Origin of the sequence: Clostridium fermenticellae, from assembly GCF_003600355.1 — a bacterium.
Taxonomy (GTDB): domain Bacteria; phylum Bacillota; class Clostridia; order Clostridiales; family Clostridiaceae; genus Clostridium_AV; species Clostridium_AV fermenticellae.
On the sequence record NZ_CP032416.1, the window covers coordinates 576,716 to 691,261 of the forward strand.

Here is a 114,546-nt window from a genome sequence, read left to right on the forward strand (position 1 = left end):
TCAGGTAAATTTGAAAAAACGGGATTAGGTTCTAATAGAGAAGCAAAGGAAAGCATTGAAACTGCATTTAGATACTTTAAAGCAAATAGTAGAAGTATTAGTGCATCTATATCAACTACTCAAAAGGACTATTTAATGCATGTACAGGATATAAATGGAGTTGGACTTACTTCTTACCTTTCATTAGCTGCATTAATTGCAATGTGTTCCGGAGCTCTTATAAAATCAGTACAAAGTCAGTTGGCTGTATTAGGTTCTATGAGCATAGGAGGAACAATAAATAAAGTGGAGGATTTGGCCAATACGCTGCAAGTATGTTTTGATTCAGGAGCAAAGAAAATTTTACTTCCAATGGCTAATGCCGGAGATTTGCCTACAGTACCTCCAGAATTATTTGCTAAGTTTCAAATAATGTTTTATAGTGGTGTCGAAGATGCTGTATTTAAAGCTCTAGGAGTTCAATAAAAAATAAATAAGTGTAGTTTATTTGATTAAATATTCCGTACTTAAATTGAAATAGGATAGGATGTTATAAAACGATGAATAAAACGATTGGAATGTTTGCACATGTAGATGCTGGGAAGACAACATTTGCTGAACAAATATTATATCATACAAAGAGTATTAGAAATCTTGGAAGAGTTGATCATAAAGATTCATTTCTAGATAACCATAGTGTAGAAAGAGAAAGAGGGATTACTGTATTCTCAGAGCAGGGGATTTTCGGCTATAATTCCTCTACATATTATCTAGTTGATACTCCAGGTCATATGGATTTTTCGTCTGAAATGGAAAGGGCAATAGGGGTTATGGACTATGCCATTCTTATAATAAGCGGAACTCAGGGAGTTCAAAGTCAAACTGAAGTTATATGGGAATTGCTTAGAAAAAATAAAATTCCAACTTTTTTATTTATAAATAAAATTGATATAGAAACTTCTGATTTGAAGGCTGTATTAAATGAAATAAAATTGAACTTAACACAAGATGCATATTTAATGGATGATTCATTTAAAAATGGAAATATGGAATCTGAGCTTGTAGAATTTATAGCTGAGAAAGATGATGAACTTCTAGAAAAATATTTAGAAAGTGGATATCAGAAGGATTTATGGTTGGATTCTACAATAAAGTTAATTAAACAAAATAAGTTTTTTCCGTGTTTTAGTGGTTCTGCACTCAAGGATATTGGTATAGATAGCTTTATTGAAAAACTTGATATGTTAACTTTTACTGAGTATAAAAGTAATCTTGAGTTCAGCGGTATAGTATATAAAGTACGACATGATGAAGGGCTGAATAAACTTACCTATATAAAGTCATTAAGTGGTATATTAAATGTGAAAGAAAAAATCCGCATTGGTGAAACTTACGAAAAAATAAATGAAATAAGGATTTATAATGGCAGTAAATTTAAAACAGTAGATAGTGTATCGTCAGGTCAGCTTTTTGCAGTTTGTGGGCTTACAAGTGCAAAAATAGGAAATGGAGTAGGCAACCTAGAAAAAAAGACAGACTATAGTGTAGTACCAACTTTAAAATCAAAGGTTATATTTGATGATAAATTAAATCCTAAAGAAGTTTTAAACTATTTTAAAATTTTAGAAGATGAAGATCCTGCTTTAAGTATAACTTGGAATGAAAAAACAAAAGAAATACAAGTTCACATCATGGGTATAGTTCAACTTGAAATTTTAAAACAGGTTATAGAGGAAAGATTTAATTTATCAGTTGATTTTGGCCCATGCAAAATCTTATATAAAGAAACTATATTGGAAGAAAGTATAGGATACGGGCACTTTGAACCTTTAAGGCATTATGCAGAGGTACATCTTAAATTAGAGCCTGGCGAAAGAAATAGTGGAATTGCATTTGAAAATGAATGTAGTACAGATGACCTGACAGTTGGAAATCAAAATTTGATACGTACTCATATATATGAGAGGGAACATCATGGTATCTTAACCGGTTCTCCTATAACTGATTTAAAAATTACTTTAATTACAGGAAGAGCACATAATAAACACACAAATGGTGGAGATTTTAGAGAAGCAACTTTAAGGGCATTAAGACAGGGGCTTGAATCCACACAAAATGTAGTCTTGGAGCCGTATTATCGTTTTAAAATATCAGCAGATGTAGAATATATGGGAAAGATATTGTCAGATATACAAAGATTGAATGGAGTTTTTCAAAGCCCTAACATACAAAATGACAAAGTTTTTATAAATGGCAGAGGTCCTGTATCTGAATTTATGAATTACAATTTAGAATTTATATCATTGACAAATGGCAGAGGAAAAATCAATTTTGTGTTTGATGGGTATGATATTTGTCACAACGAGGAACAAGTTATAAAAGATATAGGATATGATAAAAATGCAGATATTGATTATACATCGACTTCAATATCTTGCTCAAAAGGACAGGCATTCTTAGTAAGTTGGGATAAAGTAAAAGAATATATGCATTGTTTGAAATAAAAAGTAAGCAAACTGTAAAAAACAATTTGCAGCTTGCTTTAAATTAATTTGAATACTTAAAAATTCTATTGCAAATTAGTCTTTTTAATATTTGAGAAAAGTTTTTTTAAGCCAAAATACATTATCAAAAGCCCAGTGATAGTTAATAGAGATATAATAAGAATATTTGAGCTGATTAGTAGTAAAAACTGTGGATAGTATTGAATTAAAATGAATGTAACTATACTATAAAGTATATCACCAATTATACATAAACATAATGAATGGGTTTTTATATAGAGGTAACCTAATAAGATTCCAAGTATAAAAGTACACATAAATCCTGCAGGGTTAAAGGCAGATATTCCAGAGATTAGTGAGCATATCATTAGTGCTTTTAGATCTGAATATTTCTTTGAAAGTCCTTCTAAAATAATACCTCTAAATACAAACTCTGTTAGTAAAGGAACGATACTTAAATATCCAATGAGAATTAAGGGACTTTTATAAATAAGTGGTATACCTTTTGTAACTAAGTTAAATCCGGGAAGAATCCTATCTATTGGCATCAAAAGTGCATCAAAGAATAGTAGATAACCTAAGACAATCAGTATTAAAAGTAATATATTAGGTAAAGTTAATTTTTTTACTGGTCTCGATTCAATTTTATCTTTACCGGGATTAGTAATGTAATACCAATAGAATACCGAAGTAACTATAAAGAAGATAACTGCTAATGCAAAAATAGAAAGAAACGATTGTAATATAATATTATTGAATGAATCGATTATACTGAAACCAATTCCTAAAAGAAAAGATAATATCAATATATAACAAATCGCGGCAATTACTGCATCTGTAACACTTAAGATTTTAACTTTTGATTTTCTGTTTTCGAGATTTGATAAGATTTTGAAAGGATTTAAATTAGACATAATAAAACCTCCCTATAAAAATTAATTTTCTATTATTTGAAGTTATTTTTAATCTTGATTTTGAAGTTTATTTTTAATGAAATATATTTTCATGATTAAAACTGTAATTAATACAATACCAAATATGATTATAAAGTTGTCTTTTATACTATTTGGAAACAGAATACAGGTAATAAAAAATGTACTAAAAATGATATCACATAGGAATATTATAAATAGAGATATACTTTTGTTTTCAATATTAATGTATTGGTAAAAAGCAATGCACCCAACAATCCAGGAAATGTTAAAAAGCAAAGAGGCAAAATTCTGAAAAATGAGACTGCTACCGTTGAATAAAAGACGAACAATGACAAAAATACAGCCAATTATAAAAATGGCAATTGCCGCTTTTATAATTTTTAAGGTAAATTCACTTTTTCTTGTCCATATGCTGTTCATCTCTGAAATGAACTTTTTTTCTTCACCAAAATTACTCAAAGTAATTTTTAGACTTTCTTGTTCGCTGAAGCCTTGATTTTGAAGCTCGGATATCTCATCCTTAAGATTTGATTTCAGTTCTTCTTTAAGTATTTGGATATCCTTGTCAGATTGGTTGAAGTTGCTGCAAATGTGATCTACATACATATCAATTTTACTCATCAGTGTTCACCTCCAGAAAATAATCTAATAAATCTTTAAGAGCAAGCCACTCTTTAACTTTTTCCTTGAAAAAGTCAAGACCTTTTTGAGTAATTTTATAATAACGTCTTCTTCCGCCGCCAGTATTTTCATCATCATTCCAGTATCCTTCTAGATAATTCCTCTTTTCCAATCTCTTTAAAGATACATATAAAGTTGCTTCCTTCATCTCAAAATTTTTACTTGACTGTTTTATTTCTTTTCCAATTTCATAACCATACATATCTTTATGCTTTAAGACTGATAAAACTATTATATCGATATAGCCTTTTAAGAGTTCTTTTTCAAATTCCATTACAGCAGCGCTCCTAACTAAATTATTTCATCCTATAAAGTATATTATATTATCAAGTAGTACTTTACTATAGTATAAGATCGAGTACTTAATATTGTCAAGTAGTTTTACAAAATAATTGGAAAAAAATGCACCCCAGGGGTGCTAATTATTAAATTTAGGAACTCCAAGTATTATTGCAAATACAGATGAAATCCCCAAAAGATATGGATAACAAAGATATTTCATTATCAAAAATGGTGAAATTGCGGCAAGACTAGAAGCAACTAAAAGCTGAGCTCCATAAGGTATACATCCTTGTATAAAGCAAGCAAAAGTATCTAAAAGACTGGCCGTTTTTCTTCTATCCACACCATAGTTTTCTGATAAATTTTTAGCTAGAGAACCAACTATAATTATAGAAACAGTATTATTAGCAGTACATAAATCTACTAAGCTGACTAATATTCCTATACCAAATTCAGCGCCTTTTCTGGAATGAATTCTTTTACGTATTGTATTTAATATAAAATCTATACCACCATTGAATTTTATTAATTCACCTATACCACCAATTAATATGGATATCATAGATATATCCTCCATGCCGGCAATACCCTTTGCACAAAGTTGAAATACCATAAATATGTTGAAGGAACCATAAATAAGACCTATTATAGATGCTAATACTATGCCGCCAACCAGTACTAATATTACGTTAAAGCCTGTTAAAGCTACTATAAGTACAGCTATATAAGGCAATATTTTTACAAATTGATAGTTATAAGTTCCTGATTGATTGATTTGCATGCCAAAAGTTAAAAATGCATATATGATTAATGTTAAAATAGCCGCAGGAAGTACTATCTTAAAATTGGCTTTGAATTTATCTACCATTTCACAATCTTGAGTTTTAGTAGCAGCTACAGTGGAATTCGATATCATAGATAATCCATCACCAAACATAGCACCACTAACTACAGCAGCAATTAAAAACTCCATAGGTAAACCTGTCTTTTGCGAAATTCCAACTGCAATAGGTGCTAAAGTTACTATTGTTCCAACAGAAGTTCCAAGTGACATGGATAAAAAAGAACCAATTATAAATATACCAGCTACCATAAAGCTGTGTGGGAAAATAGCTAGTCCTAAATTTACTGTAGAATCTACAGCTCCCATAGCTTTGCTGACTTCGGCAAAAGCACCTGCTAAAATAAAAATTAAACACATAAGTATGATGCTGGAGTCTCCAGCACCCCTGCAAAATCTTTCGACTTTTAATTCTATAGGTACTTTTTTATTTTGAAGTATGGCTATGGTGGATGCGATTATTAAGGCTACAACTACAGGCATTTTATAAAAGTCTTTCATTATGATTGAAACACCAAGAAATAGTGCCATAAATATACCTAATGGTAACAATGCAATAGCACTGCCCTTCTTTTCATTCATTATTTTGAATACCTCCTTTTTATTTTAAAATTTTATCTGCATGTTTTGCGTCATATGTTATCAATTAATGAATATATTATAACATTTTTACGGTTAACTTTATGCTAAGATACAATAATCATATATAAAATATGCAATAATATTGTAATGCACAACAATGAAATAAGAAAAAATACATGATATACTGAAATCGCAATTTAATTTATAAGGTAGTAGGAGGATTTTAGTATGGTAAAAATTACTACATTAATGGACAATGTTGGTTCAGAACATTTGTGCTTATGTAACAAACATGGACTTTCTTTTTTTATTGAAACTCCAAATATTAGAATTTTATTTGATTGTGGATCTGACGGGACAGCTATAAGTAATGCCAAAAGAATGAATGTACCAATTAGAACTGCTGATTGTGTTATCTGCAGTCACTCACATTATGATCATAGTGGTGGATTTCGTGATTTTGTTGAATATGGTATAAAATCAACGCTTTATACTGGAAAAGAATTTTTTGAGCCTAAATATGCTTTTGATGGTGTTAAATATACTTATTTAGGGGCAGGCTTTGACGAGGAGTTTTTAGCAAAACATCAAATTTGTCATAAAGAGTGTAGAGATTTTTTAGAGTTATCTGATGGATGCTATCTATTTGGTGAATTTATGAGAACTCATTCTTTTGAAACAATTCCAAAACGTTTTGTTAAAGGAATATTGCCAACATGTCATATGGATGATTTTAGTGATGAAATTTGCTTAGCACTTTCGACTTCAAAAGGCTTGGTTGTTATTGTTGGATGTTCTCACCCAGGAATATTGAATATGCTTGAAACAATTTCTAAACGTTTAAAGAAACCTATTTATGCTGTATTAGGTGGAACACACCTTGTAGAAGCTGATGAGAAAAGGGTTACATTTACAATTTCAGAAATGAAAAAAATAGGTCTGAAATTGTTAGGATTATCACATTGCTCAGGTGAACTTGCCCAGCATGAAGCTATGGAAGATAATGAAGTTCAAAGCTGTCATTTAGCAGTTGGAGATTGCTTTATAGTTGAATAAAGGATATTGGTGAATATTATGAAAATTGATGAAATTGCCCAAGATCTAGTTAATGCAACATCACCTCTTGTTGGTGGACGTACCATTAATATCATGGATAAGAAAGGGATTATTATTGCTTCTTCAGAAAAGAATCGTATTGGAAGCTTTCACCAGGGTGCAGCCGAAGTAATTACAAGAGGAGAAACAGTATGCATTTATAAAAATAATTTAGATAGATATAAGGGAGCTAAAGAAGGCATTAATATGCCTATTATAAATAATAATAAAATTAGAGGCGTAGTAGGAATTTATGGCAATCCAGATGAAGTTATAGATGCGGCAAAGTTGTTGCGTGCTTATGTTGAACTTTATTTTAAGCAGATTGCAATTGTAAAGAAGCAAGAAGTTGAAGAAAAAGTTCGTACTGAACTCTTGAAAATACTGATTTATGGTAAAAATTTATCAGAAAAAAGTATCTCACAATTAAGTAGTGTTATTTTTTTGCATATTAAAATGCCTATGCTCACGATCGTAATCAATTTTCAAGGTAATAAAAATGATAAAGTTAAGAGTATAATGAAACTCAAGAAAATTCAAAGCTTTTTACTGGAACAACAATTTATCAAGTCTGAACAAGATATTTATAGTATTGTTGATGAACAACTTGTAATTTTAAAAACTTTTTGTGGCTTAGAAAAAACTGTTCAAAAATATTTAAAAAATATTTTCTTCCGTATTAAATTTAATTTAAAGATAGTTCCAACTATTGCTTGTGGCAACTTGTGTAATTGTTTTCAAGAAATTTCTGAAGCTTATCATTCGGCTTCTATTGTTGCTAACATAGGTAAGGGTGGAATTTATAATCTTGAAGAACATAGAAATATGTTAATATATTTTATGCAAAAATTAGAGATGGATAGTATAGGAGAAAAATTTATTGCTCGAATGTATAGCTGCTTATTTAGTTACTTTGGTGAAAAAGACATTAAAAATGTAATGTTGACTATTGAAAAATATTTAGAAGCATCTGGAAGTATAAATATAGCATCTCAAAATTTATATATTCATAAAAATACTTTAATTTATAGGATGAATAAAATTTATAGTTTATTAGGTATAAAAGAAGAAGAACTTTTCATGAAAGAGTTTTTGCTGAGATTGATATTACTATATTATAATAATTTGTCTTGAGTATAGGATTAAATACTAATCTTTGAAATGGTTTTTCTAAATTAAAAAATAATATATTTGATAATTTTGAAAGGAATGTTTAATATGTCAAGTGCTTATTTATTTGCAGTAATTATAATTGCAGTTATTGTTATGATAGTGGCTATAACTAAGTTTAAGGTACATCCATTTATTGTTTTAGTTTTAGTTGCTGTTGGTGTTGGTATTGCTATGGGAATGCCAGTTGCAACTATAATGAATAAAGTTGAATCGGGGTTTGGGAATATACTTGGAAGTATTGGTATAATCGTTCTGGCAGGTGCAATTATTGGTGTTATTCTTGAAAAAACAGGAGCAGCATTGGTAATGGCAAATGCAATTTTAAAATTGGTAGGTAAGAAGCATTCGGTTCTTGCGATAGCTTTAGCTGGCTATGTAACAGATGTACCTCTATTTTGCAATTCTGGTTATGTAGTACTTGCTCCAATTGCTAGAGCTATGGCAGAGCAGTCTGGTATATCTTTAGCTGTTATGGCTACAGCATTAAGTGCTGGATTATTTACAACACATTGTTTTATTCCGCTCCATCCTGGTACTATTGCTATGGCAAATACTATAGGTTCAAATATAGGAATCTTATTAGGCTTAGGTTTAATTGTAGCTATTCCAGGAACGTTAATGGGTGTACTTTATGCAAAAAAAGTTTCGTGTAATGTGGATATACCTGCTAATCCAGAATATACTGAAGAACAGTTAATTGAAAAATACGGAAAACTTCCTGGAGTATTCCATTCATTTTCATCAATTGTACTAATTGTTGTATTAATTGTTCTTAAATCAATTGCAGATATAGCTGCTGCACCTTTTGGAAGGGGAGCTATTAAATATTTATTTGATTTTGTAGGACATCCAGATATTGCTTTGATTTTGGGAATGTTTTTATCGATGACTTTAATTGCCCCTAGTGAAAGAAAAAATCTTCAGCAATTTATTAATAAAGGAATTACTAATTCAGCAGGTGTTATTGCAATTGTTGGTGGTGGAGGTGCCTTCGGTGCAATTCTACAATCACTGCCAATTGCTAAGAATATAAATGGATCTTTTATAAATGTAAGTTTAGGTGTATTTCTTCCATTTATTATTGCAGCTTTATTAAAAACGGCGATGGGAGCAACTACAGTTGTACAAATACTTACAGCTACTATGGTTCTTCCAATGTTACCTTCATTAGGTATGACATCTGATATTAGTAAAACATTAGTTGTTTTGGCTATTGCAGCAGGTTCTATGACTGTTTCACATGCAAATGATGCTTATTTTTGGATTGTTTCAGAGTTTTCGGATATGGATACGAGACAAGCTTATAAGTGTCAGACTGGTATGACTCTTGCAGTAGGAATTGTATCTATTATATTTATTTACATTCTATCCTTATTCCTTCACTAGGCTTTTTAGTATATACTATTGATAAAAGATGGACAAGAAAATTAGTAAAATACAAAAGTGGGAGAATGACTTATGAAAAATAAATTTACAATTTTACTAGCACCAGATTCATTTAAAGAAAGTATGACTGCAAAAGAAGTTTGTATTGCAATGGAAAAAGGAATAAAAAAGGTTGACAGTGAAATCAACTGTATACAGGTACCTATGGCCGATGGTGGAGAAGGTACAATGCAGTCTCTTATTGACGCTACGAATGGAAAAATATATTCAATAAAAGTAGTTGGGCCTATTTCAAATGAGGTTGAGGCACAATACGGTATTTTGGGAAATGGACAAGTTGGAGTAATTGAAATGGCAAGTGCTAGTGGAATTCACTTGGTTTCAAAAGAAAAAAGAAATCCGTTAATAACTACTACTTATGGTACCGGACAGCTTATTAAAGCATGCCTTGATAAAGGTGTAAAGAAAATACTTATAGGTATAGGTGGAAGTGCAACCAATGACGGTGGAGTAGGAGCTATTCAAGCCCTTGGGGCAAAGTTCCTAGATGAACAAGGAAAGGAAATAGGATTTGGTGGATGTGAGCTTGGAAAACTTAAAAGAATAGATTTATCAAATCTTGATGAGAGGCTAAGCAAAGTAGAAATTGAAGTTGCCTGTGATGTAAACAATCCGCTTTGCGGCAAAAATGGAGCTTCAAATATATTTGGACCACAAAAAGGTGCTTTAAAAGAGATGATTATTTTGCTAGATAAAAATCTGAAGCATTATGCAGATATAATAAAAGAACAATATGGAAAAGATATTGTGAACATTCCAGGAGCAGGAGCAGCAGGTGGATTAGGTGCAGGTCTTGTAGCTTTTCTAGATGGAAAACTTGAAAAAGGTATTGATTTAGTTATTAAATATTCAAGATTAGAGGAAAAGATAAAATTTTGTGATACTGTATTTACAGGAGAAGGAAGTATAGATTACCAAACTAAATTTGGAAAAACTCCAATTGGTGTAGCCAGGCTTGCTAAAAAATATAACAAACCAGTAATTGCTCTAGCTGGAAATGTTGGAAATAATATAGGTGACTTATATGAAAATGCTATTGATTCTATATTTGGGATAATGGGAGGAGTTAATTCGCTTGAAGAAGCACTTAGAAATGGAAAAGAAAATATTGAAAGAACTTCTGAAAATATAATGAGATTAATAAGATGCAGCAGTAAATATAGTTAACAATTGACATTTATAAGTATAGGGTTTCTAGTTCCAAACTCAGTTTACACTCCGGGATATGCTGCCAAACTTCAGCACGATAAATCCTTTTAATCATTCTAAAGCTCAGCATTTTGAAAAGCTAATAAATATTGATAAACTCGTACCTCAGACAATATCAATGTTTATAGATTTTCTAAAATACTTCGCTAATAATGATAAAAAAGTATTTATATGTGCTTTCATTTTGGCAGCATACCCCTGCGTGCAAACTAAGTTTTAAGCTAAAAACTATATATAGTATAGGTATTTTAATTTGTGAATTAACTTACATGCAGGGAAATATATACAGCCTGAAGGCACATTAAAAACTTTTATTACAAGTTTTAGCGAAGTATTTTAGAAAATTCTAGAGACTCAAATACTGTCTGAGCTTGCGAGTTTATTTGAGCCTCTTGAATTTTCAAAATAAGAGCTTTAAACTTGTTAAAAGTTTTTACGTGTCAAAGGCTGTATATATTTCCCGGAGTGTAAGTTAAGTTACAATTTAGAAACCCTATATCTCGTGTGAGATTTAGTTCTTTTTGAATTGTTCTTTTATAGAATTTAATGCAGTTTTTACAGCAGCAGTATTCCCAAAAATCCCTATACAAACAATATGTTGAGGACACACCCCTGAAATTTCACTTACAATCACGTTAGATGATTTTTCTGCAATATCACTTGCAACTAACACATCAGCAATGTTTCCATCACAGATGCCAACAGTTGTAACTTTGTCTTGTGCTATAATTTCTTTGACTTTGTTATCCGTAACTCTTCTATAAAGTATTCTGAGTGTTCCATTAGAAATTTTGTCTATAAATTGTATATTCATTTTATAATCCCCCAATATCATACTATAATATATAATTAACTATAATATAACTCAATATACCTTTTCTGTAAATTCTTTAATTCTTATGAATTTCTCTATTTATATAAAATAAAAATTGATATATAATCGGCATATGCTATAATTAAAATGTTTTAATGGATGAGAAATATTTCAAGGAGATGGTAAAAAGAATGGATATAAAGTATTTTCTTGATTTGTGGAACAGCTCAAAAAAATCATATGATATAGAAGAAAAATTTTGGGATAAAAGAGTTGAGGAGTTTAACAACAAAGAACTAGAGGAAGAAGAAAGTAAAAAAATTTCTTGTATACTAGAGTTTCTCGAAATTGGGAAAAATAGAAGATTTGAAAATGTATTGGATATAGGATGTGGTACAGGATTTTATTCTAAAAAGTTTTCTGAGATATCTAAATGTGTTACTGCTACAGATATTTCTGAAAATATGCTGGAATGTGCTAAAAGAAATTTAGAATCAGAGTGTAGAAATAATGTGAAGTTTGTAAAAAGTATATGGTCAGAATTGAAGATGGAAGATTTTGAATGGAAAGGAAAATTTGATCTAGTTTTTGCATCTATGACACCAGCTATAGATAGTTATGAAGATCTTATAAAAATGATTGATTGTGGTAAAAACTTATATTTTTTAAGTGGATTTGTAGAGAAAAAAGATAGTTTAAAAAATGAACTTTCGGAAGTGATTTTAGGATATCATAATGATAACCCCCATGGAAATAAAATATACAGTGCCTTCAATATATTATGGAATATGGGTTACTATCCTAAGATAAGTTATGTAGATTCAAATCGGAGTAAGTTACGATCAGTAGATGAATTGTATAAAAAATATTTGTCCTATTTTGAAAGAAAAAAACCTTTAGCAGAAGAAGATAAGGTTTCCATTAGAAAGTATATAGAAAGCAAGGCGATAAGTGGAATAGTGGAGGATAAGGTAACTTCAAAAACAGCATGGCTTTGTTGGAGGAAATAGCAGTATATAAAAAGTATAAATTTGAATACTGTGCAAAACATAATTTAAATATGGATTGGAGGTACAAAATTTAATGGATAAAAATGAATTTTATACTGATTTATTTCATAAATTTAGAAAGCTTGTAGAAGATAACGGTTTGTTAAATGAGGAGGTAAAAATAACAGGAAGAACTTTAACTGCAGAAGAAGCCATAGGAAACACTGAAAGAAAAGATTTTCCTATTATAAAAGGAAAAGAAAAATTACTAGAAGCAGATTTTAGAGATACTAAAGGTCAAGCTTTTACAGATATGCCAAATAATTTCACAGGAAATCTAAAACAAATAATTGAAATGCCGCTTAACACAAACTTTGATACAGCTGTATATATTGCCACTTTAAATGCTGTATGTAGGTATTTACAAATAACAAGTAATACAATACATTGTAAAGATGGCGAACCAGAAAACTGTGCATTAGAGTTAGTAGAATATATAAAAAATAAATATGGTAATCCTAAAATTGCATTAATAGGATTCCAACCAGCGATGTTAGAAAATTTAGCGAAAAACTATGATGTTAGAATTGTTGATTTGGATGATAATAATATAGGAAAAGTTAAATATGGTGTTTTGGTTGAAAATGGAAATAATACAATTGATGATTTATTGAATTGGTGTGATATTGTAGTTGCTACAGGTAGTACAATAGCAAATAAAACAATAACTAATGTTTTATTTGATAAACCAACTATATTTTTTGGAACTACTCTTGCAGGTGCAGCAGCCTTGATGAGACTTGAAAGATTTTGTCCTTGCTCAAAGTAATGATTTTGAACAAAACAATTTATGATTGTTTAATTACAGAGTGCCTTTAGAAAATTTATATGATATGTGAATTTTCTAAGGTGCTTTATTTTTTTATTGGCATTTGACAATAATGAAAAAATAATATAATATATTATTAGCAAATGCCAATAATAAATGAGGAGTGAAAACTATGTCAAATTGTAATTCATGTCCATCAAGTGGTTCATGCAGTAAAGATAAAGAAAAATGCATGGTAGAAAATAATCCAATGAATAATGTTAAAAATGTTATAGGCATTATGAGTGGTAAAGGTGGAGTTGGGAAATCAACTATATCAGCGATGATTGCCAAACAATTAAAAAAATCAGGATACAAAGTAGGAATTTTGGATGCCGATATAACAGGACCAAGTATACCAAGATTACTTGGGTTAAATGATAAAAATGTAGAAGTTAAAGATAAACTTATAATTCCAGCGGAAACAGAAGATAAAATAAAAGTTATGTCATTAAATTTATTAATTGAAGATGAAAATCAGCCAGTAATATGGAGAGGTCCAATAATATCAGGAGCAGTCAAGCAATTTTGGACTGATGTGATTTGGGGAGAACTAGATTATTTAATAATTGATATGCCTCCGGGAACAGCAGATGTTGCATTAACTGTTATGCAATCTATCCCTATTAATGGTGTTGTAATGGTATCCGTACCACAGGATTTAGTTTCAATGATTGTTTCTAAAGCTGTTAATATGGCAAAAAAAATGAACATCAATGTCTTAGGTGTTGTAGAAAATATGAGTTATATAGTTTGTCCAAATTGTAACGAAAAGATAAGGCTGTTTAATGGAGAAAATGTAGATGAATTTTTAGAAAAAACTGATTTGCAACTTCTTGGTCAATTACCAATGGTTAGTGAAATCTGTAACTTATCAAGTTGTGGATGTGAAAATTCAAGTAGAAGCTTAGATGAGTTATTTGATCCAATAGTAACAAATATTTTAAAAAAACTACAGGAGGGAAAATAAATGAAAATTGCAATTTCTGCAACAGGAAAAGATATTGAAAATGTACTTGATATGAGGTTTGGAAGATGTGAATTTTTTCAAATTCATGATACTGAAAGTGGAGAAATTAAAATTATTGAAAATAGTGGAAAGTCTTCAAGTGGAGCAGCAGGGATAGCAGCATCACAGCAGCTAATTGATGAAAATGTTAGTGTAATAATTACAGGAAATCTTGGACCTAATGCCTTTAAAATTATTGAAAAATCAGGAATCAAGGCGTATAAGTGTGGAAATATTCCTATAAAATCTGTTCTAATAAAATTTAACAATGGTGAATTAAAAGAAATAAAATTTGCAGGTTCATCACATAATATGATGGGTTAATAATCCATCCGTAAGGAGGAGTAAAATTGAATATTGCAGTATTGAGTGGAAAAGGAGGAACAGGGAAAACTACAATTTCAACTAATCTTGCATTGATCCTAAAAGCAAATTATATTGATTGTGATGTAGAAGAGCCAAATGGATTTATATTTCTAAAACCTTCAGATATCACTAGCAAAGATGTACAAATAGATTATCCTTTTATAGATTATGCTAAGTGTACACATTGTGGAGAGTGCTCTAACGCTTGCCAATTTAATGCTTTGGCTAGAGTTAAAGAATGCGTTATACTTTTTGAAAAGCTGTGCCACAGCTGTGGAGTTTGTGAGATGGTATGTAAAAAAGGAGCAATAGAGTATAAGAAGAGAACTATTGGAGTAATTGAAGAAGGAAATTCAAATGGTATTGAGTGTAAAAGAGGATTATTAAATGTAGGTGAGCCTATGGCAGTACCAGTTATTAAAGAACTTTTAAAGGATTTAAAGAAAGATATTAACATATTTGATTGTTCACCTGGAACTTCTTGTAATGTAGTTAGCATACTTCAAAATGTAAATTTAGCTATACTCGTAACTGAACCTTCAGAATTTGGACTACATGATTTAAAAATGGCAGTAGAACTTGTCCGAAAATTTAATATACCTATGGGTATAGTTATTAATAAAAGTTCAAGTAGTAAAAATATAATAACTGAGTATTGTGAAAGGGAAAGTATTCCTATATTAGGATATTTACCTTATGAAAGAGATATTGCACAGCATTATTCAACAGGTAAGATGCTCATAGAAAATGAAGAATATAGAAATTTTTTTGAGAATATTGCTAAAAGTGTAAAGGAGGCATCAATGTGGAGTTAGTAGTATTGAGTGGAAAAGGCGGAACAGGGAAAACTACAGTTGCTGTTGCCTTATCAGAACTTGCTAATAAAGATGTTATAAGAATAGATTGTGATGTAGATGCTCCAAACTTTTATTTATTCTATCCAGGAAAAGATTTGTACAAAGAAAATTTCTATGGGTCTAAAAAAGCTGTGATGGATAAAACTCTTTGTACTCAGTGTGGAGTATGTGAAAACTATTGCAAATTTGATGCTATAAAGGATAATAAAATAAATATTTATAAATGCGAAGGTTGTGGAGCTTGTACTATTGTTTGTCCAGAAAAGGCTGTCAAATTAGAAGATGAAAAGAGCGCAGACGTATTTATAACAAAGACGTCAAAAGGAATATTATCTAGAGCAAAAATGGAAATAGGAAGTGAAGGTTCAGGCCAACTTATTAGTATATTAAGAAGAAATGCCAGGAAGTTTGACGAAAAACATACGGAGACTAAGAATTCATTAGTAAATAAATTTAAAACTATATTAAAAAAGGATACAAAGTTAATTATAACTGATGGTTCTCCAGGCATAGGTTGTCCAGTAATTTCATCAGTGACAGATAGTGATTTTGCTCTAATAGTTACAGAACCTACAAAATCAGGCATGGAAGATTTTATAAGGGTAATGTCTCTTTGTCAGCATTTTGAAATTTCAACATTAGTATGCATTAATAAATATGATATTAATGTCGAAATAGCAAAGGAAATTGAAAGCTTTTGCGCCGAAAAAGGTTTTAAGGTAGTAGGAAAAATACCTTATGATGATACAGTTATGCAGTCAATTAATGAATTGAAACCTATAACTTGTTATGAAAATAGTGAGGCAAAAAAAGCTATAGAGCGTATGTGGAATAAAATAAAAAGTATTATTTATTAAAAATAAATATTAATTATAGGAGGAATATAAAATGAAAATAGCAATTGCAAGTGAAGGAAAATTAGTGAGTGGACATTTTGGACATTGTGAAGGTTTTACTACTTATGAAGTTAATGAAGGAAAGGCTTTAGACAAGAAATTTGTTCAAAATCCAGGACATAAACCAGGATTTTTACCAGTATTTTTAAAGGATTTAGGAGCAAATGTTATAATTGCAGGTGGTATGGGAGAAACAGCACAGAAGTTATTTAATCAAAATGGAATAGAAGTAGTTGTTGGAGCAAGTGGTAATTGTGATGATGTAGTGCAGAAATATATAAAAGGTGAGTTAAAATCAACAGGAAGTATTTGCAAAGAGCATGAATATGAAGGACATTGTAATGACTAATCACAAGTAAACTTATAAATAGATTATTATGAAAAGGGGAATGGTTATGCAAAAAATTCAAGGCAGTATGAAATCATGTCTTCAACCAATGCCAAAAATATTAGTTTCTTGTAGGGATAATAATGGTAAAAATAATGCATTAGCAGTAGCATATTGTTGTAATTGTAGTTATGATCCACCAATGATTATGGTTGGAATTGTTCCTTCAAGATATTCTTATAAAATAATTAAGGAAACAGGTATTTTTGTTGTAAATCTTGTTGGAAATGAACAAAAAGAAATGTTTGATTACTTAGGCAGTCATAGTGGAAGAGATGAAGATAAATTTTCTAAATTTAATATAAAAGTTGAAGAAGGGTTAAAGGTTAATGCCCCACTACTTGCAGATTGCCCTGTAAATATAGAGTGCAAGGTAGTAAATTCTATAGTTACAGGTTCGCATGAAATGTTTGTGGGTAAAATTGAGTATGTACATTCTGATAAAACAATAGTTGACAATCAAGGGAATATTGATTTTTCTAAAATAAAGTTTCTTTAATGTTAACATAAATAGTTATATGCATATACTTAAAATGAAGTATAATAAGTGTAAAGATTAAATTCAAAGATTATTGTTGAAAACAGACTTAGGTTAATCAATAATTAATTAAATGTTTTACAGGATGATAAATAAGAGGTGGGTAAACACCTCTTATTTACTATATAAAAAAGTATATAATAAATTTGGACTTATAGATATAAACATGGAAAGAATGGGAATGAGAGGAGATAAACATGAACATAAATTTAGAATGCATATATTGCAATATAAAGAAAGCAGATTCTCTATTTAGTAAATATGAAATGGATAAAAAAAGAAAGTTAGAATTTATGAAAAGGGTATTTAAAACTATTTCAATGACTGAGAAAAGTGATACTTCCCCATATATCAATGCAAAAATATTAAGAATTTTAAACGAAGAATTTAAATTAGATGATATTTATTATGAAGTAAAAAAAGAATATAACAATCTTTTAATTTCTATAGAGGATGAGATATTAAAAAATATTTATAGTTCAGAGGATAGACTTCTTATGGCTTTAAAGTATGCAATGGTTGGTAATTTTATTGATTTTGGAGCTATGAATAAGGTTGATAAGAACAAACTAAAACAAATAATTAAAACTGCTTCAGAGCAAGCAGTTGATATTAATGAATATAATAATTTTAGAAAGGAATTAAATAGGACAAGAAAAATAGCATATATTGTTGATAATGCAGGAGAAATAGTTTTTGATAAGTTATTTATTAAAGTGATAAATCAAATGTATCCTAATATAATTTTAGATGTAATTGTAAGAGGTAAACCAGTGTATAACGATGCAACTGTTATAGATGCAGAAGAAATAGGACTTTGTAATATGGTGAAGGTTGTAGGAAATGGTACAGATATACCTGGTACACAGTTAAATAAAATAAATCAAGAGTCAAAAGAAATAATTGATGATGCAGATATAATAATTTCAAAAGGACAAGGAAATTTCGAGACTCTCTCTGGATGTGGTAAAAATATTTATTATATATTTTTGTGTAAATGTGATATGTTTACGAAAAGATTTAATATGGAAAAGTTTAAGGGCATTTTTGTTAATGAAAAGAATGTTAAACACATTATTAATGAAATTTAGTGAAGGAGACTTAAATAATAGTATAATAGATATATATGTAATGTAATAAATGTAGGGAGGATAAAGATGCCAAGACCAACCAAATTTAGAAGAGTTGAGTTCTTTCCAAATGACAATTATTTTGTGCCATGGGGAAAACCCAAATGTGAAATTGAGGAAATAGTTTTAAAAGTGGAAGAACTTGAGGCAATTCGGCTTAAGGATATAAAGGAATTAAATCAAGAAGAGTGTGCTGAGAAAATGAAAGTATCTCGTCCAACATTTCAAAACATAATAGATAGTGCTAGAAAAAAAGTCGCAATGGCGCTAACAGAAGGAAAAGCTATAAGAATCAGCGGAGGATATTATACTACAAATCACTGTAAGTTTAAGTGTATGGATTGTGGAGAAGTTTATGAAATAAATTATGAGCATGATAAATTAGCATGTCCTAGTTGTGGATCTAAAAAAGTAATGTGCAGTAAAAAGACTGGATTTTGTAGACGATGGTGTAATAGAGAAAACTTAACGTAAAATAATGAAATATTTTATAATATATTAAAAACTGGGAGGCTTATAGGATACTCTCAGTTTTTATTTGAAATTTAATATTTTTTCATTATTAAAGATTCAAGAAACTACTTTAATTTTGAATGAAATGCTATACTTATAGAATGATAAAAAATCTACATAATGCTGATTTTAAATTAGTTACTTAAAGCTATTCTGGATATATATATTGATTTTGTGGCTGTTGAGCCGGTTCTGCATTTTTAACTCTTATAACGGGATTAGTAGATTTCTTGCCGTTAATATTTTTAGTTTCTACATCAATTGTTCCTGTAATTTTAAACCATTTGCTATTTTTCAATGTAGAAGCTTGAGTCCAATCACATAATAATCCTGTAACCTCTGTATCGGCAGCACAGCAGACCATCATTAATCTTGCAATTAAAAATTCATTTTTAGAAGTTGTGTCATCTCTGAATACAAAGCCTGTTATAATTACGTTTTTACCTTTATATTTATTTGGGTTATTATAACAAATATCATCTGTTATATGAGTGAAATTTTTTCCATCAATAGTCATAACATTATCTCTTGGGGTATCTTTATGAGTATTTTTGGGTTGGGGATTAAAAGCTTGACCATTTTTACTTATATTATTTTGCATTACTATTGTACCCTTTTTTGAGGTGACTTCATCATTTAGCCCTTGAGGATTTATATAAATTCCTAAAAACAAAGGAATTAAAAATACAAGAAAACAAATTTTTCTATTGCTATCTTGTTCAGATATAAAAAGTCTTTTTATTTGAAAAATAGTGAGTATCAGAAATACAATGAAAGAAAAACGAACATATTTTATCATTTTAGGATTAAGAAAAAGATAAATTTTTCCAGATGAAAGTAGGCTATAAACATAATAAGTAAAACCGATAAGTATTATAAACCATTTTAATTCACTTTTATTCAATTTCATAATATCAATCCCCCATTAAAACCTAGGTAATTTACTAATACCCCTATAGTAAAGCAAACTGTAAAAATTGCAAAAATAAGTTTTATTATAAATGTAGTTTTGAATGTTGTACTTAGCATAAGTGTGTTTTTTATATCAATCATTGGACCAAATATAAGAAAAGCTATTATAGATCCTGTTGTAAATTGTCCAACAAATGTTCTGGCAATAAATGCATCAGTTTCAGAACATACTGCTAACAAAAATGCCAAACCTATCATAACAAGTATAGAGTATATTTTATCATGTCCAACTAGTAAGATATATTTTCTTGGTATAACTGTTTGCATTAGTGCAGATAGAAATGAACCAATAATTATAAACTTTCCAACATCATGTAATTCTATAGTTGTATGATCTATTATTTCTACAATTATTGATCTAAGATTATGTTTTTTCCCTAAATTATGATGAGAGTGGCCGCATCCACATTGGCATTCACCCATATGCTTATGATGATGTTGAAGATTCATATCTATTTTATTTTTAAATATGGTATCTTTATTATATATGCTGCCAATTATATTACCAATAATCATTGCTCCAATAATACCTAATAAGCCTCTTATAATAACTATGTAAATATTATTAGAAAATGCATAGTAGGTTGAAGCAAGTACTACTGGATTTAATATAGGTACAGAAAGCATAAAAGTGATTCCTATATGTAATGGCAAACCTTTCTTTATTAACCTTCTTGCAACAGGCACAATTGCACAATCGCATATAGGAAATATTAGACCTGTTAAAGCAGCACCTAATGATCCTAAAAACTTATTTTGTGGTATTATCTTAGTTAAAGTTTCTTCACTAACAAATATTTGAATCATAGAGGATAATATTGTTCCAACCATTATAAAAGGAAATGCTTCTAAGATTATACTCAAAAAAATTGTTGAAAAGCCTTGTATCATTTTATTTTGCCTTAAAAATGTATATTGAATATTAGGCAATGAAAAATGTAATGGTGGTAATAGCAAGGAAATACTTAAACATAAAACAGTGAGAATAGGTATACAAATACTTATCATGATAAAGTTTTTTGCCAGCTTATTCTTTTGAACTATCAATTGTTTTTCACCTCTTATCAGTATGTTTATTTAATATAAATATTAATATTTATATTAATATTTATATTAAATGCAAAATAGAACAACTAAAAAAGTACTTTAGCATATTTTTTATGTGCTAAAGTACTTTTTAAAGATAAATATTTGAGTTTGATTTTAGAATTTATCAGTAAAAATATGAAATTACTTAAATATTAACAAGTAGCTCCACCAGTTAAATGAAGTTTTGCTTTTAATATTTCTTCTTTTCTCTGTAATATATCATCTGATAATAATTCGGCTTCTACATTTTCAAATCCAAGCCTTTCAATTGTCTTAGCAAAACGTTCTCCAGTTTTTCCTTTTTCTCTAAATAAGAGAAGAGCTTTTTCAATAATGCTTAATGCTTCTTCTTTATCTGTGAAAACTTTATTTAGGGCCTTACCTTTTACTGTGAATTTACCCCAACGGCCTCCTATATAGATTTTATAACCTGTAGTACCATCTTCAATTGAATCAAAATGGCACTTTCCAATACAGCGGCCGCAATTATTGCATATATTAGTATCTATGTTCAATATGCCATCCACCACTTTGGCAGCTTTCATAGGACAAGTTTCTTCTATAGAACATTTTTTACATCCATTGCAACTGTCTTCATCAAAATTTGGTATTCTCTGTCCTATAATTCCTAAATCATTTAAATCAGGTTTTACACAGTTATTTGGACATCCACCTACTGCAATTTTAAATTTATGAGGCAATTTTACAACTGCATATCCTTCGTAAAATCTTTTATGAATTTCTTCTGATAAAGCATAAGTATCAATGAGACCATATTGGCAGGTTGTTCCTTTGCAGCTTACCACAGGACGTACTTTAGAGCCTGTACCACCAGTAACTAGCCCTTCTTTTGCAATATAATTTCTAAAATCATCAATTTTATCATATGGAATACCTTGGCATTCAATTGTAAGACGGGTAGTCATAACAACAGTACCGTTACCATATAATTTAGCTGCATCTGCAATACATTTCATTTTATCAGCGGTAATTTTACCATTTACAGTAATTACCCTTGCTGAGAAATTATCTGTACCCTTATTACTTAAAAAGCCAAGGCCTTTTACTCTTCTTTCATTTTCTGCACTAACTGTTAATGTAGCCATAAATTTAATTCCTCCTTAAATAGCATTCATTTGTCAGGTATAAACTTTTTATATTTTACAATTAAATATTACATATTTCAATTTATTTATTCAATATGGTTAAATGTCAATCCACCTTCAAGGACTAATGTATTTTTATATCCATAAAATTTTAGTCGGTTTTGTAACATGTAAGCACGTTTACCTTTTGCGCATACAAGCAGTAGTTTATCATCTTTATTAAGACCGTCAACTTCTCCATTTACTTTTGTCAGATCAAGATATTCTGCTGACTGTATTGTAGGACTAAGAGATGCATCTATGATCTTATAATCAGAACATTCTCCTTTTTGATAAGCAGCAGGTGTAACTGTTGAAAAATCACCATTTATCTTATTTAATAAAATATTCACGGCAGTTGTAAAAGGATGAATTGCTGTTGAAAAAGGTGGTGCATAAGCTAAATCCATGTTTTCCAAATCTTTCAAGGTAGCATTTAAAGTAAGTGCTGTCACTGCAATATCAACTATTTTATCAACCGCACCTTTTCCAAGTACCTGGATACCTAGAAGTTTTTGTGTAGTTCTGTCTGCGACCATCTTTATAATAAAGAAAGAGGAATCAGGATAGTAATTAGCCTTGTCATCTACAACACTTATAACACTGATTGGATTATATCCTTGATTTGCTGCAGCTTCTTCTGACAATCCTGTTTTTCCAACATTAAGTTCTGGCAATTTTGTTATTCCTGTACCAAGAACACCTGGATAAGCTATTTTCTTATTGTTTATGTATTGGGCCAGTGTACGACCTTCCATATTTGCGGAAGAACCCATTGGTGACCATGCTGGTGATTTTGTTATTCTATTTGTTACACAAGCACAATCTCCAATGGCAAATACATCTTTTATGTTTGTTTGAAGATATTCATCCACTTGAATTGTCTTGTTTGGCATCAGTTTAATACCAGAATCTTTTAGAAAATCAGTATTTGGTTTGATACCGATAGAGAGAATAACTATATCTGTCTTCATTTTCCTTTTGTCTGTTTGGATTTTTTCAACTTTTGTATCTCCAATAATAGCTTCTAACTTTGTACCAGGAAAAGCCATAATGCCCCTGTCTGCTAGATGATTTTCCACATAATCTGCAATTTCAGGATCAAAACCTGGTAAAATGTGATCTGCCATATCTATAACTGATACTTTTATATTTTGTTTAGCAAGGTTTTCAGCAGTTTCTAAACCAATAAATCCACCGCCAACTATAACTGCACGTTTTATATTACCGGCTTTAAGCAAATTTTTTATAGCGACAGCATCATCTGGTGTACGTAATGTAAATATGCCATCTAAATTTATTCCTTCAAAAGGAGGTTTTATAGGTTTTGCACCAGTAGATATTATAAGCTTATCATATGAATAAGTAGAAATCTCATTTGTATTTAAATTTACAGCTTCAACTGTTTTTTTGTCACTGTTAACTTCAGTTACTTCTGTTTCTGTTAAAACATTAACTCCAGTAAGCATAGAAAAACTTTCAGGAGTATTTACTATTAATTGGTCTTGTTCTTTAATAACATCTCCAATATAGTAAGGAAGTCCGCAACCTGCATAAGAAATATCTTTACTCATTGTTAAAATTGTAACTTCATCTTTTCTATTTTCACGCTTTAACTTTGCAGCTACTTTTGTGCCAGCAGCTACTCCGCCAATTATTAAGATCTTCATAATGTAACATCCTCTTTCATTAATATTTATATGGTTAGCAATACTACTTATTTCCATAATATCACTTGTGATTAAATAAGGAAAATGATATTATTTTATAATAATGATAGGTAAAACCTATTAAAGATTAAAAACTCAACTTTTGTATATGAAAAAAATTGACTCAGTATAAAAAAATGTGAAGCATTTTTAGAGGACAATTGACAGAGGACAGGGGACAGTGAAGGTAAGTTTTCCTCCTTACGTCAGAAAACTAATTTATTTTTAAGCTTATTTTGCTAATGCAAAATAAGCTTCGAATCTATATAAATCAGCAATGTTTCACTTTAGTGAAACGAGCTCTTAAAAATTTAATTAAAGATTTTTCGTAGCAAAGCGGAGGAAAATTATCCTTCACTGTCCTCTGTCAATTGTCCTCTGTCCTCTGAAAAATTTGTGTCGCATTGTGTTTATTGCGAAAATTGAGTGAAAAAATATAAACATAATTGTAAAAGGAAGGGTTATAATCAATATGACAATTAGACATTTAAAAATATTTATTGCTGTAGTGGAAACAGGTAAAATGAGTACTGCTGCAAATCGATATTATATTTCACAACCAACTGTTAGCCAAGCCATTAAAGAATTAGAAGATCATTATGGTGTGTTATTGTTTGAACGAATTTCTAAAAAGCTATATATCACAGAAGCAGGAAAAAACTTATTTGCCTATGCCAGGATGGTAGTAGATCAGTTTGATGAACTGGAAGATAATATGTTAAAAGGATTTTCTGAAAAACTTAGGATTGGTGGTACTATAACTGTTGGTTCTTGTATTATGCCGCAGCTTATAAATAAGTATAAGGAAATAAAACCTGATGTGAAAACTTTTGTTTATATTAACAATACCAAATCAATAGAAGAAAAATTGCTCAAATCAGAACTGGATATTGGTATTGTGGAAGGCAATATTAAAAATCATGATTTAGTAGTTATTCCAGTAATAAATGATTATCTTGTAATTGTATGCAGTAAAAATCATAGACTTTTAGGATGCAGTAATATTTCTGTTAAGGATTTGGAGAAAGAGCCCTTTGTAATGCGTGAAGAAGGAAGTGGTACCAGAGAGCTTTTTGAAAATTATATTTCTAAATGTGGAGCAAATATAAATATTAAGTGGGAAGTAACTTGTCCAGATATGATGAAGAAAGTAGTAATTATGAATAATTGTCTTGCAGCTATATCTGCAAGATTAGTTGAAGAAGAAGCAAAAAAAGGTTTGTTGTATGTGATAAAAAGTAATGAACAAGTTTTAGACAGATCTTTTAGTTTGGTATATTACAAAAATAAATTTGTTAACGATAACATGAAGAGCCTGATGCATATATTAGAACAATATAAAGAAAATGATATATTAAGTGGGATCCCTACTGGAACTCTAGTGGACATTTAATGATTTCGATATTTATACACAAAAGCTTAATAAGTATATAAATATGCTAATATGGGGATGTGGTATATTGATGGATGATATGGATTTATTAATACAAAAAAGGCAGACGAAAGGAAAACAAAGACAGAAAAATCAAATTTTTTATGCAGTTTGTGTTTTTATAGCTGCATTAATCATTTGTATTTTGCTTTGGAAATATAATCATAAATATGTTTCTTATTGGGTTATGGGGATTGGGTTTGGTATAACACTAAGGTATTCTAGATTCTGTTTTTCAAGTGTATTCAGAGATTTTATATTTTTAGGAAATACTAAACTTTTAAAAGCCTTACTATTAGCTTTGATGATAAGCACTATAGGATTTGGTGTAATTCAATATATATATCTTAGAGATAATCCTATAAATTACATACATATTCCAGGAGTTATAGTTTCAGTGGGACCACATATTGCAATAGGTGCATTTATGTTCGGAATTGGGATGACTATTGCTGGAGGATGTGCGTCAGGGGTTCTTATGAGAATTGGAGAAGGACATGTTCTCCCGTGGGTGATTTTATTAGGATTTATAGTTGGAAATACTTTAGGAGCTAAGAATTATCCTCTTTGGTATGATAAAATTATAAGCAGTTCAAGAGTAATTTATTTTCCAGAATATTTGGATTTAAAAATTGTAGTTACACTTCAACTAATTATTTTAATAATTTTATATAGGATAGCAAGCTGGCATGAAAATAGAAAAATAAAAAAAAGATGAGGGAGGCGTGTATATGGCAGTACGAGAACTTGATTGTCTATATGAACCGTGTCCAATTCCGTTAATTAAGGCAGTTAAAGAATTGAAAACAATGAAGTGTGGAGATATTTTAATTCTACATTCAGACCAAAGTTGTATTGGAGTTATTGCCGAAGAATGGGGAGAACAGAATAATTATTTGGTGAGGACAGTTGACTTAGAAAATGGAGAATGGGAAGTTTATATTCAAAAACCATGATAGTATAGGAGATGATTAAAGCTATGATTGAATGGTTAAAAAAGCCTTGGCCTTATTGGCTTGGAGGAATATTATTAGGTACTTTTAATGTGATTTTATTAGCAACAAGTGGAATGGCATGGCATGTAACCTCTGGTTTTCTGACATGGGGTGTTGGAATCTTAGATATTATTGGTGTTAAAGCGTATAAATGGGAATTTTTCAAACTTTTTAATTATACATATGGCGATATAATTTTAAATCATGATTTATTTATTAATAAGTATACTATTTTAAATATTGGAGTAATTATAGGATCTTTAATTGCAACATTGCTATCATCTCAATTTAAGTTAAAAAGATTAAAAGGTAAAAAACAAATTATTATGGCTTTTTCAGGTGGAATTATTATGGGGTATGGAGCAAGGCTTACTTCTGGATGCAATATTGGAAGCTTTTTTAGTGGAATTCCATCATTTTCTTTGCATGCATGGGTTTATTGGATTTTTGTTGTTTTAGGAGCTGTAGCAGGAACTAAAATTTTATCTAAATATTTAATCTAGGAGGAAAGTATATCCTCCTATTTTAACAGAATGCTTTTTTGCTAGAAGTGATAAAATCTACAAACATCTGTTCATATTTGTTAAATATATAATTTTGTCTATGGATAAGATAATAATTGAATTCTATTTTAATTTCATCAATTGTAATATGTTTGAGAAGGCCTTTTTTTAATTCATTTTTAACTATTATTTTGGGTAAAAAAGATACTCCTTTTCCAGATAATATGGAAGATTTAATAGCTTCTGGAGAATTTAAAGAATAAATTACATTTAAATCTTCTAATAAAATACCTTTTTCTTGAAAAGCATTTTTGACTAAGTATCTTGCATTGGAGTTTTCTTCCCTCAATATAAGAGGTAAATTTTTCAGCTCTTCTATGGTAATATATTCTGTAGTATTATTACTATTCCCAACTAAAATCAATTCATCTGAAGCTAGGTACTTTGTATCTATGCCATTTTTTTTTGGATTATCTTGAATAATTCCTATATTGATTGAATGATCACATAATTTTTTTATGACTTCAGGTGAATTTGCAACTTCCATACTTATATCCAACTCTTTATGAAGTTTTTTAAAGATAAATAGGGCACAAGGGAGAGCATATTCTCCTATGCTTTTACACGAACCTATAAGTAATTTTGGCCTGTTTTGTTGTAAACTTTTAAGGTCTCTTTCCACATTGTTTTTCATAGATAAGATTGTATCAGCATAGTTAAATACTACCTTTCCCTCTTCTGTTAGTTCTACACCTTTGTTACTTCTTATTAAAAGGCTTGTGTCAAATTCTTTTTCCAAATTTTTAAGTTGTATGCTGAGTCCTGGTTGAGTAAGGTGAAGCTTGGAAGCAGCTTTTGATATACTATTGCACTTTACAGTTATGTAAAATGATTGAAGATATTCGAGATTCACATTATCACATCCTTAAATTTGAAATAACCGATATGCTTTATAAATTTACATTTTATCATAAGCTATAGCCGTTTTGATTTTAAATTTATCACATAAGTATTTGTTATACAGCATAACAAATATTTATTATAAAAAAGTATATTGCTATATTATAATTAACATGATGAAGATTGCCACAAAATTAACAATATTATATTTGCCATTGTAAAGAATTTAACTAAGCATATGTATATTATATCAAAACTTAAGAAAAAAGGGGTAGTGATAGTGAAGAAAAAGACAACAGGTGAAAGGTTATTAACTTTAGGAACAATGATTATTATTTTTATAATATGGTTTATGATAACAAAATTAGGATTAGCCGATCAAAAACTAGTACCATCTCCAAAATCAGTATGGGCTGCATTTGTTGATATTATGCAAAATGGATATAAAAACTATACATTGCTTGAACATCTAGGATCAAGTATGAATAGACTTATTAGTGCATTTTTTTCTGCTATTATAATTGCTATTCCATTAGGACTTGCAAGTGGCTATAGTTCAAAACTTAGAGCACTTCTTGAACCTATTATAGAATTTTATAGACCACTTCCACCATTGGCGTATTACACACTTTTAGTTTTATGGCTGGGAATTGAGAACAAGTCTAAAATTGCACTTTTGTTTTTAGCATGTTTTGCACCAATTTATATTTCTTGTGTATCAGCAGTTATAAAGGTAAAAGAGGATTATGTAAATAGTGCTTATACAGTGGGCGCAAATAAAGTACAAATATTTATTTATGTGATATTTCCAGCATGCTTGCCTGATATTTTTATAGGATTAAGGACAGCTTTAGGTGTTGCCTATACTACTTTGGTATCTGCTGAAATGGTCGCAGCAAACTCAGGTATAGGTTGGATGGTATTGGATGCAAGCCGTTACTTAAGAAGCGATATTATATTTGTTGGAATTATTATAATGGGGATTACAGGAATTTTATTAGATAAAAGTATACAGTTTATTGAAAATAAAGTTGTTCCATGGAAAGGGAGAGAATAAAAATATAATTCAGGAGTGATAAAAATGAATTTTAAAAAAATCTTAGCTAATGTTGTAATAGTAACTGTAACAGCAGCGCTATTTTCAGGATGTACTGCATCAAAAAAGTCTACAGCTAGTGAACAAAGTAATGGAACTTCATCAAATTTGCCTAAAGTAGTAAATATAGGGACTCAACAAATGCCTAATGATGAAAAAATTGCAATAACAAAAGATTACTTTGAAAAAGAACTTGGAGTTAAAGTTAAGATAACTGAATTTCAGGCAGGGGATATAAGAAATGCTCTTGTTTCAAAGGATATTGATTTTGCTTTGCTTGGTTCAGCATCTGCAACACAAGGTATTGCAAGTGGTATTGACATAGAAACAATTTGGATACATGAAGTCCTTGGAGATGCAGAACAATTGGTTGTCAAAAAGAATTCAAATATTAATTCTATACAGGATCTTAAAGGAAAAAAAGTCGCTACACCATTTACCACGACAACACATTACAGTTTGTTGAAGGCATTAGCGATAAATGGTATGTCTGAAAAAGATGTAAAACTGCTTGACATGCAGATGCCTGACATATATGCAGCATGGCAAAGAGGTGACATTGATGCAGCTTATGCATGGGAACCGACACTTTCTAATCTTTTAGAAGATGGTAGAAGTATAATTTCAAGTAAAGACATGGCATCAAAAGGCTTTGCTACATATAATGTGGAAGTTGTTAGGAGAGAGTTTGCTGATAAATATCCAGATCTTGTAACAAAATATGTAAAGGCTGTAAATAAGGCTGTAAATTTATATGATGAAAATCAAGCAGATGCAATTAAGATGCTTTCAGTATCTCTAAAAATTACACCACAGGAGGCACTAAAGGAAACAAAAGGCTCTATGTGGCTTAGTGCAAAACAGCAATTAGATCCTGCCTATTTTGGAACAAGTGATAAGAAAGGTAATTTGGTAAAGTCACTAAAGGATACAGCAGATTTCTTATATAAACAAAAGAAGATTAAAACAGAACCTAGTTTAACTACTTTTGAGAAAGCGGTAAATCCATCATTTATAGAAAAAGCTGTAAAATAATTTTATAGATGAGTTTGGGAAGGCTTGGAGCAGTATAAAAGAAATGGAGAGTTTTGTATGAGTGAAATAGTAAAAGATAAAGAAGACTATGTAGTAACATTAACAGATATAAGCTTGAAATATAGTGGTCAAAAAAATGAAATTGCTGCCATTCAAGATATAAATTTAGATATTAAAGAAGGGGAATTTATATGTGTACTTGGTCCATCTGGTTGTGGTAAAAGTACTTTATTAAAGATTATTGCAGGTTTTCTTAGACCATCTTGTGGAGAGGCTAAAATGGACAACAGTATTATTTCTGGACCTGATTGGCATAGAGGAGTTGTTTTTCAAAGTCCTACCTTATATCCATGGTTAAATATTTATGATAATATTGCTTTTGGGTTAAAGATGAGAAAATTTTCAAAATCTGAAATTAAAGAATTGACTAATAAATATATAGAACTTGTTGGATTAAAGGGATTTGAAAAACATAAATCTTATGAACTTTCCGGAGGTATGAAACAAAGAGCTTCCCTTGCAAGAGTTTTAGTAAATAACCCTAGGATGATCCTAATGGATGAACCTTTTGGGGCATTAGATGCGCTAACAAGACAAAATATGCAGACTTTAATAAGAGCTATTTGGACTAAAACTCAAAATACAGTTTTTCTCATTACTCATGATGTTGATGAAGCTTTATCACTTGCAACAAGAGTTATTGTAATGTCGAGCAGACCAGGTAGAATAATTGAGGAATTTAATACCGATTTTACACATAATATTTCAGGTGCAAATCATGGAGAGATAAGATACACGCATGAATATATGAATATTAGAGAACAAATATTAAAGATTATAAGTGGCCAAAGTGAAGAAATAAGGTTCTCATAAAAGCATACAAAGTATTTATAAAGTAATATATAAGACTAATTATAGTTTTATGTGTTACTTTATTTTTTTAGGCTTGTTTTGGTGATTGATTTAATAAAGCAGTACTAAAAAATGAACATATAAACATCTCTTATATTGTATAACATTTGTTTATTATGAAAAGGTATAAGTTTGTATTATAATTAACATAGAAATTGAGATAAATTTAACAATTTGTGCAAAGAAAAAATTTAAAATGGAGGTATACATATGGGTAAAAAATATTTAATAGTAGGTGGAGTTGCAGGTGGAGCATCTACAGCAGCAAGATTAAGAAGATTAGGAGAGGAAGATCAAATAATAATATTTGAAAGGGATCCACACGTATCATTTTCAAATTGTTGTCTACCATATCATTTAAGTGGAACGGTAGAAAAGGCAGAAAGCCTGATACTTATGAACCCAGAAAAGTTTTTATCACAATATAACATAGAAGCAAGGGTTAATAATGAAGTTATAGATATAGATAGGAATAAAAAAGAAGTAAAAGTTAAAAACACATTAACTGGAGAAGAATATACTGAAAATTATGATAAATTAATATTATCTCCTGGTGCAAAAGCTATAGTTCCTCCAATCAAAGGAATTGAAGATGTAAAAGTATTTACAGTGAGAAACGTTGTAGATATAGAGAAACTGAATAAATCCATAAAGGCTATGGGAATAAATAATATTTCAGTAATTGGTGGAGGTTTTATAGGAGTTGAAGTTGCTGAAAACTTGAAAGAGGCTGGATATAGTATAACTTTAATTGAAGCTCTTCCTCACATAATGAAGCCTTTTGATTATGATATGGCTCAAATCCTTCACAAGGAAATGTATGATAAAGGTGTAAATTTAATTGTTAACGACAAAGTAAGTTCTTTTGAAAAGGATACTGTTGTTTTAGGATCTGGTAAAAAGATAGAAGCAGAAGCAGTAATTATGGCAATTGGTGTAGCTCCAGAAACTTCTCTAGCAGTTAAAGCTGGTCTTGAAATTGGAGAAACTAGGGCTATAAAGGTAGATCAAAACTACAGAACTAATGACAAGGATATATATGCAGTTGGAGATGCAATTGAAGTATATCATGCTTTATCTAGAAAGATGACTAGATTGGCATTAGCTGGTCCTGCTCAGAAAGAAGCTAGACAAGCTGCTGATCATATTCACGGAAGAATTGTAAGAAATACAGGATTTATTGGAGCATCAGTAGTTAAATGTTTTGATTATAATGCAGCTTCAGTAGGTTTAAATGAAGAAATGATAGAAGCACTTAAGTTAGATATCAAGTATGAAGTAGCTAAAGTAATACCAGGAGATAAGGTTGGTTTGATGCCAGGATGCGAACCACTTCACTTTAAATTGATTTTTGAAGTCCCAACAGGAAAAGTGTTAGGTGCTCAGGCAATTGGTAGAGGAAATGTAGATAAGAGAATAGATGTAGTTGCTACAGCTATTAAATTTGGAGCAACAGTAGATGATTTGAGAGATTTGGAATTATGTTATGCTCCACCATTTGGAACTGCCAAAGATGTAGTCAATTTTGCAGGATATGTTGCTACTAATTTGCTGCATGGTGAATTTAAACAGGTAAGAGAAAAGGATGTAAGAGGCTTAGTTGAAAGTGGAGCTTTCATAATAGATGTAAGAGAGAAAAATGAGTATGAATTAAGTCATATAATTGGAGCTAAGAACATACCACTTAGTGAAATAAGACAAAGAATAAATGAAATACCTAAAGATGAACCTGTATACTTGCACTGCAGAAGTGCTCAAAGAAGCTATAATGCATTAATGGCACTTAAGCATTTAGGATACGAAAATATTTATAATATCTCAGGTGGATTTATGGAAATTTGTTTTTACGAATATTTCAATGATAAGACAACAGGAAGAAAACAAATAGTTACAGATTATAATTTTCTATAATAAATTAAATGCAAGTTTAATTGCAGCTTGATTAGTACAATTAGACTTGCAGGAAATCAGTATAAAAAAGTAAACATAATGAAAGGAAAAAGAAATATGGATAATGCAAGAGAAATAAAAAGCAAGTTAGGTTCAAATAAGAAAACGTTTATACAAATTAATATTAATAAGACACAAATATTTGTAGGGGTGGCAATTCTAATAGCTATGGCTATTTTGGCTGCATCACAGTCTACAAAAAATCCTAAATTGGGATTGTTTTTAATTACTGGACTAGCAATAGGATATTTAATGCAAAGATCAAGATTTGGATTTGCAGGAGGTATTAAAAAAATATATTTAACTGGAGAGGCAAGCTTAACAAAAGCTTTGATGTTTTTGTTTGCTATATCGCTGGTAGTAGCAGCAGCAGTACATTATGGTGCATTTTTGAATGGTGGACAGGTAGCTTATAGAGCAGCAGCAGGAGCCAAGATAATACCTGGAACTCAAAATGTTGATCCAGTTTGTATTTTGGCTGTAATAGGTGGATTCCTATTTGGTATTGGCATGATGCTAGGAGGAGGTTGTGCTTCTGGAACACTTACAGATGCAGGTGAAGGTGAAGGAAGAGCATTAATAGTTTTATTCTTCTTTGTAACAGGTTCTCTATGGGGAGGACATGACATGACTTTGTGGCAAAAAACTCCGCTTTATACATGGAATAAAAGAATTTATTTGCCAGACGTATTTGGATACATGGGAGCTATAATAATTTCGTTATTAGGATTTTTAGCAATTTATGTTTTTGCAAAATGGTATGAAAATAAGAGAAAAAGAGAAAATACTTTTATTCCACTAGAATATGAAGAATGGGAAAAGGAAGTACCAGAATCTGAAGAATATAAATTCTTTAGTAAAGAAACTTATCACAAATTTTTTGTAAAAAGATGGTCTTTTTATACTGGGGCAGTACTATTAGCAGCTATGTTTGAGGTTATATTAATTTCAACAGGTAAAAGCTGGGGAGTAACTACTACTTTTATGGACTGGGGAGCATGGTTGTATCAAGCATTTGGCTTAGTCGATGTTTCAAAGTGGCCTTATTTTGCCAAAGAGATGAAGACTATACATGGAGGCTTTATGAATGATCCAGCTTCAATGAGAAATTTGGGAATAATAATAGGTGCTTTAATAGCTCCACTATTAGCAGGGCATTTTTCTTTTAAGACAAACTTCAAATTTAAAGATATTATCTTTTATGCAATAGGTGGAATACTTATGGGATATGGTGCAAGACTTGCTACAGGATGTAATATAGGAGCATTATATTCAGGAATATGTAATTTCTCCTTATCAGGATGGACATTTATGATAGCTTTGGTTATTGGAGGAATAATGGGAGTTAAACTAGTTAAGAAATTTAACATAGCAACTTGATATGGGAAAAATTGCACCCTTGGGGTGCAATTTTTTTCTTTTTTTTAAAAAATTCCCATTATAAAATGTTGAACACCAAGTGAAGTAAATGCTAAAACTACCCAACAGGTAAAACCTAATAGAATTGGTCTTACACCATTTTTTATAAGTTCTATAATATTAGTATTTAGTCCTACAGATGCCATTGCCATTACAATTACAAACTTTCCAGCCTGCGATAAAAATTTAGTAAGTGCATATGGCAGCGGAATAAAGGTATTAATCACTGATGCAGCTATGAAGCCAAGTACGAACCAAGGAAATATTTTATTTATGTTATATGATCCTTTGTTACTTTTACTTTCCTTTTTAGAAGTGTATATAGCTAATGCCAATGTAATTGGAACAATTGCCAAGGTTCTTGTGAGCTTTACTATAACTGCAAGGTTACCAGCAGCATTGCTGTAAGAATAACCAGCAGCTACTACAGATGAAGTATCATTAACAGCTGTTCCAGCCCAAAGACCAAAGCATTGATTGCTCATAGCAAACAAGTGTCCAAGAAACGGAAATAAGAAAGCAGCAATAGCATTAAAAAGAAATATAGTTGATATAGAATGAGCAACTTCCTGATCATTTGCATTAATAACTGGAGCTGTTGCCGCAATAGCTGAACCACCACATATAGAAGAACCGATACCAATTAAGGTTGCTGTTTTCCCATTTATTTTTAATAATTTTCCTATAATATAAGCAGTAATAAATGCTGCTGACAGTGTAAAAATCATTAAAACAATTGTCTGTTTTCCTACTTTAAAAACATTGAAAAGATTCATGTCAAATCCAATAAGTATAATTGAATATTGAAGCAGTTTTTTTGATGTATAAGTTATGCCTTCATTAAGATAGCTTGGCCTTTTCCAAAATGCTAAAATCATACCAAATAAAATTCCAAGTACGGGGCTGCCTATTATTGGGAAAGTATTTCCAATTAGCCATGCTGGTACTGCTATAATTAGTGCGAGTATAATTCCTGGTAATTTGTTAATTATTTTTTCCATAATATCTTCCTCCTGTCTGTTTTTTATAATACACCTTGATATTATGTAAGTAAAATATTATTATATTATTATTATAATAAGTATATACTAATACATAAGGAGGACACTATGACTTTAAGACATTTTAATATATTTGTTGCTGTATGTAATAAGATGAATATGACTAAGGCTGCAGAATCACTTTTCATATCTCAGTCAGCAGTTAGTCAGGCAATTTCTGAACTTGAAAATCACTATGGTGTACGGATTTTTGAACGTTTGTCAAGAAAACTCTATTTGACTCAGGCAGGAGAAAAACTACTTAGTTATGCCAGATATATTATTAAACTAAATACAGAATTAGAAAATGACATGAAAACTTTGTATCAAAAAGGATCTATTCGCATTGGTGCAAGTGTTACTGTTGGTGCTTATGTGCTACCTAAACTTGTTTCAAATTTTCAAAAATCAAATCCTGAAACTGATATAAAAGTATATGAAGAAAATACTGAAAAGATTGAAAAAATGCTTCTTCATGATGAAATCGATATAGCACTTGTAGAAGGAGAGACGACAAATCCAGATATTTTAAACAAGCCATTTATGGATGATGAATTGGTACTTATCTGTGGGGCTAATCATAGATTTGCAAAGCTGCCTTATGTTGAATCTCATGAACTTGAAAAAGAAAAGTTTATCATTCGTGAAAAAGGAAGTGGAACCCGTAAGACCTTTGAGGATAAGATGATAGAAAATCAATTAAGATGGCAAGTTACTTGGGTATGCAATAATACTGATACTATTAAAATTGCAGTCGCAGAAGGGCTAGGAGTTTCAGTTATTTCTAGAAATTCAGTAATTAATGAATTGGCTTCCGGGATTATTTGTGAAATACCTGTTAAAGGCATTAAGTTTAAAAGACAATTTAAAATCATATATCATAAAAATAAGTATTTAACAGAAACAATGAAACGTTTTATAGCTTTATGTACAATAAGTTACTAAATATGTAATCTTAGGCGAATTTTAAATATATGAGTTAAAAATTATTGACATGCTCTATAAATAGAGTACAATTAAATTAAAATGACATATGTCAATAATTAAAATAAAATGTTGACTTTGCTGTAAATGAGGTGAATAATTTATGCCTAGACCAAAAAAGTGCAGAAAAGTGTGCTGTTTACCAAAGAGGGATACATATGGACCGCTTAATGTTCCAATTAATGATGATTGTATCATAACTATGACTGTTGATGAATATGAGACAATACGGCTAATTGATTTGGAAGGATTTACACAGGAAGAGTGTGCAAATCAAATGGATATTGCACGTACGACAGTTCAAGGTATATATAATTATGCAAGGAGAAAACTTGCCGAGTCATTAGTCAATGGAAAAGTGTTAAGAATTGAGGGTGGAGATTATAAGATCTGTAATGACTTTGGAAAATCATGCAGTTGTGGTAAGTGCTGCAGAGATCAAAATGAAAAATAAGTAATTATTGTAAAATATATAAGCATTGTAATATTAAAAAAGCCATTTGGAATAATTAGAAAACTTATTCTAAATGGCTTTTTAATAAGGATATATTAAATAAAGTTAATTTTGGCACCCATGTTCATGTTCGTGGCAACAATCACCAGAATCTACAAGAGAACCTTCAAGCCAACTATTAGCTATATCTTTTACATCTCCTGAACATCCACGTAACACATCAATACCAGAGTTATTTAGTACTCTTACTGCACCTTCGCCCATATTACCTGCAAGCATAAGTTTAACGCCCATTTCTGCAAGAACTTGTGCTATGTTTGATTTGCAGCCACAGCCTGCTGGTGATGGAACAACCTCAGAACTAATTATTTTTTTAGCATCTGTATCAACTGTAAAAACAGTAAAATATTCGCAGTGACCAAAATGATCGTCAATTTGGTTTCCACAAGATGGTAATGCAATTTTCATATAGAAATACCTTCCTTCTAAGTTATTAATATATTATAAGTTATTGACATATGTCCTTTATATATTATAATAAACTTATAAATGACATATGTCAATAAATATTGTATAGAAATTATTCAATGCATTTGTATCAATTTTAAAAGTATATATAGTTCTCACTATATTGATTGAAAATAGCAAAAATACACATATTACCATAAGTAAAATTATTCGTTTATCAGATGTAGGGATAACTTTGTTTCTCATCATACTAGAAAAATTCCTTTCAAAACGTTATTGCAGACTTCTATAAATTACATCTAAATTGTATTTCATACTTTGGATGTAGTCTTTATTGTCTTCTTTGCTTTCAATTGTATATATTTTTTCAGCTTTTGCACCAACTTCTTTGGCAAGTGTAGTAGATACTTTAGGACTTACCATATCTTCAACAAATATAGTTTTGATCTTATTTGTTTTACAATAATCTACTAATTGTTTTAACTTTTTAGTAGATGGCTCTCCATCTGCAAAAACATCTTCCACGCTATTTTGTTTTAAACCAAAATCTCTGCACAAATATCCAAATGCAGCATGTCCAGTTACAAAACTCTTGTTTTTAGATCCTTGAAACTTTGGATTGTATTCATTAAACAAATCATCAAGTTGTTTAGAAAAATCTTTATAATTTTTTTTATAGAAATTTTTATTAGATGGATCAGCTTTAATTAAAGCATTTTTTATGTTCAATGATTCACTTTTGGCACCTTTTAGGCTAATCCATATATGAGGATCATATTGACCATCTTCTTTTATAGTGTCACTATCAGTATTTTTTATTGGTGTTAATCCTTTTGAAGCATCTACTACAATCAAGTTTTTATTACTTGCAGAGCTTACAGCTTTGCTTTCCCAAGATTCCATTCCAAATCCATTGTATATAAATACTTTGGCATCACTTAAGTTTTTAAGGTCTTTTGCAGTTGGATCAAAATCATGTGGTTCATTACCATCAGGAATTATTGTCGATATATCAACTTTATCTTTTCCAATGGCCGAAGCAAATTCTTTCATTGCATTAAAAGATACTACTACTTTTAACTTTGCTTGAGATTTTTGAGTACTAGTTTGAGTTGATGTACTATTACAACCTGAAAAAGTAGCAATAATACAAACAGCTAGAAGAGTTGAAGTTAACACTTTAAATATTTTACTTTTTTTTTGCATAATTATTCCCTCCAAGAAACACGTTGCTGCAAATCATTTGCATTTACATAAGAATAATAGCAAATAAAAAAAATATTGTCAACAAATTTTAAATGAATAATGTTGGATAATAATTAAAGGAGTAAAGCAGATTATTTCTACCTTACTCCTGTTGGAAAATAGTTATGTATAATTATTAATATTATTTAACGTTATACATTCCCTTGCTTTCCATGTAATTGAATATGGCTTCTCCATGTTTTTGCTCTTCTTTTTGTATATGATTTAATACATCACGAGCTTTAGGATCTTTAAATTCAAAAATTGCAGTATCGTAAGCTCCTGAAACATATTTTTCTGTCATTAATAAATCTGTGCACATATCAGCATCGGATTTATTAACTCCACCTGGTTGAGTATTATTCATAGTACTGTTTGAACTCTGATTTCCCATGGTTTGACCTGAAGTTTGATTTTGCTGTTGGTTCATTTGAGGAATATTGCCAGTTAATAATTGATTAATACTATTAAGATGAGTTTTTTCAACTTGCCCATTTGCATTTAATATTTGTTTTAATTGATTATCATTTGTCTGATTTGCATAATTTGTATACTTTTCTATGCAAATTTGTTCATGCTTTTTTTGATCTTCTAGCAGCATCCTTTCTTTTTGTGATAAAGTTATTCCCATAATACTACACCTCCAAATATATTTTGTGTAAATCTTATTATTTTATGCTGTGATTATTATATATAATAGTTGTAAGTAGCAACAGTTTTACGTTACAATTAATCAAGGTGATTAAATGGAAAACCAAGGAAGCAATTACTTATGTGAATTAATAAGAATATTAGTAAGAAATTTAGGAATATTGGAAAAGTCAGATACAAGTTGCTGTGGTGTAACAATTTCACAATGAAAAAAGAAGATTGGGAAAGAGTATCAAAAATATATTTGGAAGGTATTAATACCCACAAGGCTACATTCCAAACAGAAGTACCTACATGGCAGGATTGGAATAATAATCATATTAATTCATGTAGATTAGTAGCTCGATCAGGAAATAAAGTATTAGGTTGGGTGGCATTAAGTCCAACTTCAAGTAGATGTGTTTATGCAGGTGTTGCAGAAGTTAGCATATACATAGGAGAAGAATATAGAAGAAAAAGTGTAGGAAAAGCTTTATTGACAAGTTTAATTAACTTATCAGAAAAAAGTGGGTTTTGGACTTTGCAATCAGGTATTATAAAACAGAATTCAGCAAGTATAGAGTTACACAAAAGTTGTGGATTTAGAGAAATAGGTATAAGAGAAAGATTAGGAAAAATGAGCAATGGGCAGTGGTATGATGTAGTTTTAATGGAACGCAGAAGTAATACTGTAGGAATAGACTAATTATTTTATAATAATAAATTAATAAGGAGGAATTATTATGGGCAAATCAGAATATGCTATAGATAGCTTTAATAGAGGATTAAACTGTTGTCAGAGTGTTCTATCGGTATTTAGCGAGAATTTAGGATTAGACAAGCAAACAGCGTTAAAGATTGCGTCTGGTTTCGGTGGTGGAATGTGCCAGGGAAATGTTTGTGGTGCTGTAACAGGTGCCATAATGGTGCTAAATCTTAAATATGGTAATAGTAAACCAGAAGATGGTGAAGCAAAAGAAAAAACATATCATGTTATAAGAGAATTTAGCAAAAAATTTGAAGATATGAATGGTTCAATTATGTGTAATGATTTACTTGGAATTGATTTAAAACATGAAGAAAATAGAACTATAGCTAGACAAAAAGGATTATTTAAAGAAAAATGTCCTAAATGTGTTGAAGATGCAATTAATATATTGGAAACTATTTTATAGAGTTAAGCATATTAAGCTTATATATATATATTTAAATATAAAATTATGAAAACTCCCAAATTATTGGGAGTTTTGTGTTAAATAGTATTGTTATTTAGTTTGCAAATTTAATTCTCTAGCTATTATCTTTGCTGATTCTTCTGCTACCTCTCCTGTCAAATAAATACATTGTTTCATGTGTTCTTCGGAACCAAGAGTCATATCTTTTGTTAAAACTCTACAACATAAACATTTATGCTTATCTTTAAAAATATCATGTAGTTCTTTAGATAAAGTCATAGTTTTATTAACTTTCTCGTCCTTAGGTTCACATCTGCCAAAAAATAAACCTATTGCCATAACACCACCGACTACTGCACCGCAAGTACAACCAGATCCACCTATACCTATTGGAAAACCTGAAGCCATTTTTATAATATCATCCGATATTGGCAGGTTAAATTCATCTTTAATTGTCTTTACGATTGATTCAGAACAATAAAAATCTCCATTACGATAATAACTTTCTGCTGTAGTTTTTATTTTATATAAGTCAATAACCCTATTCAATGTAATCCCTCTCCTTATACACAGTATTAAGGTATTCTTTATTATTAAACTTAATCTATCGTTAGTATACTATTGTGTCACATTAAATTCAATAATTTCGTCTTTCAAGGACTATTATTTATATTAATAAAGGAGTACTTTAGTATAAATAAATATTATGAGTATGATTCTTATATATTATTTAGCTTTTTATAGTAATTTAACAGTACTATAAAAATACGTGGAATTTGGTACTAAATTAAGTAAGCTATGTAGTTTTTATAATTAATAGTAACATTTTTCACTCAAATACATGAAATGCCTAATATAGATAATTATATATGTAATTATTAATTTTAATTAATAAACGTATATATTGACTAGATTAATATTATAGATTATACTTATATATAGAGAATTATCTATATATAAGGAAGTAAAGGACCATAAAATACTAAATGTAGTTAACTAGGCCATAAATTTACTACAAATATTTAAAACAAAAAATAATAAATTTAAAAATATCTCAATATAACTTTAGATTTAAAGAGATTTGAAAAGTATATTTTATAAGTTAATTTAAAATATTTAAAAATTATTAGGAGGTTTTAGTATGGGTAGTAAATCATCAAGGTTATCATGGCTTGATCGATATTTAACATTATGGATTTTTGTAGCAATGGCATTAGGAATATTTTTAGGATGGGCTTTACCTGGATTGTCTAATACATTGTCAAGTTTATCAATTGGAACAACATCTATCCCAATAGCCATAGGACTCATAGTTATGATGTATCCACCACTTGCTAAAGTTAACTACAAAGAGCTTGGAAAGGTTTTTCGTAATCCAAAGGTATTAACTCTTTCATTAGTACAAAATTGGATTATAGGCCCATTATTAATGTTTACCTTAGCAGTTATATTTCTTAGAAATTATCCACATTTTATGGTAGGATTAATTCTCATAGGACTTGCAAGATGTATTGCTATGGTTATTGTATGGAATAGTCTTGCAGATGGCGATAGTGAATATGCAGCTGCATTAGTTGCATTTAACTCTATATTTCAAGTAGTATTCTATTCGATATTTGCTTATATATTTATTACTATATTACCAAATGCTATAGGATTGCACGGTATGCAGGTCCATGTTTCTATGGGGGAAGTAGCTTCTTCCGTAGCAATTTATTTAGGAATCCCGTTCATTGGGGGCATGCTTACAAGATTATTATTAGAACCTAAAAAAGGAACAGAATGGTACACAAAAACTTTTGTACCTAAGATAAGTCCTTTAGCTCTGATAGCACTATTATTTACTATAGTTATAATGTTTATGTTTAAAGGAAAATATATTATTGAGTTGCCTATGGATGTAGTAAGAATTGCGATTCCTTTGATTATATATTTCATAATTATGTTCTCGGTATCTTTCTTTATAAGTTATAAATCAAAAATAGATTATCATAAAACAGTTAGTTTATCATTTACAGCTGCAAGTAATAATTTTGAACTAGCAATTGCAGTAGCAGTAGCAGTCTTTGGTATTCAATCCCAAGAAGCTTTTACAGCTGTCATAGGACCATTAATTGAAGTACCTGTTATGATTGCACTTGTCAATGTAGCCTTATTATGGGGAAAGAAATACTTTAAATTGAATACAAAATAATGTTTAATAAAAAAGTTCAATTTGTTTTTTAATGGTTTTTGTCGATTTTACTAATATCCATTTATAAAGGAGTGAGTTAATATTATGGTATGGAAATATAAGATGTTTACTTTAGATCATTTCTTAAATTCAGATGAAAATTTAACGATGGAAGAGAAGTTAAATAAGTATGGAGAAGATGGATGGGAGCTTGTAGGAGTACTAGAAAGGCCATTTACTGGATTAGGTAATCCACCTAAATGTTTAGATATGAATTCAATAGTATTTAAAAAAGCTGTTGAAGCATAAATTAAAAATTAACTATCAAGTAAGTTAGTAATGATTGATTAAAGTATTATAAGTATAAAATAGAAAAATCGATAAAAACCATATCAATCGAAGTATTGATATGGTTTTATGTGATTTAGCAGTTGGATTAAAGGGAGAACTATTAATTAATAAGGGAACCTTACAAAGTGGTAAAGTTATGGATGCAGATTTTGTGATAATGTCTATTGAAGTAAAAATTGCTGAGAAAGTTGGAATAGAATCTGGAGCTAAAGTTGAAGATTTATTGTATTTAGATTTGGTCTATGCTCTGCTAGTTTTAACAACCAAGTACCATGTATAATGTATATAGGCAAAGTGATTTAATATAGATGATTGTGAAAATTGTGTAGAGGCTGTTATGCTAAGTGATTAGTGTAATAGCTTTTGTTTTTATAACTGTTAATATTTATTATAAAGTTTTTAGTAATATGATTTCAATATATAATTAGTAACAATAAAATGAAAATATGAATATTATAATAAACATAGAAAACAATAAATATTATATTAACAGTACTGGCTTATATTGACAACTAATAGATAATATACTATACTTTATATAGACATATATCTATATAAAGCACAGAGGTGATCAAATGAATTATGAAGAAAACTCTAAAATTATTAAGGCATTAGCTGATCCTAATAGATTACAAATAATTGATTTATTGTCATGTGGAGAAAAATGTGCCTGTAACATATTAGAACATTTCGATTTTACTCAACCTACACTTTCACATCATATGAAGATACTCACGGAATGTGGAATTGTTAATTGCAGGAAGGATGGATTATGGAGTTATTATTCATTAAATATTGATAAATGTAATAAATTAATTTTGTTTCTTATGAATCTTATAACAGATACAGATGACTGTATTTGTAAAGGAAAAAATGAATCTAATTGTAATGAAAAATAATAAAATATTGATTTGATTAAAGGAGAGATAAATTATGAAAAAGATGATTATTTTTGATCCGGCTATGTGCTGCTCAACAGGAGTATGTGGGCCATCTGTTAATCCAGAATTGCTTAGGGTTTCAACTGTAATAAATAGCCTCCAGAATAAAGGAATACCTATAGAAAGGTATAATCTTAGTGGTAACCCACAAATATTTGTTGACAACAAAACTATAAATGAAATGCTAAATAAAGATGGAGTAGATATACTACCGGTTACTATGGTTGATGGTGTAGTAGTGAAAACTAAAGCTTATCCAACCAATAAAGAATTTTGTAAATTACTAGAGATACCAGAAGACTATTTAAAAATTAAATTAAAAGTTAGAAAGCCGTCAAGTGGATGCGGCTGTAATGGTGGATGTTGCTAAAATAGAAAAGAGGGATATGATGTTTAAAAGCTTTAATATACATGATATTAATTTGACAAAGTATTTGTTTTTTACTGGTAAGGGTGGGGTTGGAAAAACTTCAACAGCTTGTGCAACTGCAGTAGCTTTGGCTGATGAAGGTAAAAAAATTATGCTCATAAGTACAGATCCAGCATCAAATTTGCAGGACGTATTTAATACACAGCTTGATAATAAAGGTGCTCATATTAAAGAAGTTCCTAACTTAATAGTTGCTAATCTTAATCCAGAGGAAGCTGCTGCTGAGTATAGGGAAAGTGTAATAAGTCCTTATCGAGGTAAATTGCCGGAAGTAGCCTTGAAAAATATGGAGGAACAACTTTCTGGATCATGTACTGTTGAAATTGCTTCATTTAATGAATTTTCGAATTTTATAACTGATGAAAAAAAAGCAACAGAGTATGATCACATTATATTTGATACAGCACCAACAGGGCATACATTGAGAATGCTTCAACTTCCTTCAGCATGGAGTAACTTTATAAGCGAAAACACACACGGTGCATCATGTTTAGGTCAGCTTTCTGGTCTTGAAAGCAGAAAAGAAGTATATAAAAAAGCAGTTAAAACTTTATCAGATGGAAAATTAACTACACTTATTCTTGTTTCTAGGCCAGAAAAAGCTCCACTTAAAGAAGCAGATAGAGCATCAAGGGAGCTTTCTGATATTGGTGTAAACAATCAAGTGATGGTGATTAACGGTGTGTTAACCTCATATGATGATGCTATATCCGAAGGCTTATACAAAAAGCAGCAGGCTGCACTTGATGAAATGCCACAAAATTTACAAAAAATCACCACATATATGGTACCTCTAAGAGCATATAATATAACGGGAATAGACAATATACGTTCATTACTTACTAAAGATAATTATATTGTTAGCCATGAGAAAATAAAAGCTCATACAATTCAGAAACTTAAAGATATAATTGATGACTTATATAATAGCAATAAGAAGGTAATCTTTACTATGGGTAAAGGTGGTGTAGGAAAAACAACTATTGCTGCTGCTATAGCATTAGGATTATCGAAAAAAGGCAAGAAAGTACATCTTACAACAACTGACCCTGCTGCACACTTAAAATTTGTTATTGATGAAAGCAGTGGTATCACTATGAGTCACATAGATGAGAAAGCCGAATTAAAAAAGTATCAAAATGAAGTACTTTCTAAAGCAAGAGAAACTATGTCTGAAGAAGATATTGCTTATGTAGAAGAAGATTTGCGTTCTCCATGTACACAGGAAATTGCAGTTTTTCGTGCTTTTGCAGAGGTAGTCCAAAAGTCAGAAAATGAAATTGTGGTCATAGATACAGCACCTACTGGTCATACAATTTTATTACTCGATTCTACACAAAGTTATAACCAGGAAATAAAACGATCACAAGGTGATATTCCAGAGTCTGCAAAAAAGCTGCTGCCTAGACTTAGAAATTCTGATGAAACAGAAGTTATTATTGTTACACTTGCTGAAGCTACGCCTGTATATGAGGCAATGCGTCTTGAAGAAGACTTAAAACGTGCTAAAATTGCTGCAAAATGGTGGGTTATTAATTCGTCACTATATCATACAGGAACCACAAATAAAATGTTGTCTGCAAAGGCAAGCAATGAAATCGAGTGGATAAACAAGGTTGATGAGCATACTAACGGTAAATTTGCTGTCATTGCATGGAGTCCTGATGAAATTAAAGGCGATAAGCTAAATAAATTATTATAAATTTAATAAATATCAAACCAATTTTTTATTAATTGGTTTAATTGAAAAATGGGGGAATTTAAATGAAAATTACTGACGAAGCAAAGACACTTATTACAGAGACATTAGTTTCTAATAACTGTGACTGTTTACAAGTAACACTGCAGAAATCATGCTGTGGTACATCATTGAATTTTGCGATTGGAAATTTAAATGCGAATGATAAACCTGTTTCTATTAATGGCATTTCTGTAATAATGGATAGCCAAGTACAATCAAGAACAGATACAGTAACGCTCGTAGCAAAAAATGGAGAGTTGATTGTTGAAGGTGATGCTCCTTCATGTTGCTGTTAATTCCAGAGTAATGTATTAAAAGCTAATACCTACAGGCGTTCTTGTTAAAAAACGGGAGCGCCTATAGTATTAAAATTTAAAGTATGTGAAGATAGATATAGGATAATGTAGATATATCAGATTCAATTATTTAAGGGGAGGAAGAACAATGTATGATAAATGTTATTAATAATTCAAACAATCCATACTTCAATCTTGCTCTTGAAGAGTATTTTTTGAAATATAAAAATTTAGAAGATAATATACTAATATTGTGGCAAAATGAGCCTGTTATAGTTATTGGAAAAAATCAAAATACTTATGAAGAATTAAATCTTGAATATGTCAACTCAAATAATATAAAAGTAGTAAGAAGGTTATCAGGAGGAGGGGCAGTATACCACGATTTAGGAAATCTAAATTTTACTATAATTGAAGGTAATTCAAATATACATAAAAATGATTTTTCGTTTTTTGCATTGCCAATAATATCATGCTTAAATAAGCTTGGAATTAAGGCAACCTTTAATGGAAGAAATGATATTTTAATTAATGATAAAAAATTTTCAGGAAATGCTCAATATTTTTACAAAGATAAATTACTTCATCATGGAACACTTTTATTTGCAAGTGATTTGACAGTGCTTTCTAAAGCATTAAATGTGAAAAAAGACAAATTTGAATCTAAAGGAATAAAATCAGTAGGTAGTAGAGTTACAAATATAAGTGATTATATTGATACAAATATATCTATAAATGAATTTAAAAATATGCTTATTGAAAGTGTTTTCGAAGATAAAAATGAGAAAATCAAAAATTATATATTAAACGATGAAGAGATTAAAAAAATAAATGAACTAGTGGAAAATAAGTATAGCTCATGGGAATGGAATTTTGGAAAGTCGCCTAAATTTAATTATATAAAAGAGATGAGATTTAATTCAGGAAGTGTGTCTATTACGATGAATGTAGTAGATGGGATTATAAAGAATTTTAAAATATATGGAGATTTTTTTGAAGAAAATTCTCTAGAAGAATTAGAAAAACGTTTCATAAATAAAAAATTTGAGATTAGGGAGATTAAAAATATTGTTGAAAGTACTAATATATCAAAATATATACTAAATATAAATAATGAAGATTTTATTAAATTGTTTTTATGATTCTATAATTATAATCAAAACTAAAAGGATGCCATATAGCATCCTTTTATGGTTAACAATAATCATATCCTCTGGTTTATTATCTTTAATTTTCTATTCGGATATTATTTTATCAAAATTTTCACATATTTCTTTTGTAACTTTATCTACCATTTTATAGTGCTTTTCAGTTAAATCTTTAGTTGAAACAGTCTTATCAAGAGCAACATTTTCACCTAATATATCTGAAACAACAACATCTGCACTTACAGTGCCACTATATTTTTCTGTAGCTCTTTTAGCACAGCATTTACTGCAGCCATCTACTGTAATTACAGGATAATCTTTTGCAAAAGATCTTTCTTCTTCTCCACCTGCAAGATATAAAGGAAGGCACAGAGTTACTGTTTTACCAGCTCTAAGTTGTTCAAGCATTTTTCTTGTGGCAAGTCTTGAAATAGTACCGCCAAGACATTCTTCACCACTACAGGATAATATTCCAACTTTTGAATCTGCCATATTATTTTTCCTCCTTTAATATTTCATCAACATTTAAACATACTTTTGTACATAATTCATCTACAATTTTCCATCCATCATCGGTGAGAGCTGTAGCAGTACCTGGATCTACCCCCCTGTGATTTTTCATTTCATTAACAGTTCGATATTGTGCTTTTATTATGCCACCTGCAATTTTAACATTTTTAGCAGAACATGATTTGGGACATCCATCTATGGTTATGCAGGAATGTCCTTCAATCTTTTTCTTTACATCTGCATCTCCAGTTACTATAGATCCAAGACAAATTGTCTCAGTTTCATTAGGTTTCAATTCATTTGCAACCTTTAAAGCTGTTTCTCTTGCCATAAGACCAAATACCTTCCCTATACCACTGCAGGGAATAACCTTTACTTTAGACATGAAATTCATCTACCTTTCTTTTTAATACTTCAAAATATTTGGAAAAATCATAAAGAAAATCTTTATCATTTTCAAAATCAGATAATTCTATTTCTGCTATCCATCCTTTTTCATATGGATTTTCATTAATAAGTTCAGGTGATTCTAGTAGTTTTTCATTTATGGCTGTTATTGTACCACTCACAGGACATATAATTTCAAATACAGCTTTACCAGACTCTATATTACCTGATTCTCCAAACTGTTCTATTTCACTTCCAACTGCTGGTGGAGTAAAGAACATTATATCTGATAAACTTTTTTGAACATAATCTGTCACACCTATTCTAGCTTTAGTACCTACAATATAAGCCCAACAGTCATTTTCATTGAAATAAAAGCCTTCCTTTGGAACTCTAAATGTGAACTTATCTTTTTTATAAATTTCATATTGTATATCTTCAGAGAAAGCAAAAGAACTTTGATTTCCTATCTTTTCTTCTACTTTTGTTAGCTTTGAAGTTATAATATCAGCTAATTTTAATTCATTTTCTTCAAGTCTCAAGCTATTATTAATAGCAATATTATTTGTCTTTGCTTCATCACTTATATTGATTTTTTTGGCAATTTTCAGACCTTTTTCAGAGGCAAGTTTGCTGGCACACCTTGTTGCACAGCCATCAATCACAAGAAGTGGTTTTTCGGAAGCTACCTTGTTATATCTTGCTTCGGCTACCCTATATAATACAGGGCAGATAATTTCACTATCTGTGGTTTCAGTAAGTTTTAAAGCTACTTCTTTTGCAATACAGCCAGCACATTTATCAATACCATTACATGGAAGTATAGCATAGGATTTACTCATTGCTTTCAAGCTCCTTTCTTATTTTTTTAATCGTTTTTATGGTTTCAGTCTTATTTGGAAAAGATAAGGCATCTACACCACAGGTTTTGCCACAAGCACGGCAGAATACAACACAATTATCTGGGGTCTTAACAATAAGTTTTTTGTCTTCATTTTCTCTAACTTCATACACATTATGAGGACAGAATTTAACACATTCCATGCAATTATTACATTTATCGTAATCTATTCTTGGACTCCAATCTATTTTTTCTCTTGGAATGCCCATAAAAGTTGATTCACTCATAGTTATTCTTCCTCCCCGAGTCCTAATTTTTTCAATGCATTTTCAACAATTTCAAAAGCTTTTTCATTAGTCATATCTCTTATGTCAAGCATAACTGCATCTTTTTCAACATCAAGTCCAGCATCTTTAAAAGCCTGCTTAAACATTTTCTTTTGCATATTTGGGGCACAGGCACCAATTATTACTTTTCTATGAACTTTTAAAAAGTCTGCAAGGAATCTATCGCCATCTTCCTCACAAAGTTGTGGATGGATAAAAGCATATTCTACTGGTAGCTCTACTCTAACTTGATTGATAAAATCCCAAATATCCATTGCTTTAAATCCTGGACACTTTCCTGTACATACACACATAATAAAACCTGGTAATTGTTTTTCTTCCATAATGAAATCCTCCCGTTTTAAAAAATTATAATTTATGAAGGGGTCTTCCTGCAGCATCAGCGCAGGCTTCCCAAATTGCTTCACTTAAACTTGGATGAGGATGAATCATATCTGCCAAAACATCAGCCCTTGCTTGTAGTGTAATAGCAAGAGTTACTTCTGAAATTATTTCAGAAGCATTAATACCAAGTATTTGACCACCAATGATTCTATTATCTTTATCAACAATAATTTTTACAAAGCCTTCTCTTTCACCTAAAGTTAGAGCACGACCATTGTTTCTAAAATTAAATTGCCCAATTTTTATACCTATACCAAGTTTTTTAGCTTCCTCTTCATTAATACCAACAGATGCTACTTCTGGATTTGTATAAACACAAGCAGGAACAGCATTATAATTAACTCTGCTTTTTATACCCAAGGCATTTTCAGACGCAACTTTACCTTCCATGAAAGCAAGGTGAGCAAGAAGTTTTCCTCCAATGACATCACCAGCTGCATAAACTCCTTTTATATTTGTTTCCATATTGTCATCTACTAAGATTGCACCTTTTTCAATGAGGAGTCCTAAATTTCTAAATTCTTCTGAATCAGAGTTTAAATTCCTTCCAATAGCAATTAAAACTTTTTCGCATTTTAGATAAGATTCTTTATTCTTTTCAGAATATATTACCTTAAGACCATCTTCAGTATGTTTAATTTCTTTAACTGAAGAAGATAATTTGAAGGTTATTCCTTGTCTCTTCATAATCTTCAATAATTCACTTGAAATTTCATTATCCTCATAAGGGAGTATTTTATCTTTCATTTCAATAACAGTAATCTTACTCCCAATAGAATTAAACATTGTTGCAAATTCAAGTCCAATAGCTCCAGCACCAATTATGGCAATATTTTTAGGAACTTCTGTAAGATTAAGAGCCTCGTTGCTGGTTATAACGTCATCAAGATTAATTCCTGAGATATCAGGTATTAGTGGTCTAGAACCTGTAGTAATAATTATTTTCTCTGTTGAAACTTCAATTTCGCCTTCAGATGTAGAAACTAAAATATTTTTCGGATTTTTAATATAACCTTTTCCTTTCAGAATTTTAATGTTTTTTGCAGGGAGAAGATATTTAAGACCCATATTCAGATTTTTAACCACTCTGTTTTTTCTAGAAGTAGATATATTCCAATTTGTATTTCTTATAATGCTGTCAATTCCAAATTCCTTTGATTTTTTTATAGTATAGGAAACCTCTGAAGTTTTAAGAAGAGCTTTTGTTGGAATACATCCTCTGTTTAAACAAACTCCGCCAAGTTCTTTTTCTTCAATTAATACAACATTTGCACCAAGTTGCGAAGTTCTGAGAGCAGCAATGTAACCAGCAGGTCCACCGCCTAATATGGCAATTTGAGTATTTATATTGTTTTCTATCATAATCACCTCCAATTAAATAATTAAATAATTATTTAATTATTTAATTAAATATTACTACTTTAGGTATTCATAGTCAACATTGAAAGCTTAATAAAAATATATTATTATATGAAGTATATAATTACTTAATTAAAGACTAATATTTTTGTACATAATTATAGAAAACAAAAGGTTGAGGAGGAAAAATATGAATCAAGAGGATTTCTCAGTTAAAATTTTTAAAGCACTTGGTAATCCGGTAAGATTTAAAATAATGAAGTTTTTATGTGATGGCACAAAATGTGTTTGTAAATTAAATGAAGAATTTAAGTATAGTCAGGCAAATTTATCCCAACATTTAAGAATTTTAAAAGATGCTGGACTTGTTAAAAGTGAAAAAGTAGGATTAGAAATGCACTATCGAATTTATAACGATAAAATTAAAGATATTATTTGTAATGTTGAAGATTATGTTAATGATATTTTTATCAATATAAAGTAGGTATTAATGATTGAAAAACAATTTACTTTTTAGTTAGAAAAAATTATTTTTTATTGACATACAAAAAAATATGCTATAATAAATAATATAATTATTTAATTAAATAATTAAGAATCACCAGAAGAGAGAAATTTATATGAATAATTGATTATTATTGCTTTATATTTTATATGAAAAGCATAATATAGATAATGTTAGGAGGAAGTCAAAATGTCAAAATCATGGTATCCTGTTATTGATTATAGTCTTTGCAAGGAGTGTGGCGCGTGTTTTAATAAATGTAAGAATGGAGTATATGAGAAGAAAGAAAATCACCCTGTGGTTGTTTATCCAGATGGTTGCGTTGAGGGCTGTCACGGTTGTCAAAACCTTTGTCCCGTTGGTGCAATACAATATGTAGGTGATACAACTGGAAAAGATGATTGTGGATGTGGGTGTTGTTGCTAAATTTATGGAAGAGAATGTGCATATGTAGTTTTGAAACAAAGTTTGATATTTTGTAACAAAGTTTGATCAAAAAACAGGTAAAAAATAATAAAAACAAGTTTAAAATACAGCTTAGAATGTATTGTACCGTTAAAAATGATCAAACTTTATTTCAAACTAACAGCATAAATTATTCCTTAAAACATTATTATAATTTGTAGTAATATACTAGACCAATTATGGAATGGCTAGGTATATTTTTAATTTGTTTTTACAACCCTCGTATACAGAAAGTTTATAACTGCCAGATTAAATTTGCCGTAATAGGTTGGTGTATACAGTAGTTAGAAAAACTTAAGGAATAGATATTATTTCCTGTTCATGAAGCGAATACAAATGATGCAGTTGTGTGTTCTATATCATATTTATCTTATGTTGCATATTATTTAAAATGTGTAGAAAATTATTTTAGTTACCTTTTTTTGTGCTTATCTTTTTTATTTTTATGACATGCACAATCTTTACCACATCTAGACTGAGATTGAATAAGTGATTTTACAATAAGTGTGATAAGATCTGGCTTATTATTTTCCCCTGTATTATTATTTTTTTCTACCATTTTAATTGTATATAAAGCATAAAAGTTCTCACATTGAAAATTCACAAAATATCAATGTTATAGAATTTTTGCTTTATATAATCCCTCCTTTATATTTTCTTAGTAAAGTTTTTAGCTATATATTTACATGATAATATTTGATTATACTTATATATTATGCATAATAATACTTTTTTGCATTATGTTATATCTTTAAATTCGTTTTTTAATTTATTGAGTTATTAATAAAAACACTATATAATTTAAATATTTAAAAGTGATGTGTATTTGATGATTGTAAAATGACTGGATCTTTAGAAAAAAGATTTGGTGTTGAAAACTATAGAACAAAGAGAAATGATAACATATCATTTCATTGTATACAGGATAGTTTGAAATATAAAATAAATTATTCAATTATATTGACAAAACAAGCAATTAAAAATATACTATGTATATAAGAATTTAATTATATAGTTATGATTCTATGGAGGATAATTATGAATAAGGAAGAAATGAGTGTTAGAATTTTTAAAGCATTAGGGCATCCTATAAGATATAAAATAGTTAAATTTTTATATGATGGGCCAAAGTGTGTATGTGAGTTAAATGAAGATGTATGGTTTAGCCAGGCTAACTTATCACAACATTTAAAAATACTTAAAGGAGCTGGCATTTTATCATGTGAAAAAGTAGGTATGAATATGTACTATAGACTTAGCAGTGATGAAATTAAAAACATCATCGATAATGTAGATAAATTTGTTATGAGTTTTATTGATAACTCTAAATAAAAATATTATAAATTTTAGGAGGATAAAATCATGGAAATAAAAATTTTAGGAACAGGATGTTCAAATTGTAAAAAGCTTGAGGCAAATGCTAAAGAAGCAGCTAAACAACTTAATGCAAATGTTCAAATTACAAAAGTAGAAGATGTTAAGGAAATTATGAAATATGGAATTATGAGAACACCTGCTATAGTTATTAATGAGAAAGTTAAGATGTTTGGTAAAGTATCTACTGTTGAAGAAATTAAGAAATATATTAATGATGAAAAATAATCATAATTTATATTAATAAAGGACTTAATAAGTATAGAGTCCTTTATTTAAGAATAATATATAAGCATTTAATTATATAATTACGAAATGGAGGTTGTGTAAATATGTTTGCACTTGTACAAATTTTTGCTGATTGGCTTATTTATAATATTTTTGGAATTGCTAAAGAAAGTAAACTAGGGAGCGCCCTTGATTTTTTTGTATTTGATACTATAAAGATATTAATATTATTACTTATAATAATTTATGTAATTACTTTTATAAGGAGTTTTTTTCCTCCAGAAAAAACAAGAAAAATCCTTGCAAGAAGTAAAGGAAGTACCTTTATAGGTCACATTCTTGCAGCTCTACTCGGAATTGTTACTCCATTTTGTTCATGTTCTGCAGTTCCACTTTTTATTGGGTTTGTTGAAGCAGGAGTACCACTTGGAGTTACTTTTTCATTTTTAATAGCTGCACCAATGGTAAATGAAGTTGCATTAGGACTTCTTTATGGTTTGTTTGGATTAAAGATAGCAATAATTTATGTTTTATCTGGGGAAATAATAGCTATTGTAGCTGGGATAATAATAGGAAAACTAAAAATGGAAAAACAAGTAGAAGATTATGTTTATGAAATGCAAATGAATTCTGATATAGAATTACCTGATCCTAGTACAAAAGAAAGATTAACAGATTCATGGGATTTTACTAAAGACTTAATAAAGAAAATATGGATATATGTAATAATAGGTATTGCTATAGGTGGGGTTATGCATGGATGGATTCCAGCAGGTGCTTTGGGAAAATATGCAGGAAAAGATAATCCATTTGCAGTATTTGTAGCTGTTATAATAGGAATACCATTATATTCCAATGCAGCTGGAGTAATACCTTTAGTTAGTGAACTTACAAGAGCTGGTGTTTCAATGGGTACTTCTCTAGCATTTATGATGGCTGTAACAGGTCTTAGCCTGCCAGAAGGAATTCTTTTAAGAAGAGTTCTAAAACCTAAACTATTATCCGTATTTTATCTCGTTACAGGATTAGGAATTATATTTACTGGCTATCTATTTAATTTTTTAATATCTTAAATTATATTTCATGTAGAATTAAATTAATGGTATATGTTTTTAGTACATTTTATGATAGGATATTGTAAATGTAACATTGTACTGGAGAAAAATATTTTGATAATGGAGGAAGATAGTTATGAAACCTAAAGTAGCATTTATATGTGTACACAATTCCTGCAGATCACAAATGGCAGAAGCCATAGGAAAGTTACTTGCAAGTGATATATTTGAATCCTATTCTGCTGGTACGGAGCTTAAAGATAGTATAAATCAGGATGCAGTTAGAATTATAAAAGATTTGTATGGTATTAATATGAATAAAACTCAAAAGTCAAAGTTACTAAAGGATTTGCCTGAGATTGATATTGTAGTAAAAATGGGCTGTAATGTAGTTTGTCCTTTTCTTCCTGCAAAGCATACAGAAGATTGGGGACTTGAAGACCCAACGGGAAAAAGTGATGAAGAATTTATAAAAACAGCAAAAAATATTGAAGAAAAAGTTAAGGATTTAGCTAGAAAAATTAAAAATAATAAGATTAAATTATAATGTAGATATTAGTTCAATTTGGAATGATTTCAGAATTGAATTGTTATATTATATTAAGATAAAAGTAAATGATGAATATGCTGCCGAGGATATACTTCAGGAAGTTTTTATAAAAGTTTATAAAAATATTGGTCAATTGAAAGGTAACTAAACTCAAAATATGGCTCTATAGAATTATCAATAACACTATAATTGATTTTTATAGAATAAAGAAAAGTATGTTGGAGTTAGGCTAATTAAAAAATATATCAGTAATTTAAGATAATGATGATGATATGAATGAAGAAGTAGAAGGGTGTGCTAAATTAGATGTTGTATGGCAGGAGCAGAATATGTTGACAATATAAGAACTATGCTTAGAGAAGGTGAAATTTAAAGATATAAAAATGATACCAAAAAATAATAGCAAAGAAATAATAAAATCATTGGGACAAAATACAAATGTTGAAGATTATGTAGTTTGTTTTATTGTTGAAGCTAAAAAAGAATAGAATTTATAAATATGGAAAAGAAAGATTTGGACTTATTCAGTTACTGTAGTATCATTGATTTTGCTTATTATTTACTCAATTTAATGAATTTGCTACCAAATTGTCTTGTGTATATGAATACATTGATGATACAATAAGTATCATCTCAAAAATAGTGATATGATATTATGACATTAGAAGATTTTAGAACAGTAAGACTATTACCATATAAAATATTTTCTACACTTTTAATTTTCTACACATATAAATGTATTGTAATCTTACTGAAATAAAGATATTTGTGAATTGTACGATAAAACAATTTAAAATTCAAAGCAGTAATATAGGAATTATGTTGGCAGTGCTTATAAAAGGTACATGTCATGTGATATAAGCGGATTGATCACTTTGTTTTGGACAAAGTCTAACAATTCTACATTTATCTTAGGTTTATACCTTTATTTCGGTATTTGTTAGATTTTCTCCAAAATGAAGATTATAAAATTTATTTACTGATATAAATTAGTATTATTTCATATTCAATTTTAAGTTCATTACAATGAGAACGTAGTTAGATTTGTGTAAATCAAATCTAACTACGTTCTTTTTATGTATAACTAGTAATAATAAGTATAAGTAATTTTCGAAAGTAGAATATGATACCTCTGGGTAAGGCTGTAAGCTTTGCGGGCAATAGCACAATGTGTTTTGCAGGAGATTTACAGATGAATTTTACGGAGTAGATATATTTGATGAAATGATACTCTAAATTACAGATAATGTCTCTGTATTATGTCTTCTACCATTCCTTGACGTTTTTTATACTCTCCATATAATTATTATATCTAACTTATTATGTGTTCATTAATTCGAGTACAGGTTAGTTTATTGTATTTTACTATATGTTTAAAAAAATAAGGAATATTTAAAATTAGAAAATAAGATATTTTCTAAATATGGATTAATGATTTATAATAATTGAAATTTTTATTACTTATTTTTAGCATATTTAGTATACTGATTTTTTGTATATAGGGTATAGAATCGGATATATTAATATTATGTTCTTAGATTATGTTGCATGATTATGTAGCAAGTTGTATGATATATTTAAAGATAAATATTTTAAGAGGTGTGAAATATGATAGATAACTTTATAAAAGAGTTGGAGAGGCAAGGCAGAAGTGCTAATACAATACAAGCATATAAAAGAGATCTTGAATTATTTGAAAAGTGGTTTAATAAAACACATGACAATAAATTAGATAAAATATTTAATGCAGATGTAAAAAAATATGTTGAATATTTGCTATGTGTTAGCAAATTAACGGTAAGTTCTATAAATAGAAAATTAACTGTAATAAAAAGGTATAACGATTATCTTGAATCATTATATGGAAAAAATGAAGTGGAAATCAAATTAATAAAAAAATTCAACTCTTGCATTAATAGAAAAATAATTAATAATAAAGATTTAAAAAAGTTAAGAGATGCATTTTATCAAAGGAATAACAAAAGAGATATAGCAATATTTGAAATATTAATAAATACAGGATTAAGAGAAAGTGAACTTATATCACTTGAATTGGACAATATAGTAGTAGCTGAAAAAAATGGTACTGATGATTATTTACGCTTAAATTTAATGATTAGTAATAAATATAATATGTGCAAGGAGATACAATTAAATGGAATAACTCAAAAAGCGGTAAATAATTATTTAAAGATTAGACCTATAACAAGTAATAATAAATTATTTATTGGGCAACGTGGAAGTATAACAAGGACAACACTTAATAAAATATTAAAACAATATTGTATTAATGCAGGAATTGAAGTAATAAGTCCGAGAGTATTGAGATATACTTGGTTAAGCAAATGCAATCTGTTAAAAACGTAAACATAAGACATAAGTAGAATGCATGAGGAGGAACTTTAATGAAAGTACAAGATATTATAACTGACAGAGGAAAAATGTATATTATACTTGATGATAATTATGATGAGATATTGCAAGCAAATAAATATCTGAAATATTTAGATATACGAGATAGATCTCCATACACTTTAAAGTCTTATGCGTATCATCTTAAAATATATTGTGAATATTTAAAAAGTAACAATATGGATGTTTGTTCTATTTTCTCTCAGAAAAAAGGCTATTTAGATATTTTGGTTGATTATATGAATTGGCTTAAAATAAAAAATCATGATTGCAAAATTGAGTATATTGATGAAACAAAAAATCAAAGAAAAAATAAAACAATCAATGTAATGATGATTCCTGTAGTCGGAATGTATGAATATTTATCAAGAAATAATGAAATACCAAGAGTACATTTTACAAAAGAAGTATTAAATATTAACCCATCGTATAAGGGATTTTTATACGAAACCACTTATAAAGGAAAATCAAATATAAATATTTTAAAATTAAAAGAAATTAAAGACGAAGATGTTGAATTTGTTACAAGGAAACAATACTTTCAACTATATTATGCATGTAATAATACTAGAGATAAGTTAATACTAGCTTTAATGTTTGAATGTGGATTAAGATTAGGTGAAACACTAGGGCTATTTATAGAAGATTGTGAACCTTGGGATGCAAAAATTAATATAGTATATAGGGAGAATTTAGAAAATAATGTTAGAGTTAAAAATAAATCAGAAGGAATTATATATATGCCAGACTATGTTGTGGAATTAATGATAGAATATTTAACTACTGATTTAGCCGATATTCAAACAGAATTTTTATTTGTGAATTTATATGGTCAAAATTATGGAAGGCCTATGAAGGAAAATACTGTTGAAAAATTATTTAAAAGATTGGAACGAAAAACGGGAATAAAAGTTCATCCTCACATGTTGAGACATGGTTTTGCAACAGAAAGATATGAAGCAGGAGAGGATATTATTGATATAAAAGAGATGCTACGTCATAAATCTATTAGGAGTTCAATTATTTATACTCATGTTACAAATAATAAAAAACGAAAATTAACAGAAAAATTCTATAAAAGTAAAAATGAAACTACTGAATATTTAAAGTGTTTGGTAGATGAGGCTATATATGATAAATAACATTATTTTTGATAGGAAAAAGATAGAATATTATAAAAAAGATATAATTAATTTATGGGAATATCCTAATTTTGAAATTGGTAAAATATTCATAAGGAAAAGATATCAAATTAAATACAGTTTTGATTTATCTCTTATAGAAAGTAATGATCTAAAAAATGAAATAAAAACTTATATAGAAAATTGTATAATTAATTATGATTTACACAATAGATTAAATAGAATGAAATTAATACTACCTTTATCATACTTAATAGGTTATTTGAATAGTAATAAAATATCTAGTTTTAAAGTCATAAATATTCAAGACATAAATGGATATAAAAAATATTTAGAAGATCAAAATATAAACATTATTATTAATAATAGAAAAACTTATATATTTAAAATTATTTATCGTTTAATAAAGTCTACTATTTATCAATTGCCAAAGGAAGAACAAAATGATATTTTTATTTTATGTGAACGAAATGATATTTTTTCTTTTCATGATGAGGATATGTTGTTCTTTTGTGGCCTATCAGATAATATAAAAAAATTATTAAAATCTTTTTTTATTCATACATTAAAATTAAATTTAGAAAATTCAAATTTTAGAAGCTGTTATATTAGACCATTAAAATTTTTAATAGAATATTGTATTGAATTTGATATAAGAAATTGGGATTGTATATATTCAAAAGAATATGAGAAATATCTTTTATTAAAAGGACATGCTATCCGCCGTAACAAAGTGAAAAAGAGATATGCTAATGCCACTATAATTGATAAAATAAATGAATATATAGATGCAAGATCAACTGATGATTTTTTTAAAAGAGATATATGGAATCTATCAGAGTTATCCCTTGAAAGTAATCGAATAAATAAAATTTTAAAGGTTGGATCATTTAATTTTACAAATATTAAAAATATTAATAATAAAAATTATGCAAAACAATATATTAAATATTTAATAACAAATACCAGCTTAGCTATATCAACAATTAAGGATAAAGTTATAAAAGTTAAAGATGTATTATCAAAAACAGAAAAAAAATTTAATTTACTATCACATGATGAATTATTAGAATTAATAAATGTAAAATTAGAATCTAATGAGAAACTTTATGAAACAACAAGAGACATTAAATTATTCAATGAATATCTTTGTGAACAAGGTATAATGAGAAATGTTTTATTAAAAGAAGAAGAAATAAAAAAACCTAAAAGAAAACACACCTATAGGACAGTTGAAGATTTTGTTGTAAATCAAATATTCAATATTCTTGATAGATTTCCGGTTGATATAATGATTATATATTTAATTATTTATTGTACAGGAGTAAGAATAAGTGAAGCATTAACAATAACATCAGATTGTCTTTATATTTCTAACAATGATTTTTACATTAAAACAATTTCAACAAAAATGAAAAAAGAACAAGATAATACTATTCCTAAAAATTTATATATTATATTGAATGCATATATAAAGGGATATTGTGTTAGTGGTAAAAAAGAATATATATTTAAAGGAAAAAGGGATATTAGTGAACCAATGAAATATGCTTACTTTAAGGATCATTTTAGTAAAGAAATAAAAAAATATGATATAAGGTGTTCAAATGGAGAATTATACAATTTAGATATTCATGGATATCGACACAGACTTGGAACTGAAATGCATCAAAATAAGATATCATGTTACATTATTCAAAAGGTATTACATCATGAATCCATAGAGATGACAATGGCCTATATTGACATTTTTGAAAAAGATATTAAAGATAGTTATACTAAGTTTTTTGATAATAAAGGGAGACAATTACCGCCAGATTCAGAAAGTGAGAAGATGATTCTGTCTTATCTGAATCATGCTCTTAATTCACAAGCTTTACCAAATGGTATTTGTGGATTGCCAGCTAAATTCAATAAATGTAAGCACGCTAATATTTGCTTAACTTGTTCTTATTTTTGTACAAACCGAAATCACATACTAACATTGAAGAAACAGTTGAAAGAAACTGAAATAATATTAGAAAATGCAAAAAAAAATAATTGGAAAATGCAAATTGCTACAAATAAAGAAGTAAAAGAAAATCTTGAATCAATAATTGCTGCAATTGAAAAGGGTGATAATAACAAGAAATGATTAATAATATTAAAGAAAAAACAAAATATTTATTAAATTCACTTGGTTGTGATGAAGAGTTTTATAACGATTTATGGATTTATATGAAAATTGATATTTTGAGAAGAAACATGAAAGAAAACCAAAGAATAATTACAGAAAGTAAAAATAGAAAATTAGATTTTTCTAGTATGAGAAATCAAAACATTAAGGAAGAAATTAAATTTTATTATATCAAACAATTAATGAGTGAGCATATGTGCCCTGAATTAAATAACCTTCATAGTCAAGTTCAAAAAACAATTGAGTTTTTATCTATAAAGTATTTCAATGAATTTAATAGTCTTTTAGATATTGATATTGAAATTATAATAGATAAATATGAAAAATGGCTCAAAAGGAGAAGTTTGAGAACAAAGGTGGTTGCTTCAAAGATAAACAAGAATATTAAAAAACAAAAGTATATATATGAATCCGATTATTTTAAAATAATAAGACGTATTTATACTTTCTGGAAAGATGAAAATAAAAATTACTTTGATAAGGATAAATGGATATTTTCTGATTTGCCATTTCAGGTAAACCAATTGAAATGTTCAAATAATAATAGCATATCGTTTCATAAAATAAAACAGCCAGGTATAAAGAGAATGATTAAAAAATTATGTGAATATGAATTAAAAACAGGACCAGCTGGAACAGCTATAGTAAGAACATATTCATTGTCTTATTTTTCAAAATTTTTATCAGAACATTATATAAATATAAATAATCTGTGTGAATTGAATAAGCAAATTATTCAAGATTATATAATATATTTGAAAATCAAAAGTGGTTTGAAGTCTAAAACAATAAATAGTAGGATTTGTGCGTTAAATGTTCTAATAGATACGGCTAGAAGAATGAATTGGAGTGATTTAATGCAAAACATTAATATTAAATATACTGAATTAATAAAGGTTACTAACAAAATTGTAAATCCATATACAGATGAAGAGTTAAAAGAAATTAATCGAGTATTAACAGTTATTCCTTTACAAATAGCTAGATTAATATGCATAATGGAATACACTGGTATTAGGGTAAGCGAGGTATGTACATTACGAGTAAATGATTTAAGAAAAGATTCAAAAGATGAGTTCTATATATGTTATGTACAAAATAAGACAAAAAAGAATAATATAATACCAGTATCAGATATTTCATTAGAAATATTGCAATCGGCCATCATAACATCAAATCAATATAGGAAAAATAATAAATATGTATTCTCTTTGAAAGATAGGGAGATAATTACGCCAGCAAGAATAGATGCTACATTAAAAAAAGCTTCATATGAACTTAAATTAAAAGATAAAAGTGGCAATCCGTTTAATATTACATCTCATAGATTTAGGGCAACTGTTGCGACAAAATATGCTGATATTGGTATAGAACCTACTGCAATAGCTAAATTATTAGGGCAAAGTGGACTCGGTAGTTTAAAACATTATATAACTATACATAATGAAACAGTTACAGAGGCAATACAACCAATTATAAAAAAACAAAATTATATGATAGCAAATATTGGACACATAAAAGATATTCCTAAAAATGATACTGGAAATATGGCTATTCCATTGCCAAATGGAGTATGTTTAAAGCCAGAAACAGAAGGTGTTTGTAAGCATGCAAATGTTTGTTATACATGTAAAATGTTTAGATCTAGTATAAAGTATATAGATGTATATAAACGACATTTAAGTGAGGCTGAACGAAATATTACAATAGCTAAATTAAATGGATATGATAGGTTATTACAAATAAATCAAGATTTAAGAAATTCATTAATTAAAATTATAAAAAAACTGGAGAAAGGTAATGAGTAATAGAAATACAAAAGCAATAATTTCTCTTGCAAAAAATAAGACAAAAGAGAAGGAAGATATTGTATTAAATGAGATCAAGAAAATGGAAAGGAATAAAGAAAAGATATCTATATATTCTGTTGCAAAAAGAACAGGAGTGTCAAGATCTTTTCTGTATAATAATAAAAAACTGTTTTGTCAAATTGATAAATATAGAAATGCTAAAGATAAAAATAACAGAAACGAACGAAGCTCCCAGGTAATAATCAAAGCATTACAAATGAAAGTAAAACAATTAGAGAGACAAAATAACAATTTAATGAATAGTAATTATAAAAATAAATATTTTAAGCTATTAGATGAAAATAAAGAGTTAAAAAAGCAACTTCAAAAGGCATATAAGTATTAGAATTGAAATACATAAGATACATGTATATAATGATAGAAGTAATACATTTACAAGAATAATAATATATAGACTGCATATAACCAGGGCCTACAAATTTGAAGCTCAGGAAGTTACAACAAAGCTTCTTGATGTTGAATGGAATGTTGGCAGAAGTGGAAGAGTTACTCCGACAGCTATACTAGAACCTGTTGAGCTTGCTGGTGTTACGGTAAAAAGAGCAACGCTTAATAATATGGATGATATAAATAGAAAGGGTGTCAAACTTGGATGCAGCGTGTTTGTGAGAAGATCGAATGATGTTATACCGGAAATAACTGGAGTTGTAGAGAGCACGCTTGATTATGGAAATACAATAAGTCCTCCGGAAAAGTGTCCGTATTGTGGAAGCCAACTTGTACAAGAAGGTGTACATTATTTTTGTGATAATACACTGTCTTGTAAGCCTCAGATGGTAAAGAGCATAGTTCATTTTGCAAGTAGAGAAGCTATGGATATAATAGGCTTCAATGAAAAAACTGCAGAGCATTTATTCGAAAAATTAGGTATAAAATCGATATCAGAGTTATATAGATTGAAAAAAGAGGATTTAGTTGGTCTTGATAAATTTGCAGACAAGAAAGCACAAAATCTTATAGATTCCATAGAAAAGAGTAAAAATTGTAATTTAGCCTCGTTTGTATATGCGCTTGGCATACCCAATGTCGGTAAAAAAACAGCAGTTGATTTAGTTAAAAAATTTAAATCAATAAAAAATTTAAAAAATGCAAGTATAGATGATCTAATATCAATAAAAGATGTGGGAGAAGTAGTTGCAAGAGATGTATTAGAATTTTTCAAACAGGAGAATATAATAAATAGTATAAATGAACTTTTTGAACTTGGAGTAAAACCATATTATGAAGAAGAAGTTATAGAGGAAAATATATTTAAAGGTAAGACATTTGTGGTCACTGGAAGCCTTGAAAATTATACAAGAGGAAGTATAAAAGAAAAACTTGAATCTCTTGGGGCTAAAGTTACTGGAAGTGTAAGTAAGAAAACTGATTATGTACTTTATGGAAGAGATCCAGGTTCAAAATACCAAAAAGCTATTGAATTAGGTGTGAAAATGATAAATGAAACCGAATTTCAGGGATTTATGGATGAAAAGTAGCTTTAAAGTGTTATTTACAAAATTAAAAAAAAGGCTTATTATATAAAGGATTGGGCTTGTACAATAAAAACCCTGTGTATATTTGGAGGATAAAAAAATGAGGAAAACTATTAATATTTTAGGATGGATAGGAGTTTTCTTTACAATTCTTGCTTTAATATTAACACTCCTTACTACGTATCAATTTACGTATGTTAAATATTTTGATAGTTATTATACTCTTCAATTATGTATGACGCTTACAATGATTATGTGGGCTATTAAAATGTTTGACATAAGATCTAACTTAAAAAACATAGTATATCCTGCAACCTGTTTTATCATAGCCTTGGCAACTATAGTTTTTATGTTTATGAAGGTTTATTGATAATATACTTATGAAATATAAAAAGTTAAAAAGGAATTATCAAATTATATACTTATGTATTATTTTGATAATTCCTTTCTAATTATCGTGAAATTGTGTTTAAATTTTCTATTAAGTGCCAATAATTCTAATGATAATAAAAAAGAGGAGAAGCTTTATGAAGAAATTTACTTGCTTTTTAATGCTTGTCTGCTTTATTCTTTTTAGCAGTGGATGTATTGAAAAGAATGTTCAGACAAATAAATCAAATGATCAAGGTTATATTGTATACGATACAGTTAAATGTCCAAATGATTTGATTATGACAAATAATTACGATTTAAATGAGCAATACTTGTTAGTAAATTTGTTTCAGGGTCTGGTTAGAATGGATTCAGATGGAAAAATAGTGCCTGCTATAGCTCAAAGTTGGAATGCAAGTGAAAATCAAACGTGCTATACATTTAAAATAAGAAATGATGCCAGGTGGAGTAATGGTTCAAATATAACAGCGAGTGATTTTGTAGAATTTTTTAAAAAGTTCTTTAAAGAGGGGAAGGGAAGTTTATACGTTGAAAGACTACATTGTATATTTGGAGTACAGGATTATGAGAATGGTATAAAGGACTTCAGTAATGTAGCTATAAAGGCATTAGATAAAAAGACTCTTGAAATAAGACTTAATTATTCTTGCAATTATTTTCTAAATATTTTAAGTGAACCTATTTATAATCTAAGAAAAATTGATAATAAACTTAAGGACTGGAAGAATAAATATAATGATATTTTATACACAGGATATTTTGTAGTTGATAATTTTTCTAAGAATAGCAGCATAAGCCTCTCGAAAAATAAGTATTATTGGAATAAAAATAACGTTAAATCAAATAGAATTCTTATTACATTAAGTACGGTTAAGGAGGCTTCTCTTGCAAATTTTGAGAGTAATTTAATAAATGTTTTTACAGATCCACCAGAATCAGAGACTAAAGAGTTAATTACATCAGGAAGTGCGGTCAAGTATGAAGGAAATGTAGGAAATGCCTTGATTTTTAATCCTAAGAATAATGATATTATAAATGATATAAATTTAAGAAAAGCTATAACTGAATGTATTGATAGAAATTATATAGTTAAAGATATTTTAAATGATTCTGTAAGACCATCTCTCGCCTATATTCCTGAAAATATAAGTGATGGTTTAAATGGAAAATATATAAATAAAAGTTTCTTTGATATAAATTCTAATAAGGATGCTGCGCAGAATGATTTTAAAGAAAGTTTATATGCGCAGAATGTAAGAAATTTAAAATTTATATATTTAGATGCAGATGACAATAGAAAGGTTTGTGACAGTATTGCTAAATCCTTAAAGGATACTCTGGGATTGACTGTTGAATGTGAAGGATATCAGAAGGAGGAATTTCAGGATCAAATAAAAAAGGGGAATTATGATATAGCAAAAATAAATTATGCACCAGGTTATAATTATCCTCTAGCATTTTTAGAATTATGGACTTCTGATTCAAAGTCTAATGTATATGGCTATAGGAATTTGGAATATGATTCAGAAGTATCTCAAGGCAAAACTGAGCTTGATAGAGATAAACAAATTAATTTTTTTAGAAATTCTGAGAATATTTTAATTGGTGATATGATTGTAATTCCATTGTATTTTGATAATACAATTGTTTGTAAGAAAAATAAAGTAAATGGTATATATATAAATCAGAATGGAAATTTGATTTTTGACAAAACATACTTTAAAAAGTAACTGATTTCCCCTATTTTTTGGGGAAACCAGTTTGATTTGATGGTTTAGCTGTAAAATATGCACACTTTGATTCACTGTTGAATGCATTTGAAAGTTGCATAACGTGGTCTAAGGTACATTTTCCATTTTTTTCATGAATACATTTTTCGGAACAGTTTATGTTCATCATAATCTTACACCCCCCTTTTTGAGTAGGTTGATGTTGAATTTTAAATATAGTATATCCAGAAAGTTATTTTTTATTTTTAATATTATATAGGTAGGATATCAAGAAAAATATCATCATATTTTTATAACTATCAAATGAATTTTTTGATGGTTTAAACATTTGCTTTTTTCTATTATAGGTCACATATTTTACGAAAACTGGAGATAAGTCACAATTTTCAGGAGCAGATATCGAAGGCATTTTAAAATTTTCATCATCAAGCAAATCTTCGGATTTCATAGAATAATTTTTATACCTTTCAACATCGTTAATATCAGGTACATTTGGCCAACTGAGTACGATACCGGATTCTACAATTTGATGCTTAAAGATGTCTATTATTATGAGGTTAATTGACTTTTCATGAAGTTTATTCATATTACAATAGCATAAGCATGTCAGTAAGTATAGTGTAACATCAAGGCATGAGAATGTTATATTTTTCTTTTCAGTATGTTTTATAAATATACCTTTTTCCGGATCGTATAATTCAATTAGTGATTTAAATGTATTGTAGCACTTATCTTTGAATTTTGATATTTTAGTGTTCATATAAAACATCGTATAATTTAAATATTTTAAACACTCATATTGAAGCTTTGTATCTTTAGAAGTACATATATTGCTTTGTGATTTTTCATCCAATAGATCACATAAATCTAAAAGAAGCATTTTGCCTTCTTCATTTTTAGAGTAACTTATGAATATGTTTAAAGCTAAACATAACTTCAATGTTTCTTCAAATGATAGAGTATATAATTCATTGTTGAATTCAAGGAACATATTTAGAATGTCCATTGCAAATTCCTCATAATTAGACCTATCATTGTCTGTGCTCATTTTTGAGTATTTGTAATAGGCTGCCATCATGAGCGCCTGAGATGAAAATTTAAATTTTTTATCTTTTTCTTCTAGTTTTAATTCATCAATGCAGTCATCACTTATGTCTTTTTTGTCAACGAAGACACCATCTCCATTTCTTAAATATGTTGCGTAGAAATCGAGTTGTTTTTTGCACAGCTTTAGATATAATTGACTTAAAGAATATTTATTTTTATCTATGTCCTTAAACTTACTGTAATAATCAGAGAGTTCCATTAAGCAAAGTGTCATAAAGCATGTACTGTCAATATTTATTTCTCTTTTAAATTTTTCATCATTCCAACATAATTCATCATCAATGTTTATAAGTTTCGGATTGGCCTTTCTATATATACATAATAGTGGAGAAAGATTTTTAAATGTGGTAATATCAAAGTTGTCTAGGTTATTTAATTTTAATTTTTTAGAAGAGGTACATATGCCGCACCTTGAGTAAAGTGAAATTTGTTTTACAGATTCTTTACATAAATGAAAAAGTTGATTTTCGATGTTTTCTTTTTTTAGTTTGTTCATTCTTAAGAATGGACCGATATATTTCAATTATATACACCTACTATAAATTAATCCTTATATAAATAATATGATGTAAAGGTGAAAATAGTTCTTATTAATTTAAATTTGAAGGGAAGAATTTTTGTGAAAATAGGAAAACTTAACTGGGATGATCTAAATAGTATAATAGATAACAATAGAGGGAGTATTAGAGATGATATAAGAATAAGAGGTGGAATTGGTGAGGATTGCAGTGTTATAAATTTTGGAGATTATGAGTGTGTTGTCTCAACGGATCCTATAACTGGTGCAGATCATAACAGTGGTAAGCTTGCGGTACATATAAATTGTAATGATATAGCTTCAAGTGGAGTGGAACCAATAGGGATACTTGTAACAATCCTTGCGCCAGAGACATGCTCTCTTTACGATATAAAGTCTTTAATGAGTGATATAAATGAAGAAACGAAAAAGCTTAATATAGAGGTACTCGGAGGACATACAGAAGTTACTTCAGCTGTTAATAAAATGATTGTATCGTGCACGATAATAGGCAAAGGAAAAAGAAATTCAGCGGTATCAACATCTGGGGCATTACCTGGAGATGACATAGTAGTTACAAAAAAATTATGCCTTGAGGGTACAAGTATAATTGTAAATGACTATGAGGAGAAGGTTAAAGGGATTTTAACGCCGGAGGAGATACAAAAGGCAAAAAATTATACAGAATACTTAAGCGTTGTAAAGGAAGGGATAATTGCAGGCAAGTTTAAAGTAAACTCAATGCATGACATCACAGAAGGTGGTGTACTTGGTGCTTTATGGGAAGTATCTGAGGCCAGTAAACTTGGATTTAAAGTATATAGTGAAAGAATGCCATTAAGTTCAATTACAAAAAAGCTATGTAATAGATACAATATAGATCCATTAAGATTTATATCTTCTGGAAGTATGCTTATAACTACACATAATGGGGAAAAGCTTATAAAAGAATTAAATAAAAGTGGTATTTCTGGTACAATTATAGGAGAAATTATAAAGGATGGGCACATACTTGTAAAATCAAATAAGGAGGAGATTGTAACGCCGCCTGAGAGGGATGAATTATTTGATTTTCATGAAAAAATGTTATAAATTACAAATTAATATAAGCTGACTTTTGGAGGTAATTATGAGAATAGATGGTAGGAAGAACAATCAAAATAGGCATATAAAGATAACAAGACACTACACAAGATATGCTGAGGGTTCTGTACTAATTGAAACGGGAAATACAAAGGTTATTTGTACGGCCTCTGTTGAGGAAAGGATTCCTCCGTTTTTAAAAGGAAAAGGTGAAGGATGGATAACTTGTGAATATAATATGCTGCCGAGAGCTACACAAGTTAGAAAGGTTAGAGATATAACTAGGGGTAAAATGGATGGCAGAAATATGGAAATTCAAAGGCTTATAGGAAGGGCACTAAGATCAGTTGTTGATCTCAAGGCCATGGGTGAAAGAACTATATGGATAGATTGTGATGTGATACAAGCTGATGGAGGAACCAGAACTGCATCAATTTCTGGAGCTTTTGTGGCTTTGGTAGATGCAGTAAATAGAATTCATAAGCATATACCATTTTCGATTTATCCTGTTAGAGAATTTGTAAGCGCAGTTAGTGTTGGAATCGTTAATGGAGAAAAACTTTTGGATTTATGTTATGAAGAAGATTCTAATGCAAAAGTGGATATGAATATTGTTATGACTGATTCTGGAAAGTTTATAGAAATTCAGGGTACAGGTGAAAAGAGTCCTTTTTCGAGAGAAGATCTTAATGATTTAATATCTCTTGGTGAAAGGGGGATAAAAAATATGATTCAGGTTCAAAAGGAGAGTTTAAAGGTAGATTCTTTATGGATTGGAACAGGAGAAGAGATATGAAAAAATTAATTGTAGCAAGTAATAATCAGGGAAAGATAAAAGAAATAAAACAAATTTTATCAAAGTATGATATGAATATAGTATCACTTAAGGATGAGAAAATAGATATAGAAGTAGAGGAAAATGGGACTACTTTTATGGAAAATGCATATATAAAAGCCTCGATGATACATAAATTAGTAAAGGATTGTATGGTTCTTGCAGATGATTCTGGTCTTATGGTTGACTGCCTTAATGGAGCACCTGGAATTTATTCCGCCAGATTTGCTGGAGAACATGGAAACTCCAAGAAAAATAATGATAAATTATTGGATTTGTTATCTAAGAAGGATAAGGATAAGAAAACTGCTAAATTTGTATGTTCAATGGTTCTTATTGTAAATGATAATAAGGTTATAAAGGTTCAAGGTGAGGTGAGTGGAGAAATAATAGATAAAGAAAAAGGAATGAATGGCTTTGGATATGATCCTTTATTTTATATGCCAGAATATAATATGACTTTTGGAGAAATGGACTCTGGCTTAAAAAATTCAATAAGCCATAGAGCAAATGCTTTAAAGAAACTTGAAAAAGAAATTGAGCAAATAGTTTAGGAGGATAGCTGTGAACATAGGGGTAGTGAGTGATACGCATAGATATACACCTTCTATTGAGAAAGTGATAGATAAGATTCAGGATGTGGATTTACTTATACATTTAGGTGACAATATAGAAGATGTAGATAATATATCACAATTTTATAATGGAAGAATCATAAATGTAAAAGGAAATTGTGATTTCAAAACTGATATGCCATCGGAAAAAATAGAGATTATAGATGATAAGAAATTCTTTATAACACATGGGCATAGGTATGATGTTAAATATGATATATCTCGATTAAAGTATAGAGCATTTGAATTAAATGCTGATATTGTATTATTTGGTCATACACATATATCCTTTGTAGCTTTTGAGGATGGGATATGGTTTATAAATCCTGGTAGTCCAAGTCTAGCCAGAGATGGTTTTAACAGCATAGCGATTATAAACATAGAGAATGGCAAGATATCACCAGGTATAATCAATGTTTAATTGTAAAAAAATTTTTAAATAGGTCTTGACGAATCTAAATATATCGTGTAGAATAATCTATGTCGTTCGGAGTTATTTGGTAAACTCCGGTTATCATGTAAGACATTTTAATATCGGGGTGTGGCGCAGATGGGAGCGCGCGTGGTTTGGGACCATGAGGTCGCAGGTTCAAGCCCTGTCACCCCGACCATTAAATTTAACATATGCGGGTGTAACTCAATGGTAGAGTGCCAGCCTTCCAAGCTGGTTACGAGGGTTCGATTCCCTTCACCCGCTCCATATATGCGTCTTTAGCTCAGTTGGATAGAGCAACGGCCTTCTAAGCCGTGTGCCGGGGGTTCGAATCCCTTAAGACGCACCATTTGTGGTGAGTATAGTTCAGTTGGTAGAGCGCTAGATTGTGGTTCTAGTTGTCAAGGGTTCGAGTCCCTTTACTCACCCCAGGTGTTGGGGTGTCGCCAAGTGGTAAGGCAATGGACTTTGACTCCATCATTCGTAGGTTCAAATCCTGCCATCCCAGCCATAAGGTTTACTAGCTCAGTTGGTAGAGCACATGACTTTTAATCATGGTGTCCGGGGTTCGATTCCCCGGTAAGCCACCACAAATATGCGGTAAAAGAAATTAAATACATAATTAAACTACTTATATTGAGCAGGTGTGGCGAAATTGGCAGACGCACTAGACTTAGGATCTAGCGCTTTACGGCATGGGGGTTCGAGTCCCTTCACCTGCACCATATGCGGGAGTGGCTCAGAGGTAGAGCGTCACCTTGCCAAGGTGAACGTCGCGAGTTCGAATCTCGTCTTCCGCTCCAGATATATAAGCATGCGGGTGTAACTCAATGGTAGAGTGCCAGCCTTCCAAGCTGGTTACGAGGGTTCGATTCCCTTCACCCGCTCCAAAATATGCGCCTTTAGCTCAGTTGGATAGAGCAACGGCCTTCTAAGCCGTGTGCCGGGGGTTCGAATCCCTTAAGACGCACCATTAACTATTATGCGCTATTAGCTCAGTTGGCTAGAGCACCTGACTCTTAATCAGGGTGCCCAGGGTTCGAGTCCCTGATAGCGCACCATACATCATCGGGGTGTGGCGCAGATGGGAGCGCGCGTGGTTTGGGACCATGAGGTCGCAGGTTCAAGCCCTGTCACCCCGACCATTAAAACTTAACATATGCGGGTGTAACTCAATGGTAGAGTGCCAGCCTTCCAAGCTGGTTACGAGGGTTCGATTCCCTTCACCCGCTCCAATGTATGCGTCTTTAGCTCAGTTGGATAGAGCAACGGCCTTCTAAGCCGTGTGCCGGGGGTTCGAATCCCTTAAGACGCACCATTAACTACTTTATGCGCTATTAGCTCAGTTGGCTAGAGCACCTGACTCTTAATCAGGGTGCCCAGGGTTCGAGTCCCTGATGGCGCACCATATTTTTTTATACATGGTGAGTATAGTTCAGTTGGTAGAGCGCCGGATTGTGGTTCCGGTTGTCAAGGGTTCGAGTCCCTTTACTCACCCCACTTTATAAGGTTTACTAGCTCAGTTGGTAGAGCACATGACTTTTAATCATGGTGTCCGGGGTTCGATTCCCCGGTAAGCCACCATAAGTATGTGGTAAAAGAAATTAAATACATAGTTAAACTACTTATATTGAGCAGGTGTGGCGAAATTGGCAGACGCACTAGACTTAGGATCTAGCGCTTTACGGCATGGGGGTTCGAGTCCCTTCACCTGCACCATATGCGGGAGTGGCTCAGTGGTAGAGCGTCACCTTGCCAAGGTGAACGTCGCGAGTTCGAATCTCGTCTTCCGCTCCAGATATATAAGTATGCGGGTGTAACTCAATGGTAGAGTGCCAGCCTTCCAAGCTGGTTACGAGGGTTCGATTCCCTTCACCCGCTCCATTTTGTTGTTTAAAATTAATTTTACAAAATAAAATATAAATTTATATAAGCACCCATAGCTCAGTTGGATAGAGTAATGGACTTCGAATCCAGAGGTCGTGGGTTCGACTCCCACTGGGTGTACCATGAAGCACTGAAAACACTATGTTTAGTGCTTTTTTATTTTCTATAAAATTAAATTTTGCCCTCTTTTTTGCCCCTTATAGAATTTAAAAAAATAAAAAGGTGTTATTTTGCCCCCATAAATTTATATAAATCATTTAATTTGGATGCTGCCTTTTTCTTCATGCCTTCCAATACATGAGTATATATATCAAGAGTAGTAGCTACATTGCTATGACCAAGTAACTCCTGTACTGTTTTAGGTTCTTCACCTAATTCAAATAATCTAGTAGCAAAAGTATGTCTTAGATCATGAAATTTCCTATCTTGCAATCCAATATTACTAAGTATTCTCTTAAATCTTTTACGTATATTACTACTGTCTAAATATTTACCGTACATATTACAGAAAACTAAACTGTTATTTTCATATAAATTAGCCATTTTTAACTTTAATTCTTTTTGGTGAAGTTCATATTGCTGTAGCCTTTTAGTTAAAAATGAGGGTATAGATACTATTCTGTTGCTGTTTTCACTTTTAGGTGTTTGTAGTACTATATGGCAGTTTTTACGACCTTCCTTACTAACATCACATGTATATTTTACTGTTTTATTTACACGTATAGTATCATTATCAAAGTCAATATCATCCCATGTTAAAGCCAATAGTTCACCCTGTCTTAGTCCTGAATTAAGAGCAGTTAAAAATAATACTTCCAGGTCATGTCCTTTAATAGCTTCTACAAATCTTTCTTGTTCTTCCAAACTGAATGGCTTTACATCATTAACTTTATTTAATTTTTTTTCTTCACTATCTTTAGGAATTACTATTGCGTGGGAAAAATCTTTTATAATCATGTTGTTATCATAAGCATATCTAATAGCAGGAGCTATTAATTTGTGTAGGTTTTTTATACAATTTACGGACTTACCTTTTTTAATTAATTTATTATAATAGTTTTGTATATCCTTAGAGTTAATGTCTTTTAATTTGATCTTTGATATTTCACTATTTTTAATATAGTTTCTGTAAATTCCTTCATATCTTTCTTTAGTAGATGGCTTAATATCCACACAATGAACATCAAAGAGCCAGTCACATAAAAAATTTCCAAATAATTCTTTATTATTTACACCATAGTCAAGCTCTTTAGTAATAGTTTTTATTTTGGATTCAAGTTCTTTGACACTGCTGCCATATATATCTTTAGGTTTCAAAAGGTTTTTATGTCTTAATCTATAGAAGTAATATTCTTTACCGTTTTTAACTTTTTTCTTATAGATTGTTTTGGCCATGCTTTTACTCCTCTCTTAATACTGTAGTTACTATATAACATTATAAAGTAACTACACATCTAAAGTATTAAAATCAATATCCAGGTCATTATATATTCCAACTTTTATTTTGTCCGTAAATGAATAAATTTCAGGAGCTCCATAATGCATTGTATCATCAAGTCTATATACTAATATACTTTTCTTCATAGGATTTACTATCCAGTATTCACGTACTTTATATAAATCATATAAAGCCAACTTTCTTATATAATCATTTGATGGATTAAAGGGTGATACTATTTCAATGATTAAATCAGGAGCACCCATGCATCCCTTGTCGTCTAATTTATTCTTATCACATATTACAGATATATCAGGCTGAATAATGTTTCTGCAATTATTAATGTTATCATCATTAGATAGAAATACATCAAAAGGAGCGGAATATACTTTGCAGTTACCATTGTTAGACTTAATATAGTTATTTATGATAGTAGAAAGCTCCATGATGATGCCTTGATGTATTCTTGATGGAGCGGGTGACATATCATATATTGTACCTTCTATAAGCTCAATTCTCTTATTTTCAGGGTATTTCATATAATCAACATAAGTATATGAATTATTTTTAGCTGTATTATCCATATATTTTTATCTCCTTTCTTTCATATGATTAAATTTTGTGTTTTGCAAATTCGGTAAAAGTAATTTGTTTTGTTACCGAACTAATTTCTATTTAAAAGGGTGCTGCAAATTTGAAGCAGGGGTATTAAATATTTGTTCTGCTGCAATGTCGGCAGATTGTTCCATATATGTATGTTGCATATCCAGGCCTATAATATATCCAAGTTGTGGCATATCGTTAGCTATATGTTTAATTTCATGTACAAAAGTTTTACATTGAGTTTTATAATTTACTTCACCGTTTAAAATAAGATGATAATTCCCTCTTCTACTCAGATATACAAAACCTAATGCACTAGATGGTAAATTGCATGCTATAGTAGTTTTTACATTATATGCGTTCATAACTTCATAGAAAGGAATATCCTCATTTAAAAGAGCCTTCAATAAAGGTTTATCTAGTATATCCATACGGTCATCCCCTTTGGTGATTTATTCAGTTAGAGTTTATATAAAATAATATAATTAGCCATCGTTTTTGTCTTCTTCATCTTCAATAGCTTTTATAATTCTAACTATTTTCTTTATATCATTAGGAACCATGTCTTTTGTTTGTTTGAAAAGTAGTTTTAAATCTTCTCTTTCTTTTAATGTATTCCAGAAGTTAGCTAGTTCTGGATCATCACTTAATGATTCTGATATTTTCTCAACTGAAGTATCTTTTTTAGGATTAGAAATAATTTCTTTGCTGTCTGTTCTTCCAAGTAAATAATCTATAGACACATTAAAATAATCGGCTATTTTTTCTAATGTATCAAAATCTGGTTTTCTATTGTCATTTTCATATCTAGTTATAGTTACTGGAGTAACTCCAATTTTCTCGGCTAATTGTTTTTGTGTTAATCCTTTAGATTCTCTTATCTTTTTTATTTTAGAACCAATTTCCATTTTATCACCTCATAATATTTATATTATACATGTATTATATCCAAAATGGAATATATTTATATAATTTTTTTATGAACATATCCATATTGGTATTGACAACATACCTATATGGATATATAGTATAAATACAACATACCAATATGGTATGAAATGAAATAGGAGGAACACAGTATGGAAGTTAAAATTGCAAGAATAAAAAAAGGATTAACTCAACTAGAACTTTGTAAAATAGTTAAAACTTCTCCCAAAAAGCTAGTTGAGATTGAAAGAGGAAATTATGGAAATGTAACAAAGGCTTTAATGGAGAAGATAGCAAAAGCACTTGATACAACAGTGCAGAAATTATTTTTTAATGACTAATATAAATAGACTTAGCATATCTTAAAATTTCAAAATGACAGCTCATGTACAAACATAATTGAAGTGCAATACTTCAAAGAAAATACTTAATATCAATAATGAGGAGGATTAAGAAAAAATGGAAGAAAATATCAAAGCTAAAAGTTATGAAAGTAAAGAAACTATACTGGTAAGTCCTACAGAGGCAATGAGAATTTTAGGAGTAGGCAGAAATAGGATGTATTGTGATTTACTAAAAAGAGACGATTTTCCGGCATTTAAAATTAATTCTAAGTATTTTGTTAATAGATTAAAACTTCAGGAATGGGCCGACAAAATGTGCGGAAAATAACAAAATATAGTTAAGGCTAACAAGTAGGTGGTGACGTGAATCCTAATAAAAACATATTTTTTAAACGATTTGATGGAGCAGTAAGAAAAATATTTTTTGAAGATAAAAGTAAGTATATAGTTTTATCATGGATTATATTTAGGACTAATTATCAAGAAGAATATCAAGGTTTAAAAAGGAATGAATGTTATTTTAGTTATTCAGTAGTTGAAAATGAATGTAATGTGAGCAGGTGGAAGTTACAAAAGATATTACTTGAATTGGAGGCAGAAAATTTTATTGTTTGGATTCATAAAAGCAAAGCAAAATACACTCAAAGTATTATATATCTTATAGAAAATGAACAGTATAGTAAACAGCACAGTAAACAATACGGTAAAAGCGTTGAAAACAATAGTATTGAAGATAATTGCAATATGGTAAACAATACGGTTGACAATACATCTTCTAGAAATATATCTAAAAATAAATCTAATATATATACTACAATTTTTGAATATTGGAATAGTAAAAAAATAATAACTCATAAAAAAATAACTAAAGATATGGAAAATGCAATAGATAAAGCTTTAAAAACATATTCAGATAAAGAAATAAGACAAGCAATAGGTACTTATTCGCAAGTACTCAAAAGTGATTTCTATTTTAATTACAAATGGAGCTTAAAGGATTTTCTTAATAGAAAAAATGGAATAAGCACATTTATGGATGAAGGTACTAACAAATGTAACTATGATGAATATTTAAAACATAAACAACTTAAAGAAAAAAATAAATCAAATGTTAATAATGAGTGTAGGCCAAATGCAGGAGCATTTCAAGAAATTAAATAACATGATTTATGAAGTAGGAGGATGATAAAAATATGAAACTTTATAATATACAAGCTGAAAGAGATCTATTAGGATCTATAATTATTAAACCAGATAACTTATGTGATTGTGTAGATTTATTAAAAGGTGATGATTTTTTTAAAGATGGTCATAAATTGATATATTCCGCTATCACAAGGTTATATACGAGTAACAAAGATGTTAACGTAACTACTATTGCAGAGGCTTTAAATTCAAAGTTGAACATAGTTGGAGGAATAACATATATTTCACAACTTGCAGGTCAGACACTTCAGGTTGAAAGTATAAAATCATATGCTGAGATAATAAAAAAGTATTCCAATGCCAGAAAATTATTTGCAGTGTTAAAAAAAGATACAACAAGAATAGAGAAAACAGATGCAGATATAAAAAGCATAGTAAGAGAATTGCAGGATCTAAGTTTAGAGTTTGAAAGCAAGATCAATGCAGATAATGGAGAATTAGATAAGCCTATGGCAAATGTGTTGGACAGTCTTGAAAAAAGATATTTAAATGGTGGAGCCATACAAGGCATAGGAACAGGGTACAAGAAGTTAGATAAAACACTTAATGGATTAAATAGAAGTGATTTTATAGTTATATCTGCTAGGCCGTCAATGGGTAAAACAGCCTTTGCAATAAACATGGCTTTAAATATATCCAAACAACATAATATAAGCTTTTTTTCTTTAGAAATGTCAAAAGAACAACTGTTGGAAAGAGCGTTGGCCGCTAAAGCTTTAATTAAAATGAATAATATTAAATCTGGTAAGTTAACAGATGAAGAATGGACTAGTATAAGCCAGAAAAGTGGGTTGATAGTAAGTTCTGGTTTAAAGATATATGACAAAGTGTATTCTCTAAATGGTATAAAAGCTGAATGCAAAAAAAGAAAATTACAAGAAGGACTCGATGTTGTTATAATAGATTACTTAACTCTTATTGATGGAGCTGAAAAATCAAATAATAGAGTTCAGGAGGTAAGTAAAATATCCAGGCAGCTAAAATTAATGGCTAAGGAATTAAATATCGTGGTAATATCATTAGCACAATTAAGTCGAGCACCAGAGGCAAGAAACGACCATAGGCCTATGCTTTCAGATTTAAGAGAATCTGGTTCAATAGAACAAGATGCAGACATAGTCATTTCTCTTTATAGGGACGAGTATTACAATCTAAATACCAATGATAAAGGTATTATAGAAGCTATAATTGAAAAGCAGCGAAATGGTAGAACTGGATTTGTTAAACTAGCGTGGAAACCAGAATATCAATTAATCACAGATAAATCTCCATATGTTGAAGATGGAACCTATAGCCCTGATATATTTAAAAATAAGGGAGTCCAAACAAGTATGAATTAAGTATAGTGTTGATTAGTTATGATTCGGTCATTACTCCAGATCATTAAAAACATATATAAGGAGGCTTAAATGAAGGACAGACTATTAGTTGTACTGATAGATAGTGTTAAAATTAAATATTTAAAATGCAGTGATATTGAGTTTAAAAAGTACATTGGAAAAATACTTGCGGGAGATATTGACATTAAACGTAATGGATTAATTGAAGATTCAAAAACAAAGGGGTGGCGGGATGAGTAAAGTTTTAAATTGGATAAAAATAAGATATAGAGGTAAGAGATTTTACTTATTAAAAGTAAGTTTCAATAAAGTCAAAGGATTTAAAGTTAAAACTAATGGTATTACTTTTGTAGTTATAAATAAGAATATGAATCCTATAGAAAGAAGCAAAACTCTTCATAAGTTAGTAAAAGAGCATCACAATATTCGCTTATTTTGTGCAGCAGGGAAGGTGTCTTATAAGTGATTAAGTTAAAAGCTTCATATGATACGGAGGAGGAAAGAGACAAGCTCATAAAACTTATAGAATATGGGTTCGCGTTTAAAAGAGAACCAAAAATATATAAAAAAGAAGGTCCATATAAAAAAATACGAATGGACCTATTAAATAAATAATTAAGCTTACGTATTAAGCAAACTTATGACCTGAACAATTATAAGTTTACTTGATATATAAAGCTTATGTCAATGGAGGTACTTAAAATGTCATTAGCAATATTTATGGCTTATATAGATTATTGCAAGGAACAGCATAAGGAGCCTGATATTCAGGAGCTGCAGCAATGGAAGAAAAAATATAATCATAGATAAATAAAAAAATGTGTGGTTACTGTGTAAATTTATATAGTAACCACTGTTATATTTAAGGTGGTGAAAATCATTGTATTGTGTTATACAGAAAGTTTTTAATAAAAAATGTAACTCATTAGGAGAAGCTAAAGAATTAAAAGTAGATCCCTTTGAATTATCTATAGATGGAGTACCACAAAGAATCAGATATTATTATACATACAGTGAAGAAAGGTTCCAAAGAACTCATAGGGAAGCTTTTAAGATAAGTATACATGAAAGCTATAGAGAAGATGGCAAGGTTAAGAAAAAGCAATGGGTAATATGCACTATAAGTTATTATGATATAGTTGATGGTTGGTCATATATCGGAGATCATATTGTAGGTTTAGATGATAAATTAAAGGATATAGGTATTACGGAAGATGAATTATATAATATGGTATATAAAAAGTTTGATCCTATTATAGCGGCAGTAGAAAAAGAATATAAAGGTACAGATGAATACAAGGCTAAAAAGAAACATAAAAGGATATTGGATAAATATAGAGAGTCAAAGAATAAATTTGAAAAGAAGTATGGCCAAGATACTTATGATTATTGCTATGATGTATTTGGTGTTCTTAGGAATAAAGAATATTTGAAAGAGCTCCAGGATGCATATAAAGCAAATGAGGAATTTTATAGTAGTTACTATGATAATTTCAAAAGTAACTACAGTAGTAATAATAGTAGTAGTTACTTTGATACTGTACAGAGTAACTACACAGAAGATGAAAAAGTTAAGCTTAAGAAAATATACAAGGTACTTGCATTAAAATTTCATCCGGATATGAATAACGGTGATGCTGATATGATGAAGTTTGTAAACAAACTAAAAGAGGAGTGGGGAATATAAATGTAGTTGCTATGTAAAATATACATTAACTATTAAATATTTTAGAAACATCTTAATGGTGTTTCTTTTTATTTTAAAGTAGGAATTTTGATATATTATAATAATTAGATATATACGCTGTATGAATATAATGCGAGGTAACTATTGAAATTAAAAATATAAACAATGTTATTTGAAAATTGAATAATGCGCTATTAAAGAGTAAAAATGTTTTATATTTATTACAAAAAATAATCATTTAAAATTAAGCAACTCATGATATAATTACCATAAGTTAAGGTTAAAATAGTAAGATATTCATTCCTAAAATCTTCATAGTATATGTCTCCTTTCTACGCACCATATTCATCAAGATATTCTTTTTTTGTGTTTGTTACCTCATTTGATTATCCTTATAGGAATGGATAGTATCTAATCTACGAAGTTACAAACTTATTTCAAAAAAATCTTATCCCTATTTATAGCTAAATTGTGCTATAATATCCAAGTAAATTAACTTGAAATTTGATGAAAATATTGCTTTTTATCAAAATCTTAAACTTATTTTAGACAGTAACGGTTTATCAAACTATGAAGCAGCTAATTTGTGCGGTATGACCTCGCAAACGATTGACAACAGAATAAATAAGAAGGTGTAAAAACCTAAATTCGATATACTTAAAAGACTTGCAGAAGGATTAGATGTAAGCATAAACAAATTATTATATGGTACTGACTTCTTTAATTCCGAAAAATTTAAAAGCATTTTAAATGCAAAGAAGAATTAGTTATAGAAACAGAAAATATAGTATCATTACCCCAAAAGGATTATTGGAAAAAGTAAAATATACAAAATACCATCAAAGGAGATATAACTAATGGCAAAAAGCATAGAAGAACAAATTGAAGATTGGGGCAAGAAGCAACTGAGCGAAACAAAGTACTACACCAAAACAGAAAATATCAACCCTGAAATAGAAAATGCCCTAAAAAATGCACCTTCTAAAAGTGGCGGTAAAGGTACAAATTATCCAGATATTAAATTATTTATCGAAACAAAGACCATGCGTAAGATTCCGGTAATGATCGAAGTAAAAGGCACTAAGGGATCATTTATTAAAACAAATGATATCGGAGAAATATACAATAAGAAGAAAGACGGAACACCGAATTTTACCAATATAAATAAGTATGCTGTCAATGGTGCTATTCATTATGCAAATGCAATAATAGAGAATACAACCAGTTATAAGGAAGTAATTGCAATAGGTTTGAATGGCTATGATGAACCAACCGGAAGAATTATTGAGCTGGATGTTTATTATGTATCATTAGACAATTACTGTATCCCCAAGAAAATAGGTGCTTATACGGATTTATCTTTCCTTCTTCCTAAAAACATTGATAGTTTCATAGAAGAAGTAGATAAGTCAAGCCTTACTGAAGAAGAAGTCGAAGCAAAGGCAAAAGAATTTGAAAATGAAATTGAGATCAAACTGAAAAATTAAATCAAGTTATGCAGGACGATCTAAAAATTTCTGTTGGTTCAAGGGTAGAGCTTGTAACTGGTATGATTATGGCTGCTCTTGGTGTAGAAGGAAAAGTTGCACCGCTAGAAATTGCAGACCTTAAAGGTGAAACCGGCGCAAGAACTAATGATGGTCATGTAATAATCAACAAAATAGATTCTTTCTTAGCAGAACGTAACCTTCCGCAAGAAAAGAAAGATATGATTATTAACGACCTTTCACGTGTATTTATATACTCTGATTTATGGCAAACCGTTAATGGAGAAAGCAAATTAAAAACTGTCTATACAAGCGTTAAAAATGATATTATGCCTATTTTTACATCAGCAAAGCATTTGGATTTTACTGGCAGATTGTTCAATGTATTAAATGCATGGGTTGATATTCCAGATAGTGATAAAAATGATGTGGTATTAACTCCACGTTATATTACTGATCTTATGGCAAAGATTGCGCAAGTCAACAAGGATAGTTATGTATGGGATTATGCAGTTGGTTCTGCTGGCTTCTTAATATCTTCTATGAAGCTAATGATTAAGGATGCAGAGGAACGTATAAAAAGCCCAAAAGAACTAAGTAAAAAAATAGCGAATATTAAGTATCAACAGCTTTTAGGTATTGAAAAGCGGTCTGATATTTATTTGTTAGCAGTCTTAAATATGATCCTTATGGGAGATGGTTCTTCTAACATCATCCACAAGGATAGCTTGACCGAATATAGCGGTAATTATGAACAAGGTGTATTGAATGGTCAAGTATATCCAGCTAATGTATTTTTACTAAATCCACCTTATTCTGCACAAGGTAAAGGCTTTATTTTTGTAGAAAAAGCATTAAATCGCATGTCAAATGGCAAAGCTGTTATCTTAATACAAGAAAATGCAGGTAGCGGAAGTGGTTTACCATATACTAAGAGAATACTTAAACATAATACCCTTCTTGCAAGTATCCACCTGGCAGATATTTTTAGAGGAAAAGCAGGTGTTCAGGTTGCCATATACGTTTTTAATATTGGAACTCCGCATGATATTCATCAAATGGTAAAATTTATTGATTTTTCTAATGATGGATACACCAGACAAAACAGAAAAAAGTCAAGTCAAGAAACCAATTTAAAAAACACAGATAATGCAATTGAAAGATACGAAGAACTTGTTAATATTGTACTTTATGGAAAATCTTATCTTCATTACTTTACTGAGGATGAATATATAGAAGATACTATTACATTAAATGGAGATGATTGGACTTTTAAACAACATCAAATAATTGAAACCATACCTACTGAAGATGATTTGAGGAATACTGTCAAAGAATATCTTAGTTGGAAAGTTTCTATGATAATTAGAGGTAATATGAATGATTAAATTCAAGAAATTTAAAATTGAAGAAGTTTTGCAATGGCAATCACAAAAAGAAATTGACCCTCTTAAAATAAATGAGCTAACAATCAAAAGTGATATTAAATATCCATTTTATGGGCAATCAACGATAGACAATGGTATTATTTCATATCTTAGCTTAACAGAAAGTGTATTAAACAATAAACTAGGTAAACCAACAATATTGATACATTCAAATAACCAAAACATAGTGTATTTAGAAACTCCATTTTATTTAAAAGATGGTCATGGAGCAACAAGTGTTTTACAATCTGACAATTTAAATGAAAAAATTGCTTTGTATATTATCACGTGTATCAAGAAAGTAATCACAAAGAAATTTGCTTACAATGAAAAAGCCACAAAAAGTGCTCTTAAAAACACTTATATTAAATTGCCAGTAAATAATAATAATGAAATTGATTATATTTACATGGAAAACTGTATACGCAAACTTGAAGAAAAATATATACGCGAATTTTCAGTCTATCTAACAGCAAGCAAATTGGACAATTATAAATTATCTAATAAGGAATTGGAATTGCTCACTAAGAAAATTGTAACGAAGGAGTATAAACTGGAAAAATTATTTAAAGCAGAAACTGGGAATGTTGATTTACAACAGAAAGATATAGATGGAAAAGGGGAGTATTTTATAAATTCTGGTATACAAAATTATGGTATTAAAGGCAAAACAACTCGTAAAGCCAAAATTTTTTCCGATAATACAATTACCATTGATTTTTTCGGTAATGCATATTATAGACCATTTAAGTATAAAATGGCTACACATAATCATGTATTTTCATTGTCTGGAGATATAATTAAAAATGAAAAAGTTGGATTATATTTAGTTTCTCAAATGTCATATTTTAAGCAAATGTTTTCATATAGTAATATGGCAACATGGAATAAAATAAAAGGTTTATCAATTAGTCTTCCTGTCAATAGCAACGGAAATATAAATTTTGATTACATGGAAGAATACATTAACATTTTAGAAAAACTTACAATTAAAGATGTTGTAGAATGGAAGAACAAAATAGTTACAGCAACTAAAAAATGTTGTTAAACTTATACGATTATACAAAATGAAAGGTATTTTTTGATGTTATTATCTTTTTAATACGATCATGTTTCCTTTATTTGATCGCAAATTTTGCTTTTATAATCTTTAACCATTTGAAAACATTGGTTTTATTGTTAATTTGGTTTCATAGTTAGGAAACAGAATGCATAATTAAAAAAAGAATAATTTAAAAGGTATAGAGATTGGTAAAGATGAAATTGATATAAAAAAAGTTATTTTTGATTTAATAAAAGGAGCAATAGATCTGTTAACATCCTTTCCTTGGATTTAACTATAAGATTTATTAAGATTTGCATAATAGTCTTATTTGGTGTATTAGCTGAAAAAATGAACAATTTGCAAAAACATTGCATTATTCAAAGTTGAACTATGAGGTGTTTTTGTGTCATATTTCAAATATATTAAGAACTCTATTGATATATAAAAACATAATTAGTTACTATAAATAATTACATAATAACTACACTTAAAGTATTGGTATAACTGGATTAACACAATATATTATGATATAATAAATAGTGAAAGTACTGCACTTTTTTATAAGTGTAAGGCATTAGAAATAATGGCCGCAGGAAATTTAATTAAGTTCAAATTGAACTGATTATTTTCCTGTGGCTTTTTGTTTTATTTAAATAAATATTAGAAAAGGAGATAGATAAGAAATGAAAAGAAAAGATTAGAATTAAGAGACATAGCAGGAAAGGTATTAGATAGTTATGAGGGAAAGTATCAAGAACTATTAAATAATTATAAAAGTGAAAAATTACAATGTTCACAGTATAAAGATGATATTAAAAAAAGTAAAGGTTTGGAGCTGCATAATAAATATTTAAGGAAAATAAATGACCTAAAAAGTAATATGGATAACGAATTGATGGGCATAGCAGAAAATAAGAAAAATGAACTTATTGCAGCACAGGAGGAAAAGAATAAACCTTAGATTTAAATAAAGCTTTTCCTAGTACACAAAGTTTTATGACATCTCAAGAACAATATAATAAACATATGCAGGCTTTTCAATATCTGTATAAGGCAATTGAAAATAGTTCAAATTTATTAATGGCTAATTCACTATTAAAATCAGGTGATACTAAAGCAATAGGAAGCTTTCTTGAAAAGAATATAGATAATAACGACTTAGTCAATGTTGTAGAAGCAAATCTAAAGTCTACAAAGGATCAAAATATGATGATATACTGCAATTATATCAGATTCAAGAATAACAGAGGTTGACGATTTAGACGGTATACTTAAAAGCCTTAAATTGATGCAAATGATAATACAAAAATACGTACAGGACTAGGGTTTAATAGGGTACATGATATTAATAAAGATTTTAATTATAATGATTGATTTATGAAAATGGTAATCCATTATCACAGTTTTTTAGATAATTAATACTAAATTAAAGTAGTATTGGAAGTGAGATTTGAATATCTGGAGGGATAACATGAATACATTACAATCAATTGAAAAAGACCTTATAAATTATTTCAATAAAGATAAGAAAATTAATGTTTTAAATAAGAAACTAGAAATTTTAAAAAGGCAAATAACTGAAATAGATAGTAAACTTCAAAGTATAGATGTAGACCTTCCAGAAGATCCGCTCTCAATTAATATGATGAAAGGGTACAAACAAGCCATAGCGGTGAAAGTTATGCAGAAAGAGCTTTAATTAAAATAACAGATAGATTATTAAATGAAAAAGCATATAAAAAAGAAGAAATTGCAGATATAGAAGAAACCTTAAGAAATCTTGAATTAATAATATAGGTATTGATGATGCAGTAAGCAATTTAGACAAACAAGACTTTGAATTTTTGAAACAAAAGTATAAGTATGGCAAAAGAGATTGGCAATTAGGCATGATATTTAATATGTCTTCAGGAGGAGCCACAAAGAGAAGACATAGAATTATTGATGCTATAGAAAAAGATGATTTATATGACGCTGAATAGAATACCAGAGGATATGAGAAAAGATATTTTAAACCTTCAGCTATATATGAATTAACCGAAAGAATGAAAAATAATGATAGGTACCACTATTGGGAAAGCAGAGGAGGAGCAATTTATATTTAAAACAATGGGCTTTATAAAACATATAAATAATACCTAAATCCTATTGAGAGAGCTATATTTTATATGAGGTATGTATTAAATATCCAATAATGAAAGTAGCGAAGGAAACGAAGTACTCCAAAGAATGATCCAGTACAAGCTAAATGACATTATTGTAAAACTCGAAGAAGATCCGGAAATGTATAGGATGATTAAAAAATGAATATGGAACATACCATTATTAAAAGTTACGTTGCACACAATACTCCGAAAAAAGTGCAATAATAACTTTACAATAGGGTGCATGGCTAAAGTGTTGGTATTAAAGAGCTTTAGGGGACTTTATGTTATGGAACGTTACTAATAAAACCTAACAAAACTTTACTTTTCTATATATAATCAAAACAAAACAAATACTAAGATAGGCTTTAACCATTGATATAACTAAGTTTATGGGTATAGTAACGTTTGGAGTGTTGCACCCTTTTACGGAACGTTACTATTCATAAAACACCTTGAAGCTGTTGAATTATAAGGACTTAAGGTGATTGGAGTACTGTTGTTTTAATGCAACGTTATTTGTGTGCAATCATATTTTAGATTTATAAAAACACTATCTATACATTTAAACTCTCTAAAAAGGAGTTATTATTTTATCTAAATATTTTCATTGATTCATTAGGAGGCGCTGAGATGGACACGGAAACATTTAAAAATATAGAAGGCCAATTATATGACCACTTTATAAAATTGAAGGAGACAGCCTATTTAGAGCAGGAATGTGAGGAACTTAAAGTACAGGCAGATAATATGAATTTGATATAAAACAATGTAATGTAAGTGTTGATCCAGAAAGACATATGAGTCCGCTCCTTACAGAAAAGGTACAAGTTACTTATAATAATGAGAGTGCAGCGGAAAAAGGCATTATAAAAGAAATAGAAAATTTAGAGCATGAATTGGATTATGTGAAAAGAAAGGTATTTGAAAATAGATCAAGGATAAGAGAATTAAACAGGGGAACCGCTAAATTAAAAAAAGTTCTCTCACTCCTCCGCTGCCCAAAGAATTTATGGATTTTATTATTTACAGATACAGTTAAATAAGAGTGTCACCTGGATAGCTAATGAAATGTATGGGGAGTTAGGAGTACGCATATAGGAGAAGAAAAGAGGTTATAAATTACATATGGGAGTTGGATATGGCTAAAATTACCATATCTAAGGCTGTTTGAAGAATAGGAGTTCGTGAAATGCGAATTCCTATTTTAATTAATTTAATATCAAGATTGACAATAAATTAATTAAAAAAGGATTATGTACTTAAATCATAAAATATGGATTAGCAAATTTTGATTAAAAAATTGAAGTACTTGTTTTTAGAAATATTATTTTTCTCCATATAGAATGATTGAAAGTAAATTGAAGGTAAATGAGGTAAATTGAAAGTAAATTGAAGGTAAATTGAAGGTAAATTGAAAGTAAATTGAAGGTAAATTGAAAGTAAATTGAAGTAAATTGAAAATAAATTGAAAGTAAATTGAAAATAAATTGAAAATAAATTGAAAATAAATTGAAAAAATATATAATGAAATAAAAGCAACATTATTCATATAATAAAAATAAATAATATATATATTGATAGGGTGATTAAGATGAGTACAGTATCAAAGGAGTATATTAATGATTTAGCTCAACCAGTTATATGATGCTTTAAATCTTAAACCTAACTTTGATATTTGAAGAATTAATCAAACAGTTAGGTGGAAAGATAGTTCATGATAATTCTATACAAAGCTTTATTGATGATTTCGATGCTAAGATAGTTAAAGCTAATTATGATGACGAAGAGCAGTTTATTGTAACAATAGCGGATTTTAAGCATATGAATAGAAAGAGATTTTCAATGGCACATGAACTAGGACATTTATTTTTGCACATGAATTTTTTGAAAAAAGATTATTGGTGTAATAATTTGGATGCTGTTGGTTCTGAACGTTATAGATATGGGCATAGTATGGAAGAAAAAGAAGCAGATGAGTTTGCCGCTGCGTTTTTGATGCCGAAGAATCAATTTAAGTGTATTGCAAAGGAAAATGATTATAATATTGAAAAAATAGCTAAAATTTTTGGAGTTTCCAGGCAAGCAGCCACTATTAGGGCTAATAATTTGAAATTGATTTAGTGAATAGTTAATGGATGATAACTCAAAAAGTAATATTTTAGAGAAATTAGATAAGCTAAGAGCTATTTTTTCTTCAGTAGAAGATCAGTCGAAAAATATAGAAAAAGAACATGATGGTATTTACATGTTCTTTTCTTTTGATATTGTAAATTCGACATCATTTAAAGAAAAATTCCAGGATAAATGGAGAGGTGTAATTTCTGCATTCTATGATATTTCAGAAAAGGTTATGACTGCAGTTATTAATAATAAAGAATTTTCTAAGATTGAAACATGGAAGTATGTTGGAGATGAAATATTATTTTATAAAAAGTTAAGTAGTAGGAAGGAATTGCTTTGGAATGTAAGATGTGCATATTATGCTCAAGAACTAATATATAAAAAACTTTGTGATTCAGATGAAGACAAGATTGTTAAACCCAATATACATATTAAAACAACTGTATGGATAGGTAAGTGTTCTGAAAAAACAAATGATAGTAAAAATCAAATTTATGCTAGTTATGAAAAAGTAAATAATGAGGAAAAATATGGGGCCAAAACTTTGAAAATAGATTTTTTAGGACCAGATATAGATGCTGGGTTTAGAATATCTAAATATGCTGAAAAAGGAAAACTGGTAGTTAGTGCTAAATTAGCTTGCTTATTATATAAGTTAATGATAGGTAATGATGAAATACTTACCAGTGAGGAAAAAATGATAATAAAATCTTGCCTTAAAATTGTATCATATGAACAGTTAAAGGGTGTATGGGGTAATAGGCATTATCCAATAGTATGGTTTGATCATAATTGGGATAGACCTAACGATATGTTTGATTATGATGACTATTTTATATCAAAAATTGCTAGGAATATACTTACATGTAATAGTGAATTTGAAAAAAGTATTTATACATTAGATATTTTGCCCAAAGTTTATGATGATATAAATAGAGAAAATGATATTGATGATATATTGGATTATTTGGAAAAACTAGAAAATGGTGAAATAAAAAGAGAAATGATAGATAGTACAAGAAAAAACTATGTAAATTCAGAGGTCCATTGTGTAGCAATGTGTTTTTATAATAACGAAGAAGTATTTGTTGCTAAGAGATCTAATAATAGAAAAAGGTTTAAAGGGGCTTGGGATTTAGGATACGGAAAAATCAATAATAATGAAAAGTGGACAGAATGTCTCAAGAAAGAGTATAAAGAAAATTTTGACTTGGATTTAAAATTTGAAGAAGATATAACACCTATAGCTACTTATTATTTGAATAAAGATGGAATAATAATACCAGGTATAATATTTGCGGCAGATGTAGAAAAAAAACAAGAGAAGCTCAATACAGTTAAATATTCAGAAGTTGCATGGGTAAAAATTAAAGATATTGATGAATTTTTTAATGATAAGGATACTGTAGATAAATTAGTATACAATATAAAAAAAGCTGTAAAAATAAGACAATTACAAATTTGATATTTGTAATTGTCTTAAGCTACTATTAAAATAATAATTGAAAAAACTATTTCGATTATTATTAAAAACAAAGATAAGTTAAATAAGAAATACTTTTTATAGGCTAAGCTTGAAATTGCTTGTATTTGATTAATTAAACACAATTCATAATTAGTACATTTTGATTTATTGAAAAGTTTTTGATAAGCAGTTTCTAATTCAGTATGAGTATATTTACAAATATCTTTATAGTATAAATAATTGTCAGTTGCATTTTTAGTACCTATAAAGTTTAAGAAGAAATGTTGAAGGAAATCTCCATTTGTAAGTTTAGCAACGTAAGATGATAAACAGATTAATATAGAAATTACAAGTCCAATACAATATAAGATCTCAATGTTAGCAAAGTTAGTATAAGACGTTTTTACATATAAATTTAATAAAAAGAAAAGAACTGCAGTATCAAAAGTTATTAAAGCTGCATTCTTTGTCTCAGCAAATTTCAACCACTCTTTTACATCAGAATATAAAGTTTCTAATTCATTGTTCATAAAGTTTTCACCTTCTTTGATATTATTATAGTAGCATAAAAAAATTAATTAAATCAATATGTTTTAAACTTAAAATGGCATAATAAAGGCAAAAATAAGTATAAGAATATGTAAATTTAAAATAGCAGATGTAATGGGTAAATATTTTAACCAGAAATGAAATTGATAGGTGTATAAAAAGTGTTGATATTACTGAATTTGAGTGTATAAAATTTGCCCTCTTTTTTGCCCCCTATAGTTTGGAATAAATAAGCATGGACAGGCATATGTTAAAAACTAAAATGACTATATATAAGGGATTAAGAGGTATTTAAAATTATCAAAATGTGCTCCTCGAAAATCCAGAGGTCGTGGGTTCGACTCCCACTGGGTGTACCATGAAGCACTGAAAACACTATGTTTAGTGCTTTTTTATTTTCTATAAAATTAAATTTTGCCCTCTTTTTTGCCCCTTATAGAATTTAAAAAAATAAAAAGGTGTTATTTTGCCCCCATAAATTTATATAAATCATTTAATTTGGATGCTGCCTTTTTCTTCATGCCTTCCAATACATGAGTATATATATCAAGAGTAGTAGCTACATTGCTATGACCAAGTAACTCCTGTACTGTTTTAGGTTCTTCACCTAATTCAAATAATCTAGTAGCAAAAGTATGTCTTAGATCATGAAATTTCCTATCTTGCAATCCAATATTACTAAGTATTCTCTTAAATCTTTTACGTATATTACTACTGTCTAAATATTTACCGTACATATTACAGAAAACTAAACTGTTATTTTCATATAAATTAGCCATTTTTAACTTTAATTCTTTTTGGTGAAGTTCATATTGCTGTAGCCTTTTAGTTAAAAATGAGGGTATAGATACTATTCTGTTGCTGTTTTCACTTTTAGGTGTTTGTAGTACTATATGGCAGTTTTTACGACCTTCCTTACTAACATCACATGTATATTTTACTGTTTTATTTACACGTATAGTATCATTATCAAAGTCAATATCATCCCATGTTAAAGCCAATAGTTCACCCTGTCTTAGTCCTGAATTAAGAGCAGTTAAAAATAATACTTCCAGGTCATGTCCTTTAATAGCTTCTACAAATCTTTCTTGTTCTTCCAAACTGAATGGCTTTACATCATTAACTTTATTTAATTTTTTTTCTTCACTATCTTTAGGAATTACTATTGCGTGGGAAAAATCTTTTATAATCATGTTGTTATCATAAGCATATCTAATAGCAGGAGCTATTAATTTGTGTAGGTTTTTTATACAATTTACGGACTTACCTTTTTTAATTAATTTATTATAATAGTTTTGTATATCCTTAGAGTTAATGTCTTTTAATTTGATCTTTGATATTTCACTATTTTTAATATAGTTTCTGTAAATTCCTTCATATCTTTCTTTAGTAGATGGCTTAATATCCACACAATGAACATCAAAGAGCCAGTCACATAAAAAATTTCCAAATAATTCTTTATTATTTACACCATAGTCAAGCTCTTTAGTAATAGTTTTTATTTTGGATTCAAGTTCTTTGACACTGCTGCCATATATATCTTTAGGTTTCAAAAGGTTTTTATGTCTTAATCTATAGAAGTAATATTCTTTACCGTTTTTAACTTTTTTCTTATAGATTGTTTTGGCCATGCTTTTACTCCTCTCTTAATACTGTAGTTACTATATAACATTATAAAGTAACTACACATCTAAAGTATTAAAATCAATATCCAGGTCATTATATATTCCAACTTTTATTTTGTCCGTAAATGAATAAATTTCAGGAGCTCCATAATGCATTGTATCATCAAGTCTATATACTAATATACTTTTCTTCATAGGATTTACTATCCAGTATTCACGTACTTTATATAAATCATATAAAGCCAACTTTCTTATATAATCATTTGATGGATTAAAGGGTGATACTATTTCAATGATTAAATCAGGAGCACCCATGCATCCCTTGTCGTCTAATTTATTCTTATCACATATTACAGATATATCAGGCTGAATAATGTTTCTGCAATTATTAATGTTATCATCATTAGATAGAAATACATCAAAAGGAGCGGAATATACTTTGCAGTTACCATTGTTAGACTTAATATAGTTATTTATGATAGTAGAAAGCTCCATGATGATGCCTTGATGTATTCTTGATGGAGCGGGTGACATATCATATATTGTACCTTCTATAAGCTCAATTCTCTTATTTTCAGGGTATTTCATATAATCAACATAAGTATATGAATTATTTTTAGCTGTATTATCCATATATTTTTATCTCCTTTCTTTCATATGATTAAATTTTGTGTTTTGCAAATTCGGTAAAAGTAATTTGTTTTGTTACCGAACTAATTTCTATTTAAAAGGGTGCTGCAAATTTGAAGCAGGGGTATTAAATATTTGTTCTGCTGCAATGTCGGCAGATTGTTCCATATATGTATGTTGCATATCCAGGCCTATAATATATCCAAGTTGTGGCATATCGTTAGCTATATGTTTAATTTCATGTACAAAAGTTTTACATTGAGTTTTATAATTTACTTCACCGTTTAAAATAAGATGATAATTCCCTCTTCTACTCAGATATACAAAACCTAATGCACTAGATGGTAAATTGCATGCTATAGTAGTTTTTACATTATATGCGTTCATAACTTCATAGAAAGGAATATCCTCATTTAAAAGAGCCTTCAATAAAGGTTTATCTAGTATATCCATACGGTCATCCCCTTTGGTGATTTATTCAGTTAGAGTTTATATAAAATAATATAATTAGCCATCGTTTTTGTCTTCTTCATCTTCAATAGCTTTTATAATTCTAACTATTTTCTTTATATCATTAGGAACCATGTCTTTTGTTTGTTTGAAAAGTAGTTTTAAATCTTCTCTTTCTTTTAATGTATTCCAGAAGTTAGCTAGTTCTGGATCATCACTTAATGATTCTGATATTTTCTCAACTGAAGTATCTTTTTTAGGATTAGAAATAATTTCTTTGCTGTCTGTTCTTCCAAGTAAATAATCTATAGACACATTAAAATAATCGGCTATTTTTTCTAATGTATCAAAATCTGGTTTTCTATTGTCATTTTCATATCTAGTTATAGTTACTGGAGTAACTCCAATTTTCTCGGCTAATTGTTTTTGTGTTAATCCTTTAGATTCTCTTATCTTTTTTATTTTAGAACCAATTTCCATTTTATCACCTCATAATATTTATATTATACATGTATTATATCCAAAATGGAATATATTTATATAATTTTTTTATGAACATATCCATATTGGTATTGACAACATACCTATATGGATATATAGTATAAATACAACATACCAATATGGTATGAAATGAAATAGGAGGAACACAGTATGGAAGTTAAAATTGCAAGAATAAAAAAAGGATTAACTCAACTAGAACTTTGTAAAATAGTTAAAACTTCTCCCAAAAAGCTAGTTGAGATTGAAAGAGGAAATTATGGAAATGTAACAAAGGCTTTAATGGAGAAGATAGCAAAAGCACTTGATACAACAGTGCAGAAATTATTTTTTAATGACTAATATAAATAGACTTAGCATATCTTAAAATTTCAAAATGACAGCTCATGTACAAACATAATTGAAGTGCAATACTTCAAAGAAAATACTTAATATCAATAATGAGGAGGATTAAGAAAAATGGAAGAAAATATCAAAGCTAAAAGTTATGAAAGTAAAGAAACTATACTGGTAAGTCCTACAGAGGCAATGAGAATTTTAGGAGTAGGCAGAAATAGGATGTATTGTGATTTACTAAAAAGAGACGATTTTCCGGCATTTAAAATTAATTCTAAGTATTTTGTTAATAGATTAAAACTTCAGGAATGGGCCGACAAAATGTGCGGAAAATAACAAAATATAGTTAAGGCTAACAAGTAGGTGGTGACGTGAATCCTAATAAAAACATATTTTTTAAACGATTTGATGGAGCAGTAAGAAAAATATTTTTTGAAGATAAAAGTAAGTATATAGTTTTATCATGGATTATATTTAGGACTAATTATCAAGAAGAATATCAAGGTTTAAAAAGGAATGAATGTTATTTTAGTTATTCAGTAGTTGAAAATGAATGTAATGTGAGCAGGTGGAAGTTACAAAAGATATTACTTGAATTGGAGGCAGAAAATTTTATTGTTTGGATTCATAAAAGCAAAGCAAAATACACTCAAAGTATTATATATCTTATAGAAAATGAACAGTATAGTAAACAGCACAGTAAACAATACGGTAAAAGCGTTGAAAACAATAGTATTGAAGATAATTGCAATATGGTAAACAATACGGTTGACAATACATCTTCTAGAAATATATCTAAAAATAAATCTAATATATATACTACAATTTTTGAATATTGGAATAGTAAAAAAATAATAACTCATAAAAAAATAACTAAAGATATGGAAAATGCAATAGATAAAGCTTTAAAAACATATTCAGATAAAGAAATAAGACAAGCAATAGGTACTTATTCGCAAGTACTCAAAAGTGATTTCTATTTTAATTACAAATGGAGCTTAAAGGATTTTCTTAATAGAAAAAATGGAATAAGCACATTTATGGATGAAGGTACTAACAAATGTAACTATGATGAATATTTAAAACATAAACAACTTAAAGAAAAAAATAAATCAAATGTTAATAATGAGTGTAGGCCAAATGCAGGAGCATTTCAAGAAATTAAATAACATGATTTATGAAGTAGGAGGATGATAAAAATATGAAACTTTATAATATACAAGCTGAAAGAGATCTATTAGGATCTATAATTATTAAACCAGATAACTTATGTGATTGTGTAGATTTATTAAAAGGTGATGATTTTTTTAAAGATGGTCATAAATTGATATATTCCGCTATCACAAGGTTATATACGAGTAACAAAGATGTTAACGTAACTACTATTGCAGAGGCTTTAAATTCAAAGTTGAACATAGTTGGAGGAATAACATATATTTCACAACTTGCAGGTCAGACACTTCAGGTTGAAAGTATAAAATCATATGCTGAGATAATAAAAAAGTATTCCAATGCCAGAAAATTATTTGCAGTGTTAAAAAAAGATACAACAAGAATAGAGAAAACAGATGCAGATATAAAAAGCATAGTAAGAGAATTGCAGGATCTAAGTTTAGAGTTTGAAAGCAAGATCAATGCAGATAATGGAGAATTAGATAAGCCTATGGCAAATGTGTTGGACAGTCTTGAAAAAAGATATTTAAATGGTGGAGCCATACAAGGCATAGGAACAGGGTACAAGAAGTTAGATAAAACACTTAATGGATTAAATAGAAGTGATTTTATAGTTATATCTGCTAGGCCGTCAATGGGTAAAACAGCCTTTGCAATAAACATGGCTTTAAATATATCCAAACAACATAATATAAGCTTTTTTTCTTTAGAAATGTCAAAAGAACAACTGTTGGAAAGAGCGTTGGCCGCTAAAGCTTTAATTAAAATGAATAATATTAAATCTGGTAAGTTAACAGATGAAGAATGGACTAGTATAAGCCAGAAAAGTGGGTTGATAGTAAGTTCTGGTTTAAAGATATATGACAAAGTGTATTCTCTAAATGGTATAAAAGCTGAATGCAAAAAAAGAAAATTACAAGAAGGACTCGATGTTGTTATAATAGATTACTTAACTCTTATTGATGGAGCTGAAAAATCAAATAATAGAGTTCAGGAGGTAAGTAAAATATCCAGGCAGCTAAAATTAATGGCTAAGGAATTAAATATCGTGGTAATATCATTAGCACAATTAAGTCGAGCACCAGAGGCAAGAAACGACCATAGGCCTATGCTTTCAGATTTAAGAGAATCTGGTTCAATAGAACAAGATGCAGACATAGTCATTTCTCTTTATAGGGACGAGTATTACAATCTAAATACCAATGATAAAGGTATTATAGAAGCTATAATTGAAAAGCAGCGAAATGGTAGAACTGGATTTGTTAAACTAGCGTGGAAACCAGAATATCAATTAATCACAGATAAATCTCCATATGTTGAAGATGGAACCTATAGCCCTGATATATTTAAAAATAAGGGAGTCCAAACAAGTATGAATTAAGTATAGTGTTGATTAGTTATGATTCGGTCATTACTCCAGATCATTAAAAACATATATAAGGAGGCTTAAATGAAGGACAGACTATTAGTTGTACTGATAGATAGTGTTAAAATTAAATATTTAAAATGCAGTGATATTGAGTTTAAAAAGTACATTGGAAAAATACTTGCGGGAGATATTGACATTAAACGTAATGGATTAATTGAAGATTCAAAAACAAAGGGGTGGCGGGATGAGTAAAGTTTTAAATTGGATAAAAATAAGATATAGAGGTAAGAGATTTTACTTATTAAAAGTAAGTTTCAATAAAGTCAAAGGATTTAAAGTTAAAACTAATGGTATTACTTTTGTAGTTATAAATAAGAATATGAATCCTATAGAAAGAAGCAAAACTCTTCATAAGTTAGTAAAAGAGCATCACAATATTCGCTTATTTTGTGCAGCAGGGAAGGTGTCTTATAAGTGATTAAGTTAAAAGCTTCATATGATACGGAGGAGGAAAGAGACAAGCTCATAAAACTTATAGAATATGGGTTCGCGTTTAAAAGAGAACCAAAAATATATAAAAAAGAAGGTCCATATAAAAAAATACGAATGGACCTATTAAATAAATAATTAAGCTTACGTATTAAGCAAACTTATGACCTGAACAATTATAAGTTTACTTGATATATAAAGCTTATGTCAATGGAGGTACTTAAAATGTCATTAGCAATATTTATGGCTTATATAGATTATTGCAAGGAACAGCATAAGGAGCCTGATATTCAGGAGCTGCAGCAATGGAAGAAAAAATATAATCATAGATAAATAAAAAAATGTGTGGTTACTGTGTAAATTTATATAGTAACCACTGTTATATTTAAGGTGGTGAAAATCATTGTATTGTGTTATACAGAAAGTTTTTAATAAAAAATGTAACTCATTAGGAGAAGCTAAAGAATTAAAAGTAGATCCCTTTGAATTATCTATAGATGGAGTACCACAAAGAATCAGATATTATTATACATACAGTGAAGAAAGGTTCCAAAGAACTCATAGGGAAGCTTTTAAGATAAGTATACATGAAAGCTATAGAGAAGATGGCAAGGTTAAGAAAAAGCAATGGGTAATATGCACTATAAGTTATTATGATATAGTTGATGGTTGGTCATATATCGGAGATCATATTGTAGGTTTAGATGATAAATTAAAGGATATAGGTATTACGGAAGATGAATTATATAATATGGTATATAAAAAGTTTGATCCTATTATAGCGGCAGTAGAAAAAGAATATAAAGGTACAGATGAATACAAGGCTAAAAAGAAACATAAAAGGATATTGGATAAATATAGAGAGTCAAAGAATAAATTTGAAAAGAAGTATGGCCAAGATACTTATGATTATTGCTATGATGTATTTGGTGTTCTTAGGAATAAAGAATATTTGAAAGAGCTCCAGGATGCATATAAAGCAAATGAGGAATTTTATAGTAGTTACTATGATAATTTCAAAAGTAACTACAGTAGTAATAATAGTAGTAGTTACTTTGATACTGTACAGAGTAACTACACAGAAGATGAAAAAGTTAAGCTTAAGAAAATATACAAGGTACTTGCATTAAAATTTCATCCGGATATGAATAACGGTGATGCTGATATGATGAAGTTTGTAAACAAACTAAAAGAGGAGTGGGGAATATAAATGTAGTTGCTATGTAAAATATACATTAACTATTAAATATTTTAGAAACATCTTAATGGTGTTTCTTTTTATTTTAAAGTAGGAATTTTGATATATTATAATAATTAGATATATACGCTGTATGAATATAATGCGAGGTAACTATTGAAATTAAAAATATAAACAATGTTATTTGAAAATTGAATAATGCGCTATTAAAGAGTAAAAATGTTTTATATTTATTACAAAAAATAATCATTTAAAATTAAGCAACTCATGATATAATTACCATAAGTTAAGGTTAAAATAGTAAGATATTCATTCCTAAAATCTTCATAGTATATGTCTCCTTTCTACGCACCATATTCATCAAGATATTCTTTTTTTGTGTTTGTTACCTCATTTGATTATCCTTATAGGAATGGATAGTATCTAATCTACGAAGTTACAAACTTATTTCAAAAAAATCTTATCCCTATTTATAGCTAAATTGTGCTATAATATCCAAGTAAATTAACTTGAAATTTGATGAAAATATTGCTTTTTATCAAAATCTTAAACTTATTTTAGACAGTAACGGTTTATCAAACTATGAAGCAGCTAATTTGTGCGGTATGACCTCGCAAACGATTGACAACAGAATAAATAAGAAGGTGTAAAAACCTAAATTCGATATACTTAAAAGACTTGCAGAAGGATTAGATGTAAGCATAAACAAATTATTATATGGTACTGACTTCTTTAATTCCGAAAAATTTAAAAGCATTTTAAATGCAAAGAAGAATTAGTTATAGAAACAGAAAATATAGTATCATTACCCCAAAAGGATTATTGGAAAAAGTAAAATATACAAAATACCATCAAAGGAGATATAACTAATGGCAAAAAGCATAGAAGAACAAATTGAAGATTGGGGCAAGAAGCAACTGAGCGAAACAAAGTACTACACCAAAACAGAAAATATCAACCCTGAAATAGAAAATGCCCTAAAAAATGCACCTTCTAAAAGTGGCGGTAAAGGTACAAATTATCCAGATATTAAATTATTTATCGAAACAAAGACCATGCGTAAGATTCCGGTAATGATCGAAGTAAAAGGCACTAAGGGATCATTTATTAAAACAAATGATATCGGAGAAATATACAATAAGAAGAAAGACGGAACACCGAATTTTACCAATATAAATAAGTATGCTGTCAATGGTGCTATTCATTATGCAAATGCAATAATAGAGAATACAACCAGTTATAAGGAAGTAATTGCAATAGGTTTGAATGGCTATGATGAACCAACCGGAAGAATTATTGAGCTGGATGTTTATTATGTATCATTAGACAATTACTGTATCCCCAAGAAAATAGGTGCTTATACGGATTTATCTTTCCTTCTTCCTAAAAACATTGATAGTTTCATAGAAGAAGTAGATAAGTCAAGCCTTACTGAAGAAGAAGTCGAAGCAAAGGCAAAAGAATTTGAAAATGAAATTGAGATCAAACTGAAAAAATTAAATCAAGTTATGCAGGACGATCTAAAAATTTCTGTTGGTTCAAGGGTAGAGCTTGTAACTGGTATGATTATGGCTGCTCTTGGTGTAGAAGGAAAAGTTGCACCGCTAGAAATTGCAGACCTTAAAGGTGAAACCGGCGCAAGAACTAATGATGGTCATGTAATAATCAACAAAATAGATTCTTTCTTAGCAGAACGTAACCTTCCGCAAGAAAAGAAAGATATGATTATTAACGACCTTTCACGTGTATTTATATACTCTGATTTATGGCAAACCGTTAATGGAGAAAGCAAATTAAAAACTGTCTATACAAGCGTTAAAAATGATATTATGCCTATTTTTACATCAGCAAAGCATTTGGATTTTACTGGCAGATTGTTCAATGTATTAAATGCATGGGTTGATATTCCAGATAGTGATAAAAATGATGTGGTATTAACTCCACGTTATATTACTGATCTTATGGCAAAGATTGCGCAAGTCAACAAGGATAGTTATGTATGGGATTATGCAGTTGGTTCTGCTGGCTTCTTAATATCTTCTATGAAGCTAATGATTAAGGATGCAGAGGAACGTATAAAAAGCCCAAAAGAACTAAGTAAAAAAATAGCGAATATTAAGTATCAACAGCTTTTAGGTATTGAAAAGCGGTCTGATATTTATTTGTTAGCAGTCTTAAATATGATCCTTATGGGAGATGGTTCTTCTAACATCATCCACAAGGATAGCTTGACCGAATATAGCGGTAATTATGAACAAGGTGTATTGAATGGTCAAGTATATCCAGCTAATGTATTTTTACTAAATCCACCTTATTCTGCACAAGGTAAAGGCTTTATTTTTGTAGAAAAAGCATTAAATCGCATGTCAAATGGCAAAGCTGTTATCTTAATACAAGAAAATGCAGGTAGCGGAAGTGGTTTACCATATACTAAGAGAATACTTAAACATAATACCCTTCTTGCAAGTATCCACCTGGCAGATATTTTTAGAGGAAAAGCAGGTGTTCAGGTTGCCATATACGTTTTTAATATTGGAACTCCGCATGATATTCATCAAATGGTAAAATTTATTGATTTTTCTAATGATGGATACACCAGACAAAACAGAAAAAAGTCAAGTCAAGAAACCAATTTAAAAAACACAGATAATGCAATTGAAAGATACGAAGAACTTGTTAATATTGTACTTTATGGAAAATCTTATCTTCATTACTTTACTGAGGATGAATATATAGAAGATACTATTACATTAAATGGAGATGATTGGACTTTTAAACAACATCAAATAATTGAAACCATACCTACTGAAGATGATTTGAGGAATACTGTCAAAGAATATCTTAGTTGGAAAGTTTCTATGATAATTAGAGGTAATATGAATGATTAAATTCAAGAAATTTAAAATTGAAGAAGTTTTGCAATGGCAATCACAAAAAGAAATTGACCCTCTTAAAATAAATGAGCTAACAATCAAAAGTGATATTAAATATCCATTTTATGGGCAATCAACGATAGACAATGGTATTATTTCATATCTTAGCTTAACAGAAAGTGTATTAAACAATAAACTAGGTAAACCAACAATATTGATACATTCAAATAACCAAAACATAGTGTATTTAGAAACTCCATTTTATTTAAAAGATGGTCATGGAGCAACAAGTGTTTTACAATCTGACAATTTAAATGAAAAAATTGCTTTGTATATTATCACGTGTATCAAGAAAGTAATCACAAAGAAATTTGCTTACAATGAAAAAGCCACAAAAAGTGCTCTTAAAAACACTTATATTAAATTGCCAGTAAATAATAATAATGAAATTGATTATATTTACATGGAAAACTGTATACGCAAACTTGAAGAAAAATATATACGCGAATTTTCAGTCTATCTAACAGCAAGCAAATTGGACAATTATAAATTATCTAATAAGGAATTGGAATTGCTCACTAAGAAAATTGTAACGAAGGAGTATAAACTGGAAAAATTATTTAAAGCAGAAACTGGGAATGTTGATTTACAACAGAAAGATATAGATGGAAAAGGGGAGTATTTTATAAATTCTGGTATACAAAATTATGGTATTAAAGGCAAAACAACTCGTAAAGCCAAAATTTTTTCCGATAATACAATTACCATTGATTTTTTCGGTAATGCATATTATAGACCATTTAAGTATAAAATGGCTACACATAATCATGTATTTTCATTGTCTGGAGATATAATTAAAAATGAAAAAGTTGGATTATATTTAGTTTCTCAAATGTCATATTTTAAGCAAATGTTTTCATATAGTAATATGGCAACATGGAATAAAATAAAAGGTTTATCAATTAGTCTTCCTGTCAATAGCAACGGAAATATAAATTTTGATTACATGGAAGAATACATTAACATTTTAGAAAAACTTACAATTAAAGATGTTGTAGAATGGAAGAACAAAATAGTTACAGCAACTAAAAAATGTTGTTAAACTTATACGATTATACAAAATGAAAGGTATTTTTTGATGTTATTATCTTTTTAATACGATCATGTTTCCTTTATTTGATCGCAAATTTTGCTTTTATAATCTTTAACCATTTGAAAACATTGGTTTTATTGTTAATTTGGTTTCATAGTTAGGAAACAGAATGCATAATTAAAAAAAGAATAATTTAAAAGGTATAGAGATTGGTAAAGATGAAATTGATATAAAAAAAGTTATTTTTGATTTAATAAAAGGAGCAATAGATCTGTTAACATCCTTTCCTTGGATTTAACTATAAGATTTATTAAGATTTGCATAATAGTCTTATTTGGTGTATTAGCTGAAAAAATGAACAATTTGCAAAAACATTGCATTATTCAAAGTTGAACTATGAGGTGTTTTTGTGTCATATTTCAAATATATTAAGAACTCTATTGATATATAAAAACATAATTAGTTACTATAAATAATTACATAATAACTACACTTAAAGTATTGGTATAACTGGATTAACACAATATATTATGATATAATAAATAGTGAAAGTACTGCACTTTTTTATAAGTGTAAGGCATTAGAAATAATGGCCGCAGGAAATTTAATTAAGTTCAAATTGAACTGATTATTTTCCTGTGGCTTTTTGTTTTATTTAAATAAATATTAGAAAAGGAGATAGATAAGAAATGAAAAGAAAAAGATTAGAATTAAGAGACATAGCAGGAAAGGTATTAGATAGTTATGAGGGAAAGTATCAAGAACTATTAAATAATTATAAAAGTGAAAAATTACAATGTTCACAGTATAAAGATGATATTAAAAAAAGTAAAGGTTTGGAGCTGCATAATAAATATTTAAGGAAAATAAATGACCTAAAAAGTAATATGGATAACGAATTGATGGGCATAGCAGAAAATAAGAAAAATGAACTTATTGCAGCACAGGAGGAAAAGAATAAACCTTTAGATTTAAATAAAGCTTTTCCTAGTACACAAAGTTTTATGACATCTCAAGAACAATATAATAAACATATGCAGGCTTTTCAATATCTGTATAAGGCAATTGAAAATAGTTCAAATTTATTAATGGCTAATTCACTATTAAAATCAGGTGATACTAAAGCAATAGGAAGCTTTCTTGAAAAGAATATAGATAATAACGACTTAGTCAATGTTGTAGAAGCAAATCTAAAGTCTACAAAGGATCAAAAATATGATGATATACTGCAAATTATATCAGATTCAAGAATAACAGAGGTTGACGATTTAGACGGTATACTTAAAAGCCTTAAATTTGATGCAAATGATAATACAAAAATACGTACAGGACTAGGGTTTAATAGGGTACATGATATTAATAAAGATTTTAATTATAATGATTTGATTTATGAAAATGGTAATCCATTATCACAGTTTTTTAGATAATTAATACTAAATTAAAGTAGTATTGGAAGTGAGATTTGAATATCTGGAGGGATAACATGAATACATTACAATCAATTGAAAAAGACCTTATAAATTATTTCAATAAAGATAAGAAAATTAATGTTTTAAATAAGAAACTAGAAATTTTAAAAAGGCAAATAACTGAAATAGATAGTAAACTTCAAAGTATAGATGTAGACCTTCCAGAAGATCCGCTCTCAATTAATTATGATGAAAGGGTACAAACAAGCCATAGCGGTGAAAGTTATGCAGAAAGAGCTTTAATTAAAATAACAGATAGATTATTAAATGAAAAAGCATATAAAAAAGAAGAAATTGCAGATATAGAAGAAACCTTAAGAAATCTTGAATTTAATAATATAGGTATTGATGATGCAGTAAGCAATTTAGACAAACAAGACTTTGAATTTTTGAAACAAAAGTATAAGTATGGCAAAAGAGATTGGCAATTAGGCATGATATTTAATATGTCTTCAGGAGGAGCCACAAAGAGAAGACATAGAATTATTGATGCTATAGAAAAAGATGATTTATATGACGCTGAATAGAATACCAGAGGATATGAGAAAAGATATTTTAAACCTTCAGCTATATTATGAATTAACCGAAAGAATGAAAAATAATGATAGGTACCACTATTGGGAAAGCAGGAGGAGGAGCAATTTATATTTTAAAACAATGGGCTTTATAAAACATATAAATAATACCTTAAATCCTATTGAGAGAGCTATATTTTATATGAGGTATGTATTTAAATATCCAATAATGAAAGTAGCGAAGGAAACGAAGTACTCCAAAAGAATGATCCAGTACAAGCTAAATGACATTATTGTAAAACTCGAAGAAGATCCGGAAATGTATAGGATGATTAAAAAAATGAATATGGAACATACCATTATTAAAAGTTACGTTGCACACAATACTCCGAAAAAAGTGCAATAATAACTTTACAATAGGGTGCATGGCTAAAGTGTTGGTATTAAAGAGCTTTAGGGGACTTTATGTTATGGAACGTTACTAATAAAACCTAACAAAACTTTACTTTTTCTATATATAATCAAAACAAAACAAATACTAAGATAGGCTTTAACCATTGATATAACTAAGTTTATGGGTATAGTAACGTTTGGAGTGTTGCACCCTTTTTACGGAACGTTACTATTCATAAAACACCTTGAAGCTGTTGAATTATAAGGACTTAAGGTGATTGGAGTACTGTTGTTTTAATGCAACGTTATTTGTGTGCAATCATATTTTTAGATTTTATAAAAACACTATCTATACATTTTAAACTCTCTAAAAAGGAGTTATTATTTTATCTAAATATTTTCATTGATTCATTAGGAGGCGCTGAGATGGACACGGAAACATTTAAAAATATAGAAGGCCAATTATATGACCACTTTATAAAATTGAAGGAGACAGCCTATTTAGAGCAGGAATGTGAGGAACTTAAAGTACAGGCAGATAATATTGAATTTGATATAAAACAATGTAATGTAAGTGTTGATCCAGAAAGACATATGAGTCCGCTCCTTACAGAAAAGGTACAAGTTACTTATAATAATGAGAGTGCAGCGGAAAAAGGCATTATAAAAGAAATAGAAAATTTAGAGCATGAATTGGATTATGTGAAAAGAAAGGTATTTGAAAATAGATCAAGGATAAGAGAATTAAACAGGGGAACCGCTAAATTAAAAAAAGTTCTCTCAACTCCTCCGCTGCCCAAAGAATTTATGGATTTTATTATTTACAGATACAAGTTAAATAAGAGTGTCACCTGGATAGCTAATGAAATGTATGGGGGAGTTAGGAGTACCGCATATAGGAGAAGAAAAGAGGTTATAAATTACATATGGGAGTTGGATATGGCTAAAATTACCATATCTAAGGCTGTTTGAAGAATAGGAGTTCGTGAAATGCGAATTCCTATTTTAATTAATTTAATATCAAGATTGACAATAAATTAATTAAAAAAGGATTATGTACTTAAATCATAAAATATGGATTAGCAAATTTTGATTAAAAAATTGAAGTACTTGTTTTAGAAATATTATTTTTCTCCATATAGAATGATTGAAAGTAAATTGAAGGTAAATTGAAGGTAAATTGAAAGTAAATTGAAGGTAAATTGAAGGTAAATTGAAAGTAAATTGAAGGTAAATTGAAAGTAAATTGAAAGTAAATTGAAAATAAATTGAAAGTAAATTGAAAATAAATTGAAAATAAATTGAAAATAAATTGAAAAAAATATATAATGAAATAAAAAGCAACATTATTCATATAATAAAAATAAATAAATATATATATTGATAGGGTGATTAAGATGAGTACAGTATCAAAGGAGTATATTAATGATTTAGCTCAACAGTTATATGATGCTTTAAATCTTAAACCTAACTTTGATATTGAAGAATTAATCAAACAGTTAGGTGGAAAGATAGTTCATGATAATTCTATACAAAGCTTTATTGATGATTTCGATGCTAAGATAGTTAAAGCTAATTATGATGACGAAGAGCAGTTTATTGTAACAATAGCGGATTTTAAGCATATGAATAGAAAGAGATTTTCAATGGCACATGAACTAGGACATTTATTTTTGCACATGAATTTTTTGAAAAAAGATTATTGGTGTAATAATTTGGATGCTGTTGGTTCTGAACGTTATAGATATGGGCATAGTATGGAAGAAAAAGAAGCAGATGAGTTTGCCGCTGCGTTTTTGATGCCGAAGAATCAATTTAAGTGTATTGCAAAGGAAAATGATTATAATATTGAAAAAATAGCTAAAATTTTTGGAGTTTCCAGGCAAGCAGCCACTATTAGGGCTAATAATTTGAAAATTGATTTAGTGAATAGTTAATGGATGATAACTCAAAAAGTAATATTTTAGAGAAATTAGATAAGCTAAGAGCTATTTTTTCTTCAGTAGAAGATCAGTCGAAAAATATAGAAAAAGAACATGATGGTATTTACATGTTCTTTTCTTTTGATATTGTAAATTCGACATCATTTAAAGAAAAATTCCAGGATAAATGGAGAGGTGTAATTTCTGCATTCTATGATATTTCAGAAAAGGTTATGACTGCAGTTATTAATAATAAAGAATTTTCTAAGATTGAAACATGGAAGTATGTTGGAGATGAAATATTATTTTATAAAAAGTTAAGTAGTAGGAAGGAATTGCTTTGGAATGTAAGATGTGCATATTATGCTCAAGAACTAATATATAAAAAACTTTGTGATTCAGATGAAGACAAGATTGTTAAACCCAATATACATATTAAAACAACTGTATGGATAGGTAAGTGTTCTGAAAAAACAAATGATAGTAAAAATCAAATTTATGCTAGTTATGAAAAAGTAAATAATGAGGAAAAATATGGGGCCAAAACTTTGAAAATAGATTTTTTAGGACCAGATATAGATGCTGGGTTTAGAATATCTAAATATGCTGAAAAAGGAAAACTGGTAGTTAGTGCTAAATTAGCTTGCTTATTATATAAGTTAATGATAGGTAATGATGAAATACTTACCAGTGAGGAAAAAATGATAATAAAATCTTGCCTTAAAATTGTATCATATGAACAGTTAAAGGGTGTATGGGGTAATAGGCATTATCCAATAGTATGGTTTGATCATAATTGGGATAGACCTAACGATATGTTTGATTATGATGACTATTTTATATCAAAAATTGCTAGGAATATACTTACATGTAATAGTGAATTTGAAAAAAGTATTTATACATTAGATATTTTGCCCAAAGTTTATGATGATATAAATAGAGAAAATGATATTGATGATATATTGGATTATTTGGAAAAACTAGAAAATGGTGAAATAAAAAGAGAAATGATAGATAGTACAAGAAAAAACTATGTAAATTCAGAGGTCCATTGTGTAGCAATGTGTTTTTATAATAACGAAGAAGTATTTGTTGCTAAGAGATCTAATAATAGAAAAAGGTTTAAAGGGGCTTGGGATTTAGGATACGGAAAAATCAATAATAATGAAAAGTGGACAGAATGTCTCAAGAAAGAGTATAAAGAAAATTTTGACTTGGATTTAAAATTTGAAGAAGATATAACACCTATAGCTACTTATTATTTGAATAAAGATGGAATAATAATACCAGGTATAATATTTGCGGCAGATGTAGAAAAAAAACAAGAGAAGCTCAATACAGTTAAATATTCAGAAGTTGCATGGGTAAAAATTAAAGATATTGATGAATTTTTTAATGATAAGGATACTGTAGATAAATTAGTATACAATATAAAAAAAGCTGTAAAAATAAGACAATTACAAATTTGATATTTGTAATTGTCTTAAGCTACTATTAAAATAATAATTGAAAAAACTATTTCGATTATTATTAAAAACAAAGATAAGTTAAATAAGAAATACTTTTTATAGGCTAAGCTTGAAATTGCTTGTATTTGATTAATTAAACACAATTCATAATTAGTACATTTTGATTTATTGAAAAGTTTTTGATAAGCAGTTTCTAATTCAGTATGAGTATATTTACAAATATCTTTATAGTATAAATAATTGTCAGTTGCATTTTTAGTACCTATAAAGTTTAAGAAGAAATGTTGAAGGAAATCTCCATTTGTAAGTTTAGCAACGTAAGATGATAAACAGATTAATATAGAAATTACAAGTCCAATACAATATAAGATCTCAATGTTAGCAAAGTTAGTATAAGACGTTTTTACATATAAATTTAATAAAAAGAAAAGAACTGCAGTATCAAAAGTTATTAAAGCTGCATTCTTTGTCTCAGCAAATTTCAACCACTCTTTTACATCAGAATATAAAGTTTCTAATTCATTGTTCATAAAGTTTTCACCTTCTTTGATATTATTATAGTAGCATAAAAAAATTAATTAAATCAATATGTTTTAAACTTAAAATGGCATAATAAAGGCAAAAATAAGTATAAGAATATGTAAATTTAAAATAGCAGATGTAATGGGTAAATATTTTAACCAGAAATGAAATTGATAGGTGTATAAAAAGTGTTGATATTACTGAATTTGAGTGTATAAAATTTGCCCTCTTTTTTGCCCCCTATAGTTTGGAATAAATAAGCATGGACAGGCATATGTTAAAAACTAAAATGACTATATATAAGGGATTAAGAGGTATTTAAAATTATCAAAATGTGCTCCTCGAAAATCCAGAGGTCGTGGGTTCGACTCCCACTGGGTGTACCAGTATCAAGGCTTTCACGATGTCGTGAGGCTTTTTTTATTGCCAAATAACACAACCGTAACACAACCACCATAAAAATATATAAACACAAATAAAAAGACGCCCTATGAATTTATAGAGCGAACAAATCATTTAACCTATCTACAGCTTTTATTTTTTGTCTTGGAAGAACATGAGTATAAACATTAGCAGTCGTTGAAATATCAGCGTGACCTAAAAGTACGGGGGTGCAGTTACATTGTCCTTAACTGACTTACGATCTAATGATTATGATTTTATAAATGTAGGCGATAGAATAGAATCTAAGTCTAGTATAGAGGGTATAATAATCATTCCAGGAAATCAAGATTTATACTTGGTTGTTAACGAAGGGATAAATACGTTGACAATTGTAACGCCTGATGAAAAATTTGATACTGATATAGAAGTTTATAAAACGATCATCCCTAAGTTTAACAATAATTAACTTGAACCTGTTTTGGTACTATTATGAAACTTGAACTGATTAGTTTGTGGCTGAATCTGTTATATATAAAAGTGGTTAAATTCAAATTTAAGGTTCAGTAATGTAAATAATAATTTGTGGAACAGATAAAATAATTTAAGAAATGGTAAAGATATGGATGTCGTAATTGAAAAGAATATAAAAGGGGAATGAAATGAAAGAAAAAAATATTGGTGGATATGATAAAAATTATAAATATGATAGGAAAGCAGTAAACTATTTAGAAGGCGTATTGTTAGAATCTGACCTTATTATACCTCATGTTGAGTCGGGAGATAAATTACCAAATTTGGATGGATATTTAGAGTTGTGTAAGTTTGCAGAACGAAAAGTTATCCCGATAGGACGATTTGATGTTCAAGTAAAATCTCTTAATCATGATTATAGTAATAATAATGTGCGCGATAATTCAAAGTATTCATACAAGTATTCTTGTGATACAAAGGTTGTGAATGTTGTCTTGGAAGCACAAACGTACAATCCTGTGCTTCTAATTTTGGTTGATAGTAAAAACAAACATATATTTTGGAAGTATATGTCTATGCAGTATTGTTTGGAATTAGATGTTGGAACACAAGTAGAGAAAACAGTTTATTTTGATGAATCTGATGAAATCACAGATTCTAACAAGTGGTACGATATATTACATAATATCTATATAAAGTTTTCTTATGCTCAACAACATGAAGCTGAAAACTATTTTTTGTTATCGGATAAGAAACTAAAAGTTCCAATTACAGTTGAAAATATGTCGGATTATCTAAATAATATTCTTGATAATGAATTATGGTTTATTAAACGAGTATACTTTCAGGATACATGGAAAATTGGAATAGCTTATTTAGATGGCGATAAAGGATCATTCGCTTGTGTTGGATTATATAAGATAAAAAAGGGTGAAAATGATTTATTTATAAAACAGTTCAAAGAAGAGGGGGAATATTTTTGCAGTATTCAGTATGGTGAAAGCTATAGTTTAGAGGATATTATTAGACAAACGCTAGAGAGATGGATCAATGATTTTTTCAAGAGAGATAACTATTTCTTGTTTTTATTCCCAGATATTGTGCTAGATGAGTTGCTTTTTAAAGACATTGATTATGCAATAGCGATATCAGAAACGAAAGACAGTACAAAGAAACATGTAGTTTTAGGGTGGCGTGGAACGAGTTTGTCAATGGAAGAATTTGATGACCTCGTTGAAAATATTCCAGAAAGTCAGCGTCTTCTAATTCACCGTCTTCTAATTATACGACAAGAGTTAGAAAGAAGAGGTATAAATCCTATATGTAGACCATGGGAAAAAATTATTGATTATCATATTTCAAAACAAGAAGAACATTGTATTGAATATAAAGAAGATATTGACCGGGGAAAAGTAGATAGAAATAATATGGAGCAATTTCTTAAACGATTTGAGGAGTTTTTTATTGCAAATAAAGAGAAATTTGGTAGTTGTTCAGAAAAGGTTCTTGAATTAAAGAATACATATGTATTAATTGTAGATGACAATATGGAAAGGTATACATATGGTGTAAAAGAATCAAAAATATTTTCTTTAGAATTTTATATTAAATCAAAAAATGAAAGCTTATACGAAGAAATAATTAATTCGTTTCAGTCTGCTTCAAAGAAATACATAAGATCAGGAAGAGGTATTCTTATTCCTGGTGATTATTCTTGGTATAAATTATGGAGAATTATTAATCGCAATCTTTTTCTGCATTATATCGGTGTAAAAGAAAATCATAGCATTGTAACTGATTATATGACATCTATGTGATTTGTAATTACATATTTAAGCCAAATTTTATCTGTGAAAAAATTCATAATAAATAATAAACAGACATTCTTAATAAAATATTGGATGCTGTAAGAACTGGTTGGAGCTGTTGCACTTGGATATTCTGATGGAAAACCAAATTCAAGAGTGAGAAAGACACCTGATAGCATTATTGAATATAGGCTTTAAAAATCAATATTTTCCATTATGTCAAAAAATGGTCAATCATTGCCCTTTTACCTGTATAATCAAATAAAAAGGCGGTGGTTACCATAGAAGAGCTTGTTAGAAAAGCCAAATCCGGCGACAAAAACTCCATGGATTCTATTATTGTAAAATTCAGCTGCTTCATAATAAAAAAAGTATGTAAATACAATATTCCTTCCTATGACTTTGAGGATCTAGTGCAGCATGGGTACCTCTCTGTAATAAAAGCAGTAAGACTCTACAAAATTGGAAAAAGCTCTTTTACAACTTACTGCACAAATTCCATAGTAAATAACTTCAATGCCCTTTTAAAAGGCCAGATAAAGCACTTTAGAGAAGTACAGGATGAAGGAGTGCTGTCAATTCAGCCCTATGACTTTACCCTTGAAGATGAAGTTATTGCATTTGATCAAGCAGAAAAGATAAAACTTGCACTTTGCAAACTTCAGGATATAGAAATAAAAATAATTAAATCCGTGTACATGGAAGGCAGGACACTTAAAGAAACCGCTGAAGTACTTAACATAAAATATAGACATGCTATAGAAATAAAAAAATCTGCCCTAAATAAACTGAAAAAATGTCTGAAATAGCATATATATTTTTATAATGGCAAAGGGAGGGTGATATTTATGTATGACCAGCTGGTTAGTTTAATCAGCACCCGTAGGGTTCCCAATAGCAGTTAGTATATATCTGCTCATAAGGTTTGAAAATAAGATTGACCTTTTAGTCAAATCTATTGAAGACTTAAGAGAAGATATATCAGCCGTTATAAAAAACCAGGAGAAGAAATAGGTAAAATCCTATTTCTTTTTTTCTGCACTAATTTTTCGAAAGGCATATATATAAGTAAAAGTTAGAGAAAGGGGCGAATTGTTATGGCAGCAAAGTCAACAAAGCTTTCAAGTACACTTTCTATTGTAGAAAAGACAGGGCTTAACAAACAGGGTAAAGAGATACTTAAGAAAGTTACACTTGGCAAGATTGCAATGGATGCAGCAGATCAGGATGTATATGATGTAGTAAAAGCTGTAGGTGACATACTGACTTATCCTGTAAATGAAATTCAAAAAGTGGACAACACTGTAATTACTAACGCCTAGTGAGTGGGCAAAAATCAGGAAAGGAGGAGTTTAAATGGCAAACAGACTTAATATGAGGTTTACTACCGAGGAAGAAGGCAAATATTTTTCTTTGAGTGTGGACAACGTAAAAGAAGATGCAAATGGACAGCCTTCAGTTACCCAGGAACAAGTCGCATCTCTCATGGACCTTATAATTGCAAAGAAAATATTTGTTACTAAGAACGGTGCATTGGTTGGCAAGAAGGATACTAAGGTTGTAACAACAGACACAAAAGAATTTGAAATGAAATAGATCATAAAGGTCCTGCAGATGTGCAGGACCTTTAAATTTTGGAGGTGGCATTTTGAATATAGTAAATTCTAATTTGAGCTTTAGGAGCACTTTAAACTGGGGCAACAATCCAGAAGTAGTTGTGCTCCATCATGCAGGTGCAAAAGTGTGCAGCATAGGGGATATCCACAGGTGGCACCTTGAAAATGGATGGTGCGGATGCGGTTATCACTATCTTGTGAGGAAAGACGGTACTGTATATATGGGAAGAAATGAGAAGGCTGTAGGAGCCCACTGTCCAGGATATAATTCTAAATCCATAGGGATATGTGCTGAAGGAGATTTTAATGTTGAGATTATGGGTCAAACACAGTACAGTGCATTATTAGAATTAACCCGCTCCATGTTAAGCAAATATGGAATAAATAAAATATATGGACACAGGGAGCTTTATTCTACAGACTGTCCTGGAGAGAATTTTCCGCTGGACAGAATAAGAAATGAGGTTGCAGGAGGCAGTGGCAGGTTAGTTTATCCAGGATATCTTATAAAGATGAATCCTGATTTGAAGGATAACAATGTAAAGGCTGTTCAGGAAAAGCTTATGAGTAGAGGTTACAGCGTTGGAAGATGCGGCGATGATGGATTCTTTGGAGGGGGTACCCTGGAGGCTGTTAAGAGGTTTCAGAGAGACAGCGGACTTGCAGTTGATGGTATTGTTGGGATTAATACGTGGAATAGGTTGTTTGGATAAATAAGAAGGTTGGTGATGCCAGCCTTCTTTATGTTATTACGTCAAAGTCATATTTTTATCATCTAATAAGTTTGTACCTTATTTATATGAACCTATACTAATATCTGTAACTATACTATAGCAATTAAAATTGCTATAGTTATGATTTTCTATTTTGTAAATATAGGTATTAATATGGGGGAATATGGTATAATTTATTTAGAATATTATTTAAATAAAATACATCTCTAAATATTTGGACGTAGAATAAATATTTATGTAAGTTTTTTTAATGGATGATGGAGGGGGAGAATTATGCCATATAGAAGAATTTTAAATGAAGTACAGCAACAATTAGTGAGTGATGAGAATAATTTATGTTTGTTTTTACAGACAAATAATGACATATATTCATTTAGAAGTGAATTAACACCAGATCAACAATTAGATATAATTCAGCCTATAGGTAATTATCTTAAAGACAAAGAGTATGATCAATATGATCCATTGGAAATAAGGCCTAATACTATTTATTATATTTTAAATAAAATGGAAGAAAGTCAATCATTAAACAATATTTTAAATTTAAATCATCAGATTGAATGTGGGGATGTTAAAAGAGCAACTATCAAAACTATTGAGAATGATAAAATTAAACTTATTATATTTAAAAAAGATAGATTTTTGTTTTTGTATAGATATGATTCAAGAAAATTATTTAAACAGGGATGGAAAGCCAAATTCGATAAAGAGGAGG

130 protein-coding genes, 21 tRNA genes and 1 pseudogene (2 of these 152 only partly in view) are annotated in these 114,546 nt (G+C 29.3%); 119 read left to right on the forward strand and 33 right to left on the reverse strand.

Annotated elements, in window-relative coordinates; genetic code table 11:
* Both brxL and D4Z93_RS02775 read left to right on the forward strand, forming a co-directional pair.
* Positions 1–465, forward strand: the final stretch of a protein-coding gene (gene brxL / locus D4Z93_RS02770) for a protease Lon-related BREX system protein BrxL (protein WP_119970239.1). 1,566 nt of this gene lie to the left of the window's left edge; only the last 465 of its 2,031 coding nucleotides appear in the window; the start codon falls outside the window, past its left edge; it ends in the stop codon at positions 463–465.
* 74 nt (positions 466–539) lie between these two features.
* Positions 540–2,483, forward strand: a complete 1,944-nt coding sequence (locus D4Z93_RS02775; RefSeq protein WP_119970240.1) for an elongation factor G — start codon at positions 540–542, stop codon at positions 2,481–2,483.
* A 65-nt stretch (positions 2,484–2,548) separates the two neighbouring features.
* On the opposite strand, the gene D4Z93_RS02780 is transcribed toward D4Z93_RS02775, so the two are convergent.
* From D4Z93_RS02780 to D4Z93_RS02795, 4 genes are all read right to left on the reverse strand, one after another.
* Entirely contained in the window at positions 2,549–3,397 is an 849-nt protein-coding gene (locus D4Z93_RS02780) for a CPBP family intramembrane glutamic endopeptidase (RefSeq protein WP_119970241.1), read from the reverse strand.
* A gap of 48 nt (positions 3,398–3,445) precedes the next feature.
* A complete protein-coding gene (locus tag D4Z93_RS02785) occupies positions 3,446–4,039 on the reverse strand; it encodes a permease prefix domain 1-containing protein (protein WP_119970243.1) in 594 nt (197 codons plus the stop codon).
* Positions 4,032–4,373, reverse strand: coding sequence for a PadR family transcriptional regulator (locus D4Z93_RS02790; RefSeq protein ID WP_119970245.1), 342 nt, complete (start codon positions 4,371–4,373; stop codon positions 4,032–4,034). Before D4Z93_RS02790 ends, D4Z93_RS02785 begins: the two co-directional genes overlap by 8 nt.
* A 144-nt stretch (positions 4,374–4,517) precedes the next feature.
* Entirely contained in the window at positions 4,518–5,804 is a 1,287-nt protein-coding gene (locus D4Z93_RS02795; protein ID WP_119970247.1) for a Na+/H+ antiporter NhaC family protein, read from the reverse strand.
* Positions 5,805–6,032: 228 nt separating this feature from the next.
* On the opposite strand from D4Z93_RS02795, the gene D4Z93_RS02800 reads away from it, so the two are divergent.
* The 4 genes from D4Z93_RS02800 (at position 6,033) to D4Z93_RS02815 (ending at position 10,685) form a co-directional block, all read left to right on the forward strand.
* Complete coding sequence (locus tag D4Z93_RS02800; protein ID WP_119970248.1) at positions 6,033–6,860, forward strand: MBL fold metallo-hydrolase; 828 nt, start codon at positions 6,033–6,035, stop codon at positions 6,858–6,860.
* A gap of 18 nt (positions 6,861–6,878) precedes the next feature.
* Positions 6,879–8,033, forward strand: coding sequence for a CdaR family transcriptional regulator (locus D4Z93_RS02805; RefSeq protein ID WP_119970250.1), 1,155 nt, complete (start codon positions 6,879–6,881; stop codon positions 8,031–8,033).
* An 84-nt stretch (positions 8,034–8,117) separates the two neighbouring features.
* Positions 8,118–9,458, forward strand: coding sequence for a GntP family permease (locus tag D4Z93_RS02810; RefSeq protein WP_119970252.1), 1,341 nt, complete (start codon positions 8,118–8,120; stop codon positions 9,456–9,458).
* 72 nt (positions 9,459–9,530) lie between these two features.
* Positions 9,531–10,685, forward strand: coding sequence for a glycerate kinase family protein (locus D4Z93_RS02815; RefSeq protein WP_119970253.1), 1,155 nt, complete (start codon positions 9,531–9,533; stop codon positions 10,683–10,685).
* A gap of 553 nt (positions 10,686–11,238) precedes the next feature.
* Here D4Z93_RS02815 and D4Z93_RS02820 read toward each other — a convergent pair.
* Positions 11,239–11,541: a BMC domain-containing protein gene (locus D4Z93_RS02820; RefSeq protein ID WP_162920237.1), complete on the reverse strand. Its 303-nt coding sequence runs from the start codon at positions 11,539–11,541 to the stop codon at positions 11,239–11,241.
* A gap of 191 nt (positions 11,542–11,732) precedes the next feature.
* Here D4Z93_RS02820 and D4Z93_RS02825 point away from each other — a divergent pair, with 191 nt between their 5' ends.
* The 10 genes from D4Z93_RS02825 (at position 11,733) to D4Z93_RS02870 (ending at position 19,056) form a co-directional block, all read left to right on the forward strand.
* Positions 11,733–12,551, forward strand: coding sequence for a class I SAM-dependent methyltransferase (locus tag D4Z93_RS02825; protein WP_119970257.1), 819 nt, complete (start codon positions 11,733–11,735; stop codon positions 12,549–12,551).
* 73 nt (positions 12,552–12,624) lie between these two features.
* Positions 12,625–13,359, forward strand: a complete 735-nt coding sequence (locus tag D4Z93_RS02830; RefSeq protein ID WP_119970259.1) for a Rossmann-like domain-containing protein — start codon at positions 12,625–12,627, stop codon at positions 13,357–13,359.
* A gap of 172 nt (positions 13,360–13,531) precedes the next feature.
* Entirely contained in the window at positions 13,532–14,368 is an 837-nt protein-coding gene (locus D4Z93_RS02835; RefSeq protein ID WP_119970261.1) for an Mrp/NBP35 family ATP-binding protein, read from the forward strand.
* Complete coding sequence (locus D4Z93_RS02840; protein ID WP_119970263.1) at positions 14,369–14,731, forward strand: NifB/NifX family molybdenum-iron cluster-binding protein; 363 nt, start codon at positions 14,369–14,371, stop codon at positions 14,729–14,731.
* A gap of 26 nt (positions 14,732–14,757) precedes the next feature.
* A complete protein-coding gene (locus tag D4Z93_RS02845; RefSeq protein WP_119970264.1) occupies positions 14,758–15,588 on the forward strand; it encodes a P-loop NTPase in 831 nt (276 codons plus the stop codon).
* Positions 15,579–16,487, forward strand: a complete 909-nt coding sequence (locus D4Z93_RS02850; protein ID WP_119970266.1) for an ATP-binding protein — start codon at positions 15,579–15,581, stop codon at positions 16,485–16,487. The genes D4Z93_RS02845 and D4Z93_RS02850 overlap by 10 nt, the downstream gene beginning before the upstream one ends.
* A gap of 31 nt (positions 16,488–16,518) precedes the next feature.
* Positions 16,519–16,875, forward strand: a complete 357-nt coding sequence (locus tag D4Z93_RS02855; protein ID WP_119970268.1) for a NifB/NifX family molybdenum-iron cluster-binding protein — start codon at positions 16,519–16,521, stop codon at positions 16,873–16,875.
* A 46-nt stretch (positions 16,876–16,921) separates the two neighbouring features.
* Entirely contained in the window at positions 16,922–17,413 is a 492-nt protein-coding gene (locus tag D4Z93_RS02860; RefSeq protein ID WP_119970270.1) for a flavin reductase family protein, read from the forward strand.
* Between the two features lie 236 nt (positions 17,414–17,649).
* Complete coding sequence (locus D4Z93_RS02865; RefSeq protein ID WP_119970272.1) at positions 17,650–18,543, forward strand: damage-control phosphatase ARMT1 family protein; 894 nt, start codon at positions 17,650–17,652, stop codon at positions 18,541–18,543.
* Positions 18,544–18,609: 66 nt separating this feature from the next.
* Complete coding sequence (locus D4Z93_RS02870) at positions 18,610–19,056, forward strand: DUF134 domain-containing protein (RefSeq protein WP_119970274.1); 447 nt, start codon at positions 18,610–18,612, stop codon at positions 19,054–19,056.
* A gap of 187 nt (positions 19,057–19,243) precedes the next feature.
* On the opposite strand, the gene D4Z93_RS02875 is transcribed toward D4Z93_RS02870, so the two are convergent.
* From D4Z93_RS02875 to D4Z93_RS02890, 4 genes are all read right to left on the reverse strand, one after another.
* A complete protein-coding gene (locus D4Z93_RS02875; protein WP_119970276.1) occupies positions 19,244–20,005 on the reverse strand; it encodes a TIGR03943 family putative permease subunit in 762 nt (253 codons plus the stop codon).
* Positions 20,002–21,114 (reverse strand): permease, encoded by a 1,113-nt coding sequence (locus D4Z93_RS02880; RefSeq protein ID WP_119970278.1) that lies wholly within the window; start codon positions 21,112–21,114, stop codon positions 20,002–20,004. The genes D4Z93_RS02875 and D4Z93_RS02880 overlap by 4 nt, the downstream gene beginning before the upstream one ends.
* A gap of 194 nt (positions 21,115–21,308) precedes the next feature.
* Positions 21,309–22,262 (reverse strand): (4Fe-4S)-binding protein, encoded by a 954-nt coding sequence (locus tag D4Z93_RS02885; RefSeq protein WP_119970280.1) that lies wholly within the window; start codon positions 22,260–22,262, stop codon positions 21,309–21,311.
* A gap of 86 nt (positions 22,263–22,348) precedes the next feature.
* Complete coding sequence (locus tag D4Z93_RS02890) at positions 22,349–23,971, reverse strand: FAD-dependent oxidoreductase (protein WP_119970282.1); 1,623 nt, start codon at positions 23,969–23,971, stop codon at positions 22,349–22,351.
* A 511-nt stretch (positions 23,972–24,482) separates the two neighbouring features.
* Here D4Z93_RS02890 and D4Z93_RS02895 point away from each other — a divergent pair.
* The 4 genes from D4Z93_RS02895 to D4Z93_RS02910 all read left to right on the forward strand — a co-directional run bounded on the left by D4Z93_RS02895 (position 24,483) and on the right by D4Z93_RS02910 (position 26,940).
* On the forward strand, positions 24,483–25,403 hold the full coding sequence (locus D4Z93_RS02895; RefSeq protein WP_119970284.1) for a LysR family transcriptional regulator: 921 nt from the start codon (positions 24,483–24,485) through the stop codon (positions 25,401–25,403).
* Between the two features lie 67 nt (positions 25,404–25,470).
* Positions 25,471–26,160, forward strand: a complete 690-nt coding sequence (locus D4Z93_RS02900) for a YeeE/YedE thiosulfate transporter family protein (protein WP_119970286.1) — start codon at positions 25,471–25,473, stop codon at positions 26,158–26,160.
* Between the two features lie 13 nt (positions 26,161–26,173).
* Complete coding sequence (locus tag D4Z93_RS02905; RefSeq protein WP_119970288.1) at positions 26,174–26,398, forward strand: sulfurtransferase TusA family protein; 225 nt, start codon at positions 26,174–26,176, stop codon at positions 26,396–26,398.
* 14 nt (positions 26,399–26,412) lie between these two features.
* Positions 26,413–26,940 (forward strand): YeeE/YedE thiosulfate transporter family protein, encoded by a 528-nt coding sequence (locus D4Z93_RS02910; protein WP_119974201.1) that lies wholly within the window; start codon positions 26,413–26,415, stop codon positions 26,938–26,940.
* Between the two features lie 22 nt (positions 26,941–26,962).
* On the opposite strand, the gene D4Z93_RS02915 is transcribed toward D4Z93_RS02910, so the two are convergent.
* A complete protein-coding gene (locus D4Z93_RS02915) occupies positions 26,963–27,853 on the reverse strand; it encodes a LysR family transcriptional regulator (RefSeq protein ID WP_119970290.1) in 891 nt (296 codons plus the stop codon).
* A 225-nt stretch (positions 27,854–28,078) separates the two neighbouring features.
* Between D4Z93_RS02915 and D4Z93_RS02920 the strand changes: the two genes are divergently transcribed.
* From D4Z93_RS02920 to D4Z93_RS02940, 5 genes are all read left to right on the forward strand, one after another.
* Positions 28,079–28,897 (forward strand): ABC transporter permease, encoded by an 819-nt coding sequence (locus D4Z93_RS02920; RefSeq protein WP_119970292.1) that lies wholly within the window; start codon positions 28,079–28,081, stop codon positions 28,895–28,897.
* Positions 28,898–28,921: 24 nt separating this feature from the next.
* A complete protein-coding gene (locus D4Z93_RS02925) occupies positions 28,922–29,971 on the forward strand; it encodes a taurine ABC transporter substrate-binding protein (protein ID WP_119970294.1) in 1,050 nt (349 codons plus the stop codon).
* Positions 29,972–30,028: 57 nt separating this feature from the next.
* Entirely contained in the window at positions 30,029–30,844 is an 816-nt protein-coding gene (locus tag D4Z93_RS02930; protein WP_119970295.1) for an ABC transporter ATP-binding protein, read from the forward strand.
* A 249-nt stretch (positions 30,845–31,093) separates the two neighbouring features.
* Positions 31,094–32,794, forward strand: coding sequence for an FAD-dependent oxidoreductase (locus tag D4Z93_RS02935; RefSeq protein ID WP_119970297.1), 1,701 nt, complete (start codon positions 31,094–31,096; stop codon positions 32,792–32,794).
* Positions 32,795–32,956: 162 nt separating this feature from the next.
* Positions 32,957–34,213, forward strand: coding sequence for a YeeE/YedE family protein (locus tag D4Z93_RS02940; protein ID WP_119974203.1), 1,257 nt, complete (start codon positions 32,957–32,959; stop codon positions 34,211–34,213).
* A gap of 44 nt (positions 34,214–34,257) precedes the next feature.
* On the opposite strand, the gene D4Z93_RS02945 is transcribed toward D4Z93_RS02940, so the two are convergent.
* Positions 34,258–35,253 carry a YeiH family protein gene (locus tag D4Z93_RS02945; protein ID WP_119970299.1) on the reverse strand — a complete coding sequence of 332 codons (996 nt, stop codon included), beginning with the start codon at positions 35,251–35,253 and terminating at the stop codon, positions 34,258–34,260.
* Positions 35,254–35,361: 108 nt separating this feature from the next.
* Here D4Z93_RS02945 and D4Z93_RS02950 point away from each other — a divergent pair, with 108 nt between their 5' ends.
* Together D4Z93_RS02950 and D4Z93_RS02955 are read left to right on the forward strand one after the other, a co-directional pair.
* Positions 35,362–36,237 (forward strand): LysR family transcriptional regulator, encoded by an 876-nt coding sequence (locus D4Z93_RS02950; protein ID WP_119970301.1) that lies wholly within the window; start codon positions 35,362–35,364, stop codon positions 36,235–36,237.
* 142 nt (positions 36,238–36,379) lie between these two features.
* A complete protein-coding gene (locus D4Z93_RS02955) occupies positions 36,380–36,730 on the forward strand; it encodes a DUF134 domain-containing protein (RefSeq protein WP_119970302.1) in 351 nt (116 codons plus the stop codon).
* Between the two features lie 105 nt (positions 36,731–36,835).
* Here D4Z93_RS02955 and D4Z93_RS02960 read toward each other — a convergent pair whose 3' ends face one another.
* The 3 genes from D4Z93_RS02960 to D4Z93_RS02970 all read right to left on the reverse strand — a co-directional run bounded on the left by D4Z93_RS02960 (position 36,836) and on the right by D4Z93_RS02970 (position 39,074).
* On the reverse strand, positions 36,836–37,198 hold the full coding sequence (locus D4Z93_RS02960) for a NifB/NifX family molybdenum-iron cluster-binding protein (protein ID WP_119970304.1): 363 nt from the start codon (positions 37,196–37,198) through the stop codon (positions 36,836–36,838).
* Between the two features lie 273 nt (positions 37,199–37,471).
* Entirely contained in the window at positions 37,472–38,404 is a 933-nt protein-coding gene (locus D4Z93_RS02965) for a metal ABC transporter substrate-binding protein (RefSeq protein WP_119970306.1), read from the reverse strand.
* Between the two features lie 181 nt (positions 38,405–38,585).
* Complete coding sequence (locus tag D4Z93_RS02970; protein ID WP_119970308.1) at positions 38,586–39,074, reverse strand: spore coat protein; 489 nt, start codon at positions 39,072–39,074, stop codon at positions 38,586–38,588.
* Positions 39,075–39,299: 225 nt separating this feature from the next.
* On the opposite strand from D4Z93_RS02970, the gene D4Z93_RS02980 reads away from it, so the two are divergent.
* Together D4Z93_RS02980 and D4Z93_RS02985 are read left to right on the forward strand one after the other, a co-directional pair.
* Entirely contained in the window at positions 39,300–39,779 is a 480-nt protein-coding gene (locus D4Z93_RS02980) for a GNAT family N-acetyltransferase (protein WP_119970310.1), read from the forward strand.
* Between the two features lie 37 nt (positions 39,780–39,816).
* On the forward strand, positions 39,817–40,248 hold the full coding sequence (locus tag D4Z93_RS02985; protein WP_119970312.1) for a C-GCAxxG-C-C family protein: 432 nt from the start codon (positions 39,817–39,819) through the stop codon (positions 40,246–40,248).
* Positions 40,249–40,338: 90 nt separating this feature from the next.
* Here D4Z93_RS02985 and D4Z93_RS02990 read toward each other — a convergent pair whose 3' ends face one another.
* Positions 40,339–40,797, reverse strand: a complete 459-nt coding sequence (locus D4Z93_RS02990) for a C-GCAxxG-C-C family protein (RefSeq protein ID WP_119970314.1) — start codon at positions 40,795–40,797, stop codon at positions 40,339–40,341.
* Between the two features lie 592 nt (positions 40,798–41,389).
* Between D4Z93_RS02990 and arsB the strand changes: the two genes are divergently transcribed.
* The 8 genes from arsB to lplA all read left to right on the forward strand — a co-directional run bounded on the left by arsB (position 41,390) and on the right by lplA (position 47,322).
* A complete protein-coding gene (gene arsB / locus D4Z93_RS02995; RefSeq protein WP_119970315.1) occupies positions 41,390–42,442 on the forward strand; it encodes an ACR3 family arsenite efflux transporter in 1,053 nt (350 codons plus the stop codon).
* A gap of 84 nt (positions 42,443–42,526) precedes the next feature.
* Positions 42,527–42,730: a DUF4177 domain-containing protein gene (locus D4Z93_RS03000; protein ID WP_119970317.1), complete on the forward strand. Its 204-nt coding sequence runs from the start codon at positions 42,527–42,529 to the stop codon at positions 42,728–42,730.
* A gap of 100 nt (positions 42,731–42,830) precedes the next feature.
* Positions 42,831–43,052, forward strand: a complete 222-nt coding sequence (locus D4Z93_RS03005) for a hypothetical protein (RefSeq protein WP_119970319.1) — start codon at positions 42,831–42,833, stop codon at positions 43,050–43,052.
* A gap of 295 nt (positions 43,053–43,347) precedes the next feature.
* Positions 43,348–43,671: an ArsR/SmtB family transcription factor gene (locus D4Z93_RS03010; RefSeq protein WP_119970320.1), complete on the forward strand. Its 324-nt coding sequence runs from the start codon at positions 43,348–43,350 to the stop codon at positions 43,669–43,671.
* A gap of 34 nt (positions 43,672–43,705) precedes the next feature.
* Positions 43,706–44,083, forward strand: a complete 378-nt coding sequence (gene arsD / locus D4Z93_RS03015; RefSeq protein WP_119970322.1) for an arsenite efflux transporter metallochaperone ArsD — start codon at positions 43,706–43,708, stop codon at positions 44,081–44,083.
* A gap of 19 nt (positions 44,084–44,102) precedes the next feature.
* The gene (gene arsA / locus D4Z93_RS03020; protein WP_119974205.1) at positions 44,103–45,845 is read left to right on the forward strand and encodes an arsenical pump-driving ATPase; all 1,743 of its coding nucleotides are present in this window, start codon (positions 44,103–44,105) and stop codon (positions 45,843–45,845) included.
* Between the two features lie 62 nt (positions 45,846–45,907).
* Positions 45,908–46,180, forward strand: a complete 273-nt coding sequence (locus tag D4Z93_RS03025; protein ID WP_119970324.1) for an adhesin — start codon at positions 45,908–45,910, stop codon at positions 46,178–46,180.
* Between the two features lie 152 nt (positions 46,181–46,332).
* On the forward strand, positions 46,333–47,322 hold the full coding sequence (gene lplA / locus D4Z93_RS03030; protein ID WP_119970326.1) for a lipoate--protein ligase: 990 nt from the start codon (positions 46,333–46,335) through the stop codon (positions 47,320–47,322).
* Positions 47,323–47,415: 93 nt separating this feature from the next.
* On the opposite strand, the gene D4Z93_RS03035 is transcribed toward lplA, so the two are convergent.
* Genes D4Z93_RS03035 through lpdA form a run of 6 tightly spaced genes read right to left on the reverse strand, consistent with a single transcriptional unit; the run spans position 47,416 to position 51,159 of the window.
* On the reverse strand, positions 47,416–47,820 hold the full coding sequence (locus D4Z93_RS03035; RefSeq protein WP_119970328.1) for a putative zinc-binding protein: 405 nt from the start codon (positions 47,818–47,820) through the stop codon (positions 47,416–47,418).
* Position 47,821: 1 nt separating this feature from the next.
* A complete protein-coding gene (locus D4Z93_RS03040) occupies positions 47,822–48,223 on the reverse strand; it encodes a putative zinc-binding protein (RefSeq protein WP_119970330.1) in 402 nt (133 codons plus the stop codon).
* A complete protein-coding gene (locus D4Z93_RS03045; protein WP_119970332.1) occupies positions 48,216–49,067 on the reverse strand; it encodes a putative zinc-binding protein in 852 nt (283 codons plus the stop codon). The genes D4Z93_RS03040 and D4Z93_RS03045 overlap by 8 nt, the downstream gene beginning before the upstream one ends.
* Positions 49,060–49,353 carry a 4Fe-4S dicluster domain-containing protein gene (locus tag D4Z93_RS03050; protein ID WP_119970333.1) on the reverse strand — a complete coding sequence of 98 codons (294 nt, stop codon included), beginning with the start codon at positions 49,351–49,353 and terminating at the stop codon, positions 49,060–49,062. Before D4Z93_RS03050 ends, D4Z93_RS03045 begins: the two co-directional genes overlap by 8 nt.
* Before the next feature lie 2 nt (positions 49,354–49,355).
* The gene (locus tag D4Z93_RS03055; RefSeq protein WP_119970335.1) at positions 49,356–49,736 is read right to left on the reverse strand and encodes a hypothetical protein; all 381 of its coding nucleotides are present in this window, start codon (positions 49,734–49,736) and stop codon (positions 49,356–49,358) included.
* 25 nt (positions 49,737–49,761) lie between these two features.
* Positions 49,762–51,159: a dihydrolipoyl dehydrogenase gene (gene lpdA / locus D4Z93_RS03060; protein ID WP_199798404.1), complete on the reverse strand. Its 1,398-nt coding sequence runs from the start codon at positions 51,157–51,159 to the stop codon at positions 49,762–49,764.
* A gap of 187 nt (positions 51,160–51,346) precedes the next feature.
* Here lpdA and D4Z93_RS03065 point away from each other — a divergent pair, with 187 nt between their 5' ends.
* From D4Z93_RS03065 to D4Z93_RS03135, 15 genes and pseudogenes are all read left to right on the forward strand, one after another.
* Positions 51,347–51,640: an ArsR/SmtB family transcription factor gene (locus D4Z93_RS03065; RefSeq protein ID WP_119970337.1), complete on the forward strand. Its 294-nt coding sequence runs from the start codon at positions 51,347–51,349 to the stop codon at positions 51,638–51,640.
* Between the two features lie 210 nt (positions 51,641–51,850).
* Positions 51,851–52,087, forward strand: coding sequence for an ATP-binding protein (locus D4Z93_RS03070; protein WP_119970339.1), 237 nt, complete (start codon positions 51,851–51,853; stop codon positions 52,085–52,087).
* A 1,077-nt stretch (positions 52,088–53,164) separates the two neighbouring features.
* Complete coding sequence (locus D4Z93_RS03075) at positions 53,165–53,458, forward strand: ArsR/SmtB family transcription factor (protein WP_119970340.1); 294 nt, start codon at positions 53,165–53,167, stop codon at positions 53,456–53,458.
* Between the two features lie 30 nt (positions 53,459–53,488).
* On the forward strand, positions 53,489–53,728 hold the full coding sequence (locus D4Z93_RS03080; RefSeq protein ID WP_119970342.1) for a thioredoxin family protein: 240 nt from the start codon (positions 53,489–53,491) through the stop codon (positions 53,726–53,728).
* A 104-nt stretch (positions 53,729–53,832) separates the two neighbouring features.
* A complete protein-coding gene (locus D4Z93_RS03085; protein ID WP_119970344.1) occupies positions 53,833–54,801 on the forward strand; it encodes a permease in 969 nt (322 codons plus the stop codon).
* Between the two features lie 118 nt (positions 54,802–54,919).
* Positions 54,920–55,330 carry an arsenate reductase ArsC gene (locus tag D4Z93_RS03090; protein WP_119970346.1) on the forward strand — a complete coding sequence of 137 codons (411 nt, stop codon included), beginning with the start codon at positions 54,920–54,922 and terminating at the stop codon, positions 55,328–55,330.
* A 365-nt stretch (positions 55,331–55,695) separates the two neighbouring features.
* On the forward strand, positions 55,696–55,821 hold the full coding sequence (locus D4Z93_RS13590) for a hypothetical protein (RefSeq protein WP_279220949.1): 126 nt from the start codon (positions 55,696–55,698) through the stop codon (positions 55,819–55,821).
* 1,120 nt (positions 55,822–56,941) lie between these two features.
* Positions 56,942–57,700 carry a tyrosine-type recombinase/integrase gene (locus tag D4Z93_RS03100; protein ID WP_119970349.1) on the forward strand — a complete coding sequence of 253 codons (759 nt, stop codon included), beginning with the start codon at positions 56,942–56,944 and terminating at the stop codon, positions 57,698–57,700.
* A gap of 38 nt (positions 57,701–57,738) precedes the next feature.
* On the forward strand, positions 57,739–58,887 hold the full coding sequence (locus D4Z93_RS03105) for a tyrosine-type recombinase/integrase (protein ID WP_119970351.1): 1,149 nt from the start codon (positions 57,739–57,741) through the stop codon (positions 58,885–58,887).
* Positions 58,877–61,021, forward strand: coding sequence for a tyrosine-type recombinase/integrase (locus D4Z93_RS03110; protein ID WP_162920241.1), 2,145 nt, complete (start codon positions 58,877–58,879; stop codon positions 61,019–61,021). Before D4Z93_RS03105 ends, D4Z93_RS03110 begins: the two co-directional genes overlap by 11 nt.
* Entirely contained in the window at positions 61,018–62,871 is a 1,854-nt protein-coding gene (locus D4Z93_RS03115) for a tyrosine-type recombinase/integrase (protein WP_119970355.1), read from the forward strand. Before D4Z93_RS03110 ends, D4Z93_RS03115 begins: the two co-directional genes overlap by 4 nt.
* Complete coding sequence (locus tag D4Z93_RS03120; RefSeq protein WP_119970357.1) at positions 62,864–63,259, forward strand: DUF6262 family protein; 396 nt, start codon at positions 62,864–62,866, stop codon at positions 63,257–63,259. Before D4Z93_RS03115 ends, D4Z93_RS03120 begins: the two co-directional genes overlap by 8 nt.
* 85 nt (positions 63,260–63,344) lie before the next feature.
* Positions 63,345–64,412, forward strand: a pseudogene (ligA, locus tag D4Z93_RS03125) (NAD-dependent DNA ligase LigA); the annotation flags it as partial.
* Positions 64,413–64,509: 97 nt separating this feature from the next.
* A complete protein-coding gene (locus D4Z93_RS03130; protein WP_119970360.1) occupies positions 64,510–64,779 on the forward strand; it encodes a hypothetical protein in 270 nt (89 codons plus the stop codon).
* A gap of 157 nt (positions 64,780–64,936) precedes the next feature.
* A complete protein-coding gene (locus D4Z93_RS03135) occupies positions 64,937–66,532 on the forward strand; it encodes a peptide ABC transporter substrate-binding protein (RefSeq protein WP_119970362.1) in 1,596 nt (531 codons plus the stop codon).
* A gap of 10 nt (positions 66,533–66,542) precedes the next feature.
* Here D4Z93_RS03135 and D4Z93_RS03140 read toward each other — a convergent pair whose 3' ends face one another.
* Together D4Z93_RS03140 and D4Z93_RS03145 are read right to left on the reverse strand one after the other, a co-directional pair.
* The gene (locus D4Z93_RS03140; protein ID WP_119970364.1) at positions 66,543–66,701 is read right to left on the reverse strand and encodes a hydroxymyristoyl-ACP dehydratase; all 159 of its coding nucleotides are present in this window, start codon (positions 66,699–66,701) and stop codon (positions 66,543–66,545) included.
* A 63-nt stretch (positions 66,702–66,764) separates the two neighbouring features.
* A complete protein-coding gene (locus D4Z93_RS03145; RefSeq protein ID WP_119970366.1) occupies positions 66,765–68,162 on the reverse strand; it encodes a hypothetical protein in 1,398 nt (465 codons plus the stop codon).
* Positions 68,163–68,258: 96 nt separating this feature from the next.
* Here D4Z93_RS03145 and D4Z93_RS03150 point away from each other — a divergent pair, with 96 nt between their 5' ends.
* The 25 genes from D4Z93_RS03150 (at position 68,259) to D4Z93_RS03270 (ending at position 73,131) form a co-directional block, all read left to right on the forward strand.
* A complete protein-coding gene (locus tag D4Z93_RS03150) occupies positions 68,259–69,248 on the forward strand; it encodes an AIR synthase family protein (protein ID WP_119970368.1) in 990 nt (329 codons plus the stop codon).
* 37 nt (positions 69,249–69,285) lie between these two features.
* Positions 69,286–70,035: a ribonuclease PH gene (gene rph / locus D4Z93_RS03155; RefSeq protein WP_119970369.1), complete on the forward strand. Its 750-nt coding sequence runs from the start codon at positions 69,286–69,288 to the stop codon at positions 70,033–70,035.
* Positions 70,032–70,628, forward strand: coding sequence for an XTP/dITP diphosphatase (locus tag D4Z93_RS03160; RefSeq protein WP_119970371.1), 597 nt, complete (start codon positions 70,032–70,034; stop codon positions 70,626–70,628). The genes rph and D4Z93_RS03160 overlap by 4 nt, the downstream gene beginning before the upstream one ends.
* Positions 70,629–70,638: 10 nt before the next feature.
* A complete protein-coding gene (locus tag D4Z93_RS03165; protein WP_119970373.1) occupies positions 70,639–71,109 on the forward strand; it encodes a metallophosphoesterase in 471 nt (156 codons plus the stop codon).
* Positions 71,110–71,223: 114 nt separating this feature from the next.
* Positions 71,224–71,299, forward strand: a tRNA-Pro gene (locus tag D4Z93_RS03170).
* 15 nt (positions 71,300–71,314) lie between these two features.
* Positions 71,315–71,388, forward strand: a tRNA-Gly gene (locus tag D4Z93_RS03175).
* Between the two features lie 5 nt (positions 71,389–71,393).
* A tRNA-Arg gene (locus D4Z93_RS03180) sits at positions 71,394–71,470 on the forward strand.
* 6 nt (positions 71,471–71,476) lie between these two features.
* Positions 71,477–71,552: transfer RNA gene (locus D4Z93_RS03185), tRNA-His, on the forward strand.
* Between the two features lie 5 nt (positions 71,553–71,557).
* A tRNA-Gln gene (locus tag D4Z93_RS03190) sits at positions 71,558–71,632 on the forward strand.
* A 3-nt stretch (positions 71,633–71,635) separates the two neighbouring features.
* A tRNA-Lys gene (locus tag D4Z93_RS03195) sits at positions 71,636–71,711 on the forward strand.
* A 50-nt stretch (positions 71,712–71,761) separates the two neighbouring features.
* Positions 71,762–71,846 (forward strand) — tRNA-Leu (locus D4Z93_RS03200).
* A 3-nt stretch (positions 71,847–71,849) separates the two neighbouring features.
* Positions 71,850–71,924, forward strand: a tRNA-Gly gene (locus D4Z93_RS03205).
* A gap of 13 nt (positions 71,925–71,937) precedes the next feature.
* Positions 71,938–72,011, forward strand: a tRNA-Gly gene (locus D4Z93_RS03210).
* Between the two features lie 6 nt (positions 72,012–72,017).
* Positions 72,018–72,094, forward strand: a tRNA-Arg gene (locus tag D4Z93_RS03215).
* 11 nt (positions 72,095–72,105) lie between these two features.
* Positions 72,106–72,182 (forward strand) — tRNA-Lys (locus D4Z93_RS03220).
* Between the two features lie 8 nt (positions 72,183–72,190).
* Positions 72,191–72,266: transfer RNA gene (locus D4Z93_RS03225), tRNA-Pro, on the forward strand.
* Between the two features lie 16 nt (positions 72,267–72,282).
* A tRNA-Gly gene (locus D4Z93_RS03230) sits at positions 72,283–72,356 on the forward strand.
* A gap of 6 nt (positions 72,357–72,362) precedes the next feature.
* Positions 72,363–72,439 (forward strand) — tRNA-Arg (locus D4Z93_RS03235).
* A 13-nt stretch (positions 72,440–72,452) separates the two neighbouring features.
* Positions 72,453–72,529 (forward strand) — tRNA-Lys (locus D4Z93_RS03240).
* 16 nt (positions 72,530–72,545) lie between these two features.
* Positions 72,546–72,621: transfer RNA gene (locus D4Z93_RS03245), tRNA-His, on the forward strand.
* Between the two features lie 8 nt (positions 72,622–72,629).
* A tRNA-Lys gene (locus tag D4Z93_RS03250) sits at positions 72,630–72,705 on the forward strand.
* 50 nt (positions 72,706–72,755) lie between these two features.
* Positions 72,756–72,840 (forward strand) — tRNA-Leu (locus D4Z93_RS03255).
* 3 nt (positions 72,841–72,843) lie between these two features.
* Positions 72,844–72,918: transfer RNA gene (locus D4Z93_RS03260), tRNA-Gly, on the forward strand.
* A gap of 13 nt (positions 72,919–72,931) precedes the next feature.
* Positions 72,932–73,005: transfer RNA gene (locus D4Z93_RS03265), tRNA-Gly, on the forward strand.
* A 49-nt stretch (positions 73,006–73,054) separates the two neighbouring features.
* Positions 73,055–73,131, forward strand: a tRNA-Arg gene (locus D4Z93_RS03270).
* Positions 73,132–73,233: 102 nt separating this feature from the next.
* Here the strand turns inward: D4Z93_RS03270 and D4Z93_RS03275 are convergent.
* From D4Z93_RS03275 to D4Z93_RS03290, 4 genes are all read right to left on the reverse strand, one after another.
* The gene (locus D4Z93_RS03275; RefSeq protein WP_119970374.1) at positions 73,234–74,403 is read right to left on the reverse strand and encodes a tyrosine-type recombinase/integrase; all 1,170 of its coding nucleotides are present in this window, start codon (positions 74,401–74,403) and stop codon (positions 73,234–73,236) included.
* 51 nt (positions 74,404–74,454) lie between these two features.
* Positions 74,455–75,030: a Uma2 family endonuclease gene (locus D4Z93_RS03280; RefSeq protein WP_119970376.1), complete on the reverse strand. Its 576-nt coding sequence runs from the start codon at positions 75,028–75,030 to the stop codon at positions 74,455–74,457.
* An 87-nt stretch (positions 75,031–75,117) separates the two neighbouring features.
* A complete protein-coding gene (locus D4Z93_RS03285; protein ID WP_119970377.1) occupies positions 75,118–75,480 on the reverse strand; it encodes a hypothetical protein in 363 nt (120 codons plus the stop codon).
* A gap of 54 nt (positions 75,481–75,534) precedes the next feature.
* Positions 75,535–75,957 carry a helix-turn-helix domain-containing protein gene (locus tag D4Z93_RS03290; RefSeq protein WP_119970379.1) on the reverse strand — a complete coding sequence of 141 codons (423 nt, stop codon included), beginning with the start codon at positions 75,955–75,957 and terminating at the stop codon, positions 75,535–75,537.
* A 171-nt stretch (positions 75,958–76,128) separates the two neighbouring features.
* On the opposite strand from D4Z93_RS03290, the gene D4Z93_RS03295 reads away from it, so the two are divergent.
* From D4Z93_RS03295 to D4Z93_RS03355, 18 genes are all read left to right on the forward strand, one after another.
* A complete protein-coding gene (locus tag D4Z93_RS03295) occupies positions 76,129–76,317 on the forward strand; it encodes a helix-turn-helix transcriptional regulator (protein ID WP_119970381.1) in 189 nt (62 codons plus the stop codon).
* 118 nt (positions 76,318–76,435) lie between these two features.
* Positions 76,436–76,648, forward strand: coding sequence for a helix-turn-helix domain-containing protein (locus tag D4Z93_RS03300; RefSeq protein ID WP_119970382.1), 213 nt, complete (start codon positions 76,436–76,438; stop codon positions 76,646–76,648).
* 35 nt (positions 76,649–76,683) lie between these two features.
* On the forward strand, positions 76,684–77,481 hold the full coding sequence (locus tag D4Z93_RS03305; RefSeq protein ID WP_199798405.1) for a hypothetical protein: 798 nt from the start codon (positions 76,684–76,686) through the stop codon (positions 77,479–77,481).
* A 32-nt stretch (positions 77,482–77,513) separates the two neighbouring features.
* Entirely contained in the window at positions 77,514–78,866 is a 1,353-nt protein-coding gene (gene dnaB, locus D4Z93_RS03310; protein ID WP_119970384.1) for a replicative DNA helicase, read from the forward strand.
* Between the two features lie 69 nt (positions 78,867–78,935).
* On the forward strand, positions 78,936–79,106 hold the full coding sequence (locus D4Z93_RS13145) for a hypothetical protein (RefSeq protein WP_162920242.1): 171 nt from the start codon (positions 78,936–78,938) through the stop codon (positions 79,104–79,106).
* A complete protein-coding gene (locus D4Z93_RS03315; protein ID WP_119970386.1) occupies positions 79,099–79,332 on the forward strand; it encodes a hypothetical protein in 234 nt (77 codons plus the stop codon). The genes D4Z93_RS13145 and D4Z93_RS03315 overlap by 8 nt, the downstream gene beginning before the upstream one ends.
* Complete coding sequence (locus D4Z93_RS13150; RefSeq protein WP_162920243.1) at positions 79,329–79,481, forward strand: hypothetical protein; 153 nt, start codon at positions 79,329–79,331, stop codon at positions 79,479–79,481. Before D4Z93_RS03315 ends, D4Z93_RS13150 begins: the two co-directional genes overlap by 4 nt.
* Positions 79,482–79,746: 265 nt before the next feature.
* On the forward strand, positions 79,747–80,553 hold the full coding sequence (locus D4Z93_RS03320; protein WP_119970387.1) for a hypothetical protein: 807 nt from the start codon (positions 79,747–79,749) through the stop codon (positions 80,551–80,553).
* 857 nt (positions 80,554–81,410) lie between these two features.
* Positions 81,411–82,040, forward strand: a complete 630-nt coding sequence (locus tag D4Z93_RS13300) for a VRR-NUC domain-containing protein (protein WP_199798406.1) — start codon at positions 81,411–81,413, stop codon at positions 82,038–82,040.
* A gap of 8 nt (positions 82,041–82,048) precedes the next feature.
* Complete coding sequence (locus D4Z93_RS03325; RefSeq protein ID WP_199798407.1) at positions 82,049–83,428, forward strand: HsdM family class I SAM-dependent methyltransferase; 1,380 nt, start codon at positions 82,049–82,051, stop codon at positions 83,426–83,428.
* Positions 83,421–84,515 (forward strand): restriction endonuclease subunit S, encoded by a 1,095-nt coding sequence (locus D4Z93_RS03330; protein ID WP_119970389.1) that lies wholly within the window; start codon positions 83,421–83,423, stop codon positions 84,513–84,515. Before D4Z93_RS03325 ends, D4Z93_RS03330 begins: the two co-directional genes overlap by 8 nt.
* Before the next feature lie 993 nt (positions 84,516–85,508).
* Positions 85,509–85,766, forward strand: a complete 258-nt coding sequence (locus D4Z93_RS03335) for a hypothetical protein (protein ID WP_119970391.1) — start codon at positions 85,509–85,511, stop codon at positions 85,764–85,766.
* 217 nt (positions 85,767–85,983) lie between these two features.
* Positions 85,984–86,211 (forward strand): hypothetical protein, encoded by a 228-nt coding sequence (locus D4Z93_RS03340; RefSeq protein ID WP_119970392.1) that lies wholly within the window; start codon positions 85,984–85,986, stop codon positions 86,209–86,211.
* Positions 86,212–86,356: 145 nt separating this feature from the next.
* Positions 86,357–86,494, forward strand: a complete 138-nt coding sequence (locus D4Z93_RS13155; RefSeq protein ID WP_162920244.1) for a hypothetical protein — start codon at positions 86,357–86,359, stop codon at positions 86,492–86,494.
* 795 nt (positions 86,495–87,289) lie between these two features.
* Complete coding sequence (locus tag D4Z93_RS13595) at positions 87,290–87,421, forward strand: hypothetical protein (RefSeq protein WP_279220950.1); 132 nt, start codon at positions 87,290–87,292, stop codon at positions 87,419–87,421.
* Positions 87,422–87,456: 35 nt separating this feature from the next.
* Positions 87,457–87,702 (forward strand): hypothetical protein, encoded by a 246-nt coding sequence (locus D4Z93_RS13440; RefSeq protein WP_243105975.1) that lies wholly within the window; start codon positions 87,457–87,459, stop codon positions 87,700–87,702.
* Between the two features lie 625 nt (positions 87,703–88,327).
* Positions 88,328–88,780: an ImmA/IrrE family metallo-endopeptidase gene (locus tag D4Z93_RS03350; RefSeq protein ID WP_162920245.1), complete on the forward strand. Its 453-nt coding sequence runs from the start codon at positions 88,328–88,330 to the stop codon at positions 88,778–88,780.
* A 10-nt stretch (positions 88,781–88,790) separates the two neighbouring features.
* Positions 88,791–90,245: an NUDIX domain-containing protein gene (locus D4Z93_RS03355; protein WP_119970396.1), complete on the forward strand. Its 1,455-nt coding sequence runs from the start codon at positions 88,791–88,793 to the stop codon at positions 90,243–90,245.
* Between the two features lie 14 nt (positions 90,246–90,259).
* Here D4Z93_RS03355 and D4Z93_RS03360 read toward each other — a convergent pair whose 3' ends face one another.
* The 5 genes from D4Z93_RS03360 to D4Z93_RS03380 form a co-directional block, all read right to left on the reverse strand.
* Positions 90,260–90,775 carry a Pycsar system effector family protein gene (locus D4Z93_RS03360; protein ID WP_119970398.1) on the reverse strand — a complete coding sequence of 172 codons (516 nt, stop codon included), beginning with the start codon at positions 90,773–90,775 and terminating at the stop codon, positions 90,260–90,262.
* Between the two features lie 480 nt (positions 90,776–91,255).
* Complete coding sequence (locus tag D4Z93_RS03365; protein WP_119970374.1) at positions 91,256–92,425, reverse strand: tyrosine-type recombinase/integrase; 1,170 nt, start codon at positions 92,423–92,425, stop codon at positions 91,256–91,258.
* A gap of 51 nt (positions 92,426–92,476) precedes the next feature.
* Complete coding sequence (locus D4Z93_RS03370; protein WP_119970376.1) at positions 92,477–93,052, reverse strand: Uma2 family endonuclease; 576 nt, start codon at positions 93,050–93,052, stop codon at positions 92,477–92,479.
* Positions 93,053–93,139: 87 nt separating this feature from the next.
* Positions 93,140–93,502, reverse strand: a complete 363-nt coding sequence (locus D4Z93_RS03375) for a hypothetical protein (protein WP_119970377.1) — start codon at positions 93,500–93,502, stop codon at positions 93,140–93,142.
* Positions 93,503–93,556: 54 nt separating this feature from the next.
* Positions 93,557–93,979 carry a helix-turn-helix domain-containing protein gene (locus D4Z93_RS03380; protein ID WP_119970379.1) on the reverse strand — a complete coding sequence of 141 codons (423 nt, stop codon included), beginning with the start codon at positions 93,977–93,979 and terminating at the stop codon, positions 93,557–93,559.
* A 171-nt stretch (positions 93,980–94,150) separates the two neighbouring features.
* Here D4Z93_RS03380 and D4Z93_RS03385 point away from each other — a divergent pair, with 171 nt between their 5' ends.
* From D4Z93_RS03385 to D4Z93_RS03450, 16 genes are all read left to right on the forward strand, one after another.
* The gene (locus tag D4Z93_RS03385) at positions 94,151–94,339 is read left to right on the forward strand and encodes a helix-turn-helix transcriptional regulator (protein ID WP_119970381.1); all 189 of its coding nucleotides are present in this window, start codon (positions 94,151–94,153) and stop codon (positions 94,337–94,339) included.
* Positions 94,340–94,456: 117 nt separating this feature from the next.
* Complete coding sequence (locus tag D4Z93_RS03390; protein ID WP_119970382.1) at positions 94,457–94,669, forward strand: helix-turn-helix domain-containing protein; 213 nt, start codon at positions 94,457–94,459, stop codon at positions 94,667–94,669.
* A gap of 35 nt (positions 94,670–94,704) precedes the next feature.
* On the forward strand, positions 94,705–95,502 hold the full coding sequence (locus D4Z93_RS03395) for a hypothetical protein (RefSeq protein WP_199798405.1): 798 nt from the start codon (positions 94,705–94,707) through the stop codon (positions 95,500–95,502).
* A 32-nt stretch (positions 95,503–95,534) separates the two neighbouring features.
* On the forward strand, positions 95,535–96,887 hold the full coding sequence (gene dnaB, locus D4Z93_RS03400; RefSeq protein WP_119970384.1) for a replicative DNA helicase: 1,353 nt from the start codon (positions 95,535–95,537) through the stop codon (positions 96,885–96,887).
* A gap of 69 nt (positions 96,888–96,956) precedes the next feature.
* Positions 96,957–97,127 (forward strand): hypothetical protein, encoded by a 171-nt coding sequence (locus D4Z93_RS13160; RefSeq protein ID WP_162920242.1) that lies wholly within the window; start codon positions 96,957–96,959, stop codon positions 97,125–97,127.
* Positions 97,120–97,353: a hypothetical protein gene (locus tag D4Z93_RS03405; protein WP_119970386.1), complete on the forward strand. Its 234-nt coding sequence runs from the start codon at positions 97,120–97,122 to the stop codon at positions 97,351–97,353. The genes D4Z93_RS13160 and D4Z93_RS03405 overlap by 8 nt, the downstream gene beginning before the upstream one ends.
* Positions 97,350–97,502, forward strand: coding sequence for a hypothetical protein (locus D4Z93_RS13165; RefSeq protein ID WP_162920243.1), 153 nt, complete (start codon positions 97,350–97,352; stop codon positions 97,500–97,502). Before D4Z93_RS03405 ends, D4Z93_RS13165 begins: the two co-directional genes overlap by 4 nt.
* A 265-nt stretch (positions 97,503–97,767) precedes the next feature.
* A complete protein-coding gene (locus D4Z93_RS03410; RefSeq protein ID WP_119970387.1) occupies positions 97,768–98,574 on the forward strand; it encodes a hypothetical protein in 807 nt (268 codons plus the stop codon).
* Between the two features lie 857 nt (positions 98,575–99,431).
* Positions 99,432–101,450, forward strand: a complete 2,019-nt coding sequence (locus D4Z93_RS03415) for an HsdM family class I SAM-dependent methyltransferase (RefSeq protein ID WP_119970400.1) — start codon at positions 99,432–99,434, stop codon at positions 101,448–101,450.
* Positions 101,443–102,537: a restriction endonuclease subunit S gene (locus D4Z93_RS03420; protein WP_119970389.1), complete on the forward strand. Its 1,095-nt coding sequence runs from the start codon at positions 101,443–101,445 to the stop codon at positions 102,535–102,537. Before D4Z93_RS03415 ends, D4Z93_RS03420 begins: the two co-directional genes overlap by 8 nt.
* Positions 102,538–103,217: 680 nt before the next feature.
* A complete protein-coding gene (locus D4Z93_RS03425; RefSeq protein WP_119970402.1) occupies positions 103,218–103,955 on the forward strand; it encodes a hypothetical protein in 738 nt (245 codons plus the stop codon).
* A 56-nt stretch (positions 103,956–104,011) separates the two neighbouring features.
* Positions 104,012–104,524, forward strand: coding sequence for a hypothetical protein (locus tag D4Z93_RS03430; protein WP_119970404.1), 513 nt, complete (start codon positions 104,012–104,014; stop codon positions 104,522–104,524).
* Entirely contained in the window at positions 104,511–104,918 is a 408-nt protein-coding gene (locus D4Z93_RS13170; protein WP_162920246.1) for a hypothetical protein, read from the forward strand. Before D4Z93_RS03430 ends, D4Z93_RS13170 begins: the two co-directional genes overlap by 14 nt.
* A 413-nt stretch (positions 104,919–105,331) precedes the next feature.
* Positions 105,332–105,877, forward strand: coding sequence for a transcriptional regulator (locus tag D4Z93_RS03440; protein WP_119970408.1), 546 nt, complete (start codon positions 105,332–105,334; stop codon positions 105,875–105,877).
* Between the two features lie 425 nt (positions 105,878–106,302).
* Positions 106,303–106,842, forward strand: a complete 540-nt coding sequence (locus tag D4Z93_RS03445) for an ImmA/IrrE family metallo-endopeptidase (protein WP_119970410.1) — start codon at positions 106,303–106,305, stop codon at positions 106,840–106,842.
* Entirely contained in the window at positions 106,842–108,296 is a 1,455-nt protein-coding gene (locus tag D4Z93_RS03450; RefSeq protein ID WP_119970396.1) for an NUDIX domain-containing protein, read from the forward strand. The genes D4Z93_RS03445 and D4Z93_RS03450 overlap by 1 nt, the downstream gene beginning before the upstream one ends.
* Positions 108,297–108,310: 14 nt before the next feature.
* Here the strand turns inward: D4Z93_RS03450 and D4Z93_RS03455 are convergent, their stop codons facing one another.
* Positions 108,311–108,826, reverse strand: coding sequence for a Pycsar system effector family protein (locus tag D4Z93_RS03455; protein WP_119970398.1), 516 nt, complete (start codon positions 108,824–108,826; stop codon positions 108,311–108,313).
* Between the two features lie 614 nt (positions 108,827–109,440).
* Between D4Z93_RS03455 and D4Z93_RS03460 the strand changes: the two genes are divergently transcribed.
* The 8 genes from D4Z93_RS03460 to D4Z93_RS03500 all read left to right on the forward strand — a co-directional run.
* Complete coding sequence (locus D4Z93_RS03460) at positions 109,441–109,668, forward strand: hypothetical protein (protein ID WP_119970412.1); 228 nt, start codon at positions 109,441–109,443, stop codon at positions 109,666–109,668.
* 193 nt (positions 109,669–109,861) lie between these two features.
* Complete coding sequence (locus tag D4Z93_RS03465; RefSeq protein WP_119970413.1) at positions 109,862–111,490, forward strand: DUF4365 domain-containing protein; 1,629 nt, start codon at positions 109,862–109,864, stop codon at positions 111,488–111,490.
* Between the two features lie 263 nt (positions 111,491–111,753).
* A complete protein-coding gene (locus D4Z93_RS03475; protein ID WP_119970415.1) occupies positions 111,754–112,290 on the forward strand; it encodes an RNA polymerase sigma factor in 537 nt (178 codons plus the stop codon).
* A 109-nt stretch (positions 112,291–112,399) separates the two neighbouring features.
* Positions 112,400–112,495: a hypothetical protein gene (locus D4Z93_RS13645; protein WP_341466784.1), complete on the forward strand. Its 96-nt coding sequence runs from the start codon at positions 112,400–112,402 to the stop codon at positions 112,493–112,495.
* An 83-nt stretch (positions 112,496–112,578) separates the two neighbouring features.
* Positions 112,579–112,803, forward strand: a complete 225-nt coding sequence (locus D4Z93_RS03485) for a DUF1659 domain-containing protein (RefSeq protein WP_023162381.1) — start codon at positions 112,579–112,581, stop codon at positions 112,801–112,803.
* Between the two features lie 34 nt (positions 112,804–112,837).
* Positions 112,838–113,077, forward strand: coding sequence for a DUF2922 domain-containing protein (locus D4Z93_RS03490; protein ID WP_119970417.1), 240 nt, complete (start codon positions 112,838–112,840; stop codon positions 113,075–113,077).
* A 52-nt stretch (positions 113,078–113,129) separates the two neighbouring features.
* Positions 113,130–113,810: a peptidoglycan recognition protein family protein gene (locus D4Z93_RS03495; RefSeq protein ID WP_119970418.1), complete on the forward strand. Its 681-nt coding sequence runs from the start codon at positions 113,130–113,132 to the stop codon at positions 113,808–113,810.
* 294 nt (positions 113,811–114,104) lie between these two features.
* Positions 114,105–114,546, forward strand: the beginning of a protein-coding gene (locus D4Z93_RS03500) for a Kiwa anti-phage protein KwaB-like domain-containing protein (RefSeq protein ID WP_119970420.1). It continues 473 nt past the right edge of the window; the window shows 442 of its 915 coding nt (coding positions 1–442); its start codon is at positions 114,105–114,107; the stop codon falls past the right edge of the window.

Excerpts from the sequence above, each read along its gene's own strand:
- D4Z93_RS02775 (WP_119970240.1), top strand. The coding sequence starts at position 540 with ATGAATAAAACGATTGGAATGTTTGCACATGTAGATGCTGGGAAGACA.
- D4Z93_RS02780 (WP_119970241.1), bottom strand. The coding sequence starts at position 3,397 with ATGTCTAATTTAAATCCTTTCAAAATCTTATCAAATCTCGAAAACAGA.
- D4Z93_RS02785 (WP_119970243.1), bottom strand. The coding sequence starts at position 4,039 with ATGAGTAAAATTGATATGTATGTAGATCACATTTGCAGCAACTTCAAC.
- D4Z93_RS02790 (WP_119970245.1), bottom strand. The coding sequence starts at position 4,373 with ATGGAATTTGAAAAAGAACTCTTAAAAGGCTATATCGATATAATAGTT.
- D4Z93_RS02795 (WP_119970247.1), bottom strand. The coding sequence starts at position 5,804 with ATGAATGAAAAGAAGGGCAGTGCTATTGCATTGTTACCATTAGGTATA.
- D4Z93_RS02800 (WP_119970248.1), top strand. The coding sequence starts at position 6,033 with ATGGTAAAAATTACTACATTAATGGACAATGTTGGTTCAGAACATTTG.
- D4Z93_RS02805 (WP_119970250.1), top strand. The coding sequence starts at position 6,879 with ATGAAAATTGATGAAATTGCCCAAGATCTAGTTAATGCAACATCACCT.
- D4Z93_RS02810 (WP_119970252.1), top strand. The coding sequence starts at position 8,118 with ATGTCAAGTGCTTATTTATTTGCAGTAATTATAATTGCAGTTATTGTT.
- D4Z93_RS02815 (WP_119970253.1), top strand. The coding sequence starts at position 9,531 with ATGAAAAATAAATTTACAATTTTACTAGCACCAGATTCATTTAAAGAA.
- D4Z93_RS02820 (WP_162920237.1), bottom strand. The coding sequence starts at position 11,541 with ATGAATATACAATTTATAGACAAAATTTCTAATGGAACACTCAGAATA.
- D4Z93_RS02825 (WP_119970257.1), top strand. The coding sequence starts at position 11,733 with ATGGATATAAAGTATTTTCTTGATTTGTGGAACAGCTCAAAAAAATCA.
- D4Z93_RS02830 (WP_119970259.1), top strand. The coding sequence starts at position 12,625 with ATGGATAAAAATGAATTTTATACTGATTTATTTCATAAATTTAGAAAG.
- D4Z93_RS02835 (WP_119970261.1), top strand. The coding sequence starts at position 13,532 with ATGTCAAATTGTAATTCATGTCCATCAAGTGGTTCATGCAGTAAAGAT.
- D4Z93_RS02840 (WP_119970263.1), top strand. The coding sequence starts at position 14,369 with ATGAAAATTGCAATTTCTGCAACAGGAAAAGATATTGAAAATGTACTT.
- D4Z93_RS02855 (WP_119970268.1), top strand. The coding sequence starts at position 16,519 with ATGAAAATAGCAATTGCAAGTGAAGGAAAATTAGTGAGTGGACATTTT.
- D4Z93_RS02860 (WP_119970270.1), top strand. The coding sequence starts at position 16,922 with ATGCAAAAAATTCAAGGCAGTATGAAATCATGTCTTCAACCAATGCCA.
- D4Z93_RS02865 (WP_119970272.1), top strand. The coding sequence starts at position 17,650 with ATGAACATAAATTTAGAATGCATATATTGCAATATAAAGAAAGCAGAT.
- D4Z93_RS02870 (WP_119970274.1), top strand. The coding sequence starts at position 18,610 with ATGCCAAGACCAACCAAATTTAGAAGAGTTGAGTTCTTTCCAAATGAC.
- D4Z93_RS02875 (WP_119970276.1), bottom strand. The coding sequence starts at position 20,005 with ATGAAATTGAATAAAAGTGAATTAAAATGGTTTATAATACTTATCGGT.
- D4Z93_RS02885 (WP_119970280.1), bottom strand. The coding sequence starts at position 22,262 with ATGGCTACATTAACAGTTAGTGCAGAAAATGAAAGAAGAGTAAAAGGC.
- D4Z93_RS02890 (WP_119970282.1), bottom strand. The coding sequence starts at position 23,971 with ATGAAGATCTTAATAATTGGCGGAGTAGCTGCTGGCACAAAAGTAGCT.
- D4Z93_RS02895 (WP_119970284.1), top strand. The coding sequence starts at position 24,483 with ATGACAATTAGACATTTAAAAATATTTATTGCTGTAGTGGAAACAGGT.
- D4Z93_RS02905 (WP_119970288.1), top strand. The coding sequence starts at position 26,174 with ATGGCAGTACGAGAACTTGATTGTCTATATGAACCGTGTCCAATTCCG.
- D4Z93_RS02920 (WP_119970292.1), top strand. The coding sequence starts at position 28,079 with ATGTATATTATATCAAAACTTAAGAAAAAAGGGGTAGTGATAGTGAAG.
- D4Z93_RS02925 (WP_119970294.1), top strand. The coding sequence starts at position 28,922 with ATGAATTTTAAAAAAATCTTAGCTAATGTTGTAATAGTAACTGTAACA.
- D4Z93_RS02930 (WP_119970295.1), top strand. The coding sequence starts at position 30,029 with ATGAGTGAAATAGTAAAAGATAAAGAAGACTATGTAGTAACATTAACA.
- D4Z93_RS02935 (WP_119970297.1), top strand. The coding sequence starts at position 31,094 with ATGGGTAAAAAATATTTAATAGTAGGTGGAGTTGCAGGTGGAGCATCT.
- D4Z93_RS02945 (WP_119970299.1), bottom strand. The coding sequence starts at position 35,253 with ATGGAAAAAATAATTAACAAATTACCAGGAATTATACTCGCACTAATT.
- D4Z93_RS02950 (WP_119970301.1), top strand. The coding sequence starts at position 35,362 with ATGACTTTAAGACATTTTAATATATTTGTTGCTGTATGTAATAAGATG.
- D4Z93_RS02955 (WP_119970302.1), top strand. The coding sequence starts at position 36,380 with ATGCCTAGACCAAAAAAGTGCAGAAAAGTGTGCTGTTTACCAAAGAGG.
- D4Z93_RS02960 (WP_119970304.1), bottom strand. The coding sequence starts at position 37,198 with ATGAAAATTGCATTACCATCTTGTGGAAACCAAATTGACGATCATTTT.
- D4Z93_RS02965 (WP_119970306.1), bottom strand. The coding sequence starts at position 38,404 with ATGCAAAAAAAAAGTAAAATATTTAAAGTGTTAACTTCAACTCTTCTA.
- D4Z93_RS02970 (WP_119970308.1), bottom strand. The coding sequence starts at position 39,074 with ATGGGAATAACTTTATCACAAAAAGAAAGGATGCTGCTAGAAGATCAA.
- D4Z93_RS02980 (WP_119970310.1), top strand. The coding sequence starts at position 39,300 with ATGAAAAAAGAAGATTGGGAAAGAGTATCAAAAATATATTTGGAAGGT.
- D4Z93_RS02985 (WP_119970312.1), top strand. The coding sequence starts at position 39,817 with ATGGGCAAATCAGAATATGCTATAGATAGCTTTAATAGAGGATTAAAC.
- arsB (WP_119970315.1), top strand. The coding sequence starts at position 41,390 with ATGGGTAGTAAATCATCAAGGTTATCATGGCTTGATCGATATTTAACA.
- D4Z93_RS03000 (WP_119970317.1), top strand. The coding sequence starts at position 42,527 with ATGGTATGGAAATATAAGATGTTTACTTTAGATCATTTCTTAAATTCA.
- D4Z93_RS03005 (WP_119970319.1), top strand. The coding sequence starts at position 42,831 with ATGGTTTTATGTGATTTAGCAGTTGGATTAAAGGGAGAACTATTAATT.
- D4Z93_RS03010 (WP_119970320.1), top strand. The coding sequence starts at position 43,348 with ATGAATTATGAAGAAAACTCTAAAATTATTAAGGCATTAGCTGATCCT.
- arsD (WP_119970322.1), top strand. The coding sequence starts at position 43,706 with ATGAAAAAGATGATTATTTTTGATCCGGCTATGTGCTGCTCAACAGGA.
- arsA (WP_119974205.1), top strand. The coding sequence starts at position 44,103 with ATGTTTAAAAGCTTTAATATACATGATATTAATTTGACAAAGTATTTG.
- D4Z93_RS03025 (WP_119970324.1), top strand. The coding sequence starts at position 45,908 with ATGAAAATTACTGACGAAGCAAAGACACTTATTACAGAGACATTAGTT.
- lplA (WP_119970326.1), top strand. The coding sequence starts at position 46,333 with ATGATAAATGTTATTAATAATTCAAACAATCCATACTTCAATCTTGCT.
- D4Z93_RS03035 (WP_119970328.1), bottom strand. The coding sequence starts at position 47,820 with ATGGCAGATTCAAAAGTTGGAATATTATCCTGTAGTGGTGAAGAATGT.
- D4Z93_RS03040 (WP_119970330.1), bottom strand. The coding sequence starts at position 48,223 with ATGTCTAAAGTAAAGGTTATTCCCTGCAGTGGTATAGGGAAGGTATTT.
- D4Z93_RS03045 (WP_119970332.1), bottom strand. The coding sequence starts at position 49,067 with ATGAGTAAATCCTATGCTATACTTCCATGTAATGGTATTGATAAATGT.
- D4Z93_RS03050 (WP_119970333.1), bottom strand. The coding sequence starts at position 49,353 with ATGAGTGAATCAACTTTTATGGGCATTCCAAGAGAAAAAATAGATTGG.
- D4Z93_RS03055 (WP_119970335.1), bottom strand. The coding sequence starts at position 49,736 with ATGGAAGAAAAACAATTACCAGGTTTTATTATGTGTGTATGTACAGGA.
- lpdA (WP_199798404.1), bottom strand. The coding sequence starts at position 51,159 with ATGATAGAAAACAATATAAATACTCAAATTGCCATATTAGGCGGTGGA.
- D4Z93_RS03065 (WP_119970337.1), top strand. The coding sequence starts at position 51,347 with ATGAATCAAGAGGATTTCTCAGTTAAAATTTTTAAAGCACTTGGTAAT.
- D4Z93_RS03070 (WP_119970339.1), top strand. The coding sequence starts at position 51,851 with ATGTCAAAATCATGGTATCCTGTTATTGATTATAGTCTTTGCAAGGAG.
- D4Z93_RS03075 (WP_119970340.1), top strand. The coding sequence starts at position 53,165 with ATGAATAAGGAAGAAATGAGTGTTAGAATTTTTAAAGCATTAGGGCAT.
- D4Z93_RS03080 (WP_119970342.1), top strand. The coding sequence starts at position 53,489 with ATGGAAATAAAAATTTTAGGAACAGGATGTTCAAATTGTAAAAAGCTT.
- D4Z93_RS03085 (WP_119970344.1), top strand. The coding sequence starts at position 53,833 with ATGTTTGCACTTGTACAAATTTTTGCTGATTGGCTTATTTATAATATT.
- D4Z93_RS03090 (WP_119970346.1), top strand. The coding sequence starts at position 54,920 with ATGAAACCTAAAGTAGCATTTATATGTGTACACAATTCCTGCAGATCA.
- D4Z93_RS03100 (WP_119970349.1), top strand. The coding sequence starts at position 56,942 with ATGATAGATAACTTTATAAAAGAGTTGGAGAGGCAAGGCAGAAGTGCT.
- D4Z93_RS03105 (WP_119970351.1), top strand. The coding sequence starts at position 57,739 with ATGAAAGTACAAGATATTATAACTGACAGAGGAAAAATGTATATTATA.
- D4Z93_RS03110 (WP_162920241.1), top strand. The coding sequence starts at position 58,877 with ATGATAAATAACATTATTTTTGATAGGAAAAAGATAGAATATTATAAA.
- D4Z93_RS03115 (WP_119970355.1), top strand. The coding sequence starts at position 61,018 with ATGATTAATAATATTAAAGAAAAAACAAAATATTTATTAAATTCACTT.
- D4Z93_RS03120 (WP_119970357.1), top strand. The coding sequence starts at position 62,864 with ATGAGTAATAGAAATACAAAAGCAATAATTTCTCTTGCAAAAAATAAG.
- D4Z93_RS03130 (WP_119970360.1), top strand. The coding sequence starts at position 64,510 with ATGAGGAAAACTATTAATATTTTAGGATGGATAGGAGTTTTCTTTACA.
- D4Z93_RS03135 (WP_119970362.1), top strand. The coding sequence starts at position 64,937 with ATGAAGAAATTTACTTGCTTTTTAATGCTTGTCTGCTTTATTCTTTTT.
- D4Z93_RS03140 (WP_119970364.1), bottom strand. The coding sequence starts at position 66,701 with ATGATGAACATAAACTGTTCCGAAAAATGTATTCATGAAAAAAATGGA.
- rph (WP_119970369.1), top strand. The coding sequence starts at position 69,286 with ATGAGAATAGATGGTAGGAAGAACAATCAAAATAGGCATATAAAGATA.
- D4Z93_RS03160 (WP_119970371.1), top strand. The coding sequence starts at position 70,032 with ATGAAAAAATTAATTGTAGCAAGTAATAATCAGGGAAAGATAAAAGAA.
- D4Z93_RS03275 (WP_119970374.1), bottom strand. The coding sequence starts at position 74,403 with ATGGCCAAAACAATCTATAAGAAAAAAGTTAAAAACGGTAAAGAATAT.
- D4Z93_RS03280 (WP_119970376.1), bottom strand. The coding sequence starts at position 75,030 with ATGGATAATACAGCTAAAAATAATTCATATACTTATGTTGATTATATG.
- D4Z93_RS03285 (WP_119970377.1), bottom strand. The coding sequence starts at position 75,480 with ATGGATATACTAGATAAACCTTTATTGAAGGCTCTTTTAAATGAGGAT.
- D4Z93_RS03290 (WP_119970379.1), bottom strand. The coding sequence starts at position 75,957 with ATGGAAATTGGTTCTAAAATAAAAAAGATAAGAGAATCTAAAGGATTA.
- D4Z93_RS03295 (WP_119970381.1), top strand. The coding sequence starts at position 76,129 with ATGGAAGTTAAAATTGCAAGAATAAAAAAAGGATTAACTCAACTAGAA.
- D4Z93_RS03300 (WP_119970382.1), top strand. The coding sequence starts at position 76,436 with ATGGAAGAAAATATCAAAGCTAAAAGTTATGAAAGTAAAGAAACTATA.
- dnaB (WP_119970384.1), top strand. The coding sequence starts at position 77,514 with ATGAAACTTTATAATATACAAGCTGAAAGAGATCTATTAGGATCTATA.
- D4Z93_RS13145 (WP_162920242.1), top strand. The coding sequence starts at position 78,936 with ATGAAGGACAGACTATTAGTTGTACTGATAGATAGTGTTAAAATTAAA.
- D4Z93_RS03315 (WP_119970386.1), top strand. The coding sequence starts at position 79,099 with ATGAGTAAAGTTTTAAATTGGATAAAAATAAGATATAGAGGTAAGAGA.
- D4Z93_RS13300 (WP_199798406.1), top strand. The coding sequence starts at position 81,411 with ATGGCAAAAAGCATAGAAGAACAAATTGAAGATTGGGGCAAGAAGCAA.
- D4Z93_RS03325 (WP_199798407.1), top strand. The coding sequence starts at position 82,049 with ATGCAGGACGATCTAAAAATTTCTGTTGGTTCAAGGGTAGAGCTTGTA.
- D4Z93_RS03330 (WP_119970389.1), top strand. The coding sequence starts at position 83,421 with ATGATTAAATTCAAGAAATTTAAAATTGAAGAAGTTTTGCAATGGCAA.
- D4Z93_RS03335 (WP_119970391.1), top strand. The coding sequence starts at position 85,509 with ATGACATCTCAAGAACAATATAATAAACATATGCAGGCTTTTCAATAT.
- D4Z93_RS03340 (WP_119970392.1), top strand. The coding sequence starts at position 85,984 with ATGAATACATTACAATCAATTGAAAAAGACCTTATAAATTATTTCAAT.
- D4Z93_RS13595 (WP_279220950.1), top strand. The coding sequence starts at position 87,290 with ATGGACACGGAAACATTTAAAAATATAGAAGGCCAATTATATGACCAC.
- D4Z93_RS13440 (WP_243105975.1), top strand. The coding sequence starts at position 87,457 with ATGAGTCCGCTCCTTACAGAAAAGGTACAAGTTACTTATAATAATGAG.
- D4Z93_RS03355 (WP_119970396.1), top strand. The coding sequence starts at position 88,791 with ATGGATGATAACTCAAAAAGTAATATTTTAGAGAAATTAGATAAGCTA.
- D4Z93_RS03360 (WP_119970398.1), bottom strand. The coding sequence starts at position 90,775 with ATGAACAATGAATTAGAAACTTTATATTCTGATGTAAAAGAGTGGTTG.
- D4Z93_RS03365 (WP_119970374.1), bottom strand. The coding sequence starts at position 92,425 with ATGGCCAAAACAATCTATAAGAAAAAAGTTAAAAACGGTAAAGAATAT.
- D4Z93_RS03370 (WP_119970376.1), bottom strand. The coding sequence starts at position 93,052 with ATGGATAATACAGCTAAAAATAATTCATATACTTATGTTGATTATATG.
- D4Z93_RS03375 (WP_119970377.1), bottom strand. The coding sequence starts at position 93,502 with ATGGATATACTAGATAAACCTTTATTGAAGGCTCTTTTAAATGAGGAT.
- D4Z93_RS03380 (WP_119970379.1), bottom strand. The coding sequence starts at position 93,979 with ATGGAAATTGGTTCTAAAATAAAAAAGATAAGAGAATCTAAAGGATTA.
- D4Z93_RS03385 (WP_119970381.1), top strand. The coding sequence starts at position 94,151 with ATGGAAGTTAAAATTGCAAGAATAAAAAAAGGATTAACTCAACTAGAA.
- D4Z93_RS03390 (WP_119970382.1), top strand. The coding sequence starts at position 94,457 with ATGGAAGAAAATATCAAAGCTAAAAGTTATGAAAGTAAAGAAACTATA.
- dnaB (WP_119970384.1), top strand. The coding sequence starts at position 95,535 with ATGAAACTTTATAATATACAAGCTGAAAGAGATCTATTAGGATCTATA.
- D4Z93_RS13160 (WP_162920242.1), top strand. The coding sequence starts at position 96,957 with ATGAAGGACAGACTATTAGTTGTACTGATAGATAGTGTTAAAATTAAA.
- D4Z93_RS03405 (WP_119970386.1), top strand. The coding sequence starts at position 97,120 with ATGAGTAAAGTTTTAAATTGGATAAAAATAAGATATAGAGGTAAGAGA.
- D4Z93_RS03415 (WP_119970400.1), top strand. The coding sequence starts at position 99,432 with ATGGCAAAAAGCATAGAAGAACAAATTGAAGATTGGGGCAAGAAGCAA.
- D4Z93_RS03420 (WP_119970389.1), top strand. The coding sequence starts at position 101,443 with ATGATTAAATTCAAGAAATTTAAAATTGAAGAAGTTTTGCAATGGCAA.
- D4Z93_RS03425 (WP_119970402.1), top strand. The coding sequence starts at position 103,218 with ATGAAAAGAAAAAGATTAGAATTAAGAGACATAGCAGGAAAGGTATTA.
- D4Z93_RS03430 (WP_119970404.1), top strand. The coding sequence starts at position 104,012 with ATGAATACATTACAATCAATTGAAAAAGACCTTATAAATTATTTCAAT.
- D4Z93_RS13170 (WP_162920246.1), top strand. The coding sequence starts at position 104,511 with ATGACGCTGAATAGAATACCAGAGGATATGAGAAAAGATATTTTAAAC.
- D4Z93_RS03440 (WP_119970408.1), top strand. The coding sequence starts at position 105,332 with ATGGACACGGAAACATTTAAAAATATAGAAGGCCAATTATATGACCAC.
- D4Z93_RS03445 (WP_119970410.1), top strand. The coding sequence starts at position 106,303 with ATGAGTACAGTATCAAAGGAGTATATTAATGATTTAGCTCAACAGTTA.
- D4Z93_RS03450 (WP_119970396.1), top strand. The coding sequence starts at position 106,842 with ATGGATGATAACTCAAAAAGTAATATTTTAGAGAAATTAGATAAGCTA.
- D4Z93_RS03455 (WP_119970398.1), bottom strand. The coding sequence starts at position 108,826 with ATGAACAATGAATTAGAAACTTTATATTCTGATGTAAAAGAGTGGTTG.
- D4Z93_RS03465 (WP_119970413.1), top strand. The coding sequence starts at position 109,862 with ATGAAAGAAAAAAATATTGGTGGATATGATAAAAATTATAAATATGAT.
- D4Z93_RS03485 (WP_023162381.1), top strand. The coding sequence starts at position 112,579 with ATGGCAGCAAAGTCAACAAAGCTTTCAAGTACACTTTCTATTGTAGAA.
- D4Z93_RS03490 (WP_119970417.1), top strand. The coding sequence starts at position 112,838 with ATGGCAAACAGACTTAATATGAGGTTTACTACCGAGGAAGAAGGCAAA.